This is a genomic window from Kitasatospora sp. NPDC058444 (assembly GCF_042721415.1).
Classification (GTDB): Bacteria; Actinomycetota; Actinomycetes; order Streptomycetales; family Streptomycetaceae; genus Kitasatospora.
In genome coordinates, this window is sequence record NZ_JBHXLL010000013.1 from 1 (window position 1) to 103026 (window position 103026).

Genomic DNA, 103026 nt, shown 5'->3' on the forward strand with positions numbered 1-103026 from the left:
CCGCTGCCGGGCGGCAACGACGTCGCGAAGCAGACCGTCGCCGCGGACGCGCTGACCACGGCCCCGGCCGGGTCGATGCGCCTGGCGTCCGCGCCCGGCGCGATGGTGCTGGCGGCCACGACCGGCAGCGCCGGCCCGAGCGGCGACTACAAGGCGACGCCGCTCACCCCGGCGTCCTCCTGGTCGACGTCCCTGAACAGCGGGTCGTTCACCTGGTCGTACGACATGCCGCTCACGGCCATGCCCGGCAACCTCACGCCGAAGATCGGTCTGTCGTACAACTCCGGCAGCATCGACGGCCGGACCGCGAACAGCAACAACCAGGCCTCCTGGGCCGGCGACGGCTTCGAGCTCTCCCCCGGCTTCGTCGAGCGCAGCTACAAGGCCTGCGCGGACGACGGCGCCCCCAAGACCGGCACCAACAGCCCCGGCGACCTGTGCTGGGGGACGGACAACGGCACCATCAGCTTCGGCGGCCACTCCGGCGAGCTGATCCCGGTCTCCGGTGACGAGTGGCGCATCAAGGGCGACGACAACACCAAGGTCACCCGCCTGCGCGACACCGGCCGGGGCAACGGCGACAACGACGGCGAGTACTTCCGCGCCACCACCGCCGACGGCACCAGCTACTACTTCGGCTACAACCGCCTGCCGAACTGGTCGGCGGGCAAGCCGGAGACCAAGTCCGTGTACACCGTGCCGGTCTACGGCAACAACGCGGGCGAGCCGTGCAACGGCGCCGACTTCGCGTCCTCGTGGTGCCAGCAGGGCTGGCGGTGGAACCTGGACCTGGTGGTCGACGCCCACGGCAACGACATCACCTACTGGTACACCCCCGAGACCAACAACTACGGCCGCAACCTCAAGGCCACCGACCGCACGTCGTACATCCGCGGCGGGCGCCTGGAGCACATCGAGTACGGCCAGCAGCAGGGCGACCTCTACTCGGCCACCGTCAAGCCGATGGGCCGGGTCGACTTCGGCACCGCCGAGCGCTGCCTGGAGACCAACACCGCGCTCTGCGACCCCGCGAAGATCGACACCAACCGGCAGTACTGGTACGACACCCCGTGGGACCAGAACTGCAAGGACGGCACCGACTGCACCGGGCAGAGCTCGCCGACCTACTTCACGCGGACCCGCCTGACCTCCGTCACCGCCAAGACGCTCCAGGCCGACGGTAGTTACGCCACCGTCGACACGTGGACCCTGAACCACAAGTGGGGCACCGCCGACTTCGACTACCAGCTGCTGCTGGACTCCATCCAGCACACCGGCTCCTCCGCCGCCCCGTCGATCGCCCTGCCCAAGACCGGCTTCGCCTACAAGCAGCTGGCGAACCGGCTCGACAAGGTCGGCGACGGCCGCATGCCGTTCATCAAGCAGCGCCTCGGCACCGTCACCGACGAGCTCGGCGGCCAGATCGACGTCAACTACTCGGCCGCGGCCTGCGACTGGAACAACCTGCCCACCCCGCAGACCAACACCACCCGCTGCTTCCCGCAGATGTACCAGCCGTCCAACGACGTGCCGGTGACCACCGAGTGGTTCAACAAGTACGTCGTCGACGCGGTCATCGCCACCGACCGCACCGGCGGCGCACCCGACATGGTCACCCACTACACCTACCTCGGCGACGCCGCCTGGCACTTCGACGACGAGGACGGCCTCACCCCGGCCAAGCTCAAGACCTGGTCCCAGTGGCGCGGCTACGCCCACGCCCGGATGGAGACCGGCGGCGTCACCGGCATGACGACGCAGGCCGACCACTACTTCCTGCGCGGCATGGACCAGGACCGCAACAACCCGGCCGACAAGAACGGCAAGCGCGCCGTCACCGTCGACGACGGCCAGGGCACCGTCCTGACCGACGACCAGGCCTGGGCCGGCTTCGAGTACCGCAGCGAGCAGTACGACAAGCCCGGCGGCGTGATCCTCTCCAAGACCGTCAGCACCCCGTGGAAGAAGGAGACCGCCAAGCGCTCCAACGACTGGGGCACCACCACCGCCAACCTCACCGGCACCCAGGCGAGCCGGTCCTTCACCTCCCTCGACAAGGGCGCGGGCGCCGCCTGGCGCGAGACCCGCACCTCGACCACGTTCGACGACTACGGCCGTACGACCCAGAGCGAGGACCTCGCCGACGCCGCGGTGGGCACCGATGACACCTGCACCCGCACGACGTACGCCGACAACACCGCGGCCTGGATCCTGACCGGCACCATCCAGATCGAGATGGTCGCCGCCAACTGCTCGGCGGCCGTGAACCGCGACACCCAGGCGGACGGGACCTCCGCGGTCCTGTCGGACATCCGCACCCGCTACGACGGCCAGGCCTACGGCGCCGCCCCCGTCAAGGGCGACGCCACCACCGTGCACACCCTGAAGTCCCGCTCCGGCAACCGGGCCACCTACCTGGACGGGACGACCCACTACGACGCCTACGGCCGTGCCGACAGCACCACCAAGCTGGCGTCCACCACGGTGTTCGACACCACGGGTGCCACGGCACCCGTGACCACCGCCAGCACGCTGGCGCAGACCACCACCACCGGCTACTCCCCGGCGAACGGCCGGCCGACCAAGGTCACCTCGACCGGACCGCCGGTGGTCGCGGGCAACCCCGCCACCGCCATGGTCACCGTCACCGACCTCGACCTGCTGCGCGGTCAGACCGTCGACACCGTCGACGCCAACAACCGCCGCACCGACAGCCTGTACGACGCGCTCGGCCGAACGCTCAAGGTCTGGTTGCCGAACCGCTCCAAGGCGACCGGCCAGACCCCGAACCACGAGTTCGGCTACACCGACAACGACGGCCAGATCCGCGTCGTCTCGACGAAGGCGCTCAACGCCGACGGCTCCCAGGCCACCGCGTACACCCTGTACGACGGCTTCGGCCGGGCCCGGCAGACCCAGTCCCCCGGCGACAACGGCGGCCGGGTCCTGACCGACACCTTCTACGACGAGCAGGGCCAGGCGGCGCTCGCCTACGCCGGCTACTACGCCACCGGCGCGGCCTCCGGCACCCTGTTCAAGGTCGACGACACCACCGGTGTCGAGACCCAGACCGCCAGCACCTTCGACGGCCTCGGCCGCGTCGTCAAGTCCACCACCCTGGCCGGCAACGGCGTCGGGACCCCGATCGCCACCACCCTCACCGAGTACGGCGGCGACCGGGTCACCGTCACCCCGCCCACCGGCGGCACGCCCGCGACGACCGTCACCGACGCCCGCGGCCGGACCACCGAGATCCGGCAGTACCGCGGGGGCTCCCCCACCGGCGCGTACGACAGCATCCGCTACGGCTACGACCCGGCCGGGCACACCACCCAGCTGACGGACCAGTACGGGACGCAGTGGAGCTGGGCGTACGACCAGCAGGGCCGCCAGGTCAAGACCGTCGACCCCGACTCCGGCACCTCCGTCAAGACCTACGACGACCGCGGCCGGCTGGCCAGCAGCCGGGACGGCAACAACCAGACCCTGGCGTACGTCTACGACAACCTCGACCGGCAGACCGAGCTGCACTCCGGCACCGTGTCGGGCCCGCTGCTCACCTCGCAGACCTGGGACCCGTCCGGCAACAAGGGCCTGATCTCCTCGGCGACGCGGTACGCGACCGTCGGCGGCACCACCTACCCGTACACCACGACCTGGTCGCTGTACGACGCACTGGGCCGCCCGACCCGCAGCACGCTCAGCGTGCCGTCCGTCCCCGGCCAGGAGGCCCTCGCCGGGAGCTACGTCAGCGGCACCATCTACCGGCTCGACGGCAAGCAGCAGAGCATCAGCTACCCGGCGGCCGGCAACCTCGCCGCCGAGTCGGTGGCGTTCGGCTACGACGCCCTCACCCGGATGACCACGGCCCAGGGCCTGAGCAGCTACCTCACCAACCAGACGTACAGCCTGACCAGCAAGCCGCTGCAGAGCACGCTGTCCGACGGGACGGCGAACAAGCAGCTCTACATCACCAACGCCTACGAGTGGGGCACCCAGCGGCTGGCCTCCAGCCGCACCGACCAGTACGGCCAGGCGAACCCGCTGCGCGCGGCCGCCTACACCTACGACCAGGTCGGCAACGTCACGTCGATCACCGACACCTCGCGCTCCGGCACCGACCGGCAGTGCTTCCGGTACGACTACCTGGCCCGGCTCACCGAGGCGTTCACCCCGAGCGGCACCAGCTGCCCGGCCACGCCCGACGCCAAGGCGCTCGGCGGCCCGGCCCCGTACTGGACCAGCTGGCAGTTCAATCCCGACAGCACCCGGGACACCCAGACCCGGCACGACATCACCGGAGACGCCACCAAGGACGTCACCACCAAGTACAACTACCCCGGCCCGACGGCCGCCCAGCCGCACACGCTGAAGAGCACCAGCGGCACCGGCGTCCTCGCCGAGACCGCCGGCTACGACCCGGCGGGCAACACCATCGCCCGCCACCGGGACCTCGCCGCGGGCGCCACCAGTGACCAGGCGCTGACCTGGGACGCCGAGGGCAAGCTCGGCAAGGTCGTCGACACCGTCAAGAACGGGCCCGTCACCAGCACCCGGACGACGGACTACCTCTACGACCCCAGTGGCAGCCGGCTCACCGCGCACGTCCTGGACAGCGCCAACCCGAGCGCCGAGAGCTGGACGCTCTACCTCGGCACCACCGAGCTGACCCTGACCAAGGGCGCGGCCAAGCCCGCCGCCACCCGGTACTACTCGCTGGGCCAGGCCTCGGCGGTGCGGACGGACGACAACAAGGTCGCCTTCCAGGTCGCCGACCACCACTCCACCGCCGAGCTGAACGTCGACGCGGCCACCGGCACCGTCGCCCAGAAGCGGACCACGCCGTACGGCGAGCAGCGCGGCGCGGCGCCGGCCACCTGGTCGGGCAGCCACGGCTTCCTGGGCGGCATCACCGAGCCCACCGGCCTGGTCCACCTCGGGGCGCGCGACTACGACGCCTCACTCGGCCGGTTCCTCAGCATCGACCCGGTGTTCGACCCGACCAGCCCCAAGGAGCTGAACGGGTACGCCTACTCCGGCGGCAACCCGACCAGCACCAGCGACCCCGACGGCCGCAAGATGTGCGCCGACGACTGCTCCGGCAGCGACATGGCGCTGCACGGCTGGGTCGGCATGAACGGCGTCTTCCACGAGCCGACCATGGGCGACCAGTGCGTCACCCACTGCACCGACGACGGTGACGACGACGAGGCCCCCAGCACCCGTGGCGGCGACGACTCGCCGTCCCCGGCCAAGACCACCGCGGGCTCCGCGGAGAACCGCAAGAAGTGGCACGAGGCCCGGGTGGCCTGGCTGATGCAGCCGGACAACCCGATCATCGGCGAGTACCTGGAGAAGATCCGCGAGATCAACAAGAAGTACTGCCACCGCTCGGCCCGCGACGGCTGCGCCTTCGCCAACCTGGCGCAGGACCTCCAGGAGAAGTGGTACGTCGAGGACATCGCCGGCCGGATCGACGAGTCCGAGACCCCCTTCGACGAGAAGAGGTTCAAGACGCTGACCAAGAAGGGGAGCAACCTCACCACCTGGTCGCTCAGCAACAGCGAGTACGCGATAGCCTTCCAGCTGGCCCAGGGCGGCTCCCACGTCAAGGCGACGCTGGACGACGGCGGAAAGTCCGGCAAGGGCTTCGACGCCTGGGTCGACGGCGTGCCGTCCGAGTTCAAGGAGACCAAGAACGGGCCGACCGCGGTCCACGACAACATGAGGAAGTCCAACGGGAAGGGCGCGGTGCGAACGTACATCCGCATGCCGGACGACTACTCCGCCAAGACGGCCATGGCAAGCCTGAACGAGTACCTGTCGAAGCGCAGTTCGGACTTCCAGGAGTACCACATCTGGGCGGCCGGCGACCCGACCGGCTGGAGCATCAGCGGCACGATCGGCGGCGACTACAAGTGCAAGGGCCACGGGTGCTGAGGCCGTGTCCACCGATGCCGCCATCCTGGTGAGACGACCGTCCGGCCCCGCTCTCACCGCCCGGGAGATCTCCGACGTCCTCACGCCGGCCACCGATCCACTCACGGATCCGTGGCACCACGTCGTGGGCGCGGACGGGTCGAAGTTCCGGCTCCGGCTGAGCACCGAGCCCGGAGACCTCTCCGGGCCGGCGCCCGACGGGTCATCGGACGGTGGGCCGTCCGGTGGTGGGGAGCGTGACTACGACTGCTTCCTCCACGTCTCCATCTACTGGACGACCGAGGACACCGACGACAGCATCGGCTCCCTGCGGGCGTTCTGCCGGTCGCTCGTCGCGCGGCTGCACGCCGTATGGCCGGAGGCGGAGTCGGCGTTCGAGGTCGATGACGCCTACAGCTACCGGATCCTTCCGGAGCTGTCGGAGGGCGTGGTCGACCTGCGGCTGGGCAGCGAGGCTCCGCCTGCGGAGCCGGGCTTCTCCCTGGTCGAGGCGGCCAACCGCGCCGCTTCGGGCACCGGACTCGTCTTCACCGAGGACGAGCCCGGCCGGCACGTCGTCCCGTCGCAGGACGCGGGCGACTCGGTCACCTCCACCGTGTCGTCCCGGGCGGAGGAACTCCCCTTCGCCGCCGGGGCGCGCTCCGGCGCCGCCCCGGTCGACGCCCGGCAGCTGGGCGGGTTCACCGAGCGCCTGCTCGCCGAACTCGCCCGGCACACCGCCGGCGCCGACCTGGCCTGCTGGGTGAACGGCCGGCTCTACCGCTACGAGGTGGAGCTGACACCGCCGCTCGACTGATCGGACAGGACGCGGAAAGGACGCAGGGCGGCAGCACCGGTTCGGCCGGTGCTGCCGCCCTGCGGCGCGTCCGGGTGGCCGGCCCCGAGAAATTCGCTGGCGCGACGCACGCCGAAGATCGACCCTGGTCAGCGTGCCAGAACCCAAGTTCGAGATCCGCGCCCTCCACACCGACACCACGGTGACCGTCTACCAGGCCTACGCCCCGGAGATCGGCCTGCCCGCCGCACGGGACGGCCGCTTCCCGGCGGCGTGGAAGCGGGAGCGGATGACGTGGATCAAGCCGTCGTTCCTCTGGATGATGTACCGCTGCGGATGGGGAACGAAGGAGGGCCAGGAGACCGTCCTCGCCGTAGAGATCACCCGCGAGGGCTTCGAATGGGCCCTGCGGAACAGCTGCCTGTCCCACTACGCACACGGACTGCACCCCGACCAGGCCACCTGGAAGCGCGAGTTGAAGCGCTCCCCGGCCCGCGTGCAGTGGGACCCGGAACGCAACCTGCACCTGCAACCGCTCCCCCACCGGTCGCTGCAACTCGGCCTCGCCGGCGAGGCCACCGCCCGCTACGCGGACGAGTGGATCGTCGCGATCTCCGACGTCACCGCACTCGCCCACACGATCCACACCCATGTGCGGAACGGAGAGCTGGACGCTGCGCGGCAGCTCCTCCCCGCCGAACGCCCCTATCCGTCGGGCGACACCCTCCTCACCCACCTGCGCGCCTGAGCCGCTGCCATCGCGTGCCGGAGGGTCAGATCGGCAGGTTCCAGCCCGGTCCGTCCTCGCTTCCGAGCCAGACCCGCTGCCCGGTCGGCGAGACGGTGAGGCCGAAGCCCTCCTGGTGCGGCGCACCGGCCCGCTGCCAGGCTTCGACGGCAGCCTCCACCTGATCCCAGAGCCGGAGCGGGCCGCGCTGCAGCACGGTCCACCCTCCGCCGGGGACGGGCATGGTCCGGGCCTGCGACCCGGTGGCCACGTCCCAGAGGATCTGATGCCCGCCGGCCCCCATCCGTTCGGCCGAGGGCGCCGCCAGCTGGGCGACCCAACTGCCGGTCCAGGTGCTGATGACCTCGGGGTCGATCCGGGACGGGCGTTCGTCCCCCGGGAGCAGGGAGAGGCTCTGGCGCGGCGGTCGGTCGTGCGGGCGAGCGATCATGAAACTGGTGTAGCCGGGCATGAAACGGCCCCTCCCCTCGCCGGGAGCCGTGACGACCAGGCGCACCAGTCCGAAGCCGAATCCCCATCCGGAGAGGGTAGCCAGGATGACGCCGCCCGGCTTCACCTGGTGCAGCCAGCCGGGCGGCAGGTGCCGGACGGCGCAGGTGGCGATCAACCGGTCGTACGCGTCCCCGTCGGGGTCGCCGAGCAGCCCGTCGCCGACGATCAGCCGGGGCGCGAACCCGGCCGCCCCGATCGCGGCCGCGGCACGCCCGGCCACCAGCGGGTCGTACTCGATGCTGGTCAGGTTGGCGTCCCCGAGCCGGTGGGCCCCGAGGGCGGTCGAGTAGCCGGTACCCGTGCCGATCTCCAGCACCCGGTGCCCGGCCTCGACGCCGAGCTGCTGCCACATGCCCAGCACCAGCGACGGCAGGGTGGAGGACGACGACGGCGTCCCGGTCACGGTGCCCCCGGTCACGTCCTCGGGGCGGATGTGACCGTCGAGTTGGGTGATCAGCGTCTCGTTCGTGTAGACCTGCTCCAGCCACCCGGAGTCGGTCCGGTACACCGGCCGGTATTCGGTCGGGCTACTGCCCGGGACAGGAACGAAGAACGACCCGACGAACAACTCCCGCGGCACCGCCAGCGCGGCGTCCCGCCACGCCGGGTCGTCCACTGCGTCGTCGCCCGTAAGGCCGTCCACGAGGGCGGCGCGCAGCTGAGCCGATGCGCTCACGAGTCAGGGCCCCTCTCCAGAAGGTCGGCAATCGCGCGGGCGATCGCCGCGGTGCTGTCGGCACCCTGCCAGGTCCGTGGCCCGTAGACGCGGCATTCAAGCAAGCACCACTCGTAAGGGGCGGTCACCACGAGATCGTCACCGCACTCGCGCACACGATCCACGCCCACGTGCGGAACAGGGAGGCGGTGGAGGCCCGGAAAGCTCATGCCCGCCGAACTCCCGCACCTGTCGGGCGCCACACTGCTGACCCACCTGGGCGCCTGAGCCCCGACCGCACCCGTAGGAACGGCCGGGCTCACGGTCTTCGCTTACGCTCAGCCCTGGCCCGGGAACTCGCCGCCCTGAACGGCCGCAACGAAGGCTTCCCAAGCAGCGGCCGGGAAAACGAGCGCCGGGCCCTGCGGGTCCTTCGAGTCACGCACGGGGACGACGCCGGGGAGGAATCCAGGGGCCACCTCGACGCAGTCGCCGCCATCCGGGCCGCTGAAGCTGCTCTTGCGCCAGGCCGACATCATGCAGGGAACTCGCCCTCCTGGATCGCGGCGATGAAGGAGCCCCAGGCAGCCACCGGGAAGACCAGCGCCGGCCCGTGAGGATCCTTCGAGTCACGCACGGGGACGACGCCGGGGAATCCGGGGGCCACCTCGACGCACTCGCCCGCGTTGTCGCCGCTGTAGCTGCTCTTGCGCCAGATCACCACTGCCAGCTCCTTGGGGACGTCTACGCCGGGAAGTCGCCCTCACGGACGGCCGCAACAAAGGCTTCCCACGCGGCGGCCGGGAAAACGAGCGCCGGGCCGAGGGGGTCCTTCGAGTCACGCACGGGGACGAGGCCGGGGAACCCGGGGGCCACCTCGACGCAGTTGCCGCCGTTCGTTCCGCTGTAGCTGCTCTTGCGCCAGCCGGCCGCGTCGAGCTCGTTCCGCATCATCTCTGAACCCTTCCAGCGCCTCGGCGATCAGCGCGAGCGATTCGCTCGCCGTGAGCGCATCGCCACGCAGCCGATCATAGCGCCGCCGGTGCCCGGAAACGACGGCCGGATCATCGCTGGAGCTACCCCTGTCAAGGCTCTCCGAGTACACCGAGTGCCGCCCGTCCGGCATCTCCAGAAGGACCATCGACGTGTTGATGATCGTCGCCCGGGCCGTGAACGGCACCACCTGAATGACGATGTTGTCGCGTCGGGCGATGTCCAGCAGGTGCTGCATCTGGCGCGCCATCACCTTCGGCCCGCCGACCACCGATCGGATGGCGCTCTCGTCCAGGAGGACCACCAACTGCGGCCCGCCCTCGGCGAGAAACCGCTCCTGCCTCGCGAGCCTCGCCGCGACTCGCTCCTCGATCACTTCAGGGCGCTCATCCGTCCCGCCCGCCTCGAACATCGCTCGCGCGTACTCCCTGCACTGAAGCAGCCCGAGCATGTAGTCGGTCTGGTAGACATGGGCCCCGACCGCTTCGGCCTCCGCGTCGGCATGAGTCTGGAACCAATCCGGGTGCTCGATCGAGGCACTCCAGTCCACGCGGTCCCAGAGCCGTTTCAGCGACCCACCCGTGTCGAGCAACGCGTCGGCCTTCACGACCATGTCCGGCGGCATGCGCCTCTGGCCGGACTCATACCTTGTGATGTTCGGCCTGGTGCAGTGCAGCAGCTTCGCCAACTGCTCCTGCGTGTAGCCGGCCATCTCCCGGTAGAACCGCAGCTCCTCGCCGAAGATCCGCGCCGAACTGGCCGTCACTTCGCTCTTCAGTCGCCGGTGTGCCATGCCAGACCCCCAGACGTACCGCACGGGCGTGGTACCCGATTTCGGCCATCACCGTACCTCCACCACCCGGATCATGGAGACCGGAACGCAATCATCTGCCTGCGTAGCGTGATGGTGCGCGCTCCGGTCGCACGCCCCCTCCGCCTCTCTCATCACCGGCTGAAAGCACAGCCCCCACCTCACCGCCCTCACCCACTGCCGCACCCAAGCCACCAAGCACCAGAAGTCGACCCCACCGACTTCTTGCGCACCCTGACCGATCCCCCATGATGGTGATCATGACTGGTGAGCCCTTGTCCGTGTCCCTCGCCGAGCTGCGCAGATCGTTCGACGTGTTGCTCCGCCATGTAGAAGCCTCTGCGGCGGGCGATGCCGTCCTCCTGGATCAGGACTACTTCTGGTCCATCCCCCCGAACGCGCTCTACGACGTCACCCGGGAGCCGGACGAGCTCACGATCGGACAACTCTCGGAATCCTGGCAGCACCTGAGGGACGTGCTCGCCGACCCGGACCGCACGCTGGGCTACCACCTGGTGTGGCTCGCCGACGTCCTGCGGGCGATCGGCCACGACCTTCCGGCGTAGCCGCCTCGCACCACCCCGCGCGGGAAGTCGGCCCCGCCGACTTCCCGCGCACCGGGATCACGCCCGCTCGTTCCGTGCGACGCTCCTGAACATGCGTGAGGCAGACCGCAACAAGCGGTACATCTTCTTGGACCCGTACAGCAGCGGGTCGGGTCAGGGTTGGATGTTCGTCATCGTGGCCGCGCCGACCGGCGTGATCTACCAGAACCAGGGCGGAGGGTACGGCTGCGTCCAGTACCAGCAGGAGGGCTACCTGATCCCCCTGCTCGGGCCGGACCTGGACGACGAGCTGAAGGAGATCTTCGTCGGAGAGCTGAAAGGGCACGGATCACGGCGCCTGGACTGGCCGGCCGACCTGCTCGACCGGCTGCGGGCCGCGGTCGGCTTCCACGTCCACGGTTCCGCGAACCGCGACGACCCGCTCCCCACGCCACTGGTGCTCGACGAGTCCCGTCTGTCCGAGGTCGATGAGGCGTGGGTTCCGGTGCTGACGCCCGACGGTCCCGGGGTCCTCGTCTGGGAGAACTCCGACTAGCACCAGTGAGAGTCCTCCCGTTGGGCCCCGCTCACCAGGTCACGGGCAGTGACCGCATCCCGTAGATGAACGACTCGGTACGGAACTCGCGCTCGCCGGCCAGCCGCAGCCCCGGCAGCCGGCGGAACAGCGTCTCCAGGGCGATCTGGAGTTCGGCGCGGGCCAGCGGCTGGCCGAGGCACTGGTGCACGCCGAAGCCGAACGCCAGGTGCCGCCGGGCGTCCCGGTACAGGTCCAGCTCGTCCGTCGCCCGATGGCCGGCGCCGCCGAACACCGCCTCGTCCCGGTTGGCGGTGGAGAGCATCGCCATCACGCCCTCCCCGGCCCGGACGGTGACGCCGCCCAGCTCCACGTCCTCCAGCGCCACCCGGGGCAGGCCGGTGTGCACGATGGTCAGCAGCCGCAACAGCTCATCCACCGCGCCCGGCAGGGTGGCCGGGTCGGCCAGGCCGGGGATCTGCTCGGGGTGCTCCAGCAGCAGCGCGGTCGACAGCGCGATCATGTTCGCGGTCGTCTCGTGCCCGGCGACCAGCAGCAGCACGCCCATGGCGGCCGCGTCGTCCGGGGTCAGGTCGTCCCGCGCCGCGAGTCGGCTGAGGACGTCGTCCTCCGGCTGTCCGCGCTTGCGGGCCGTCAGGCCGCGCAGGTAGTCCAGCACCTCCTCCTGGGCCTCCCGGAGCTGCTCCACGGTGCTGTCCCGGTTGAGCATCGTGCGGCTCAGGCTCTGGAAGCGGTCGTGGTCCTCGTACGGCACGCCGAGCAGCAGGCAGATCACCAGCGAGGGCACCGGCAGCGCGAAGTCGGTGACCAGGTCGGCCGTGGTCCGGCCCGCGGTCATCCGGTCCAGTGCCTCGTCCACGATCCGCTGGATCTCCGGGCGCAGCTCCTCCACCCGCTTGACCAGGAATTCCCCGGTGAGCATGCGGCGCTGGCGGGCGTGCTCGGGGTCGTCGAGCCGCAGGAAGTCCGGATTGTCGGTGATCAGCTCGCGAGCGCCGGCGACCAGCAGCGGGAAGGCCGGGTGGCGTATGTCGGCACTGAACCGGCGGTCGGACAGCACGGTGCGGACCTCGGCGAAGCCGGTGACCAGCCAGCAGAGGTCGCCGTCGGGCAGCTCGGCCCTGGTCACCGGCCCGGTGGCGGCGGCCTCGGAGTACGCGGGCGGCGGGCCGAACGGGCAGCCGCCGGAGTGCCGGGCCGGCAGCGGGAGGACGGGGGTGGTGGGGGTGGTGGGTGTGGTGGTCAAGGCGGGGGTCTCCTCACGTCGCGGGTGTTCTCGTGGGGTTCGGGGCCCGGGAAGGTTCCCGGCGGCCTGCGGGGCCGGCGGCGGGGGGCCGTCAGGCCCCGGTCCGCGCGGGCTCGTCCCCGGTGACGGTGATCGCCCGGCCCGGGCAGAGCTCGGAGGCGAGCCTGACGTCGTCGAACTGCTCGGGCAGCAGGACGGTCTGACGGAGCCTCACGAGACTGTCCCGGTCGTCCTGGTCGAAGACCGCGGGGGCGTTCGTCACGCACATGCCGGAGCTGCAGCAACGGTCCCGGTCGACGCTCACCTGCATGTCGGGCACCTTTCGCCAGGGCGGCGCCAACTGCCCTGCGGCCGCCTCTCGTTGTCACGGTCAACCTAGCCGTCGCCGGTCCGTTCACGGAGGGGTACGGTGGCCGGATCGAGAACGGCTGATTCGGCCCCCGTGTGTGAACCCCCCTTGCGGCGCAGTGCGTTTCAACCCGCGGTACTTCGCCGGACGGGTCGGCGGACCCGGCCGCGCGGACGGCCTCACAAGCCTTCGGCGGTAACCGACTCCCGTACGGAGGCCACCGCGTCGGCTTCGGCGGCGCTCTTGTCCGGCCGGTCGCGCGCCACCCGGGCGAACCGCGGGGCCAGCCCGGCGGGGTAGCGGGTGCCCGCCCTCGTCGTCATCGATCCGACGGGACCGCCTCCACCCGTTCAGGCACCGGGCCGGTCTCCGCATGCGCTCGGATCGGGGCAGGAACTCTCACCGGGCCTGGCGAGGCGTCGAGCGTTCGGCTCGGCGCTTCTGGAACTCGTCGAGCCAGTCGCGTACCTGCTCGTCGTCGTGGAGGAAGTCGCCCTCAGGGCCGGCCGGCAGGTCGATGCCGTGGAGGAGTTCGAGCGCCCATCGGGACAGGTCGTCCCATTCGAGATCGTCGTCGGTGATCCATCGCGCCGCCCAGCGGTCGACGGCGTCGCGGCTCGTCCGTGCCTCGAGGAGCGCGACGAAGCGCTCCTCGATCTCGTCCAGGCCAGGCTGCCTGTTGCTGGTCATGACGTCGACCGTAGCGCGCTCCGGCCAGCTGCCCTTGCCCGCCGGCTCAGACGAGGGCGGTGACCAGCAGGGTGAAGGCGGCGACGATGACGGCGACGCGGAGGTAGTGGAAGCGGTCCCAGCGGTTCATCTGCTCCTTCCAGTCGGCGGGCCGGTTCTCGGGGGTCCACGTCTTGCCCTGGTTGTTGATCGGGACGAGCAGCAGGACCGACATGATCACGCTGACGATCAGCAGCGCGCCGGCGGTGACGACGAGGCCGGCGCCGGGGTGGTGCCATCCGGCGACGGCCCAGACGGCGCTGAGGACGAGCGAGGTGATGTACCAGACCGGCATGACGGCGCCGAGCATCCGGCCCCCGTGGGCGCGGCCGAGCTGGCCGCTGTCCTCGGGGAGTGCGTCGAGGATCCGGTTGAGGACGACGGCGACGGCGAGCTCCACCCCCACCATCAGGCCGACGAACACGGTGGTGAAGACCTCGAGTGCGTTGAACATGGCGACTCCCCCTGGAATCTAGCGCCGCTAGCTGTTGAGGCAACGCTAGTACTGCCGCCGCTCGATTGTCTAGCAGTGCTAGGATCGGGTCATGTCGGTACAGGAACGCAAGCAGCGCGAACGGGCGGACCGCGAGCGCCTCATCGTGGCCACGGCCCGCGAACTCGCCGAGCAGCAAGGCTGGGACGCGGTCACCACCCGCCGGCTCGCCGAGCGCATCGAGTACAGCCAGCCCGTCCTCTACAGCCACTTCCGCGGCAAGCGCGAGATCATCGGCGCCGTCGCCCTCCAGGGTGCCGCCGAGATGGCCACGGCGGTGCGGGCCGCGACCTCCGCCGCGGACGGGCCGCGCGCCCGGGTCTCCGCGCTCGCCCTCGCCTACCTCGACTTCGCCGAACGCAACCCGGCGGTCTACGACGCCATGTTCCAGCTCGACGGCGGCCTGGCGTTCGCCCACGAGGACACCCCCGAGCCACTGAAGGACGCCTTCGCCGCCCTGCTGGAAAGCCTCGGCGAGGTCGCCGGGGACGGCGTCCACCCGGGGCTGTTCACCGAGACGTTCTGGGCGGCCCTGCACGGTCTGGCCACCCTGACCCGGGCGGGACGACTTCCGGCGGAGCACACCGCGTGGCGGGTGGAACTGCTGGTGGACCGGCTCGCCCTGGTCTGACGCACCGCCCCGACTCCGCCTCTGCGCAGGAAGTCGGACCCGCCGACTTCCTGCGCTCCGGCGGCTCAGGCCGACTCAGGCCGGCTTGCGGCCGAGGTCGCAGAACACCCGCTCAGGCACAGAGGTGTTCGTGGAAAGGGAGCGGGCCCCTGCCGTCGACCCTCCCGAAATCCACCTGGTCGGGCGCGGTGCTGCCGTCCGCGAGACGGACCCGGGCGTGCAGGAATCCCCGCGCGAGCCACGGCGTCCCGACAGCGTAGAGGGTCCGTCGGCCGTAGGAGGTAGGGAAGTCGGCGATGCGGTCGACGGCGAGCGGGCGGCCGTCGCAGGTGAGCTCCAGGAGCTCCTCCTGGTCGGCGTAGAGGAAGCTCACCCAACGACCGTCATCCATGCTGGACCGGCCGTAGAACGGGTTGACGGCGGGTGAACTGTGAGTGGGAAGAGGGTCGGTCGGGCAGCCGACCTCCCGGGCGAGGCCGTCCTCGACCCGCGCGGCACAGAACCGGCCGCCGGGGACGGGCCAGAAGTACCAGCTCCTGCCGCCCTCGTCCCGGTAGCGGACCCACTGACGGCCCTTGGGCGGGTTGTCCGCCACGGCCCGGATCCCCTCCAGGTCGGCCGCGAGCTCCGAGAGCGGCAGCAGCTTGACCGGGCGCGGCCGGACGGCGGCGGACGAGGCCGGGCCAGCGAGCGTGGGCGCGGTGCAGGAGACCAGCGCGGCCAGCGCCAGCCCGACGACCCCCGGAATGACGGCATGACGGCACAGCGAGACAAGCCTCATCGTTTTCCCCCCGTGTACGACCGCTTCGATCCTACGATCAACTCCCCTGCGTGGAAGCGGGAACGACACGCCAGGATCACCAACGCTCCTCCGGCGCCTGATCGGTGGAACCGGAAGGCTGCCAACGGCCTTGTCCGGGCCGGTTGATAGCGTGATCGTCGTGACAGAGCTGGAGAAGCCGGAGAAGCTGGAAGAGCTGGTCCTGACCCCCGACGAACGGGCCCGGGGAGTCCAGGTCGACCGGGTGGTGTTCACGATGGACTGGACCGGCGAGGACCACCCGGGACAGCTGGCGGCGTTCGTGGCCGGTCGGCTACGGGCCTTCGGCACGGAACCGGCGGGCATCGACACCGATGCCGTCCGCCGCGCGGCCGAGGACGACCCGACCCTGCGCCGGGGTGACCTCCCGGTCCGCCAGCTCGACCACCTCTCCGCTGCGCTGGCCGATCTCGGCGGCACGCTGCTGGTGTGGGAGAGCGGTACCGACGCCTACGAGCTGCTGGTCGCGCTGACCGGCGGCCGCGAGCCGGCCGGGTTGCTGCACGAGGGCCTCCCGGTGCGGCCCTGGGGCTCGGAACCCGAGCAGACCCTGGTCAGCCTCAACTGCCCGGACTGCTCCCAGATGCTGGTCTGGGAACTGCCCCCGACCGAGACCCTCGCCGACGAGCACTGCGACTGCGGCACCGCCCTGTTCGACGCCGAAGGCCACCCCCTGCCCAACGTCACCCTCCACCCCTGAGCCAGGCCGATACGCTGCGTGGGAAGTCGGCCCCGCCGACTTCCCACGCAGCAGCACCAACCGGCCACTCGTCGGGTCGGTTCCAGCACCTTGGACGAAGATCCTCGGCCGCTACGGGAAGAAGAGCGTGGTGGGGTGGTTCGTTCACGACTCAACCCAAGTAGGGGTACGTGCCTGCGAGGTAGTCGCCGATCTGCTGGCGCATGCTGGGGTGGATGTCGTACTGGTCGAGGTCGGCGGGCTGGATGTAGCGGACGCCGTCGGCCTCGTCGTTGATCGTGGGCTCGCCCCCGACGGGGCGGCCGATGTAGGTGTTCTCGTACTGCTGGCGGATCTCGCCGTCGGTGTAGGCGACGATGTGGTTCGGGTTGGTGTACACGCCGAGGAAACCGGTGACCTCGGCCTGGATCCCGGTCTCCTCCCGGCATTCACGGACGGCGCACTCGGCGGCGGTCTCCCCGATGTCCTGGGCGCCCGCGACACAGCACCGGAGGCGGCCGACCGGACCTGACATGGCGTCTCTCCTCCGGCAGCTCCGGAACGGGGCTTCGCCGAGTGGGTCAGGGTGTGGCGGATGCCGGGGCCGGCCGGTCAGGGCCGGGCCGGGGGCCGGAGAGGCCCCGGAAGGTGTTGCGGTAGGCCTGGGGTGACACCCCGATCGCGGCGTGCAGGTGCTGCCGCAGTGAGGCGCCGGTGGCGAAGCCGATCTCGGTGGCGATGCGGTCGACCGGGAGGTCGCTGGTCTCCAGCAGGTGGCGGGCGCGGTGCAGGCGCTGCTGGATCAGCCAGCGGCCCGGGCTGGTGCCCGTCTCCTCCTGGAAGCGGCGGGCGAAGGTGCGCGGGCTCATCCGGGCGTGTGCGGCCAGCTCCCGCAGGGCGAGCGGGCGGTCGAGGTGTTCCAGGGCCCAGGCCTGGGTCGCGGCGGTGCCGTTGGCGCCCTCCGGGGGCACCGGCTGTTCGATGTACTGGGCCTGGCCGCCCTCCCGCCAGGGCGGCACCACGCAGTGCCGGGCGACCTTGTTGGCGACGGCGCTGCCGTGGTCGGAGCGCACCACGTGCAGGCACACGTCGAGGCCGGACGCGGCGCCCGCCGAGGTGAGGATGTCGCCGTCGTCGATGAACAGCACGTCGGCGTCCAGGGCGACGTGGGGGTACATCCGGCGGAAGGCCGGCGCCAGCGCCCAGTGGGTGGTGGCGGGGCGCCCGTCGAGCAGGCCGGCGGCGGCCAGCGCGAACGCGCCGGTGCAGATGGAGACGATCCGGGCGCCGGGGCGGATCCGGGCGAGGGCCGCGCGCTCGGCCTCCGGGAGGTCGGCGGTGACGCGGTGCAGGGCGTAGGGCGGGATGACGACCGTGTCGGCGCTCTCCAGTGCCTCGGGCCCGTGCCCGACGGTGATGGTGAAGTCGGCGTCGGTGGCGACCGTCCGGTCGTCCGTCGCCGCGCACGTCACCACCTCGTACGCCCCGGGCACGCCGGGGAAGACCCGGTTGGGGATGCCCAGTTCGAACGGGTAGACGCCGTCGAGGGCGAGCACGACCACGCGGTGGGGCGGCCGGTCGGCGGGAGCGAGGGGCTCGGTCGCGGGCATGGCACGATCCTATCGATCTTTGGCAATCTTGCCATTTCGCAGGTCAGGGCCGCGCCCGCACGCTTGATCCATGACCACGAACACGCGCACGAGCACGATGCGAGCCATCACCCAGACCGCCTTCGGCGCCCCGGACGTCCTCCACGAGGCCGAGGTCGAACGGCCCGCGCCCGGCGTCGGCCAGATCCTCGTCGCCGTCCACGCCGCCGGGGTCAACCCCACCGACTGGAAGCACCGCGACCGCCGCGTCTTCCTCGGCGAGCCCCCGTTCACGCTCGGCTGGGACGTCTCCGGGACCGTCGAGGCGGTCGGCCTCGGCGTCTCGCTCTTCACCCCGGGCGACGAGGTCTTCGGCATGCTGCCCTACCCGCACGGTGCCGGCTCGCACGCCGAGTACGTCACCGGCCCCGCCCGGGCCTTCGTCCCCAAGCCCGCCGCACTGAGCCACGTCGAGGCGGGCGCGCTTCCGCTGGTGGCGCTCACCGCCTGGCAGGCCCTCGTCGACACCGCCGACGTCCGGCCGGGGCAGCGGGTCCTGGTGCACGCGGCGGCCGGCGGCGTGGGGCACGTCGCCGTGCAGATCGCCAAGGCGCGCGGCGCGTACGTGATCGGCACGGCCTCCGCCGCCAAGCACGACTTCGTCCGGGGCCTGGGCGCGGACGAGGTGATCGACTACCGCACGGCCGACTTCGTGCGGGAGGCCCGGGACGTCGACGTGGTGCTCGACCCGCTGGGCGGGGAGGACCGGCTGCGCTCCCTGGAGACGCTCCGGCCGGGCGGCGTCCTGGTGTCGATCCTGCCGGTGGACCTCGACGGACTGGCCGAACGTGCCGCCGAGCTGGGGGTGACGGCGAAGACCCTGCTGGTCGAGCACGACCGGGCGGGCATGGCCGCGATCGCCGCCCTCGCCGAGTCCGGCCGGCTGCGCGTGCACGTCTCCGGCACCTACCCGCTCGCGGAGGCCGCCGAGGCCCACGCCGAGGGCGAGACCGGCCGGGTCACCGGCAAGCTGGTGCTCACCGTCCGCCCGTGACAGCGCTCGGCGGTGCGGATCCGACCGGGGTCCGCACCGCGCCGTCGCCGGGCCGGTGAGCTCCGTCGCCGGGGTGTCCGAAGGCGGCGGGAAACCGATCAGACCGGGGCACAGTCGGACTGATTCGGGCGGGATGGGACGATACCTGCCATGTCAAGCACGTCTCCCCTGGTCCGGGTCACCGATGCCCCGCTGGGCCGGGTCACCGATGCCCCGCCCGACCCGCTCCGCCGTCTGCTGCTCGAACTGGGCGAAGCCCTGCTGGGCGGTGGCCTGCCCGTCCATGACGTCGAGGAGGAACTCCACTGGCTGGGGCGGGCCTTGGGGGCTCCGGAGGTACGGGTCGCCGCCCTGACCAACGGGCTGTTCGTCGCGCTGGGGCCGGACGACGCCACCCGGTTCCAGCCGGTCGGCGCCGCGCTGCGGTTCGAGCAGACGGCCGACGTCCTCCATCTCGTGCACCGGCTGCGGGCGGGCGAGCTCGACGGACCGCGGGCGCTCGCCGAACTGGACGCGATCCGGCGGGCGCCGGCCCGCCGGCCCGCGTGGGTGTCGGACCTCGGGGCGCTGCCGGTCGGGGTGGGGGTCTGCCTGTTCCTCCAGCCGGTGGCGGCGAACGTGCTGGCGGCCGGGCTCGGCTCGCTGATCGTGGTGGGGCTGACCGTGCTGGCCCGGCGGCTGCCGTACCTGCGGCCGCTGCTGCCCGTCACGGCCGGGTTCCTGGTGGCGCTGCTGGTCCTCTCGCTCGCCCGGGCCGGGTTGCTGGAGGGCCCGCTGCGGACCATCGTCGCCACCCTGGCGATCCTGCTGCCGGGTGGGCTGCTCGTCACCGGGCTGTCGGAGATCGCGGCGGGGGCGGCCAGTGCGGGTACGGCCCGGCTGGTGTCCGGTGCGGTGCAGCTGGCGCTGTTCCTCGCCGGGGTGGCCGCGGCGGCGACCGCGACCGGCATGCCGGCCACCGCGTTGGCCGACGTGCAGGTCGCCAGGCCGAGCTGGTGGGTGATCGCGCTGGGGCTGGCGCTCGCGGTGGCCGGCGTGGTGGTCAACGTGAACACCCCGCCCCCGGCCGTGCCGTGGATCGTCGTGGTGATCGCGCTGAGCGTCACGGCCCAGGTGGTGGTGGGGTCGGCGCACGGCGCGGCGGTCGGCGGCCTGGCCGGTGGGGTCACCGCCGCGGCCGCGGCCACCCTGGTGCACTGGCTGCCGGGCGGTCCGCTCTGGCAGGTGCTCTACCTCCCGGCGTTCTGGATCGTGGTGCCGGGCTCCTTCGGCCTGCTGCACACCGCGCAGATCGAGGTCGGCAACGGCGCGCAGTCGGTGCTGACGGCCGTGTCGGCGGTCTTCGGGGTGTCGATCGGCACCCTGATCGGCGCGGTGATCAGCCGGATACCCCGCCCCCGCCGCGCCGTCCTGCTGCCCCGGACCTGAGCCCCGGACCTGAGCCGGGGCCGAGCGGGCCCCCGGGGCTCCCAGGGCAGTGGCCCCGGGAGCCCCGGGGGCGCCCGCTCAGGGGTGGCGCAGGGCCTCGGTGAGCCGGTGGGCGGCCTCGACCACGGCCTGGGAGAGGTGGGCCCCGGGGTGCCGGGTGAGGCGTTCGATCGGGCCGGAGACCGTGACGGCCGCGACCACCCGGTTGGACTGGCCGCGGACGGGCGCGGAGACGGAGGCGACCCCGAGTTCGCGCTCGCCGACGGACTGGGCCCAGCCCCGGCGCCGTACGCCGCTCAGGGCGGTGGCGGTGAAGCGGGCGCCCTGGAGGCCGCGGTGGAGGCGCTCCGGCTCCTCCCAGGCGAGCAGGATCTGGGCGGCGGCGCCGACCTTCATGGGGAGGGTGACGCCCACCGGAACGGTGTCGCGCAGGCCGGTGAGGCGCTCGGCGGCGGCCACGCAGATCCGTACCTCGCCCTGCCGCCGGTAGAGCTGGGCGCTCTCGCCGGTGACGTCGCGCAGCTGGGTGAGGACCGAGCCGGCCGCGGCCAGCAGCCGGTCCTCGCCGGCGGCCGTGGCGAGTTCGCCGAGCCGGGGGCCGAGCATGAACCGGCCGTGCACGTCCCGGCTGACCAGGCGGTGGTGTTCGAGTGCGACGGCCAGCCGGTGGGCGGTGGGCCGCGCCATGCCGGTGGCCGCGACCAGGCCGCCCAGGGTGGCGGGCCCGGCCTCCAGGGTGCCGAGGATCGAGGTGACCTTGTCGAGCACGCCGACGCCGCTCGTGTTCTCCATGGGTGGGGTACTCCAGTCTCGAGGCCGGGAGCAGCGGGTGGGGGCTGCTCACGGCGGCTCCTGGCGGGGAGCCTGGGGTGTGGTCAGCGAGGACGGGCCGGGGAAGTCGGCCGATTGCCTGCGCCGGGCACGAGACGGGTACGCGAAAGAGCGAGACGGGTCCGCGAAGGAGCCGGGGCGGGAAGCGCCCGGGCGAAGGACAGCACAGAGAGCACCGTGTCTCCTCATCTTTCCCGCGCCACAGTGGCGACAGGCCGGAGTTGGCACTGATCCCGTTCGGCACGGCGCGTACTTCGGACGCCGGGTCGGACGGGGAGTTGCCGGGGCTTCGTAGGGCCGGTCCCTCCACCCCTCTGGATGATTCGCCAGGAACGATACAAGACTCCCCGGGCCGGTCGGCAAGCCCCCCCACACCCGACCGCGGCCCGCGGGGACGGCTCAGCGGTGGCGCGGCTCCGTCAGACCGGTGCACGCGGCCCGGTCCGGGCGGCCGGGGGCGGTCGCGTCCCAGGAGCTCAGCGCGGCCAGGGCGGCGGCGCGCTCGGCGGCCGACGGCCGGGTGCCCTCGGGGCCGAGCAGGTAGTCGGCGACGGGGGTGAGCAGCAGCGTCGCGTCGCCGGCCGGGAGCAGTAACGCCTCGTCCCACTGGTGCCGGATGACGGTGCGGCGCAGCAGGGTGCCGTGGCGCGGGCGGGGCGGGCGGGCGGCGCCCCGGCGGCGCTGGAGTTCGGGGGCGACCTCGGCCTCCAGGACGGTGCGCACGTCCCGCAGGGTGCCGAGCGGCAGGTGCTCGGCGGCGAGGTCGAGCAGGGCGGCGGCCTCCGGGGCGAGCCGGTAGGCGGCGACCACGGCGGCGGTCTCGACGGGGTCGAAGGGCTGCCCGGCGAGCTGGGCCACGTCGATCACGTCGCCCGCGAGGAAGGCGCGGCCGAGCCCCTCCTCGGCGAGGGCGATCAGGCATTCCACGTGGTCGTCGGCGGCCAGGTAGGGGCGGACCGGGACGGTGGCGAGGTCGCCGGTGAGCGCGGCGGTCGCCACCCGCACCTGGTACCACGGGTCGAGCAGCGGGTCCTCGGCGGGCCAGCGCAGGGTGACGGCGGTGTGCCGGGGGCGCTCGCCGAGCAGGACGACCTCCACCGACTCCACCGGGTGATCGGTGACCAGCCGGTTGACGGCCTGCCAGAGCGAGGCCTCGGTGGGGCTGACCAGGCTGAGCTCGGCCAGCGGCCGGGGCAGGTCGGGCGGGTAGTAGCCGGCCAGGGGAAGGTCGCGGATCGGCCGGACGCCGGTGGCGTCGGCGAGGTCGCGGGCGACGCCCGCGTAACACTCGGCCCGGTCGCGGGCGCGCCGCAGCTCGGCCCGGGCGTGCCGGCCCATCCGCACGCCCTCCCGGTCGAGCGCGGCGAGCACCAGGTACGGCAGGTGGCGCTCGCCCCGGGCGCGGTGGAGCAGTTCGACCGGTCCGGCGACCGGGTCGACGTCGAGCAGCCGGTGGAGCAGGTCGGTGTTCATGGGCGTCCGCCTCCGAGGTCCGTGGTGGCCGCCCGGACGGCGGCCGGGCGACCGGGGACGTGGCGGGTCCGGCGGTGGGGGCCGGGCCGACCGCGGGCGCCGCACCACCGATTGTGCGGACGGCCGATCAACGCCGGATCACCACCGGTTCGACGATCTCTCGACATCCCGCAGGGTGCCATGGGTTGATAGGGGCTCATCAAATCGGGGGGCGGCACGTGCGCGGACGGGGGCGAGCACATGAGGCGGGCAGGTGCAGGCATGGACGATTTCCGGTTCTCGGTGCTGGGACTGATGCGGGCGCAGCGCGGCGCGACCGCGCTGAAGGTGGGCAGCCCCCAGCAGCAGGCGATGCTGGCGGTACTGCTGCTGCGGCCCGGACACGGCGCGAGCGCCACCGACCTGATCGACGCCCTGTGGGGTGAGGAGCCGCCGGGCACCGCGATGACGACGGTGCGCACCTACGCCTGGCGGTGGCGCAAGGTCCTGCACGGCGAGGAGCCGGACGCGCCGACCGTGCTGACCTCGGTCGGGGACGGCTACCGGCTGGTGCTGCCCAAGCACGCGGTGGACGCGGCGCAGGCGGAGGAGCTGGCGGCGCAGGCCGAGCGCACGGCGGCCGCCGGGGAGCCCCAGCAGGCGCGGGACCTGCTGAACCAGGCGCTGGAGCTGTGGCAGGGCGAGCCGCTGGCCGGCATCCCCGGCCCGTTCGCGCAGCGCCAGCGCCAGCGGCTCCAGGAGCTGCGGCTGACCCTGCTGGAGGAGCGGATCGCCCTGGACCTGGCGCTGGGCCGGCACTCCCGGTGCATCCCGGAGCTGACCGCGCTGACCACCGAGCACCCGCTGCACGAACGGGCGTACGGGCTGCTGATGCGCGCGCTGTACCAGGCCGGGCGGCAGGCGGACGCGCTGGCGGTGTTCCGCGGCGTGCGTCAGCTGTTCCTCGCCGAGCTCGGCGTGGCGCCCGGGGCGGAGCTGGACCTGCTGCACCAGCGGATCCTGGAGGGCGACCCGACGCTCGCCGCCCCGGCCCCGGCCGGCCCGCTGGTCTCCGGCTCGCCGGCCCCCGCCGCACCCGTGCCCGGCCCGGCGGAGCCGGCCGCGCCCGGGGCCGAGTCTCCGGAGCCGGCCGCCGGCCCCGCGCTCCCGGACGCGCCCGCCGCCCCGGCCGGGAGCACCGCACCGGCCCCCAGACCGGCCCAGCTCCCGCCCGACGCCGCCGACTTCACCGGCCGTACGGCGCTGGTGGAACGGCTGGGCGGGGCCCTCGGCGCGCCCGGACGGCAGGCGCTGGTGATCGCGACCGTGGTCGGCATGGGCGGGGTCGGCAAGACCGCGCTGGCCCTGCACATCGCCCACCGGGTGCGCGAGGCCTACCCGGACGGGCAGCTCTACGTCGACCTGCGGGGCGCCGACGCCACCCCGGCCGACCCGGAGGCGGTGCTCTGCGGCTTCCTGGTGGCGCTCGGCGTGCCGGCCGACGCGGTGCCGGACGGACTGGACGCCCGCTCGGCCCTGTTCCGCTCGGTGGTGGACGGCCGACGGCTGCTGCTGGTGCTCGACAACGTCCACGACACCGCGCAGATCAGACCGCTGCTGCCGGGCGCGGTCGGCTGCGCCGTGCTCACCACCAGCCGCACCCGGCTGTCCGGCCTGCCCGCGACCGTCCAGGCCGACCTCGGCGTCTTCGAACCCGAGGAGGCGCTCGAACTGCTGGGCCGCACCATCGGCGCCGAACGGCTGGCCGCCGAGGAGGAGGCCGCCCGGGAGCTGCTGCTGGTCTGCGGCCACCTCCCGCTCGCGGTGCGGATCGTGGCGGCCAGGCTGGCCGCCCGGCCGAGCTGGACGGTGCAGACGCTGGGCCGCCGGCTGGCCGTCGAGCGTCGGCGGATCGACGAGCTGCGCATCGGCGACCTGGAGGTGGCGGCCGCCTTCGAACTGAGCTACCGCCAGTTGACGTCCGCCCAGGCCCGGGCGTTCCGGCTGGCCGCCTCGGTGGACGGCCCGGACCTCGGGCTCCAGGCCGCGGCCGCCCTGCTGGACCTCGACGAGTACGACGCGGAGGACCTGCTGGAGGCCCTGGTGGACGTGGCGATGATGGAGTCGCCCTTCCCCGGCCGCTACCGCTTCCACGACCTGCTGCGCGCGTTCGCCCGGCGCCGTCCGGACGATCCCGGCGCGGCCGTGGCGGCCCGCGACCGGATGCTCGACCACCTGCTGGCCACCGCGTGCACGGCCTTCCAGCACGCCGTCCCCGGGGATCCGGCGGCCGGCGCGCTCGGGCCCGCGCGCAGTGCGGGCGTCGCGCTGGACGGCCCGGACGGGGCGCGGGCCTGGGCCGAGGCGGAGGGTTCCGGGGCGATCGCGCTGGCCGCGCAGGTGGCGGCCTGGACCGTCGCGGAGGACGCCGCCTGCGGCCCGGCGCCCGGGTCGGGCTCCCCGGCTGACGGCCCGGCGCCCGGGGCGGGCTCCCCGGCTGACGGCCCGGCGCCCGGGGCGGGCTCCCCGGCTGACGGCCCGGCGCCCGGGTCGGGGCCCGCGCCGCTGCGGGCCGCGATCGACCTGCTGATCGCGCTCACGCCGTTCGTCCTCGCCCCGCCCAGCCGTCAGCTGGCCACCACCGCGGAGGCGCTGGCCGCCGCCGCGGTCCACCGCGCCGACCACCGGGCAGCTGGCCGGGCGCACTTCCTCCGCGGCAACGTCGCCCTGGCCGCCACCCGGCTGGAGGAGGCCGAGGCGGCCTCCCGGCTGGCGGTGGCCGCCTCCCGCTCGGCCGGCGACACGGTGATCCTGCGCCAGGCGCTGAACGACCTCGGCCTGGTCTGCCAGTTCCTCAGCCGCTACGACGAGGCCGTCCGGCACTACGACGAGGCGCTGCTGCTGGCCCGCGAACTCGGCCACCGCTCCGGGGCGCTGGTGACGACGGTCAACGCCGCACTGGCCCGGGTGCGCAGCGGGCGGGCCGCCGAGGCGGTGCCGATCTGCCACGAGGCGCTGGCCGAACTGCGCACCCGGCACGACGATCCGGGCCGGGCGTACACGCTGTACGTGCTGGGGCTGGCGCTGCACGGGCTGGGGCGGCACGAGGAGGCGGTCACCTGGTTCGGCGAGTGCCTGGCGGTGGCGTCGGCGGCCGGTCTGCGGGCCCGGGCCGCGCACGCCCGCTACCGGATGGCGGACAGTCTGCGCTCGCTGGGCCGGACGGACGAGGCGCTGGAGCACGCCGGGCAGGCGCTGGAGCTGTGCGAGGAGCTGGGCGCCGAGCGGGACCAGGGCCACGCGCTGGTGGTGCTGGGGCGGACGCTGGCCGACCTCGGGCGGGAGGCCGAGGCGTGCGGCCGGCTGCGCGAGGCGCACCGGATCTTCGTCCGGCTGGGGCTGCCGGAGGCGGAGGAGGTGGCGGGGCTGTTGCCCCGGCCGGAGGCTGCGGCCGGGTCGGTTCCGTCGGCCGCGTCGGTTCCGGAGGAGTGGCGGGCCTCCGACCGGCTGTCGTCGGGCTGCTGAGGAATCGATCCTGCGCCCGGTTCCGGCCCGTTCAGGGGCCAGCGTGTTCAGGAACCGGCCCGTTCAGGGGCCGGCGTGTTCAGGAGCCGGCCGGCTCAGGAGCCGGTGCTGTTCCAGTCGCCGGTGCTGCCGTGCCCGGTGCTGGTCGGGGTCGGGGTGGGGGTGGCCGTCGGCGTCGCGTCGCCGCTCACCACCATCGCCGTCCCGGTGCCGGCCGTCTCCGCCACCGCGACCGTGGCGGAGAGGCCGGCGCCCAAGGCGACGACCACCCCGAGGCCGACCGTGAACAGCCGAAGGCGGGTGCGGGCGGTGGCCGGACGCTGCGTCATCTCTGGTGCTCCCTTGGCTCGCTTCCCCGGAGGGAAGGGGTTCCGTCGTGGTGTGGCACCAGTCTGGCCAGGAGCGGTCAACGGCCGATCTACAGCCGAGCACCGGTGATCACCACTGATCACCGGTGCCCGGCGGCGGCACGTCTCAGTCCACCGAACGGATCTCCAGGGTGCAGCACTTCACGCTGCCGCCGCCCTTGAGTAGCTCGCTGAGGTCCATCCCGATCGGCCGGAAGCCGCGCTCGCGCAGCCGCGCGGCCAGGCCCACGGCCGCCTCCGGCAGCACCACGTGCAGACCGTCGCTCACCGCGTTGAGGCCGAACACCGCCGCGTCCTCGGCGTCCACCAGCAGCGCGTCCGGGAACAGCCGGCGCAGGACGGCACGGCTGCCGGCCGAGAAGGCCCGGGGGTTGTACATGATCTCGTCGCCGTCGAGCACGGCGAGCGCGGTGTCCAGGTGGTAGTAGCGCGGGTCGACCAGCTCCAGGCCGATCACCGGCCGGCCGAAGAACTCCTGGGCCTCCGCGTGCCCGTCGGCCACGCTGCGGAAGCCCCGCCCGGCCAGCACGTAGCCGGCGGTCAGCAGCAGGTCCCCCTCGCCCTCGTTGACGTGCTCCGGGTCGAGCGTCTCGAAGCCCCGGGCGCGGAACCACTCCAGGTAGGCCGGGCCCTCCGCGGCCCGCTCGGCATTGCGGAAGCGCGCGCCGAGCACCTTGCCATCCACCACGGTGGCGCCGTTGGCCGCGTAGACCATGTCGGGCAGGCCGGGCAGCGGGTCGATCAGGTCGACCCGGTGGCCGAGCTCGCCGTAGAGGGCGTACAGCCGCTCCCACTGGGTGACGGCGAGGTCGGTGTCCACCGGCTTGGCGGGGTCCATCCAGGGGTTGATCGCGTAGCTGACCTCGAAGTGCGTGGGACGGCACATCAGGTAGCGGCGCGGGCGGGCGGTACGGGAGATCGGGGTCATCGGCGTCATCGGGGCCATCGGGGTCCTCCGGCGGGTGAGGGCGGGTCGGGAAGTCGGGTGGGGTGGGGCGGTCGGGCGGCGGGGGTCAGGCGGCGGGGGCCGACGGCCGGGTCGGGAAGTCGCGCAGGCCGCGCAGCGGGCTGGCCAGCAGCACCAGGCCGGCCGAGAGCAGCACGCCCGCCATCAGCCAGATGGTGCTGCGGGCGCCGATCACCTCGCCGAGCCAGCCGCCGAGCAGGGCGCCCACCGGGATCGCGCTGTAGTTGAGGGTCGCGGAGCTGGCCCGGATCCGGCCGATCAGCTCGGGCGGGCAGTAGGCCTGGGAGAAGCTGCCGGCCAGGACGTTGCCCGCCACCACACCGCAGACCGCGACCGCCCAGGCGAGCGCGCTGACCACCAGCGGCAGCCGCTCGCCCGCCAGCGGCAGCAGCAGGATGAAGGGCGCGACCACCAGCTCGCAGACCAGCAGGGCGCGCGCGGTGCCCAGCCGGCGGGCGATCCGCCCGGCCAGCATCGCGCCGGCCAGCCCGCCGACGCTCACCAGCGCGAACACCCCGCCCACCGCGCCCGGTTCGATCCCCACGCTGCGCACCAGGAAGACCGTCTGCACCGCCTGGATGCCGTTCAGGCCCAGGTTGCCGACCGCCGCGAAGCAGGCCAGCGTGCGCAGGTAGGGATCGCGCAGCAGGAAGCGGACGCCCTCGCCGATCTCGCGCGGGATGCCGCGCCGCTCGGACACCGGCGGGGGGCGTTCCTCCGTCCTGATCCGCCGCAGGCAGATCGCCGACACCAGGTAGGTGAGCGAGTCGGCGAGCATCCCGCTGGCGGCGCCGAAGGCCTGGGCGAGCAGACCGGCCGCGCCGGGGCCGGCGATCTCCGCCGCCGAGGCCCCGGAGCGCAGCTTGACGTTGGCCTCCAGCAGGTCGGCCCTGGCCACCAGGGTGGGCAGCACCGCTCCGTAGGCGGTGGAGAAGAACACCTTCACCGCCCCGGTCAGCAGGGCCACCACCACCAGCTGGGCGAGGGAGAGCGCCCCCAGCCAGGCGGCCACCGGGACGCTGCCGAACAGGAGGAGCAGCAGCAGGTCGCAGACCAGCATCACCCGCAGCCGGGGCCAGCGGTCCACCCAGGCGCCGGCCGGCAGGCCGAGGAACAGCCAGGGCAGCCAGGCGGCGGCGTTGACCACGCCCACCGCGAAGGGTCCGGCGCCCAGGGTGACCACGGCCACCAGGGACAGCGCCACGCTGCCGACGGCCGTGCCGAGGGTGCTGGTGGTCTCACCGATCCAGAGCCGGCGGAAGTCCCCCTGGGCCCACAGGCCCCACCGGCCGCGCGGCCGCTGCGGCGGCGCCGGTGACTCGATCGGGACGGTGGTGGTCATGGCGGGTCACGCTCCCGGCTTCTCGGAGTGGAGCTTCTCGGTGGGCAGCTTCTCGGTGGGCAGCTTCTCGGCCAGCACGGCGGCGATCCGGGCCAGGGGTTCCGGCCGGGTCAGCTCGCCGTGGGCGCAGTCCAGGCGGTGGCTCTCGATCCGGCCGTCCAGGTACGGCCGCCAGGCCCGCTCGTACGGCCAGTCGGCGGGCTTGCCGGTGGTCGCCCCGAAGAAGACGGCGTCGCCCCGGTAGCGGGTGGGCACGTGCTCGGCCATCAGCTTGCGGTGCCGGTCGAAGACCTCCGGCAGCACCGCCACCGCCTCCCCGAGCACGGCCCGCAGCTCGGTGAGGCCCCGGCCGTCCGCCGGGTCGTAGCCGAGCGAGTGCAGCAGCTCGGCGAGGGAGTCGGCGGTTTCGACGGGCGGGGCGTCACCGGCGCGCGGCGCCGCCGGGGCGCCGTCGAGCAGGGCCAGCAGGCCGACCTCGGCGCCCTCGGCCCGCAGCCGTACGGCCATCTCCTGGGCGACCACCGCGCCGAAGGACCACCCCAGCAGGTGGTACGGGCCGTCGGGGCGCACCGCGCGGATCTGCCGCACGTAGTCCTCGGCGATCTCGGCGACGCTCGCCGGCGCGTCGCCGCGCAGGCCCCGGGCCTGGAGGCCGTACACCGGCTGTTCGGGGCCGAGGTGGCGCAGCAGCCCGGAGTAGACCCAGCTGATGCCGGCCGCCGGGTGCACGCAGAACAGCGGGGCCCGCCCGCCGCCGGCGCGCAGCGGCAGCAGGACGTCCAGGGCGTCGGCCACCGGGCCGTGGTCGAGCCGTCGGGCGAGCCCGGCCACGGTGGGGGCCTCGAACAGCGCCCGCATGCCGGGGTCCACGCCGAGGGCGGTGCGGACCCTGGCGAGCAGCCTCATGGCGAGCAGGGAGTGGCCGCCGAGGTCGAAGAAGTCGTCGTCGATGCCGACGCCCGCCAGGCCGAGGGTCTCGGCGAACAGCGCGCACAGGAGCTCCTCGCGCGGCGTGCGGGCGGCGCGGCCGCCGGTGAGCTGCCCGAAGTCCGGTGCGGGCAGCGCCGTCCGGTCGAGCTTGCCGCTGCCGGTGAGCGGCAGCGCGGGCAGCGGGACGACGGCGGCGGGCAGCATGTAGCCGGGCAGGTGGCCGGCCGCGAAGGCGCGCAGGTCGGCGGGGTCGAGCGGGCCGTCGGTGACGACGTAGGCGACCAGGCGCAGCCCGTCCGCGTCGGGCAGGACGGCGGCGGCGCCCACCTCCGGGTGGAGCGTCAGCACGTGCTCGATCTCGCCGAGTTCGATCCGGAAGCCGCGGATCTTCACCTGGTGGTCGGTGCGGCCGAGGTACTCCACGCCGCCGTCGCGGGTGCGGCGGGCCAGGTCCCCGGTGCGGTACATCCTCACACCGGGCTCGAAGGGGCTGGCGACGAAGCGCTCCGCGGTCAGCCCGGGCCGGCCGAGGTAGCCGCGGGCCAGGCCCGGTCCGGCCAGGTACAGCTCCCCCGGCACGCCCGGCGGGACGGGGTTGAGGTGCTCGTCGAGGACGTACGCCCGCGCGCCGGCGATCGGGCCGCCGAGTCCGGGGCGCTCCGCCGCGCCGAGCGGCCGGCCGAGGGCGTACACGGTGGCCTCGGTCGGGCCGTACAGGTTGTAGGTGGTGCCGGGTGCCGCGCGCAGGCCCGTCCAGAGCTGCTGGCCGACGGCCTCCCCGCCCAGCACCAGGACGGCCGGTGCGGCGCCCTCCAGCAGGCCCTCGGCGAGGAGTTGCTCGGCGTAGGAGGGAGTGACGTCCATGACGCCGACGCCCTCCGCGCGCACGTACCGGACCAGGGCGGCCGGGTCGCGGCGCAGGTCGTCGCCGATCAGGTGCAGTTCGTGTCCGGCGAACAGCCAGAGCAGGCTCTCCAGCGATCCGTCGAAGCAGAGCGAGGCGGTGAGCGCGACGCGCAGTCGGCCGTGCGCGGCCTCGGCGGCGGCGATCGGCCCGGCGCGGTGGACGGCCAGCAGGGCGGCGAGGCTGCCGTGCTGGACGACCACGCCCTTGGGGCGGCCGGTGGAGCCGGAGGTGTAGATCAGGTAGGCGGCGTGGTCGGCCGAGGCCCGCGGGGCCGGGTCGGTGTCCGGGCCGGTGGCCTCGGCGAGGGCCAGGGCGGGGGCGCCGGCCAGTGCCTCGGGCGCGGGCCAGCCGTCGTCGGTGAGGACCAGGGCGGGGGCCGCGTCGGCGAGGGTGCGGGCGGTGCGGTCGGCCGGGTGGTCGGCGTCCAGCGGCAGGTAGGCGCCGCCGGCCTTGTGCACGGCGAGCATGGCGACCACCGTCTCCGCCGAGCGTGGCAGGGCGAGGGCGACCACGGACTCGGGGCCGATGCCCCGCCCGATCAGGTGGTGGGCGAGCCGGTTGGCGCGGACGTTCAGCTCGGCGAAGGTCAGCCGGGTGTCGCCGCAGACCAGCGCGACGGCCTCCGGGGTGCGGGCGGCCTGCGCCGCGAAGGCGGCCGGGACCAGCGGGAGTTCGGCCGGCAGGGCGGCGCCCGCCACCGGGAGCGCGGCGCGCTCCTCGGCCGACAGCAGCTCGACGCGGCCGATCGGCAGCTCGGGCCGGGCGGCCACCGCCGCCAGCAGCCGGCCGAAGCGGACGGCGATCGCCTCGACCGTCTCCCGGTCGAAGAGGTCGGTGGCGTAGTCGATCGCGCACTCCAGGCCGGCGGGCGCGCCGTCCGCGTCGAAGGACTCGCCGAGGCCCACGCTCAGGTCGAACTTGGCGACCGTCCCGGCGGAGGACTCCACGGAGGCGTCGAGGCCGGCCGCGGCGAGCGGCGCGGACCCGCCCCGGCCCTCCAGCAGCAGCGCCACCTGGAACAGCGGGTGGCGGGCCAGCGAGCGGGCCGGGTTCAGCTCCTCCACCAGGCGCTCGAAGGGCACGTCCTGGTGGGCGTGGGCGTCGAGTTGGGTCTCCCGGACGCGGGCCAGCAGCTCGGTGAAGCTGGGGTCGCCGGACGTGTCGGTGCGCAGCACCAGGGTGTTGACGAAGAAGCCGACCAGCTCGTCCAGCGCCTCGTCGGAGCGCCCGGCCACCACCGAGCCGATCGGGACGTCGGTGCCCGCACCGAGCCGGGTGAGCAGCGCGGCGAGGGCCGCCTGCACGGTCATGAACAGGGTGACCCGGTGGGCCCGGGAGAGCGCGACCAGCTCGCGGTGGAGTTCGGCGCCGTAGGGCACGACGACCCGGTCGCCGCGGTGCGAGGCGGCCGCGCGGCGCGGCCGGTCGACGGGCAGCGACAGCTCCTCGGGCAGGCCGGCCAGCGCCTCGCGCCAGTGGGCGAGTTGGCGGGCGAGCAGGCTCTCGCCGTCCTCCTCGTCGCCCAGCAGTTCGCGCTGCCAGAGCGCGTAGTCGGCGTACTGGACGGGCAGCGGCGCCCACTGCGGGGCCGTGCCGCCGGTGCGGGCCGCGTAGGCCGTGGCGAGGTCGCGCAGCAGCGGGCCCATCGACCAGCCGTCGCCGGCGATGTGGTGCAGGACGAGGGCGAACAGGTGCTCGCCGGGGCCGGCCGGGATGACGTGGGCGCGGACGGGGAGGTCGGCGGCCAGGTCGAAGGGGCGGGAGGTGCAGCCCGCCGGCTCGGTGCCGGGCGGCAGCAGCTCGACCCGGACGCGGGCCTGCCCGGCGGGCAGGATCCGCTGGTACGGGGAGCCGTCCTCCTCGCCGATCAGCGTGCGCAGGCTCTCGTGCCGGGCCACCACGTCGCCGAGGGCCAGTTCCAGCGCGGCGGTGTCCAACTCCCCTGCCACGCGCAGGACGAGCGGCAGGTTGTAGAGGGCGCTGGGGCCCTCCATCCGGTCGATCAGCCACAGCCGCTGCTGGGCGAAGGACAGCGGGATCCGCTCCGGGCGGGCACCTCCCGCGCTCAGCGCCGTCCGCCGCGCTCCGGCGTCCAGGCGGACGGCCAGGCGGGCGTCCAGCCCGGCGACGCTCGGCGCCTCGAAGACGTCCCGGATGCCCAACTCCGCACCCAGGACGGACCGCACCCGGCTGAGCAGCTTGGTGGCGAGCAGCGAGTGGCCGCCCAGGTCGAAGAAGTCGTCGTCGATGCCGACCGCGTCGAGGCCGAGCACCTCCGCGAACAGCCCGCAGAGGATCTCCTCCCGCGGGGTGCGCGCCGCACGGCCGGCCGAGAGCGCGCCGAAGTCCGGTGCGGGCAGCGCCCGGTGGTCGACCTTGCCGCTGCCCGTCAGCGGCAAGGTGTCGAGCAGGACGACGGCGGCCGGCACCATGTAGCCGGGCAGCGTCTCGGCGGCGAACCGCCGCAGCTCGACGGCGAGTTCGGGCGAATCCTGGCCCACGGTGCAGTGGGCGACCAGCCGCCGGTCGCCGGTGTCGCTCTCCCGGACGGTGACCACGGCCTGGCGGACGGCGGGGTGGCGGGCCAACACCTGCTCGATCTCGCCGAGTTCGACGCGGAAGCCACGGATCTTCACCTGGTGGTCGGTGCGGCCGAGGTACTCAACGCCGCCGTCGCGGGTGCGGCGGGCCAGGTCCCCGGTGCGGTACATCCTCACACCGGGCTCGAAGGGGCAGGCGACGAAGCGCTCCGCCGTCAGGCCCGGCCGCGCCAGGTAGCCACGGGCCAGGCCCGCCCCGGCCAGGTACAGCTCCCCCGGCACCCCGGCCGGAACGGGGTTGAGGCACTCGTCCAGGAGGTACGCCCGCACGCCGGCGATCGGGCCGCCGAGCCCGGGGCGCTCCACCACGTCGAACGGCTGGGTCAGCGCGTAGACGGTGGCCTCGGTCGGGCCGTAGAAGTTGTGGCCCGCGGTGTCGGGGTGCTCCCGCAGCCGCTGCCACAGCGCCTGGCCGACGGCCTCGCCGCCGAGCAGCAGCAGGCGCGGCGCGGGCGCCTCCAGCAGGCCCTCCTCGATCAGCTGCTCGGTGTAGGACGGGGTGAGGTGCAGGGCGTCGATGCCGGCGGCGGCCGTGTGGCGGACCAGGGCGGCCGGGTCGCGGCGCAGCTCGTCGCCGATCAGGTGCAGCTCGTGCCCGGCGAACATCCAGAGCACGGGCTCCAGGGAGGCGTCGAAGCAGAGCGAGGCGGTGAGTGCGATCCGCTGCCGGCCGTGGGCCTGCTCGGTGCCCCGGATCAGGGCGGCGCGGTGGGCGGCCAGTAGGGCGGCGACGGCGCCGTGCGGCACCACGACGCCCTTGGGGCGGCCGGTGGAGCCGGAGGTGTAGATGACGTAGGCGGCGTCGCCCGGGTCGAGGGCGCGCCATCCGAGCGCGGGCGCGCCGTGCTCGGCGGCCTCGGCGCTCTCGCCGTCCTCGGCGCCGTCCCACGGCGCGGCGACGTCCGACGGACCGGCACCGTCCGGCGGCGCGGCGACGTCCAGGGTGCGCAGGCCGGCCAGCACCTCGGGCAGCGGCCAGCGCCCGTCGGTGAGGGCGAGCGCCGGGCGGGCGTCGGCGAGCATGTGGGCGGTGCGCTCGGCCGGGTACTCGCCGTCCAGCGGCAGGTAGGCGCCGCCGGCCTTGTGCACGGCGAGCATGGCGACCACCGTCTCCGCCGAGCGCGGCAGGGCGAGGGCCACCACCGACTCCCGCCCGACGCCGGCGGCCAGCAGGCGGCGGGCGAGCCGCTCGGCGCGGGCGTCCAGCTCGGCGAAGGTCAGCCGGGTGTCGCCGCAGACCAGCGCGACGGCCTCCGGGGTGCGGGCGGCCTGGGCCGCGAAGGCGGCGGGCAGCAGCGGGACTTCGGCCGGCAGGGCGGCGCCCGCCGCCGGGAGGGCCTCGCGCTCCTCGGCCGACAGCAGCTCGACGCGGCCGATCGGCAGCTCGGGCCGGGCGGCCACCGCCGCCAGAAGCCGCGCGAACCGGACGGCGACGGCCTCGACCGTCTCCCGGTCGAAGAGGTCGGTGGCGTAGTCGAGGGCGCAGTCGATCCCGGCGGGCTCGCCGTCGGGGCCGAAGGACTCCTCGGCGATCAGGCTGAGGTCGAACTTGGCGGAGCCGGTGCCCGCCGCGAGCGGCTCGACGCTCAGGCCCGCCGTGGCCGGATCGGCCTGCTCGTTGCTCTGGAGCACCAGCATCACCTGGAACAGCGGGTGGCGGGCCAGCGAGCGGGCCGGCCTGAGCTCCTCCACCAGGCGCTCGAAGGGCACGTCCTGATGGGCGTAGGCGGCGAGGGCGGTCTCCCGGGAGCGGCCGAGCAGGTCGGCGAAGCTCGGGTTGCCGGACGTGTCGGTGCGCAGCACCAGGGTGTTGACGAAGAAGCCGACGAGCTCGTCCAGCGCCTCGTCGGAGCGCCCGGCCACCACCGAGCCGATCGGGACGTCGGTGCCCGCGCCGAGGCGGGTGAGCAGCGCGGCGAGGGCCGCCTGCACGGTCATGAACAGGGTGACCCGGTGGGCTCGGGAGAGCGCGACCAGCTCGCGGTGGCACTCGGCGTCCAGGGTGAGCGCCACCCGGTCGCCGCGGTGGGAGGCGACGGGCGGGCGGGGGCGGTCCAGCGGCAGCGTCGCCTCGTCCGGGAGGTCCGCCAACATCTCGCGCCAGTGGGCGAGTTGGCGGGACGCCAGGCTCTCCGGGTCGGCCTCCTCGCCGAGCAGTTCGCGCTGCCAGAGCGCGTAGTCGGCGTACTGGACGGGCAGCGGCTCCCAGTCGGGGGCGGCGCCCTCGGCGCGGGCCGCGTAGGCGGAGCCGAGGTCGCGGACCAGCGGGCCGAGGGACCAGCCGTCGCTGGCGATGTGGTGCAGCGCCAGGACGAGTACGTGCTCCTCCGCCGACACCCTCAGCAGGGTGGCACGGACGGGGAGTTCGGTGCGCAGGTCGAAGGCGTGGCGGCAGAGTGCGGCGACGGTGGCGGCCACCTCGTCGGCGGGGCGGTCCAGGGTGGGGAGCGGGAGGACGGCCTCCTCGGCGGGCAGCACGCGCTGATACGGGGTGCCGTCCTCCTCGGCGATCAGCGTGCGCAGGCTCTCGTGCCGGGCCAGCACGTCGCCGAGCGCCGACTCCAGTGCGGCGGCGTCCAGTCGGCCCGTCAGGCGCAGCGCCAGCGGCGCGTTGTAGAGGGCGCTGGGGCCTTCCATCCGGTCGATCAGCCAGAGCCGCTGCTGGGCGAAGGAGAGCGGCACCCGGGCCGGGCGCGTCCCTGCCGCGCTCAGTGCCGGGCGCTGCGCACCGGCGTCCAGGCGGGCGGCCAGCCCGGCCACGTTCGGCGTCTCGAAGACGTCCCGGATGCCCAGTTCGGCGCCGAGCGCGGACCGCACCCGGCTGAGCAGCTTGGTGGCGAGCAGCGAGTGGCCGCCCAGGTCGAAGAAGTCGTCGTCGATGCCGACGGCGTCGAGGCCGAGCACCTCCGCGAACAGCCCGCGGAGGATCTCCTCCCGCGGGGTGCGCGCCGCACGGCCGGCGGAGAGCGCGCCGAAGTCGGGGGCCGGGAGGGCGGACCGGTCCAGCTTGCCGTTGGCGTTCAGCGGCAGCGCGTCCAGCGGCACGATCGCGGCCGGCAGCATGTAGCCGGGCAGCGTCCGGGCGGCGGTGGCGCGCGCCTCGGCCGGGTCGAGCGGGCCGTCGGTGACCACGTAGGCGACCAGGCGCAGCCCGTCCGCGTCGGGAAGGACGGCGGCCTGGAGCACCCGCGGGTGGGCGGTCAGGGCGCGCTCGATCTCGCCGAGTTCGACGCGGAAGCCGCGGATCTTCACCTGGTGGTCGGTGCGGCCGAGGTACTCCAGCTCCCCGTCGCGGGTGCGGCGGGCCAGGTCCCCGGTGCGGTACATCCTCCCGTTGGGCTCGAAGGGGCAGGCGACGAAGCGCTCCGCCGTCAGGCCCGGACGGCCGAGGTAGCCGCGGGCCAGTCCGGCCCCGGCCAGGTACAGCTCCCCCGGCACCCCGGCCGGGACGGGGTTGAGGTACTCGTCGAGGAGGTACGCCCGGGTGCCGGCGACGGTGCGTCCGAGGACGGGCCGCCCGGTGGCCTCCAGCGGGTGGGTCAGGGCGTCGACGGTGCACTCCGTCGGGCCGTACAGGTTGTGGGCGGCGGTGCCCGGCGCCTCGCGCAGCCGGGTCCAGAGCGCCTGGCCGACGGCCTCGCCGCCGAGCAGCACCAGGGCGGGCGCGGGCTCCTCCAGCAGGCCCTCCTCGATCAGCTGCTCGGCGTAGGAGGGCGTCACCTCCAGGACGCCGATGCCGTGCTCGTGCACGTGGTTGACCAGGGCGCGGGCGTCGCGCCGCACGTCGCCGCCGATCAGGTGCAGCTCGTGGCCGGCGACCAGCCAGAGCAGGCCGTCCCAGGAGGCGTCGAAGCAGAGCGAGGCGGTGAGCGCGACCCGCTGCCGGGGGACGTCGGCCATCACCCCGGTGCGGTGGGCGGCCAGCAGCGCGGCGATGCCGCCGTGCGGGACCACGACGCCCTTGGGGCGGCCGGTGGAGCCGGAGGTGAAGATGACGTAGGCGGCGTCGTCCGCCGTGGCACGCGGGGCCGGGTCGGTCCGCGGACCGTCCGTGCCGTCGGCGACGTCCAGGGTGCGCAGCCCGTCGAGCACCTCGGGCAGCGGCCAGCGCTCGTCGGTGAGCACCAGCGCCGGGCTCGCCTGCGCCAGCGTGTCGGTGGTGCGGTCGGCCGGGTACTCGGCGTCCAGCGGCAGGTAGGCGCCGCCGGCCTTGAGCACCGCGAGGATGGCGACCACCGTCTCCGCCGAGCGCGGCAGCGCGAGGGCCACCACCTGCTCGGGGCCGATGCCCGCGGCGATCAGCCGGTGCGCGAGTCCGTTCGCCCGGGCGTTCACCTGCGCGTACGTCAGGCTGAGTCCGCCGCAGACCAGGGCCACGGCCGCGGGCGTCCGAGCGGCCTGCGCCTCGAAGGCGGCCGGCACCAGCGGCACCGGCTCGGGCAGCGGGGTGGGGGCGATCGCGGCCCCGGCCCGCTCCTCGGCGGGCAGCACGGCCAGCTCGGCGACCGACCGTCCGGGGTCGACCGTGATCTGACGCAGGATCAGTTCGAGTGCGGTGGCCAGCTGTTCGGCGCTCTCGCGGTCGAACAGGTCGGTGGCGTACTCCAGGACGCCGGCCAGCCCCGCGGTGGCGCCGTCGGCGCCCTGCCGCTCGACCAGGCGCAGGGTGAGGTCGAAGGTGGCCGTGCCGAAGTCGACCGGCTCCTCCGTCACCGTCACGCCGGGCAGGTCCGGGCCGTCCTCGGCGGCGCCCGCGAAGGCCAGCATCACCTGGAACAGGGGGTGGCAGGCGGTCGAGCGGGTCGGGTTCAGCTCCTCCACCAGGCGCTCGAAGGGCACGTCCTGGTGGGCGTGGGCGGCCAGGTCGGTCTCCCGGATCCTGGCCAGCAGCTCGGTGAAGCTCGGGCGGCCGGAGAGGTCGGTGCGCAGCACCAGGGTGTTGGCGAAGAAGCCGACCAGCTCCTGCACGGCCTCGTCGAGGCGGCCGGCCAGCGGGGTGCCGATGGGCAGGTCGGTGCCCGCGCCGAAGCGGTGCAGCAGGGTGGCGTACGCGGCCCGCAGCACCATGAAGAGGGTCACGCCGTGCTCGGCGGCGAGCGCGGCGAGCCGGGTGTGCAGCTCGGCGTCGAACTCCAGCGGGACGACCGCGCCGCGGTGGGTGGCGACCGGCGGGCGGGGGCGGTCCAGCGGCAGCGGGAGTTCCTCCGGCGCGCCGGCCAGCGCCTCGCGCCAGTGGGCGAGTTGGCGGGCCGCCAGGCTCTCCGGGTCGGCCTCGTCGCCGAGCAGTTCGTGCTGCCAGAGCGCGTAGTCGGCGTACTGGACGGGCAGCGGCTCCCACCGCGGGGCCGCGCCGCCGAGGCGGGCCCGGTAGGCGTCGGTGAGGTCGCGGTAGAGCGGGCCCAGCGAGGCGCCGTCCCCGGCGATGTGGTGGACGACCAGGACCAGCACGTGCTCCTCGGGCCCCTCGGGCCGCAGGTAGGCGTGGACCGGGAGGTCGCCGGCGAGGTCGAAGGTGTGGCCGGCGAGTTCGTCGGTCGGGCGGTCGGTGACGGTGAGCAGGCCGGTGCCGGGGGCGTCGAGGACGCGCTGGTACGGGGTGCCGTCGTGCTCGCCGAAGACGGTGCGCAGCGCCTCGTGCCGGTGGACGACGTCGCCGAGGGCGGCCTCCAGGGCGGCGGGGTCCAGCGGGCCGCGCAGCCGCAGCGCGAGGGTGACGTTGTAGGTGGCCGAGGGGCCGTCGGCCTGGGCGAGGAACCAGAGGCGGCGCTGGGCGAAGGAGAGCGGCACCCGCTCGGGCCGCACGGCGGGGCGCAGGGCCGGACGGGCCCCGGCGACGCGGTCGGCGAGCCGGTCGGCGAGCCCGGCGACGGTGGGCGTCTGGAAGAGGTCGCCGATGGCGAGTTCGACGCCGAGTTCGGTGCGGGCCCTGCCGACCAGGCGGGTGGCGAGCAGGGAGTGGCCGCCGAGGGCGAAGAAGTCGTCGTCGATGGTGATGTCGTCGATGCCGAGGAGGTCGCCGAAGAGCTCGCAGAGCACCCGTTCGCGCTCGTCGCGCGGGGCGCGCCCGGTGTCGTCGGCGGCGAGGTCGGGGGCGGGCAGGGCGCGGCGGTCGACCTTGCCGTTGGCGTTCAGCGGCAGCGCGTCCAGCAGGACGACCACGGCGGGGACCATGTAGCCGGGCAGCACGGTGCCGGCGAAGGAGCGCAGTTCGGCGGGGGTGAGCGAGGCCTCGGCGGTGCAGTAGGCGACCAGCCGGGTGTCGCCGGGGCGGTCCTCGCGGGCGATCACGATGACCTGGCGCACGGCGGGGTGGCGGGACAGGGCCGCCTCGATCTCGCCGAGCTCGATCCGGAAGCCGCGCAGCTTGACCTGGCCGTCGATCCGGCCGAGGAACTCCACGGCGCCGTCGGCGCGCAGCCGCACGAGGTCCCCGGTGCGGTACATCCGCTCGCCGGGCGCGTACGGGCAGGCGACGAAGCGCTCGGCGGTCAGGCCGGGCCGGCCCAGGTAGCCGCGGGCCAGGCCCGCGCCGGCCAGGTACAGCTCACCGGGGACGCCGGGCGGGACGGGGCGCAGCCGGGCGTCGAGGACGTGGCTGCGCATGTTGTCCATCGGGCCGCCGATCGGCACCCGGGGGCCGGCGAGGTCGGCGGGGGCGAGCGGGTGGTGGGTGGCGAAGGTGGTGGTCTCGGTGGGCCCGTAGACGTGGGCGAGCAGCAGCTCGGGGCAGGCCTCCAGGACGCGGCGCATCAGCACCCCGGAGGCGGCCTCGCCGCCGGTGCAGACCACGCGCAGGGCGGCGAAGGTCTCCGGGGCCTGCTCGGCGACGAGGTCGAACAGGGCCTTGGTGAGGAAGACGGCGGTGACGTCGTGGCGGGTGGTGACGGCGTGCAGGGCGGTGGCGTCGAGGGCGCCGGGCGGGGCGACCACGACGGTGCCGCCGGCCAGCAGCGGCGTCCAGATCTCGTAGGTGGCGGCGTCGAAGGCGTGCGGGGAGTGCAGCAGGACGCGCTGGTGGCGGCCGTCCCGCCAGCGCCGGTCGGCGGCGAGGTCGAGCACGTCGCGGTGGCGCACGGCGACGCCCTTGGGGCGCCCGGTGGAGCCGGAGGTGTACATCGCGTAGGCGAGCTGGTCCGGGTGGACGGGCACGCCGGGGCGGTGGGCGGGGGCGGCGGCCTCGTCGCCGGGGCGGACCACGGCGGCGCCGTGCGGGAAGCCCGGGTCGGTGCGGTCGGTGAGCAGCACGGGGGCGCCGGTGTCGGCGAGCACGCCGGTCATCCGCTCGGGCGGCAGGCCGGGGTGCATCGGGACGTAGCAGCCGCCGGCCTTGACGACGGCCAGGGTGGCGACGACGACCTCGGCGGAGCGCTCCATCAGCATCGCGACGGGGGTCTCGGGGCCGACGCCGAGGGCGGTGAGGTGGTGGGCGAGCCGGTTGGCGCGGGTGTCGAGTTCGGCGTAGCTGAGGGTGCCGCCGTCGTGGACGAGGGCGGCGGCGTGCGGAGTGCGGTCGGCCTGGCGCTCGAAGGACTCGGCGAGGGTGCCGGTCCACCGCGGGGCGTCGGTGGCGTTCCACTCGACGAGCAGGCGGGTGCGCTCCTCGGGGGCGAGGACGTCGAGGGTGGCGATGGGGGCGTGCGGGTCGGCGGCGGCGCCGGCCAGCAGCCGGCCGAGCCGGTCGGCCAGGGCGGTGACGGTGGCGCGGTCGTAGAGGTCGGCGGCGTACTCGATCGAGCCGGTGAGTCCGGCGGGGGCGCCGTCCGGGCCGTGCTGTTCGGCGATGCCGATGTTGAGGTCGAACTTGGCGACCCGCAGGCCGATCGGTTCCGGGGCGGACTCCAGACCGGGCAGGTCGAGTTCGGCGTCCTGCCCGTGGTTCTGGAGCACCAGGAGGGTCTGGAAGAGCGGGTGGCGGCCGAGCGCGCGGGGCGGGTTGAGCTCCTCGACGAGGCGCTCGAAGGGGAGGTCCTGGTGGGCGAAGGCGTCGAGCTGGGCCTCCCGGACCCGGCCGAGCAGCTCGGCGAAGCTCGGGTCGCCGGACGTGTCGGCGCGCAGCACCAGGGAGTTGACGAAGAAGCCGACCAGGTCGTCCAGGGCCTCGTCGGCGCGTCCGGCGACGCCGGTGCCGAGCGGGATGTCGGTGCCGGCGCCGAGCCGGGTGAACAGGGCGGCCAGGCCGGCCTGGAGGACGGTGAACAGCGTGGTGCGGTGGGTGCGGGCGAGGGCGAGCAGGGCGGTGTGCAGGCCGGCGTCCCAGGCGAGGTCGACGGAGTCGGCGGCGCCGGTGGGGGCGGGCGGTCGGGGTCGGTCGGTCGGCAGCTCCAGTTCCTCCGGCAGCGCGGCCAGTGCGGTGCGCCAGTGGGCGAGTTGACGGGCGAGCAGGCTCTCGGGGTCCTGTTCGTCGCCGAGCAGGTCGCGCTGCCACAGCGCGTAGTCGGCGTACTGGATCGGCAGCGGTTCCCAGTCGGGGGCGCGGCCGGTGAGCCGGGCCCGGTAGGCCTCGGCGAGGTCGCGCAGCAGGGGGCCGAGCGACCAGCCGTCGCCGGCGATGTGGTGGAGCACGACGAGCAGCACGTGCTCGGTCGGGGAGAGGGTGAACACCGTGACCCGGATGGGCAGTTCGCGGCTGAGGTCGAAGGTCTCGGCGGCCGCGGCGTCCCGGCGGGCCGGGTAGTCGTCCGGTGCGCAGTCCACGGCCAGGAAGCGCGGGAGCGCCTCCTCGGCCGGCAGGATCCGCTGCACCGGGACTCCCCCGGCCACCGGGAACACCGTGCGCAGAGCCTCGTGCCGGGCGACCACGTCCGCCGTCGCGGCGCGCAGCGCGGCGGTGTCGAGCCCGCCGCGCAGGCGCAGGGCGAACGGCAGGTTGTACAGCGCGGTCGGCCCCTCGATCTGGTCGATCAGCCAGAGCCGTTGTTGGGCGTACGAAACCGGGATCACGGTGCTTCCTCTACTCGGGTCTGCTCAGCTCACGGCACGGGCTGTTCGGGGGGCGGGCGCGTCGGGCGGCGTCAGGCGACGGCCAGGGTGGGCCGGACGCTGGGCCGGCAGTCCAGGACGTCGACGGGCTGCCCCATGGAGACGGCGATCCTGCGCTCGCCGCGGTACGGGTCCCGGCCGTGGGCGCAGAGCACGTTGTCGACCAGCATCACGTCGCCGACCTGCCAGCGCTCGCGCACGGTCGCGGCGTGGTACGCCTCGTTGAGGGCGTCGACGTCGGCGCGCTCCAGCGGTTCGCCGTCACCGAACCCGGTGTTGAACGGGAGGCCGTCCGGGCCGAACTCGTCGGTCATCGCCTCGCGGATGTCCGGGTCGAGCGACCACTCGTTCCAGAAGGCGAGGTGGTTGAACCAGACCTCCTCGCCGGTCGCCGGGTGGCGGATGGTGCCGGGGCGCAGCTGGCCGGTGCGCAGGTTGCCGTCCGCCAGCCACTCCCAGGTGATGCCGTTCTCCCGGCAGTAGGCCTCGACCTCGGCGCGGTCCTCGGTGGCGAAGGCGGTGCGCCAGCCGAGGGAGACGTAGTCCGAGTAGGTGCGGGTGAGGGTCCAGCCGGAGGCCCGCATCCGCTCGACCAGGTGCGCGGGCAGCCGGTCGAGGACCTGGCGGCAGTCGGCGGTGGGGGTGGCCCCGCCCTCCTCGGGGGCGGTCAGGCAGGCGAAGAGCAGCCGGCCGGGGAAGGTCAGGGTGTAGCTGTTCTCGTTGTGCATCCGGATCGGCAGGGCCGACGGCAGGTCGGTGGAGGAGAAGACGCCGTTGCCGTAGTCGCTGCGCGGGGTGGCCTTCTCCCGGTACGGGGTGCGCTCCGGGATGAGGACGTCGCGCACGGCCGCGACGTCCTCGGTGCTCGCGACCGGCAGGCCGCGCAGGAAGATCGTGCCGTGCCGGTGCAGGGCTTCGGTGAGCGCGCTCTCGTTCTCGCGCAGCCACTCGCAGGCCTCGCCGATGCCGGCGGTGCGCGGCGCGTGGGCGAGGGCCGGGCGGCCGGGGTTCAGTTCCCAGGTCGGCATGGCGGCGGTCACCGGTCGGCGAGGGCGGCGACCAGGCTGGCGGGCCTGATGTCGGTCCAGTTGGCCTCGATGTGGTCGAGGCAGCCCTGGCGGGTGTCCTCGCCGTGGACGGTGGTCCAGCCGGCCGGCACGTCGATCCAGACCGGCCACAGCGAGTGCTGGTTCTCGTCGTTGACCAGCACCAGGTAGCCGGCGTTGTCGTCCTCGAACGGGTTGCTCATGGGGTCGCTCCTCGGGTTGCTTCGCTCGGGTTGCTTCGCTCGGGTTGCCGCGAAGGTCTCGGGTTGCTTCGAAGGTAGGGGCGGGCCGCGCGGCGCAAGGGCAGGAGTCGCGGCAGGAACGCGGCAGTTGGGGCCCTGCCGGAGCGCGGGGCGGGCCGGCTCAGCGCGGGGTGAGGCGGACCGGGAAGCGGTCCAGGCCGAAGTTGATGATCGAGCGGTTGTGGGTGACCGGCCCGGTCGGCTCGATGGTGTCGACGCGCTCCAGCATCGCCGTGAACAGGCCGCCGAGTTCGGCCTTGGCGAGCGGCGCGCCGACGCAGTAGTGGGCGCCGAGGCCGAGTGCGAGGTGCTTGTTGGGGGCGCGGTCGAGCAGGATCTCCTCGGGCCGTTCGAAGGCCTCCGGGTCCCGGTTGGCGGACCAGACCCAGACCGCGACCCGGTCGCCGCGCCGGATGGTGCGGCCGTCCAGCTCGGTGTCCCGGCTCGCGGTGCGCAGGGTGTGCAGCCCGACCGAGGTCCAGCGCAGCAGTTCGTCCAGGGCCGAGTCCATGCCGACCTCGCCCCGCTGCAACTGCCGCCACAGGTCGGGGCGTTGGACGAGGGTGTACAGGCCCATGGCGGCCGTGTGGCGGACGGTCTGGACACCGCCGACCACGATGTTGTCCAGGTTGAGGACGACGTCCTCGATCGGCAGCAGCTTCCCGCCGACCCGGTAGGTGGCCATCATGCTGATCAGGTCGTCACGCGGGTCGCCGCGCCGCAGCATCACCTGGTGCAGCAGGTACGGGATGAGCTGCTGGTGGCCGGCCCGGCGCTCCTCGGGGGTGCGGCCGAGGAAGGCGACGTCGCAGACCCGGACGACCATGTCGCGGTCCGCCTCGGGGACGTCCAGCAGGTCGCACATGACGGACAGCGGCAGCGCGGAGACGGCGTCGACGAGGTCCACCTCGCCCTGTTCGACGGCCTGCTCGACGATCGAGGCGGCGAGTTCGGCGATGCCCCGGGAGGCTCCGCGCACGGCGCCGGGCGAGAAGAACGGGTTGGCGGGGGCGCGGAGTTCGCGGTGCCGGGGCGGGTCGGTGAGGGCCATCATCCGGCCGGAGCCGACCGGGACGTTGCCCTCGCCCGCGCCGAGCAGCGAGCCCTGCTCGGAGCTGTAGACGGCGGCGTTGCGCAGCACCTCGGCGGAGTGCCGGTAGGAGAGCACCGACCAGACCGGTCCGTCGTCGACGGTGTCGGTGAGGTGGACGGCGGACTCCCGGCGCAGCTCGGCGACCAGTGCGGGGGTTTCCGGGCGGGCCCACAGGTCGGGATCGGTGAGGTCGACCGCGGTGGTGGTAGGCATCAGTGCTCCGTCGTGGGCTGGGGGGCGGCGCCGGGCCGCGCGATGAGGGAGGAGAGCAGGTCGACGGGGCCGGGCCCGTCGACGGTGGCGAGCAGGTGGCCGCCGGGGACGACGTGGTGGCCGGAGCCGCCGCGGGTGTGGGCGGCCCAGCCTTCGATGCCTCCGACGGCGAGGAGCGGGTCCTCGACGCCGACGACGGTGTGCAGGGCGGAGCCGATCGGCGGGTGGGGCCGGGGCCGGTAGGTGTCGACCACGGCCAGGTCGGTGCGGATGCCGCGCAGCGCGTGCTCCTTCAGGTCGGCGTCGCCCTCGACGAGTTCGCCCATCCCGGCCAGCCGCAGCAGGTCGTCGGCGGTGTACCGGGGTCGGTCGGCCCCGGCCCAGGCGGCGGGCGGCGAGGCGGAGGCGGCGACGACCAGTTCGGGCCGCCGCTCGGCGGGCAGCGCCCGGGCGACCTCGTAGCCGAGGAGGGCGCCGAAGCTCTGCCCGTAGAAGCCGAACCGCCCGGTCAGGTGCGGGCCGATGGCCTCCAGGACGGCGTCGACCAGCAGGTCGAAGCTCGCCGGCATCGGGTGGCCGAGCCGGCCGCCGCGGGCCGGCGGGCGCAGCGCCCAGACCTCGGCGGCCGGGGCGAGGGCGCGGGCGAGCGGGGTGTAGGCGGTGGCGTCTCCCCCGGCGTGCGGGAAGCAGAACAGCCGGTACGGGCGGTGCGGTTGGGGGGCGGGGACGAACAGCCAGTCCCCTTCGACGCGGGGCCGCACCCGCAGCGCGGTGGTCATGCGCCGGCCGCCCGGGCGCGGGCGGTCAGGGCGGGCCGGGGGGCGGCGGTGCCGGCCGCGACGGCCCGCTCGACGGTGGCGGTGAAGGCGGCCAGGTCGGCCGAGTCGAGCAGGTGGCGCAGCTGGAGTTCGATGCCGAGCCGGCGGCGCAGCAGGTGGACGACGCGCAGCGCGGCGATCGAGTGGCCGCCGAGCGAGAAGAAGTCGTCGGTGGGCCGGACGCCGGTGACGCCGAGCACGGTGCTCCAGACCTCGGCGACCTGTCCGGTCAGTCCGCCGTCGCCCGCCGGTGCTCCCTCCTCGGGGGCGGCGGGGGCGGGCAGCGCCGCCAGGTCGACCTTGCCGTTCGGGGTGAGCGGCAGGGCGTCCAGCACGGTGATCACCGAGGGCACCAGGTGGGCGGGGACGGTGGCGCGCAGCCGCTCGGTCAGCTCGGCGGCGGTGACGGCGCCGGTGACGTACCCGGCCAGGCGCCGGTCGCCGGGGGCGGGTTCGTGGACGGTGACGGCGGCGGCCTGGACGCCCGCCAGCCGGGCCAGGGCGTGCTCGACCTCGCCGAGTTCGATCCGGTAGCCGCGCAGCTTGACCTGGCGGTCCACCCGGCCGGCGTACTCCAGTCGGCCGCCCTCGCCGCGCCGGGCCTGGTCGCCGGTGCGGTACATCCGCTCCCCCGTGGCGGCCGGGTCGGCGACGAAGCGTTCGGCGGTCAGCGCGGCCCGGCCGAGGTAGCCGTGGGCGAGGCCGGGCCCGGCCAGGTACAGCTCGCCGACGACGCCGTCCGGGACGGGGGCGAGCTTCTCGTCCAGCAGGTGCAGGCGCACGCCGGGCAGCGGTTCGCCCAGGTGCGGCCCGGGGCCGCTGATCGGCGCGGTGACGGCGTCGACGGTGCACTCGGTGGGCCCGTACAGGTTGAGCGCGTCGATGCCGCCGTCGGCCAGCTCCCGCCAGGTGCGCTCGGGGACGGGCTCGCCGCCCATGAACAGCCGGGGCACCCGGGCACCGGCCAGCGGCTCGCGCAGCAGCTCCCAGTGCGAGGGGGTCAGGTCGAGGTCGGTGACGGCGTGCTCGGCCAGCAGGGCGGCGACCTCGGCCGGGTCGGCGCGGTGCTCGTCGCCGATGACCAGGACGGTGTCGCCGCGGCAGATCCGGGCCCACTGCTGGACGGAGGCGTCGAAGGAGACGCTGGCGTTCCAGCCGACCACGCCGGGCTCGGCGCGGTAGGCGCCGGTGGCCTCCAGGGCCTCGACCAGGGCGGCGACGGCGCCGCGCGGCACCTCGACGCCCTTGGGGCGGCCGGTGGAGCCGGAGGTGTAGATGACGTAGGCCGGGTCGAGCGGGTGGGCCCCGACCGGAAGCTCCGGCAGCTCGGTCCCCTCGGCGGCGGCGTCCGGGCGCAGCACCGGCACGCCCTCGGCGGCGGGGAGGCCGTCGGCGCTGATCAGGGCGGCCAGCCGGGCGTCGGCGGCCATGAAGGCGAGCCGCTCGGCGGGGTAGGCCGGGTCGAGCGGGACGTAGGCGGCGCCGGCCCGCCAGACGGCGAGCAGGGCGACCGGCAGGTCCGCGGTGCGGGCGAGGTGGACGCCGACCCGGTCACCGCGGCCGATGCCGCGCTCGCGCAGGGCGCGGGCCAGGGCGGCGGTGCGGCGGTCGAGTTCGGCGAAGTCCAGGCGGTCGGCGCCGGCCTTCCCGGCACCGGCCTTCCCGGCGGGGGCCAGGACGGCGGTGCGCTCGGGGTGGGCGGCGACGGTGGCGCGCAGGCGGTCCAGGAGATCGGTCATGACGGGTCCTCAGAGGTCTCGGGCGGCGGCGGCCATGGTGTGCAGGGCGGTGGCGTAGGTGTCGATGAACTGCTCGGCGGTGCTGTCGGCGACCAGCGAGCGCTGGTGGTCCACGGCGAGCAGCACCCGCTGCGTGACCGGGTCCTGGATCAGCGAGGCGCCGAAGGCGAAGCTGTTGGGTTCGTGGCGCAGGGTCGGCTCGGTGCCGATCCGGCCGTCCACGATCCGGGCCGAGCTGAGCCGGCCGAGGGCGTGGAAGCGCAGGTAGCCGAACTGGCTGTCCAGCGCGGTGTCGGTCATCAGCCGGGCGAGGCGGGCGAAGGGCACCCGGCGGTGCGGCATCATGTCCAGCTCCTCCCGGTGGACCTCGCGGGCCAGGGCGAGCAGGTCGCCGGTGGGCTCGCAGCTCAGCGGGACGGTGTTGAGGAACAGTCCGTACACCTCGGTGCCGCCGAGCCGTTCCAGCCGGCCGTTGACGGCCAGGCCGGTGGTGACGCGCGGCTTCCCGGTGGCGGCGGCGAGGGCGTGCAGGTGGGCGGCGAGGGCGACCGACTTGACCGGCACCCCGAGCGCTTCGGCGACCGTCCGCAGCTGTTCCGGCGCCTCGGGCAGGACCCGCTCGACGGTGCGCGGCGCCTCGTGCACGGACTCGCTGCCGGGGAACAGCTGGCCGCTGGCGCCGGTCAGCCGCTCGCGCCAGTAGGCGAGCGACCGCTCGTCCCCGGCGGCCTGCCGTTCGACGGCCACGAAGTCGCGGAAGGCGGTGCGCGGCGGCGGGACAGGCGCGCTCAGCGGGTCGGCGGCGAGGGCGCCGTGGCGCTCCAGGATCTCGGTGAGCAGCGAGGTGAAGCTCCAGCCGTCGAGGATCGCGTGGTGCTCGGAGACGGTGAGCTGGAAGGCGTCCTCGGCCAGGCGCTGCACGGTGATCCGGAACAGCGGCGGGGCGGTGAGGTCGAAGGGCGTCCACCGGTGGGTGTCGAACACCTCGCGGATCGCGGTGTCCTGGTCCGCCTCCGCCGTGCCGCGCAGGTCGGCGAACTCGACGGGGGCGGGCAGCCGGCCGTGGACGAGTTGCAGCGGTTCGCCGTACCCGGACAGGTCGAGGCCGGTGCGCAGCACGGCGTGGCGGTCCATGGCCTCGGCGACGGAGCGGCGGAAGGCCTGTTCGTCGAGGTCGCCGGCGATCCGGTAGGAGTTGACGTTGTGGTAGCTGTCGGTGCCGCCGGCGATCTCCATGTGGAAGACCATGGAGAGCTGCATGGAGACCATCGGGTAGGCGTCGACGAGGCCGGGCGGCAGGTCGGCGCGGTCCTCCGGGGTGATCAGGGCGAACGGCTCGTGCGCGTCCCGGCCCTCGGTGACGGGCTTCGCCAGCGGCAGCAGGGCGGCGACGGTGGGGGCGTCGAAGACGTCGCGCAGGCTCACCCCCCAGCCGCGCTCGTGCAGCGCGCCGGCCAGCTGGACGGCCCGGATGGAGTCGCCGCCGAGGTGGAAGAAGTCGTCGTGGACGCCGATGCCGTCCACCCCGAGGACCTCCGTCCAGACGGCGGCGAAGGCCTCCTCCTCCGGGGTGCGCGGCTCGACGTGCCGGCCGCCGGTGGCGGCGCTGCGCTGCCCGGGGGCGGGCAGGGCGGCCCGGTCCACCTTGCCGTTGACGGTGAGCGGCAGCGACTCCAGCACGGTGTAGCTGGCCGGGACCATGTAGGGGGGCAGCGAGCGGCCGAGGAAGGCGCGGACGTCGGCGGGCTCGCGCCCGGTCACGTAGGCGGCGAGGCGGTCCTCGTGGACGGTGACGACGCAGGCGTCCACGTCCGGGTGGGCGGCGAGCGCGTTCTCGATCTCGCCGAGCTCGATCCGGAAGCCGCGCAGCTTGACCTGGAAGTCGGCGCGCCCGATGTACTCCAGCCCGCCGTCGGGCAGCCGCCGGGCGACGTCGCCGGTGCGGTAGAGCCGGGCCCCGGGCGGGCCGTACGGGTCGGCGACGAAGCGGCCGGCGGTGAGGCCGGGGCGGCCCCAGTAGCCGTGGGCGAGGCTGCCGCCGCCGATGTACAGCTCGCCGGCCGCGCCGGGCGGCACCGGCCGCAGCCAGTCGTCCAGGACCTGGGCGCTCAGGTGCGGCATCGGCGTGCCGATCAGGCTGCGCCCGAAGCCCGCGCTGCCGGCCAGGTCGTGGGTGGTGACGTGGACGGTGGTCTCGGTGATGCCGTACAGGTTGCACAGCCGGGCCGGGGGCGGCGGGTCGAGTTCGAACCAGCGCTGGACGACGGCCGGGTCCAGCGCCTCCCCGCCGAGCATGATCCACTTCAACGCGGGCAGGGCGCGCGGGCTGCGGCGCAGCACCGGCTCCAGCTGGCGCAGCGCCGAGGGGGTGAGGCAGAGGCAGGAGACGCGCTCCTCCTCCAGCAGCTGGGCGAACTCCTCCGGCGAGCGGCTGGTCACGTACGGGACGACGACCAGCCGGGCGCCGTGCAGCAGGGCGCCCCACATCTCCCAGACCGTCCAGTCGAAGGCGTAGCTGTGGAAGAGCGTCCAGGTCTCCTCCGGGCCGAAGCCGAAGTGCCGCTCGCCGTCCGCCATCAGCCGGCTGACGTGCTCGTGGGCGACGGCGACGCCCTTGGGGCGGCCGGTGGAGCCGGAGGTGAAGATGACGTAGGCGACGTCGCCGGGGCGTCCGGCGGCCGGCGGGCGGGTGTCGGGGCGGGCGGCCAGGTCGGCGGCCTCGGCGGTCAGGTCGTAGGCCCGCCAGGGGCCCTCGGGCACCCGGTCCGGGCGGTCGGTGACGACCAGGGTGACGTCGGTGTCGCCGAAGACCAGGGCGGCGCGGTCGACGGGGGCGGCCAGGTCGACGGGCACGTAGGCGGCGCCGGTCTTGAGCACGCCGAGGACGGTGACCAGGACGTCGGCGGTGCGCTCCAGCAGCATGCCGACGCGGTCGCCGGGGCCGGCGCCGCGGGCGCGCAGGGCGTGCGCGAGGCGGTTGGCCCGGCGGTCCAGATCGGCGTAGCTCAGGGTGCGGTCGGGGTCGCTGACGGCGGGGCGGTCGGGGTGGGCGTCGGCGGCCCGCTCGAACAGGTGGTGCAGGCAGTGGCCGGGGGTGTCGGTGGCCGCGGCCCCGTCCTCCGGGCGGGTGGTCAGCCGCAGCACGGTGGCGTCGGGGTCGTCCAGGGCCGCGGTGAGCAGGGCGTCGTACTCGGCGGCCAGCCGGCGGACGCTCTCCGGGTCGAACAGCTCGCTGCGGTACTCGGCCTCGCCGCGCAGCTCACCGCCGGCGTCCCCGGCGTCGAAGACGGACCAGGTGAGGTCGAACTTGCTGGTGCCGTTGGAACGCACCCGGCTGTGGGCGGTGGCCGCCGGGCCGAGCGCCAGCGGGGTGCGGTCCTCGGTGTGGGCGCCGAACACCACCTGGACCAGCGGCGGGTGCTGGGCGCTGCGGGCGGCGCCCAGCTGGTCCACGATCTGGTCGAAGGGCAGGTCGAGGTAGCCGTAGGCGTCGAAGGCGACGTCCTGGACGTGCTCCAGCAGGTCCCGGAAGCTCAGCGCGGGGGCGAGCCGCAGGCGCAGCGGCAGCAGGTTGACGAAGTAGCCGAGCAGGTGCTCCAGTTCGGGCCGGTCGCGGGTGGTGACCGGGGTGCCGACCACCAGGTCGTCGGCGCCGGTCCAGCGGTTCAGCAGCAGGGCGAAGGCGGCCAGCTGGACGGTGAACGGGGTGACGCCCTCGGTCTCGGCCAGGGCGCGGACCCGCGCCGCCGTCCCGGGGGCGAGGCCGAACTCCTCGGTGCGGCCGGCCGCGCCGCGCTCGGCGGGGCGGGGCCGGTCGGTGGGCAGCTCCAGCAGCGCGGGGGCGCCGTCCAACTGCTGCTTCCAGTAGGTCAGGTGCTCCTCGAAGGAGGTGCCGAGCCACTCCTCCGCGCAGTCGGCGTACTGCACGGTCAGCTCCGGCAGGTCGGCCTCCCGGCCGCGCACCGCCGCGCCGTACAGCTCGGCCAGCTCACGCTCGAAGACCTCGGCGGACCAGCCGTCCCAGACGATGTGGTGGACGGTGAACAGCACCGTGGTGCGCTCGTCCCCGAGCCGGAAGGCCTCGGCGCGCAGCAGCGGGCCGGCCGCCAGGTCGAAGGGCTCGGCGCAGCGGGCGGTGAGCAGTTCCTCCAGGCGCTCGGCCTGCCCGGGGCCGCTCAGCGGGCGCAGGTCGGTCACCGCGAGCGGCACCGCGAGGTGGTGGTGCACCTGCTGGCGGGGGCCGTCGGGGTGCAGCGCGAAGGTGGTGCGCAGCGTCTCGTGGCGGTCCGTCACGGTGTCCAGCGCGCGCTGGAGCAGGGGGAGGTCGAGCGGGCCGGTGACGTCGAGGGTCCAGGGCGTGCAGTAGGTGACGGCGCTCGGGTCGAGGCGGTCGAGGAACCAGAGGCCGCGTTGCAGCCCCGAGACGGGCGCGGTGCGCGCCGGGCGGTCGGACGGGCTCACGGCCTCGTTCCCTTCGTGTGCGGCACGGCCCGTCATCGGGCGGCCAGCCGTTCGGCGATGGCGCTCACGGTCCGGGCCCGGAACACCAGTTGCGGGGGGACGCGGCTGCCGGTCTCCCGGGAGAGCCGCATCGCGACCCGGACGGCGGCCAGCGAGTTGCCGCCGATCCGGAAGAAGTTGTCCTCGCGGCCGACCTCGGCGAGGTCGAGCACCTCGCGCATCGCGTCGGCGACCAGGCGTTCGGCCTCGGTCAGCGGGTCGGCGGCCTCGGCGGCCTCGGTGGCGCCGGTGGTGCCGGTGGCGCCGGTGGCCTCGGCCGCGTCGGCGCTCCGGCGTCCGGCGGGGGCGGGCAGCGCCTTGCGGTCCACCTTGCCGTTGTGGTTCAGCGGCAGCGCGTCCAGGACGTCGAGGGTGGCGGGCACCATGTGCTCGGGCAGCAGGGCGGCCAGGTGGTCCAGCAGCGCGTCCGGGTCGGGGGCGCCGGCGGCGACGGTGACGTAGGCGGCGAGCCGGCGGTCGCCCGGGGCGGGCTCGTGGACGGCGACGGCGGCCTCCCGGACGGCCGGGTGGCGGGTGAGCGCGTCCTCGATCTCGCCGGGCTCGACCCGGAAGCCGCGGATCTTCACCTGGTCGTCGATCCGGCCGGTGACCTCCAGCAGGCCCTCGGCGTTGAGGTGGCCGAGGTCCCCGGTGCGGTAGAGGCGCTCGCCGGGGGCGCCGTACGGGGAGGCGACGAAGCGTTCGGCGGTGAGGCCGGGCCGGCCGAGGTACCCGTGGGCGAGGCCGCCGCCGGTGGCGTACAGCTCGCCGGTCGTGCCGGGCTCGACGGGGCGCAGCCGCTCGTCCAGGACGAGGACGCCCTTGCCGTTCAGCGCGACGCCGATCGGGACGGAGGCGCCGGCGGTGTCGGCGGGGCCGACCCGGTGGCAGGTGGTCAGGCCGAGGCTCTCCACCGGGCCGTAGCCGTTGGCGACGGCCAGGCCCGGGTAGGCCTCCAGGGCCTTGGCCACATGGGTGACGGAGGCCCGCTCGCCGGCGGTGAAGGCGAGCTTCAGGCCGTCGTACGTCTCCGGGAACTCCTCCAGCAGGAAGTTGAACAGGCTGGCGGAGAGCTGGAGTTGGGTGACTCCGTGCCGGCGGGTCAGCTCGGCGATGGTCTGCGGGTCCGGGCGCTGGCCGGGCTGGAGGACGCAGGTGCCGCCGAAGCAGAGCGCGCCGTACAGCTCCAGGGCGAAGGCGTCCCAGGAGACCGGCGAGCACTGGAGCCAGACCTCCTCGGGGCCGAAGCGGGCGTAGTCCTGGCCGAGGTAGGTGGTGGTGAGCGCGCGGTGCGGCACGGCGACGCCCTTGGGGCGGCCGGTGGAGCCGGAGGTGAACATCACGCAGGCGAGGTCGGCGCCGTCGACCGGCAGGCCGAGGTCGTGCGCCGCGTACCGGGCGATCTCGGCGGCCGAGGCGTCCAGGTCCACCTGGCGCCCGACCGGGAACGGCACGGTGGCGCCGCGGTGGGTGACCACCGTGGCGGCGCCGCTGTCGGCGACCGCTCCGGCCAGCCGCTCGGCCGGGAAGTCCGGGTCCAGCAGGGTGTAGGCGGCGCCGGTCTTGAGGGCCGCCAGCAGGGCGACGACCAGCTCCGGCCCGCGCTCGGTCAGCACGGCGACGGTGTCCCCGCGCCCGATGCCGAGGCCCGTCAGGTGGCGGGCGAGCCGGTTCGCGGCGGCGTTCAACTCGCCGTAGCCGACGCTCCGTTCGCCGGAGATCAGGGCGACGGCCCACGGGTCGCGGGCGGCCCGCGCCTCGAACAGCGCGTGCACCGGCACCTCGACGGCGGCGGCCAGGGTGCCCAGCCACTCCTCGCACAGGCCGGCCATGGTGTCCGGCGCGAAGAGGTCGCTGTCGTACTCGAAGCGGCCGGTGAAGCCGGTGCCCAGGTCGTCCACCGAGACGGACAGGTCGAAGCGGGAGACCGGGTTGGAGTGCAGGGCCCGGGTGACGTCGTGCCCGCCGAGCGTGAACGGCCGGGGGTCCAGCGGGTGCAGCTCCAGCAGCACCTGGCAGAGCGGGTTGCGGTCCTCGGGGCGCTCGTCGAGCACGGCGGCCGCGATGTCGTCGAAGGGCACCTCCTGGTGCCGGTAGCCGCCGATCGACACCTCGCGCACGTGCCGGACCAGTTCGCGGAAGGAGGCGCCCTCCTCCAGCTTCAGCCGCAGCGGCAGCAGGTTGACGAAGTAGCCGATCAGGCCGTCGAGTTCGGACCGGCCGCGGACGTTCACCGGCGAGCCGAGCACCAGGTCGCGCTGCCCGGAGCGGCGGTGCAGGGTGAGCGCCAGCCCGGCCAGCAGCACCATGAACGGGGTGGCGTCCTCGCTGCGGGCGAGCGCCCGGACGGCCTCGGCCACCGGGTCGGGCATGGCGAAGCGGTGGAAGGCGCCGCGGAAGGCCTGCTCCGCGGGCCGGGGCCGGTCCGGGGCCAGCGCCGACTCGGTCGGGGCGTCGAGCAACTGCGCGCGCCAGTAGTCCAGTTGACGCTCGGCGGTGTCGTCCTGGTACTGCCAGGCGGCGTAGTCGCCGTACTGGACGGCGAGTTCCGGCAGCTCGGCCGGACGGCCCTCGGCCGACGCGGCGTACAGCTCGCCGAGTTCGGCCTCCAGGACGGGCAGCGAGCCCTCGTCCCAGACGATGTGGTGCAGGAGCAGCAGCAGGGTGGTCACCCCGCCGGCCCGGAAGACCCGGGCCCGCACCAGCGGCCCCCGCTCCAGGTCGAAGGGCTCCAGCGCGGCCTCCGCGACCAGGGCGTCCACCTGCTCGGCGGTGGTCTCGGTGAGCGTGAACGGCAGCTCCACGGACGGGTGGACGACCTGGCGCGGGCCGTCCTCGGCGAGCTCGAAGGTCGTCCGCAGGCTCTCGTGCCGCGCGACCACCCCTTGCAGCGCTCCCCGCAGCAGCTCGGGGTCGACCGGACCGGAGAAGCGGAACACCCAGGGCACCACGTAGGTCGGCGCGTCCGGGTTCCACTGGTCGAGGAACCACAGGCCGCGCTGGAACTTGGACAGCGGGGCCTCGGTGGCGCCGGAGCGCACCGGGGCCGGGCGCGCGCCGCCGGACGCGGAGGTCACCGCGGCGGCGAACTCGGCCAGCGTCGGCGCGTCGAAGATGGTGTACGGCGAGACCATGCCGAAGACGTCGAAGACCCGGCCCACCACGCGCACGGCGGTCAGCGAATCGCCGCCCAGGTGGAAGAAGTTGTCGTCGGCGCCGACCTCCGGCACCCCGAGCACGTCCGCCCAGACCGCCGCGATCAGCTGCTCGGCGGGGGTGCGCGGCGGGCGGCCGGCCGGCCGGGCCTCCGGCGCGGTGCGCGGCTCGGGCAGCGCCGCACGGTCCACCTTGCCGCCGGCCGTCAGCGGGAAGGCGTCCAGCACGGTCAGCGTCGCCGGGACCATGTGCTCGGGCAGCCGCTCGGCCAGCCAGGCCCGGGCCTCGGCGTACTCCGGCGCGGCGCCGGTGACGTACGCGGCCAGCCGGCCCTCGTGCGCCACCACGACGCAGCCGGTGACGCCGGGGTGAGCGGCCAGCACCTGCTCGATCTCGCCGGGCTCGACCCGGAAGCCGCGGATCTTCACCTGGTGGTCGGTGCGGCCGAGGAACTCCAGCGGGCCGTCCTCGGCGGTGCGGCGCACCAGGTCCCCGGTGCGGTACATCCGGGCGCCGGCGGCCGCGCCGGCCCCGCCTGCGCCGCCAGCCCCGCCTGCACCGTCTGCCGCGTCCGCGCCGTCGGCCGCCGCGAACGGGTCGGCGACGAAGCGGCCGGCGGTGAGGCCGGGGCGGCCGAGGTAGCCGGAGGCCAACAGCGGCCCGCCGACGTACAGTTCACCGGCCTCGCCGGGCGGTACCGGCCGCAGCCGCTCGTCCAGGACGTGGAGCCGGCGCGGGCCGACCGCGCGGCCGATCGGCACCCGGCCGGCCGGCCGCTCCTCCCCGCCGGCGAGCCGGTGGGTGGTGGCGGTGACCACGGTCTCGGTCGGGCCGTAGGCGTTCAGCAGCGGCACCCCGGTCGCCGACCACCAGGCGGCGGCGGTGGCGGGCTCCAGCTTGTCGCTGCCGGAGACCATCAGCCGCAGGGTACGCGGCACCCGGCCGCCCAGGGCCGCCACCACGTCCTGGAAGTAGCCGGCCGCCAGGTTGGCGACGGTGACGCCCTCGGCGTCCAGCAGGTCCAGCAGCGCGGCCGGGGCCAGCAGCCCCTGCTCCGGCAGGACCAGGCAGGCCCCGGCGGACAGCGCGCCGAGCACCTGCTCCACGGCCACGTCCACGGTCGGGCGGGCGAACTGCAGCACCACGTCCCGCTCGGTCAGACCGAAGGTCTCGACGACGGCGGCCAGGTGGCCGGCCAGGGCGGCGAGCGGCACGTGCACGCCCTTGGGGCGGCCGGTGGTGCCCGAGGTGTAGATGACGTAGCCGGCTCCGGCGTTCCCGCCCGTCCCGTCACCGAACTCGGCGATCTCCTCGCCGTCGAGGGCGAGGCCGGCCCCGGCGTCCTCGGCGATCCAGCGGTTGCGCTCCTCGGGGGCCTCCCGGTCCAGCGGCAGGTAGGTGGCGCCGGCCCGCAGCACCGCCAGCAGCGCGACCACGTGGTCCAGCCGGTCGCGGCCGGTCACGGCGACCGTCCGGCCGGGGGCGAGCCGGGCGGCGAGGGCGGCGGTCAGGCCGTCCAGCTCCCGGTAGCTGACCGTCCGGCCGCCGGCCCGGACGGCCGGCCGCTCAGGGAAGCGGGCGACGGCGGAGGCGAACGGCGCGAAACCGGGCGCCGTGAATTCGGTGGGGAAACCGCGCGAGGACATCATCCAACCCCAGATCGTGAGAGAAATCGGCGACGAAAGCGACGATAGGGGGTATGCGAAAGCCCTATCGGCAGAATGAGCGGAAGGAAATCGGCAGTTTCGGCAGTTTCCTCATGCCGCTTCCCGAGCAGGCCAGGACTACCGGCCGGGGGTGATTCAGAAATTCCCGGGGGACCAGACGTCCGCCCGCTCCAGGGCCTCGGGGGAATATTTTCCGAGCGCGCTGATCAGCATCCGGAGTTCCAGCGCCAGGCATTCCGCGAAACGGTGCAGCCCGGATTCCCGGTCCTCCGCCACGGCGAGCAGAGCAGCCCGCCCGAGGCCCACCGCGCGGGCCCCCAGCGCCAGGCTCTTGACCGCCCGGGCACCCTCCCAGATCCGCCCGGAGACCAGCAGCGAGGGCGGCGGCGCGTCCGCCAGCCGGCGCAGGCACTCCGCGAGCGGCAGGCCGACGTGCGGCAGGAACACCCCCGGCGCCCAGCCGGTGCCGCCCTCGGCGCCGTCCACCACCACGGCGTCCGCTCCGGCCTCGTGCGCCACCCTGGCCGCCTCGGCCACGTCCCGGCCGGGGTAGAGCTTCACCCAGATCCGCACCCGCGGGTAGTTGTTGCGCATCAGCCGGATCTGCTGGCGCAGGATCTCCGCGGTGAAGGTGCCCGGGGTGGCGGCGCGCAGCACCCGGCCGTCGCCGAACAGCGGGTCCAGCCCGAAGCGGTCGCCGAGGGCGGCGGCGGCCTCCGCGTCCAGCACGGTCATCCCGCCCAGGCCCGGCTTGGCGCCCTGGCCGACCTTCAACTCGAAGGCCAGGCGCCCGGATTCGAGCAGCGGCAGGGCGGCCGGATCGCTGTGGACGAGGTTCCACACCTCGGCGTCGGCGTCCTCGGTGCTCTGCTGGACGGCCACGCCGCCGAGACCGTCCGGGAGGTCCTCGGCGTAGGCGCGCAGCCGGCCGAGCAGGGTGCGGTCGGCCGCCTCGCCGAGGCGGCCGTAGCCGTTGACCGGCACCACGTTCTCGCCGATCACCATCGGGATCCCCAGCGCCCCGGCCTGCCGGCTCAGGGCCAGCCCCAGGTCGCCGCCGGCCGCCCGGGTGGAGCCGGTCGCGGAGACGTAGACCGGCAGCGTGGAGCTGAACCCGCCGATGGCGGTGGCGAGTTCGACGTCCCGGTAGTCGGGCTCGCGGCCGAGGTCGATCAGCTTGGCGAGCCGCTGCGGCAGGAACAGCGGCGGGACGATCCGCAGGGCGTCGAGCGCGTCGTCCGCCGCCGCCTCCCCGGGCCGGCCGGCGCCGAACAGCACCCGCCCGTACTCCTCGGCGGGCGGGAACGCGGCCGCCGCCCCGGTCCGGGCCCGCCGCCGGACCTCCTCCTCCGGGAAACCGGGTGCGGTCACATCAGCGGTCACATCAGCGGTCACGCCACCCACCTCGCCGCGCTCGACGGTGAGCTCGTTCACGGTGACACCACCCCGGCGAGCTTGGGGAACGCGCTGGCCTGCCAGACGGCGTCCAGTCCGGCGACGTACCGGGTGAACCGCTCGACGCCGATGCCGAAGCCCGCGCTGGCCGGCACGCCCTCGCGCACCAGGTCCAGGTACCAGCGGTACTTCTGCGGGTTCTCTCCGGTCTCCCGCATCCGGGTGATGATCTCCGCGTAGTCGTTGGTGCGCTGGCTGCCGCTGCACAGCTCGCCGTAGCCCTCGGGCGCGAGCAGGTCGAAGTTCCGCAGCAGGCCCGGGTCCTGCGGGTGCTCGCGGTCGTAGAAGCCGCGCGAGCCCTTCGGGTAGTCGCTGACGAAGAACGGCCGGTCGCGCCGGGCCGACAGCAACGCCTCGCCCTCCCAGTCGAGTTCGGCCTCGGCACTCTGCGGGTGCCCGATGCCGCGCAGTTCGGCGACCGCCTCCGCGTGCCGGACGCGGCCGAAGGAGCCCTTCAGCAGCTCGGCGAAGGCCTGCGGGTCCCGGCCGAGTTCGGCGAACTCCTTGGGCAACTCGCGCACCGCGCTGTCGACCATGTGCACCACCAGCTCCTCGGCCAGCTGGACGGCGTCGTCCCGGCTCGCGCCGGCGATCTCCACGTCCAACTGGTGGAACTCGGCCAGGTGCCGGCTCGTCCCGGCGGTCTCCAGCGGCTCCAGCCGGACGTTCGGGGCGATGCAGAAGATCTTGTCGAAGGCGAGCAGCGAGGCCTGCTTGTACAGGATCGCGCTGGTCATCAGCTTGTAGCGGTGGCCGTAGAAGTCGATGTCCACCTGCTTGGAGCCGCGGGCGCCGGGGTCGGTGACCGGGCCGATGATCGGCGGCAGCAGCTCGGTGAAGCCCCGGCCGCACAGGAACTCGCGGGCGGCGGTGAGCAGTTGCTGCTGGATCCGCAGGGCGCTGCGGGTGGTCGGAGCGGTCAGGTGCCGGCCCGGATCGACCGGGGGCGGGAGCGTGGTGTCGGGCATGGTCGGGATCCTCTTCTCTGGGGTGGTCGGTGGAGCTCCGGGCGGGCGGGAGTGCCTCGGCCCGGCGGGCGGCTCAGCGGGCGGCCCGGCGGGCGGCTCAGCGCGCGACGGGCAGGCCCCGCGCGGCGGACGCGGAGGCGGCGGCGGCCGCGTACTCGGCCCGGCCGTCGTAGCCGCGCTGGACGTGGGAGAGGGCGGCCAGCAGCCCGGCCGAGCCGAGGATCGGCGCGCGGCCCCGCTCGGCGAGCCCCGCGATCGGCATCGAGCCGACGGCGGACCAGTGCAGCCTCCCGTCCGGGCCCAGCGAGGAGGCCGTCCGCCCGGCGTTGTCGGGGTGCAGGCAGTACGGCACGTCCAGGTAGCCGGCCGCGAACGCCCGTACCAGGGCCCGCCCGAGGTCGGCGTCCAGGTCGAGCACCGCGCCGATCAGCGCCCTGGCCTCGGCCTCGATCCCGGTGTCCGGCGCCGGCGCGACGGCGGTCCCCGGGTGCACCGTCGGACTCGTGTCCTCGGCGCCCCGCAGCCGGACGCGCTCCGCCGCGGCGGCCGCGGCGGCCGTCTCCAGCGCCCGGACGTTCTCGGCGACGGTCGGGATGCGGTGTGCCTCGGCCGTGGTCTTGACGATCAGCCGGGCCGCGCCGCCGCGCACCGCGAGCCGTGCCGCGTCCTCCAGCAGCAGCCGGGCGCCGCCGGGCGAGCGCGGGTAGACGCCCATGTACGCGTACACCACGAGGTGCCGGTCGACGTCCGGGAGCAGCTCCCCGGCGATCCGGCCGAGCGCGCCCAGCGCCTCCTCGTCCTGGCGGGCGTTGGCCTGCTGGGCGTAGCTGAGCGAGATGCTGCGCAGCCCGTGCTGGCGGAAGAACAGCGCCTCCAGCACGCTGATGGCGATCAGCAGTGAGGGCGGGCAGAGCTGCCCCATCATGCAGCCGCCGAAGGTCTCCAGGTGCGGTTCGGCGCCGAACTCCCGGACCGAGGCCAGGAGTTCGCAGCTGTGCCGCCAACGCGCCACCGCCTCGTGCAGCGGGGTGCGGCCGTACGGCAGGCAGTAGGAGACCGGTCCGCCCTCGGTGGCGTCCAGGCCGGCCGCCAGCAGTGCCCGGAAGATCCGCTCCGGCGCGGCCGAGCCGTGCCGGACCTGCACCGGGAAGCCCGCGTCCGCCACCCCGCGCAGCACCGCCCGGGTCACCTCGACCGGGTGGGTGGCGATCGGGTAGCCGTTGAGGCCCGCTCCGGCGGCCAGGGCGCGGCGCGCGGCCGCGAGGTCGCCGGTGCGGGTGTAGCTGTCCAGGGTGATGGTGCCGACGGTGACGGCGGCCGCGCCGCGGGTGGCGAGCAGACCCTCCCGCATCACGGCGGCCTCCGCCATGCCCATCCGGGGCTGGACCACCAGGGCGCCGGCCTCGGCGGCCTGGGCCACGAACGCGCCGAAGCCCGCCCGGGCGGCACCGGTCACAGCAGGACCTCGGAGCGCAGTCCGGCGACGAAGTCGCGGAACGCGGCCACCGCGGCGCCCTCCTCGAAGACCGCGTCGAAGCCGGCCGCCAGCAGCGTCCGCTCGCGGTCGGGGTCGTCGGCCCCGGCGATGCCGAGCTTGCCGCCGATGACGGTCGGGGTGCGCCGCAGTTCCGGGCAGGCGCGGAGGGCCTCGATCACCCGCAGGCCCTCCTGGTGGCCGTGCCCGTTGACGCTGCTGATCACGATCAGGTCCGGTTCGATCCGGCGGCATTCGGAGAGCAGCAGCGTGTCCGGGACGCACGCGCCCAGATTCGTCACCCGGTGGCCCATCTCCTCCAGCAGGAACTGGAGGAAGACCAGGTTCCAGGTGTGGGAATCCGAGGCCGTCGTCGTCACGACGACGTCCAGACCGTTCTGTTCGGCATTTCCGTGCTCCACAACTCAGCCCTCATCGGTAGAGATCCTCGATGGGCTTCCGGCGCGTTTTCGCGGCGGTCCGGCCCCACGGAGAACGCTAGGAACGATCGGGCCCGGCAAGCGGCAGCTCCTGCGGCATTAAGCGGCAGAATCGGCGGCGGTTCGACGGTCGTGGTCGGCGCGCGACGGCCGGCTCCCGAAGGCCGGCCTCGCTGCGACCGGCCTTCGGCGAGCAGCCTTCGGCGGTCAGCCCGCGACGGCCAGCAGCGGGCCGTCCCCGGCCGGCCCGAGCCGGAGCCCGGGCTCCTCCCGGACGAGGCGCCGGCACAGGTTGAGCACCGTGAAGCGCACGCCGTCCCGGGCGGGCACGCTGCGGATCAGCCCGCGCGACAGCAGTTCGTGCACCGTGGCCAGGCAGGTCTGCAACGTCCAGCCGCTGCGGACCACCGCGTCCTCCCCCGACCAGTCCCCCGGCTCGTCCACGAGCACCTCCAGCAGGGCCCGCTGACGCTCCGTCAGGCGCCGGATCGACGGTTCCACCTCGTCCCGCAGGTCACCGCGCGCACCGAACACCACGGGCGGCGCCGCCAGCGTGAACGGGACGGCCGCCAGCCCGGCCACCAGCTGGGCGGTGGACTGCACCAGCGCCCACCCCGCCGCCCGCTCCAGCGCCCCGGGCAGGCCGTCCAGGCGGCGGCAGAGCTCCGCGACGGCGGGCGCCTCGGAGCGCTCCAGGGTGTAGCCGGGGCGCAGCCGGCACAGGTGCGAGAGCAGCAGCCGGACGGCCCCGACCTGGGCCAGCGCCTCCGGTTCGGCGTCGAGCTCGGGGGCCGGGACGGGCAGCGGCGCGAGCGGGATGACCTGCCCCCCGGGCAGCGGCCGGGCCTCCCGGGCGGTGATCAGCACCCGCAGCCCGGGGCAGTGGTGGAACAGCCCGTCCAGCTGCCCGGCGTCCACCCCGCCGTCGGCGCCGTCCAGCACCAGCAGGGCGGGCCGGTCGCCGATGTCCCGGACGAGGTCGTCCAGCGGTGCGCGCCAGGGGTGCGGGCCGCCGCCGCAGTCCACCCAGCGCACCGACCACCGGACGGCCAGGTGCAGCCGGCGGGCGACCTCCAGGGCGAGCCGGGTCTTGCCCACCCCGCCGAGGCCCACCAGCGAGACCAGCCGGTCCCCGTGCACGGCGAAGGCGTCGGCCAGCACGTCGGCCTCCATCTCCCGGCCGACGATCGCGCCGCGCGCCACCGGCGGGGCGGCCGGCTCGGCCACCGGCTCGTCGGCGAGCGGGTGGCGGCGGGCGGCGTCCTCGAAGTCCGTCCGGCTGCGGCCCTCCAGCCGCAGCGCGTCCGCCAGCAGCCGGACGGTCTCGTTGCGGGGCCGGCGCACCCGGCCGCTCTCCATGTCCCGGATCGCCCGCACGCTCAGGGTCGCGTGATCGGCCAGGCACTGCTGGGTCAACCCGACCCGCTCGCGCCGTAGCCGCAGCAGCTCGCCGAAGCCCGCCGCCGTTCTCACCGCTTGCACCGACTGCCCGCCGTCCATGCCTCGTCTGCCCTTCGTGGTCCGGACTCCTCCTGGGGTCGGGACCGGTGGCGGCCGCAGCGCGGGGTCCCGTACGGCCCGTGGTCCGGCCGTACGGGACCCGGTGATCAGGCTGTGGCCTCCGACCGGCTCCCTCCGGTTCCCGATGGTCCTGGCTCGGCGTCTACGCCCGATCAACGGCCGATCACCGGCCCCACCCACGACCTTCACCCAGGCCTCACAGCCGGTCGGGGGCCGCGACGGCGCCGACCCGCGCGAGGAACACGCGGCGGCCCGGATCCCGGACGGGTGCCGGGGTCCGGGCCGCTCGCGCTGTCAGCGACGGGCGTCCGCGGAGGTCACTCGGCCGCCTGCTTGAGGCCGCTGTGGCACAGACCCCAGATGACCAGGGCGTCGATCGCGATCAGGACGACGGCCCACGCCGGGTAGTAGGGCAGCCACAGGAAGTTGGCGATCATCCCCAGCCCGGCGACGGCGACACCGAAGATCCGGGCCCAGAGCGCGCCGCTGAAGACCGCCACGCCCGCCACCACGATCAGGACGCCGAGGATGAGGTGGATCCATCCCCAGCCCGCGCTGTTCAGCGAGTACACGTAGTTGCGGGTGACGACGACCAGGTCGTCCTTGGCGATGGCGGAGATCCCCTCGAAGACCGCCATGAGACCGCCGGTGATCAGCATGACCCCTGCGAAGATGGTCCACCCGGACGCGTGCGGGTACCGCTGGGGCTGGGGGATCTGACTGCTGCCGACTCCACTGACGCTGCTCGTCATGACAGTGACTCCTTCGATGGCAACCGCCTCGCGGAACCGCGGTGGGCGGGGGGTGGAACAGAAGTCCTACGTTCACGGTAGAGCCGGATCCCCGTCCTGTCGTGGCGTCGTCCCGGCCGCGGCCGCGGCCGCGGCCCGTACGGCCCCGGTCAAGCCCGGTCAGCCCTCCTGCCGCGGGTCCTCGCCGCCGCCCGCGCCGGAAGCGCCGCCCGAACCGGGCGCGCCGCCCACGCCCGAAGCACCACCCATGCCGGTTGCACCGCCCGGACCGGAAGCACCGCCCGGACCGGAAGCACCACCCGGCCCGGTTGCGCCACCCGGCCCGGCCGCGCCGGCGCCGCCGGGCCCGCCGACCCGCCCGGACGCGGCGAGCAGCGCCAGGACGGCGAGGACCGCGAGGAGCACCAGGACGAGCAGCAGCACGGTCAGCACCGTCGGGTGGTTCCAGAGCGCGAACACCAGGGCCACGATCAGCAGCGCCGCGAGGACGAGCCAGCGGCGGTGGGCGTCGGTCCAGCTACCGGCCCGCCCGGTGTGCACGCCGTGCGCGTCGCCCCAGCGGGCGACCGAGTCCGCGGCGTGGTCGGCCCCGCCGCGCACGGCGCGCGGCAGCCGTCCCGCCCCGGAGAGGTAGGCGCCGAGCGCGATCACGATGCCCAGGACGATCGCGGTGCGCAGGCTGACCCGCAGGAACCTCAGCAGCGTGTCGAAGACCGCGGCCGCGGCGGACGGGGACTGCACGGCGGGCGGCAGGTGGTCGAGGTAGTAGTGCCGGGCGATCACCAGGGCGATCGCCACCACCAGGCTGGCCCCGGCCGCTCCCAGCGCCGTGGACACCAGGGCCCGGCGCCGGCGCCGGGCCAGCAGCACGCCGACCAGGCCGAGCAGCACGGTGATCACCGGCAGCCAGTTGCCCACCACGTCCAGCGCGTGCGCGGCGCCGCGGACCTTGGCGAGTTTGTCGGACTGGAACAGCACCAGCTGCTTGTTCACGTCCGGGATCTTCTCGGCCGGTGTCAGCCCCGCGGCCACCAGCTCCTGCTTCAGCTGGTCCACGGCCTTCCCGACGTCGAGGGTGACGGTGCCGTCGTTGACGCCGACCGCACCGCGGCCGTGTCCGGTCAGGGCCTGGACCACGGCCGTGTGGGCGGCGCGGTTCGCCTGCGTCCAGACGGTGTCGAAGGCGTCGCTCTGCACGACCTTGGTGGCCGCCTTGGTGACCACCTGGTCCACCGCGTCGTCGATCTTGGGACCCAGCGACTTGACGGCGGACGCGGCCCGGGGCGGCAGGCCCTGCGACTGGAGCCAGGCGGCCAGGTCGGAGGCGACCTCCGGGCCGTCCACCTTCACGTCCACCGCCTGGGTGATCCGCTTGACCGCCGCGTCCTGGACCGCCGGGTTCGTGGCCAGCGGCGCGACCGTGGAGACGTACCGGTCGGTGTCCAGCGCGATGTCGTGCACCCAGACGGTGAGCAGCGAGACCGGCACCAGGATGCAGGTCAGGGTGATCAGCACGGCCGAGACGGTGCTCCGGACGATCCGGCCCACCCGGGAGGAGTGCCGGGGCCCGGCGGGGGCGCCCCGGTTCGCCGTACCGCCCGGCGGGGGCTCGGACGGCTGGGGTTGGCTCGGCCCGTTCAACGGCCCTCCCGGCGTTCGCTGCGCGGCCGTGGCGCCGCTGGACTCCATTCACGCCGCACGGGCCCTCGTCCGGCACGCCGGGCTGGGCCGCCCGGTGGAACGCGCCCCGGCGCCCGGCCCGTACACCGGTCCCGTACGCCCGGTCCGTACGCCCGGTCCCGCGTGCGCCCGGCGGCGGGCCGTCGCCTCACCCCGGGCAGGTGATCCGCGGGCACGGCGGGGCCCCTACGGTCGAAGCTGCACCGGCCCGCCGGGCCGGGTGAGGGACTCCACCGGAAGGAGCACCGCCATGGCCGAGGACGACCTCGCCGAGACCGGACCCATCGACTACCTGGTGGTCGAGTTCCCCGGCAACCGGATGACCGGGGAAGGGCTTCCGCTGCTGATCGACCTGGTGGACCGGGGTCTGATCCGCATCCTGGACTTCGCGTTCGTGCGCAAGGACGCCGACGGCACCGTCGCGGGCATGGAGATCGCCGACTTCGACGGCGACGGCCTCCTGGACCTGGCCGTCTTCGAGGGCGCCGGGTCGGGCCTGCTGGACGCCGGCGACCTGAGCGAGGCCGCGGGGGTCATCGAGCCCGGCAACTCGGCCGGTGTGCTCATCTACGAGAACACCTGGGCCGCGCCGTTCGCCACGGCCCTGCGCCGGGGCGGTGCCCGGGTGGTCGCCAGCGGCCGGGTGCCGATGCCGGAGCTGCTGCGTTCCCTGGAAGAGCTGGACGAGGGCAACGGGGCGGACGGGGACGAGGCGTCGGGCGGCTCCGGCCCCACGCCGTCCGCGGCCGGCTGAAGCCACCGAGAGGAGTACGAGTCATGCCTGGACTGCTGCGCGGTGTCGCGCGCACCGCCGTCGTCGCCGGAACGGCGACCGCCGTGTCCAACCGGGTGTCCCGCCGCCAGGCGGGTCGTTGGGCGCAACAGGAGGTGGCGGCCGAACCCGCGCCGCCCCCGCCGCCCCCGGCGCCGGCCCCCGCCGCGCCCGCCCCCGCGGGGATGGACGCGAAGATCAACCAGCTGCAGCAGCTGGCGCAGCTGAGGGACCAGGGTGTCCTCACCGAGGAGGAGTTCGCCACGCAGAAGCAGCGGCTCCTGGCCGGCTGAGCACCAACCACACCGGCCGGGCACCGGCTGAGCACCGTCGGCACCGCGACGGCATCACCCGCCGCGGGTGGTGCCGTGCCCGAGCGCCGGTTCAGCGCCCGAGGGCCGGTTCAGTGCCCGACGGCGACCTTGGCCGCCACGATGACCAGGCCCAGGACCAGGTTGACGGCGCCCTCGGCGACGGTCTGACGCGGCGAGGCGCCCGCCCGGCGGGCGCCCAGCGTCGCCCAGGTCACCTGCTGCGCCACCGCGACACCGAGGGCGAGCCAGGCGTTCTCCCCCGCCCCCAGCCACGGGCTGACCAGCACCGCCAGGGCGGGCAGCGCCGAGGCCTCGACCAGCGGCCACTCCTCCCGGCCGGCCTCGCGCACCTGGCTCCGGGTGATCTGCCGGCCGGCCTCGCGCTCCCCGGCCACGTGCGCGTACACGTGGGCGACCCAGAACACGATCCCGGTGATCACCAGCAGCAGGATCAGCGACAGCCGGGGGTGCGGCCCGCTGAGACTGGAGGCCGCGATCACGGAGGCGGCGAGCATCGACCCGTACACCGCGCCGGCGTAGTCGGTGCGCCCGGCTCCGGCGGTTCCATCGGCTCCGCCGGTTCCGCCGGTCCCGCCGGTCCCGTCCGAGGCCGGTTCGCGCGGCACCGGGGTACCGCCGCCGGACGTTGTCATGACGCCTGCTCCCGTCTGACGCCTGCTCCCGTCATCGCCCCGGAGACGGCCGATGGGTCCGTCGCGGCCATCATCACCCGAGGTCCGGCTTCCGGCGCGTCCGCGCGGTCACCCACGCCGGGTGAGCCGGGCCGTGGCCCCCGTTCGTAGCGTGGGGGAAGGATTTCTCCCTTTTCGCTCCTCGGCCGCCGCGGGAACCGGGCGGGACGGGTGAGCGCCGAAGGAGGTCCGTGGAGGGGCCCTGGGAGAACCGTTCCACCACCCCGACAACCCCGTCGAACCCCGCAAGGAGGCGAGCCCGGTGCTCGGTATCCACCACCACGCGTCACGTCACAGCGGCGCGGCCTCACCCGACGAGCTCGGACGAGTCGGCTGGCTCGTCCTCGGGTCCACGATGATCGTCGTCGGCGCGATCGCGCACGCGCTGTCGGGCATCGTCGCGATCACCAGGGAGCTCCTGCGCCCCGCGCCGCAGCGCGCACCCGCCCCGGCCGGCCCGGTGCGCCCGGGCGACCTCAGCGTCGACGAGAAGGACGGCTGGATCCTCATCAGCGTCCTGTTCGTGCTGGCCGGCACGGTGGCCCACGCCCTCGCGCACGTCATCGGGACCATCCGGCAGGCCACGCGCGCGGCGCACGGGCAGGTGCGGGCATGACGGCGGCGGCGCCGTCCGAGTCGCCCGCCGACTCGGTCTCGACGGGCCGCCTGGCCCGTCGGGCCGTGCCGCGCTCGGCCCACGGGAAGTGGGCCCCCGCGCCGGACCGGGCCGACCCCGTCGACATCCTGGAGGCCCAGGCCGCCACCCGCGTCCCGGAACTGGTGCCGATCCGCTACGGCCGGATGGCGGCCTCCCGCTTCGCCTTCCTGCGCGGCGCACCCGCCGTGATGGCCGCGGACCTCGCCGCCTCCCCGCACACCGGCCTCACCGTGCAGCTCTGCGGGGACGCCCACCTGTGCAACTTCGGGCTCTTCGCCTCGCCGGAGCGCGCCCTGCTCTTCGACCTCAACGACTTCGACGAGACCCTGCCCGGCCCCTTCGAGTGGGACGTCAAACGGCTGGCCGCCAGTGTCGCCGTGGCCGCCCGCCAGAACGGGGAGCCCGACGCGACCGCCCGGGCCGTGGCGCTCTCCTCCGCCCGGGCGTACCGGCTCGCCATGCGCCGGCTCGCCGGCCTCGGGGAACTCGACGTCTGGTACGAACGGGTGGACACCGCCGAGCTGCTGCCGATGGTCCGGGAGCCGGAGTACCGCAAGCGCGTCCGGGCCGCCCTGGCGAAGGCACGCGGGCGCACCAGCCTGCACGCGCTGGCCAAGCTCACCGAGCCCGGCCCGGACGGCGAACCCCGGATCGTCAGCGACCCGCCGCTGCTGGAACCGATGGACCCGCAGGACCTGCCCCGCCTGCGGCAGATCCTGCTGGACTACCGGGACACCCTGGCCGAGGAGCGGGCGGAGCTGCTCGACCGCTTCGAGCTGGTCCACGCGGCCCGCAAGGTGGTCGGCGTGGGCAGTGTGGGCACCCGGTGCCACATCGGCCTGTTCCGCGGACGCGCCACCGGTGAGCCGCTCTTCCTCCAGGTGAAGGAGGCCGAACGGTCCGTCCTGGAACCGCACCTCGCGCCCAGCCTCCACCGGCACCAGGGCCGGCGGGTGGTGGTCGGACAACGGCGCCTCCAGGCCGTCAGCGACGTCTTCCTCGGCTGGGCCACCGGCCCCGCCGGACGCGACTTCTACTGGCGCCAGCTGCGCGACATGAAGGGCTCCGCCGTCATCGAGGGCATGCCCACCGAGCTGCTGGACCGGTACGCCGAGCTGTGCGGCCGCACCCTCGCGCGCGGGCACGCCCGGACCGGGGACCGCGTCGCCGTCGCGGCGTACCTCGGCTCCGGGGACGCCTTCGACCGGGCCATCGCCGACTTCGCCCTCGCGTACGCCGACCGGACCGACGCCGACCACGCCGCCCTCACCGCCGCGATCGACAGCGGCCGGATCACCGCCCGGCCCGGCGTCTGAAACCAGCGGCCCCGGCCCGGTTCCGACGGCCCCGGCGCCTACGCCCCGCCCGTCTCCCCGCCCTCGCGCGCCGGCCCGCTCCCGTCCGAGGCACGCCGGGCGGGCAGGTGGCCGGTGAAGGCGAAGCCGGTGAGGGTGATCCCGGCGGCGGCCAGCAGCGACACCTTGAGGCCGTCGAGCTGGGCCGCGCGGTAGGAGTCGACGACGGCCTCCGCCTCCTGCGGCGGGACGCTGGTCCCCGCGAGCGCGGTGGCGAGCTGGTCCGCGGGCACGAAGGCGACACCCGCCTCGATCTCGATGCCCGCCTGCTGCTTCACCGCGTCGGAGATCCGCGGGTCCTCGGCGACGGCGTTGCCGAACGCCACCGTCAGCGCGCCGATCAGGATGGCGCCGATCAGCGCGGTGCCCAGGGACGAGCCGAGGTTCTGCGCGGTGTACTGCAACCCGCCGACCTCGCTGCGGTCCGCCTCCCCGACGCTCGACTGCACCACGTTGCCCAGCTGCGAGGCGAGCAGTCCCATGCCGATCCCCAGCAGGCTCATCGCCAGCGCGAACGACAGGTCGTCGAGGGCCGGTCCGACCGTGCCGACCAGCCACAGCGAGGCGGCGAACAGCACCAGCAGCCCGATCCGCACCACCGTCCTCGGCGAGGCGAACCGGCCGAGGAGCGGGCCGGACATCGAGGCGACGAGCATCGTGATCGACACCGGCAGCAGCCGCAGACCGGTCTCGAAGGCGTTCTGGCCCTGCACGACCTGGAGGTACAGCGGGATGACGAAGAACAGCCCGAGGAGGATCAGGTTCTGGCTGAAGAGCATGGCCAGGCCGGACCGCAGCGGTGGGATCCCGAACAGCGCGAACCTCACCAACGGGTGCTCCCGGCGCAGCTCCCACGACCGGAACAGCACCAGGAGCACCCCGCCGAGCGCCACGGCGAACAGCGTCGGCGAGAACCCGAGGACGGTGAAGGGCGGGTTGCGGGGCTCGAGCCAGCCCCAGGAGCTGCTCTGCAGCACGGCCAGCACCACCAGCCCCAGCCCGGCGGCCGACAGCAGCACCCCGACCAGGTCCAGCCGCGGGTGGTGCTCCGGTACCGGCTGCGGCTCGATCCAGCGCATCAGGAACAGGATGACCACCACCAGGACGACCTCCCCGGCGAAGACCAGCCGCCAGGTCAGATAGGTGGTCAGCCACCCGCCGAGCATCGGCCCCACGGCGATGCCCGCCCCGGCCAGGCCGCCGATGACACCGTAGGCGGTCGCGCGGTCCCGCCCCCGGTAGGCGCCGGCCACCAGCGCGGCGAGGGCCGGCAGGACCAGCGCCGCGCCCAGCCCCTCGATCACCGACCAGCCGAGCGCCAGCAGCCCCAGGGTGGGGGCGACCGCAGTGATCCCCGACCCCACGGCGTAGACCACCAGCCCGACCGTGAACATCCGGCGGCGCCCGAACATGTCGCCCAGCTTGCCGCCGGTGATCATGAACGCCGCCATCACCAGCGTGTAGAGGGTGATCACCGCCTGGATCGCCGTGACCTCGGTGTCGAAGTCCTCGACCAGCTGGCTGATGGACACGTTCATCACCGACGCGTCGAGCACCATCAGGAACTGCGCCGTACCCAGGACGACCAGCGCTCTCCAGCGGTTCACCGCGACTCCTCGTGCTCACCGGCCCACGCGCTCGTACGCGCCTGCCTCGTACCCTCGTGCCCGCGCGGCCGATCCGCCCGTCGAGGACGCTCCCCGCGGCCGGGCGACCACCCGGGGCGCGCCGAGGCGCGGCCCGGCCACACCGGGACCGGCGCGGGCGGACGGGACGCACCGGGACCGGCGCGGGCGGACGGGGCACCCGGGCGCCGGTGTCCGCGCGTTGCGCCGAACGGCGGACCGTCCGAGGTGCCGCCCGCCGGACCGTCGCCCAGTCTTGGACGGAACCCTCGGTGCTCGGGCCGACGGCGGGCCGCGGCGGACCCGGGGTACAGGCATCGACCGGAGGGAGCGCGCAGTGGCGGCACAGCGTGGTGAGCCCGGCCGCGCCGACTGGATCCGCGCCAGGACCGCCTGGCTGAGGGGGCGCACGGCCACCCTGCGCGAGGTCCCGTTCCTGCGCCGGCTCGCGGCGCAGCTGCTCCACGTCCGGGTCCTGGACATGGCCACCCGCCTCGCGGCCCAGACCTTCCTGACCGCCATCCCGGTGCTGTTCGTGCTGGCCGCCTTCATGCCCCAGGAGGTGCGCGACAGCGTCTCCGAGTCCCTGCGCACCGTCCTCGGGCTCCAGGGCGCCTCGCTCGACGAGATCAAGGGAGCACTCCACCCCACCGGCGAGGACTCCACCAGCGACGCCTTCGGCGGCATCGGGATCGCGGTGACCCTGCTCTCGGCCACGAGCTGCAGCCGCATCCTGCAACGCCTGTGCGAGCAGAGCTGGCACCTGCCCCACCTGGCGGGGCGCCTGGCGGCCTGGCGGTGGCTCGCCTGGCTCCTGGTGTGGCTGACCGCCCTGATCATCCAGGGCCAGGTGCGGAACGGGTTCGGCGCGGGCGCGGGCCTCGGGGTCGTGCTCTACCTGGTCACGGCCACGCTGCTCTGGTGGTGGACCCAGCACCTGCTGCTGGGCGGCCGGATCCCCTGGCTCCCGCTGCTGCCGGGGGCGGTGCTGACCGCCGCCGCGCTGACCGCGCTCGCCTGGGTGTCGCGGTTGTACGTGCCCCACTCGCTGAGCCGCAGCGTGAACCAGTTCGGCCCGCTCGGCCTGGTCTTCACCCTGCTCAGCTGGCTCATCGTGGTGTTCACGGCCGTCACGCTCGGCATCGGCATCGGGTACGTGGTGGCGGGCCAGGGACGGCTGGCCAAGCTCCTGGGGACGCCGGAGCCGGCCCCGGACGACGAGGACTGAGCGCCGCCGGACCGCGACCGCGGGGCCGGAAAGCCCCCACCGGTGGGGGCTTCGGCCCCTTTGCCAGGCCGGGCGGTGTCGGCCAGGATGGTGATTGTCAGTGCTCCGCGCACACCCTGCGCCGTACCCCCTGAGGTGAGCACCATGCCCCTCAGCCCAGCCGTCGGCTCCCCCTCCCCTCCGGCGGACGCACCCCGACGCGGCACCGCCCGGCCGACCCGGATACCCGGCGGCGACCCGGTGCTCGCGGCCCGCTTCGCCGTCCCCCCGATCCCGGGGACCTTCGTGCACCGGCCGCGTCTGGTCGAGCGCCTCGGCGACGGCCTCCGGACCTCCCTCCTGCTGGTGAACGCGCCGGCGGGGGCCGGCAAGACCCTGCTCGTCGCCGACTGGCTGGCCACGGCGCGGCTGCGCGGCCCGGCGGTCTGGCTCACCGTCGAGCGGGAGGACAACGCGCCGGGCGTCTTCTGGGCCTACCTGCTGGAGGCCTTCCGGCACCACGGCGTCGCCCTGCCGGACGACATCGGCAGCCCCGCCCGGGCCGACGAGGTCGACCACTCGCTGCTGGCCCGGCTGGCCGCCCACCTGAGCCGCCGCGAGGACCCCGTGGTCCTCGTCCTCGACGAGTTCGAACACGTGTCGTCCCCCGAGGTGGCCTCCGGGCTCCACTTCCTGCTCGGCCACGCCGGCCCGGGTCTGCGGCTGGTCCTGATCAGCCGGACGGAACCGCGCCTGCCGCTCCACCGCTACCGCGCCTCCGGCAGTGCCACCGAGGTCCGGGCCGCCGACCTGGCCTTCCGCCCGCGGGAGACCGCCGCGCTGCTGCGCCGGCACGGCCTCGCCCTCTCCGCCGAGACCGCGCGGGCCCTGACCGAGCGGACCGGCGGCTGGGCCGCCGGTCTGCGGCTGTCCGCCCTCGCCGCCCAGGGCGCCGCCGACCCCGAGGCCTACCTGAAGGAGTTCGAGGCCTGCCGCAGCACGGTCGCCGACTTCCTGCTCGCCGAGGTGCTCGACACCCAGCCCGCCGAGACCCAGGACCTCCTGCTGCGCACGAGCGTCCTGGACCGGATCCACCCCGACCTGGCCGACGCCCTGACCGGCCGGACGGACGGAGCGCGGATCCTCGCGGACCTCGCGCGCGCCAACACCTTCGTCGAGCCCGTCGGCCACTCCTGGTACCACTGCCACCCGCTGTTCGCCGAGATCCTGCGCGTCCACCTGGCGGCGCGCAGCCCGGGCCTGGAGCGGGCGCTGCACCGCCGGGCGGCCCGCTGGCTGACCGCCGCCGGACACCTGACGGACGGACTGGTGCACGCCGCCGCGGCCGGCGACTGGGAGTTCGCCGCGACCCAGGTCGTCGACCGGCTGGCCATCGGACGGCTGTTCACCGGCCGCGACGCGGACCGGCTCGACCGCCTGTTCGCCGACATGACACCCGACGCCCGCGGACCGGCCCCGGAACTCATCCGGGCGGCCCGCGACCTCGCCCGCCACGACGTCGACCACGGCCTCGAACACCTCCGGCGCGCCGAGACCCTCCTCGCCGCGTCCGACCGCGGCCCCGGGGACGTTCCGACGGCCCTGCTCAACGCGGCCCACCTCCGGGTGCTGGCGGGCCGGCTGCTCGGCTCGGCCGAGATGGCCCGGGCCGCCGCCGTCCAGGCCGCCCGCCTGGAGGAGGACATCCCGCCGGGGCTGCTGCGGGAACACCCCGAACTCCCCGTGCTCCGGCTGACCGATCTCGGATCCGCGCTGCTCTGGAAGGGCAGTCTCGACGCCGCCGGGACGGCCCTGTCCGCGGCCGCGGCGGCGGCCGACGGCGCCACCACGGCCTGTCCGCGCCACGAATCGCTCACCCGACTCGCCCTGATCGACCTGCTCCGGGGCCGGCCGGCGCAGGCCGAGGCCCATCTGCGCAAGGCCGGGGCCGAGGCCGAACTCGCCGGTCTGGCACCGGATTCCCGCACGGGGGCCGGCCAGCTGGTGCTGGCCGCGCTCGCCGTCGACCGGGACGACCTGCCCACGGCGCGGGCGGCACTCGACCGGGCCGCCGGGTCGGCGGCGGCCGACCACGACCCGGCCGTCGCCGCGGGCATCGCGATCGTCCGGGCGAGGACGCTGCTGGCCGACGGCCACGCCCGCGCGGCCCTCGACCTCCTCGGCGGGCTGGACCTCCTCGGCGGGCCGCCGGGCGGCGCTCCCGCCGCCGGACCGCCGCCGCCCTGGGTGCGGGAGGGCGTGGCCGTGACCGTGGCCGCCGGGCACCTCGCCGAGGGGGACCCGGCCGCCGCGCTGGAGGCGCTGGAGCGCAGCGGCGCCGACGGGCCGGAGTGCGCCGTCGCCGCCGCCCGGGCGCACCTCGCCGCCGGGGAGAGCCGAGGTGCCCTGCGGATCCTGGAGGCGATCCCGGAGCGCGACGGCCACGGGCCCGCGATCACCGTACGGGTGCTGCTGACCCGGTCCCAGGCGGCCTTCGCCCTCGGCGACGAGGCCGCGGCCCAGCGGCTGCTCGCCCGCGCCCTCGCGGCCGCCCGGCCGGAGCGGCTGCGCCGGCCGTTCCGGGACGCCGGGCCGTGGCTGCGGCGCCTGCTGCACGCCCGGCCCGAGCTGACGGACTCCCACGGCTGGCTGCCCCCCGACCTGCTGCCCGGCCTGCCGGCCGAGGCGTCCGGGGCCGCCGCCACGGACGACCCGGTCGAACCGCTGAGCGACCGCGAGCTGGACGTCCTGAAGCTGGCGGCGCAGATGCTGTCCACGGACGAGATCGCCGCCGAGCTGTTCCTCTCGGTGAACACCGTCAAGACGCACCTCAAGAGCATCAACCGCAAGCTCTCCGTCACCGGGCGCAACCGGGCCGTACGGCGGGCCCGCGCGCTGCACCTGCTCTGACCGCGCGGCCGTCCGGGGCCCGGCTCAGCGACGCCGGCTCAGCGGCGCCGGTCGCGGCGGGCGCGGAGGAAGCGCCAGCCGACGGCCACGGCGCTCGCCCCGAGCAGCACGAGGAACATCGTGAGCCACGTGCTCTCGGCCACCCGGGCCCCGGTGAGCAGCACCAACAGCACTCCGCCGACGGTCGCCAGACACGCCAGCACCGTCCGCAGCGCCACCAGGAGCACGCCCGGGCGCAGGATCGACGAACTCCTCCTCACCTGCGCGGCCGCGGGTCCCGCCAGCCCGTACCGCAGGAGGGCCCGGTCGGCGAGCTCGCCGGTGGCGCGACGGTACATGTCGCCGCAGGCGGGCACCCACACGAACGGGATCACGGTGCCGACGACCACCAGCGCGCCCAGGCCGATCCAGCCGAGCCACTTGCGCAGTCCCCCGCGCGACGGGTCCTCGGGAGTCAACAGGCCGATCAGGTACGCCTGGCGGCGGACGACGGACAGCCAGGAGGCCTTCTCCCGGCCCTCGGTCCGGGTCCGCGCCGCCTTCCGCAGCGCCTCCCGCGCCTGCTCCACCGTCGGATGGACCCCCTGCACCACCAGGATCTCGGCCGCCGCGTCGTCCCCGCAGGGGTCGTGGCCGGCCAGGGCCGCGAGCTCCAGCACCATGCGCAGCTGGGCGAGCAGCGCGGCGATGAACGCGACCGGGAGCAGGAGCATGAACGGCCCCCCGAGGAAGGAGCCCTCGACCACGGTGCGGCGCACCCCCCGGTCGATGATCTTCTCGGTGGGGTCCGGACCGTCCGCCCCCGCCCGCTCCGTCCCGCGCAGCGCCGCGGCCGTCTCCGCCGCCTGGGGGCCCAGGTAGTCGACCACGAAGGCGGCCAGCCGCTCGGGCATGTGGGAGGGATCCGCCCGGACCGTCCTCAGCAGTCGTCGCACCACGCCGGGTCGTTGTCGCCGCTCACTCTCCGCTCCGCCCATCAGCCGCAGAATAACCCCGCCGGTCGGCGGCCGCCCCGGGGCCGGATCACCCGGTCCGGGTGATGCCGGGACGGGCCGGCGGCGCGTACCTGGAGGGTGGAGCACGTCACGGCTTCCCGCCCGGACCCTCCGACGCCCCGGGTGGCCGCTCGGGCGCCCCCGCTCGGCAGGCCGCGCACCCGCGGCGGCCCGTTCGGGGCACGCCGTCGATGTCAGGAGGCTCGCGGTGGACTACCCACTGCTCGACATCTTCTTCACCACCATGTGGATCTTCCTGTGGATCATGTGGTTCTTCCTGCTGTTCCGCGTCTTCGGGGACCTCTTCCGCGACGACACCGTGAGCGGCTGGGGCAAGGCCGGCTGGTCCGTGTTCCTGATCCTCCTGCCCTTCCTCGGCGTGTTCGTGTACCTCATCGCGCGGGGCAAGGGCATGGGACGGCGCGAAGTCCGGCGGACGGCGGAGGCGGAGCAGGAGTTCCGCGCCTACGTCCGGCAGACGGCCGCCGAGACCACGGCGCCCTCCTCCCACGTGGACGATCTGGCCCGCCTCGCGGAGCTCAAGAACAAGGGCGACATCACGGAGGAGGAGTACCAGCGCGCCAAGGCGAAGGTGCTCACCTGACGTGACCTGACTCCGCCCCGGCCTCCCCCTCCCGCCCGGCCCCGCCCGGCCGCTTGACCTTGACACGGTGACAAGGCCTTCACTGCTGCCGAGGAGGTGGTCCCGATGGCCGGACCGGAAGCGGACACGAACACCCTGCGGGCACTGCGGGGGCTGGAGCACGACGACCCGTCGGTGCGGCTGCGGGCGGCGATGGCCGTCGGCAGCCGCCCGCACCCGGGACTCGTCGGCGGGCTGGTCGAACGGTGCGCGGTCGAACCCGAGTTCACCGTGCGCGAGATGCTCACCTGGGCGCTCACCCGGCACGAGCCGGCGGAGACCGTCCCGCTGCTGCTCGACGAGGTGCGCGCGGAAGGAGCCCAGGCACGGAGCCAGGCCCTGCACACGCTGTCCAAGATCGGGGACCGGCGCGCCTGGCCGGCGATCACCCCGGCCCTGCTCGCCGACGCCGACGACGAGGTGGCCCGCAGCGCCTGGCGCGCCGCGGTCGTCCTCGTACCCGAGGGCGGGGAGCGCGAGTTGGCCGTAGTCTTGGCCGCTCAGCTCGGACGCGGCGGACGCGAGACGCGGTTGAGCCTCAGCCGGGCGCTGGTCGCGCTCGGGGAGGCGATGCTGCCGACGCTCGACGCCGCGACGGCGGACCCCGACCCCCGGGTGCGCGCCCACGCGCTCGCCACGGAGCAGCTGTGGCGCGACCCGGATTCCGGATTCGAGTCCGCGATCGAGGAGGCGAAGCGCACGGCGGTCTTCGGCGAGGGCCGCCAGGAGGGACGGTAGGCAGTGTTGATCGGCGACGTCTCGCGGCGGTCCGGGGTCAGCGCCCGGATGCTCCGGCACTACGAGTCGCTCGGACTGGTCCGGGCGACGGGCCGTACCGGCTCGGGCTACCGCCGGTACACCGACGAGGACATCCGGCGGATCTTCCACGTCGAGAGCCTGCGGTCGCTGGGCCTGTCGCTGCGCGACGTCGGGCGGGCGCTCGACGACCCCGGCTTCGCACCCGCCGGACTCGTCGAGGACCTCATCCTCCGGACGCGCGAACGCATCGCCGCGGAGACCGAGTTGCTCACCCGGCTGCGGCGGATCGACGCCGCGGAACCCGCCGGCTGGGAGGAGGTGCTCCAGGTCGTCGCGCTGCTCCAGGCCCTGGAGTCGAAGAGCCCGGGGGCCCGGCAGCGCGCCGCCCTGTCCGCGGGCGAGGACGTCGCGGTGCCGGTGGAGGCGCTGGTCGACGCCGTGCTGGGCGAGTCGGACCCGCTCGTCGCCGGAGCCCTGCGCTGGGCGCTCGCGCAGAGCGGCGGGGAAGGGGCGGCCCTGCTCGCCGAGGGCCTGCGCTCGCCCGCGGCCGAGGTGCGCGAACGCGCCGTACGGTCCCTCGCCGAACTGCCCGACGGCACGGCGACCGCACTGCTGCGTGACGCCCTCGACAACCCCGACGCCGCGGTCCGCAGGTACGCGGCCCTGGCGCTCGGGGCCCGCGGCGTGGCCGACGCCGTCCCGACGCTCATCGACATGATCGTCGAGGCGGTGAACGACGCCGACGCGGCCGACGCGCTCGGCACCCTGGCGGGCGACCCCGCGCTGGCGGAGCGGATCGCCACCGGGCTGGTCGAGCGCCTCGCCCGGGCGGCGCTCGGACCGGACGCCCGCCGACGGCTCACCCAGGCGCTCGCGGACGTCCCGGGGAGCACCGCCTCCCGCGCCCTGCGGGAACTGGCCCTGGACGAGGACCGTGCGGTCGCGCTCACCGCGACGTACATTCTCAAGCTGCGCGACACGCGATAGCCGCGACCGCGCACCGGGGTTCAGGGGTGGGGAGTTCAAGGGTGGGGGTTTCGCGGGTGCGGGTTTCCAGGGTGGGGGTTTCCAGGGTGGGGGTGGCGTGACAGGGGCCGGGCGGTTCCTTCGGCAGCGGCGGCTGTTCCTCTCGGTGGCGATCGACACGTTCGGCTCCGGCGTCTTCCTGCCGCTGTCGCTGCTGTACTTCGTCACCGTCCAGCACTTCCCGGCGGCCGCCGCGGGCACGGCCGTGACGGTCGGGTCGGTCGCGTCCTTCGCCGTCGTGCCGCTCTGCGGACGGCTCGTCCAGGCCGCGGGCCCCAAGTCCTGCCTGCTCGTCAGCAACGTCCTCACCGCACTCGGGTACGGCCTGTTCTTCGCGGCCGGGAACCTGCCCACGGTGGCGGCCGCGAGCTTCCTCGTGACCGCCTCCGACCGCCTCTACGGGGCCGCCTGGCCGACCCTGGTCGCGCGGTTCGCGAAACCGGCGGAACTCACCGAGTGGTTCTCCGCCGTCACCGTGCTCAAGACGACCTCCCTGGGAGTCGGCACCCTGGGGGCCACCGCCCTGATGGCCCTCGCCGGCGGACACGGGCTGCGGATCGCGCTCGCCCTGAACAGCGCCAGCTCCCTGCTCGCGGCCGTCCTCCTACTCGGGGTCACCGTGCCGGCCGCCGATCGGCCAGGGCACCGGGCGGCGAGGTCGAACACCCGGGCGGCGCTCGGCGACCGGCCCTTCGTGTCCCTGGTCGCCTCCCAGACGCTGCTGTCGGCGGCCTGGCTGATCCCGACGGTCGCCTTCCCCGTCTACCTCGTGGAGAACCTCCACCAGGCCGCCTACTGGCCGACCGTCGTGGTCGCCGTCCGCTACGCCACCGCCACCACCCTGCAGATGCGGATCAGCCGCCGGCTGTCCGGCTGGAGCCGCTCACGGGTGCTGCGCCTGTCGATCGGCGCGGTCGCCGCCGCCATCGCCCTCACCGCGACCCTCTCCACCGCCCCGCACGCCCTCCAGGGCCCGCTCGCCGTCCTCGTGGCGGCGGTCCTGGCCCTGGCCGAACTCGCCTCCAAGCCCACCGCGGCCGCGGCGGCGGTCGCCATGGCCCCCAAGGGCGACGAAGGCCCGTACATGTCCCTGTTCCAGCTGACCTGGACGGTGTCCTACGCGGTCGGCCCGGCCGTCATCGGCCTGGGCCTGCAGAACCCCCCACTGCTCTGGGCCGCCCTGGCCCTCTGCGTCGCCGCCAGCGCCCTCGCCCACCGCCTCCGCCGTCCCCCGGCCCGACTCCCCCACCCCGCCCGCCCCCGGCGCGAGGAAGCCGAGGTCCCGTAAGCGGGGGCCGATCGCCCCCGCGCGAACCGCCGGACACCCGGGCACGCCATCGGCCGCCGGCTGCCATGAACCGCGCCGCACCCTACGACCCCAGGGGCCCGACGGCCCCCACCTCCTTGCCACAGAGTCCGATCGACACACCCATGCGCCGACTCCCCTACCTCCCGGGCAGGCTGGGCTCAACGCCGCGCCGACCGCCGGCCGGTGAGCCGGTACGGAAGCGCGGCCGGGCAACCCCGCTGAAGGCCAACGCCCCCATGCCCCTGGCACGTCGGGCTCAGCACCGCAGCGGCGGCCGGCCGGTGGGGCCGCAGGCGCCCGGCTCGTACGGGAGCGCGGCCGGGCGGCGCCACGACCGGTCCGGCCCCCACGCCCCCGCACGCCGGCGTCAGCGCCGTACCGGCGGCCGGGCGGTGAGGCCGTAGGCGCGCAGCTGGTACGGGATCGTGGTCGGGCGGCGCCACTGGAGGTCGAGGCCGCAGGCGCCGAGGACGGTGCCGAAGGCGTGCCGCATCGCGTCCTGGACGGCGGTGCGGGCTCGGGCGGCCCGCTCGTCGGTGGCGGCGGACAGACGGCGGGAGGGGTTCCAGCGGAGGTCGGCGAGGCCGGCGGTGTCGTCGCCGTCGTCGACGGGTCGGCACGGCGTGAGGGTGATGCCCGGCGCGTGCAGGTGGTCGGCGACCGGCAGGCCGGCGAGCAAGGCGGTGCGGCGCACCGCGGCGACGACGTCCGCGCCGATGCCGAGGTCCTCCGGGCGGGCCCCGGCCGGGGCGGGGGTGGCGGCGTCCCGGCCGGGGGCCGGGGCCGGGGTGGCGGCACGGCCGACCCTGGTCTCCCCGCCGAGCGGGCCGGCCTCGACCTCGATGCCGAAGGCCGGCAGGAACTCCGCGAGCGCGTTCCGCATGGTGCTGTCGACGGTCCGTCGGGCGGCGGAAGCCGGCTGCCGGGGCTGTTCCATGGCCGCGGCGGCCGCCAGCCGGGGGCCGGGCTCCCAGTGCAGGGCGATCCGGCCGGCGCAGTCGTCGGAGTCGTCGTACGGCCGGGCGGGGAGCAGGTGGACGCCGGGCCCGTGCCCGCCGTACCCGACGGGCAGGCCGGCCAGGAGGAGCGCCTCGGTGACGCGGTCGGCGAGCAGCGGGTCGATCCGGGGCCCGTCCGGGGACGTGTGTTCCGCAGCCGTGTCCACGCCGTCCTCCTCCGGTTCCGGGCGGCGGCCGACCGCCGGCGCCCCGAGCGTACGGCGTACCCGGGCGGCCCGTCGGCGAATCCCGGAACCGGCCGCCGCCGTCGCACCCGACCGACCTCCCCGCCGGACCGACCTCCCCGACCGACCTCCCCGACCGACCGGCTACAGCCAGCCGCGCCGAGCCGTCTTCAGCCCGGCCTCGAAGCGGCTCGCCGCGTCGAGGCGCTCCATCAGGGCGGCCATCTGCCGCCGGACGGTCCGCACCGAGATGCCGAGCCGCTTGGCCGCCGCGTCGTCGGTGAGCCCGGTGGACAGCAGCCGCAGCAGCTCGCGCTCCCCGGTGGTCAGGGTCAGCGGTGCCACCCCGTCCCGGTCGTCGGCGATCGGGACGGCGGTCTCCCAGGTCTGTTCGAACAGGGCGACCAGGGAGGCGACGATGCCCGGCTCACTGGTGCACAGCGCGCCAGCCCGGGTGTTCTCCGGGTCGATCGGCACTACGGCCGTGCTCCGGTCGAAGACCAGCATCCGCGGCGGCAGCACCGGCGCGGTCCGCACCTCGCCGCCGAGGCCGGCCATCCAGCGGGCGTAGTCGAGGGTCTCCGGGGCGTCGGCGTCGTGGATGCCGTCCTGGTAGATGGTGCGCAGGCGGACTCCGCGCCGCAGGGCGTCCTCGTCGAGCGGCCGGGACGCGGCCAGGCTGGCCGCGGACTGGGCGCCGCCGGGCATCACCGCCAGGACCTCGCTGGTCAGCCGGGTGGTCAGCTCCTCCAGCTTGTCCTGGATCGCGTCCAGGCCGAGCAGCCGCTCGCGGCCGCCCACCGGGGTGTCGGCCCGCACCTTCGCGTACTCCCCGAGGGCGCGCGCGACGGCGGCCTTGGAGGCGGCCACCTCCTGCTGCCGGCGGGCGAGTTCCTCCTCCTGACGGCGCAGCAGGATCTCCAGTCCGCGCTCGGGGCTGACCGGCCGCAGGGAGCCGGGCCGTTCGCGGGAGCTGCGCAGCAGGGTGAGGTCGGCGAGTTGGTCGAGGGCCGCGCGCACGGCGGCCTCGGGGAGGCTCAGCCGTTCGCAGAGTTCCGCGACCCCACCTTCTGGGTCGGCGAGCATTTCCCGGTAGACGGCTTCCGCAGTGGCATCCAGCCCCAGCAGTTCCAGCACTTCTCGACCCCTGATCCCCGTGGACGATTCCGTATGCCCGGTCGGCCCGGAGGCGATCATTCCTCCGGCCGGAACGCGCTCGCAAGGGCATGATCCGGTCAACGCCCCGCCCCGGCCGCCGGCGCCCCCGGCAGAGCCCGCAGCAGGGCGGGAACCCGGCCGCCGCCCGGCGCGGTGTTGCAGCATGCTGCCTGTCCTGATCCTGCCCGCGGATTCGCTTCCCGTGGCGGGCCGCGGAACGGGAGGATTCGTGGTGCGCGCACTCCCCGATTTCCGGACACCCAGAACTGCGGTCTCCCTCAGCGCAGTTCCCGCACAGAACAGGACTCTCCCGTGTCCGTCCGTCCGCTCGCCGCCGTCCTCCTGACCCTCGCTCTCGCCGGCTCCGTCGCGCCGGCCTTCACCGCCGGTCCGACCGCCCCCGACGCCGCCCCGTCCGCCGCCCAGGGCCCGGGCGGGGGCATCGGCTGGGACGGCCCCGTCGCCCAGTCGATCGGCTGGGACGGCCCCGTGCCCGGGTCGATCGGCTGGGACGGCCCCTCCCCCGACTCGATCGGCTGGGACGCCCCGTCGGCCCACGACGCCGTCGGGCAGGTCTGACCTGCGGTGTTAGCGGTCCATCTGACCCTGCCGACCTCCGCGCCCGACTCCTCCCGGGAGCTGGCGGCCGCGGAGGTCCAGGCCGCCCTGTGGGGGTGCGCCGGCCCGGACGACGGCCTGGAACACGTGCGCGCCCTCGCCGTCCCCGACGGCATCGGCCTGGTGCTCTACGTCCGCGCCCCCGACGAGGCGGCGGCCCAGTCGAGGGCACGGGACCTGCTGGACCGGGCCCTGGCCGTCACCGGCCGGTTCCCGTCCGGCCCCGGGTAGTCGCGCCGACCGACGGCGTTCGCAGCGGCCGAACTTCCTCACGCCCGAACGGTTTCCGCCGTTCCGGACGGTTTTCGACCGGTCACGCCGGTGCGTGAAATTGGCCGATTCATTGCTACCGCTTTACCCCCGCATGGCCGACGTGCCGTCAGCGGCCCGGCCGTGCCCACGCCCGACCCCTTCGTTCCTCACCCTCCTTCCCGAACAGATCCTCACCCCCCTTCCCAAACAGAACAGTCGAGGAGTTCCATGTCACGCCCCATGGGCGGATCATCACGGCACCGGGCCGAAGCCGGCTCGCCGCCCCCCAGTGCGTCACGCCGTCGCAACGGTGTCCTGCGCAACACCGCCGTCGCCCTGGCCGTGGTGCTGGCCGCCGAGGCCGCCGCCGTCATCATGACGACCGGTCAGGCCGTGGCCGTCACCCCGGAGAAGTCCCCGAAGCCCGTCAAGGCGCAGGGTCCGGCGGAGGCCAAGGATCTGGCCACCGCCCACCTCAAGGCCCGGCTGGAGAACCGCCGGATCGAGGTGGTGGACGAGCGCACCGAGTCGACCACCACCTGGATCAACCCGGACGGCACCACCACCCTGGACCTCGCCTCCGGCCCGGTCCGCTACAAGGACAAGTCCGGCAGGCTCCAGCCGATCGACGTCGACCTCGCCCGCCAGTCGGACGGCAGCGTCAAGGCCAAGGGCCACCCGCTCAACCTCTCGCTGGCCGGCGCCACTGCGCCCGCCGCCGCGTCGAAGTTCAAGGCGGCCGGTGCCCCGGCCGGGGACGCGAAGGCCCCGACCACGCCGCTGGTCTCGCTGGACAACGGCCAGGGCACCGCCATGTCGCTGTCCTGGCGCGGCGCCCTGCCCGAGCCCACGGTGGACGGCGCCAAGGCCCGCTACGCGAACGCGCTCACCGCCACCGACCTGGTCATCGAGTCCACCCGGACCGGCTTCGAGCAGTTCCTGGAGCTCAAGGACCGCTCGGCGGTGGCCGCCAACGGCAGCGTGACGCTCACCCTGGACGCGGCCGGCCTCCAGGCCCGCCACAACGCGGACAACTCGGTCTCCTTCCTCGACCCGAAGACCGGCGAGGAGAAGGGCCAGCTGCCCGCCCCGGTGATGTGGGACGCGAAGGTCGACGAGCGCAGCGGCGACCACACCCGCACCGCGCCGGTCGCGCTGAAGGTCACCCAGGACGGGAACGCGATCGACCTGACGCTGACCCCGGACGCCGCCTTCCTGAACGACCCGAAGACCACGTACCCGGTCACGATCGACCCGGCGGTCAACATCGGCGTCGGCTTCGACACCTTCGTGCAGCAGGGCTACGCCACCGACGTGTCCTCGCAGACCGAGCTGAAGCTGGGCAACAACGGCTCCGGCCAGGTCGCGCGTTCGTTCCTGCAGTTCCCGATGGCGAAGATCAGCGGGAAGCAGATCACCGGCGGCAAGCTCAACCTGTGGAACTTCCACAGCTGGTCCTGCACCGCGAAGAGCTGGGAGGTCTGGGACACCGGCACCGCCACCACGGCCACCCGCTGGACCGCCCAGCCCGGCTGGAACAGGAAGTGGGCCACCTCCACCGCGACCAAGGGCTACTCCAGCTCCTGCAACGACGGCTGGGTGAACCAGGACATCACCGCGCTGGTCAAGGCCTGGGCCGCCAACGGCAACGCCAACAACACCCTGGGCATCCGGGCCACCGACGAGTCCGACCCGTACGGCTGGAAGAAGTTCAACTCCGGCAACGCGACGTCCAACACGCCGTACCTGTCGGTCACCTACAACACCCCGCCGGCCGTCTCCACCCTGGTCTCCCCGGCCGACGCCGCGCTCACCGGCGACTCCACCCCGACGCTGTCCGCCAAGGCGACCGACCCCGACGGCGGCAACATAGCCCTCGACTTCGAGGTCTGGGCGTCCAACGGCACCGCCGCGCTGCAGTCCGGCCGCACCGCCATGGCCGCCTCGGGCTCCACCTTCACCTGGACCCCGGGCACCGCGCTGCCGGCCGGCGCCTACAAGTGGCGCTCCCGCTCCTGGGACGGCACCGCCAACAGCGCCTGGTCGGCCTTCCGCACCCTCACGGTGGACACCACCGCGCCCGGTACGACCACCGTCTCCTCCGGCGACTTCCCGGCCGGCCAGTGGGCGGGCACGGCGGACGCCAACGGCGACTACAGCGGCACCTTCACCTTCACCCCGCCGACCGGCGACGTGAAGGACGTCCAGTACAGGCTGGACGGCGGCGCCTGGGTCACCGCGGCCACCACCGGCACGCCGGTCAGCGCCAAGCTGACCTTCAAGGCGGGCGCCCACACCGTCACCGCGCACAGCCGGGACGCCGCGGGCAACGTCTCCGCCGACAAGACCTACGCCTTCTACGCCGGCAAGGGCTCCGCCCTGGTCGCGCCCGGCGCGGGCGAGCGCCCGGCCCGCCGCACCTCGCTGCTGGCTCAGGGCAACAGCACCTACACCGGGGTGCGCTACCAGTACCGCCGCGGCGAGACGGACGCCTGGAAGGACGTCCCGCTCGCCAACGTCACCACCACCGACGGCAAGGCGGTGACGGCCTGGCCGTTCACCGCCCCCGGCGGCAAGCCGGCCGCGCTGACCTGGAACATCACCGACACCCTGGCCGAGAACGGCCCGGTCGACGTCCGCGCGGTGTTCACCGACGGCACCGCCACCGACGCCACCGAGCCGAACACCGTCACGGTGGACCGCAACGCGGGCACCGCGCCGGAGACCAAGGTCGGCCCGGGCGAGGTGAACACCCTCACCGGTGACCTCACCCTCTCCGAGAGCGACGCCGACGCCTTCGGCCTGCACGCGGAGCGCTCCTTCTCCTCCCGCCGGCCCGCCAACGGCTCGGCCCAGGAGGGCCAGGCGGCGATCTTCGGTCCGCAGTGGAGCTCCGGCACCATCGCCGAGATCACCGACGCCGACTACTCCTACGTCCGCCAGACCTCGGCGACCTCCCTGGCGGTGGTCTCCGCGGACGGCTCCGAGACCGGCTTCACCGCCACCGGCGCCGGTGGCTGGAAGCCCGAGCCCGGCGCCGAGAGCCTCACCCTGACCGGCGCGCTCACCGGTGCCTTCACCCTGAAGGACACCGCCGGCACGACGGTCACCTTCGCCAAGGTCGACCCGGCCGCCACCACCTGGCAGGCCTCCGGCTCCTCGCTGCCCAGCGACAACTCCACCACCTCCGTGGTCTCGGAGAAGGTCGTCACCGGCGGCAAGACCCTGGCCCGCCCGAAGTACGTCGTCGCGCCCAGCTCGGCGACCGCCTCCGCCAACTGCGCCGCCGTGCCCTCCACCGCCGGCTGCCGGGTGCTGGAGTACGTCTACGCCGACACCACCACCGCCACCGCGTCCGCCCTGGGCGACACGGCCGGCCAGGTGAAGCAGATCCGCCTGTGGTCCACCGACCCCGGCGCCGCCACCGCCACCCCCGTCGTCGTCTCCCAGTACGCGTACGACGACCAGGGCCGGCTGCGCGAGGTCTGGGACCCGCGGATCAGCCCCGCGCTGAAGACCGCCTACGGCTACGACGCCACCGGCCGGGTCACCACCGTGACCGAGCCCGGCGAGCTGCCGTGGACCCTGGAGTACGGCAAGGCCGGCAACGCCGCCACCGCCGGCGACGGCATGCTGCTCGCCGCCTCCCGCCCCACCCTCAAGCAGGGCAGCAAGGACGTCACCGACGGCACCGCCACCACCTCGGTGGTCTACGACGTCCCGCTGAGCGGCGCCAACGCGCCGTACCCGCTGGCGCCGTCCGACGTCGCCGCCTGGGGCCAGAGCGACGCCCCGACCGACGCCACCGCCGTGCTCCCGCCCGACGCCGTCCCGGCCACCCACGACGGCAAGGCCCTCGGCACCGCCGGCTACAACCGCGCCACGGTGACCTACACCAACGCCTCCGGCCGCGAGGTCAACACCGCCACCCCCGGCGGCGCCATCACCACCACCGAGTACAACGCCTACGGCAGCCCGGTACGCACCCTCACGGCGGAGAACCGCATCCTCGCCCTGGCCACCACCGGAGGCGACCTCAACAAGCTGCGCGCCCTCGGCATCGCCGGCCGCTCGACGGCCGACCGCGCCCAGGTGCTCTCCTCGACCTCGCTCTACTCGGCCGACGGCAAGCGCCTCACCGAGCAGTACGGGCCGCTGCAGCTGGTCACCCTGGAGCACGCCCTGGCGGCCTCCGGCACCTCCCCGGCGCTCGCCGCCGGCGACGAGGCCCCGGCCCGCGCCCACACCGTCACCGGCTACGACGAGGGCCGCCCCGCCGGCGCCGCGGTCAGCGACATGACCACCTCGGCGACCGTCGGCGCCCGCATCGACGGTTACGCCGCCGACGCCGACACCCGCACCACCGCCACCGGTTACGACTGGGCCCAGGGCCTGCCCACCACGTCCGTCCAGGACCCGGCCGGCCTGAAGATCACCACCACCACCGGCTACGACGCCAGCGGCCGGGTGACCTCGCAGAGCCGCCCGAACTCCACCGGCTCCGACGCGGCCACCACGGTCACGAGCTACTACACCGGCACCGGGACCGGCGCCTGCGCCGGCCACCCCGAGTGGGCCGACCTGGTCTGCTCGATCGCCCCGGCCGCCCAGATCGCCGGCGGCGGCGCCAACCCGCTCCAGCTGCCGACCAAGACCTTCCAGTACGACCGCTGGGGCAACGTCACGGTCCGGACCGAGACCGCCAACGGCGTCACCCGCACCACCACCCGCAGCTACGACGCGGCCGGCCGCCCGGTGAAGACCACCGTCAGCGGCGGCACCGGCACCGCGGTCGCCGACACCGTGCTCGGCTACGACCCCGCCACCGGTGAGCTGACCACCACCACCAACGGCAAGACCACCATCACCCAGGGCTACGACAAGCTCGGCCGCCCGGTCTCCTACGACGACGGCGCCGGCAACGTCACCACCACCGAGTACGACAAGCTCGACCGCCCGGTGAAGAAGTCCGACTCGGTGCCGTCCACCGTGACCTACGGCTACGACACCGCCAAGGACCCGCGCGGCCTGCCCACCACGCTGACCGACTCGGTGGCCGGCACCTTCACCGCCTCCTACGACGTCGAGGGCCGCCTCGTCACCCAGACCATGCCCGGCGGCAACACCCTCACCAGCACCTACGACAGCCAGGGCATCCAGACCGGCAAGACCTACACCAACCAGGCCGGCACCGTCCTGCTCGCCGACACCGCCGACTACACCGTCCACGGACAGCAGGCCGGCCGCACCCAGTCCGACGGCAACAGCACCACCAGCGGCTACACCTACGACGCCACCGGCCGCCTCACCAAGGCCGCCGACAGCACCGGCCTGGCCTGCGCCACCCGCACCTACGCCTTCGACAAGAGCAGCAACCGCACCAACCGCACCACCGTCACCGACGACTGCGACCCCGCGACCGCGGACGCCGTCACCCTGGCCGAGACCCACGGCTACGACACCGCCGACCGCCTCACCGACACCGGCTACGTCTACGACGCCTACGGCCGCACCACCGCCCTGCCCAAGGGCACCCAGCTCGGCTACTACACCAACGACCTGGTCCGCACCGAGACCCTCGGCGACACCCGCAAGACCTGGGACCTCGACGCCTCCGGCCGCCTGGCGGTCGCCACCACGGAGACCAAGGGCACCGACGGCACCTGGACCGTCACCGCCCAGGACACCAAGCACTTCGACGGCGGCAACGACAGCCCGACCTGGTCCAAGGACGCGGCCGGCAAGCTGACCCGCAGCGTCCAGGACCTCACCGGCCAGCTCACGGCCGCCACCGGCACCGACGGCGGCGCGGTCCTGCTGCTGACCAACCTCCACGGCGACGTCTCCGTCCAGATGTCCCCCGACGGCCAGGAAGACCTCGCCGTCTACCACTACGACGAGTACGGCAACACCGTCGACGCCACCGGCACGGCCGACTACGGCTGGCTCGGCGGGGCGCAGCGCGAGTCCGACAGCCTCTCCGGCCTCACCCTGATGGGCGTGCGCCTGTACGACTCGACCACCGGCCGCTTCCTGCAGACCGACCCTGTCCTGGAGGGCTCGCCGAACGCCTACGGCTACCCGGTCGACCCGATCACCATGGACGACCTGACCGGCATGAAGTGGAAGAAGAAGTGGGTCACCTACTTCAGCCGGACCGAGGGCAACGTCATCGGCGGTCTGCTGATCGTCTCCAGCAAGGTCTCCAAGGGCATCTCCAGCATCCTGAAGAAGGTCCCGCACATCGCCGCCCGGATCGCCGGCTGGGTCCTGTGGGGGCTGTCCTACCTCATGAAGAGCATCGGCAAGAAGTTCATCAAGGCCGCCAACAAGCGGGGCAGCCACGGGGTCCGGTTCACCTTCGGCATCTGGGAGTCCAGCCACTGGTACATCCCGGACTATCCGACCTACCGGGTGGACCCGCGCTACTGAGCCGGGCACGACACCTCACTGACGCTCCACTGACGCACAGCAGAATGCACGACAGGTAAGGCCGGGCCCGGGGGTGCTCCCCCGGGCCCGGCCGCTTGTGCGCGTCGATGATCATCCGGGCGTAGGCTCTCGGCTGATCACAGGGGCAGGAGAGGAAGACATGGGCCAGAAGATCATCCGGTTCTCGGACCTGACCGGCAGGCACGCGGAGGACGACCGGGACCTGGTGCGGGTGGTGGTGCTCCAGCACCCCGACCTGACGGACGGTCCGGTCGAGATCGACGCCCTCGCCGGGGAGTTGGGCGAGGTGCGGGAGCTGGCGCTCGACCTGGTCACGATCGAGCTGCACCACCCGGACCGGGCGGAACCGCAGACGGTGGTGATGGAGGCCGAGACCTTCGACCGGCTGGCCTCGGCCGCGCCGATGGCCGAGGTGCTGCGCGGCGCCAGGCCGGCCGCCCGGGCCGCCGAGTCCGCGACGGCCGCCGCCGGCAACCGGGAGCGGGTCAACTACGGCAGCCTGGAACACGCCGGGCGGCCGCACAAGGGCCGCACCACCGAGGCGGAGAAGCAGCTCGTCCAGCAGAACCTGGACAAGATCAACGAGCGGCTCGCCGCCGAGGGTGTCCGCACGATCGACCCGGAGAACGTCGAGCACGTGACCCGCTACGGCCTGGACACCCTGGCCCGGGAGACGGGCGTGATGTTCGGCTGAGCGGCCCGGCCGCCCCGCCCGCGCGGCAGGGGCGGCCGGCCGGCTCCACGCGGCCCGTCGCCCTCCGGCCGTACGACGCACCGGCCGTCAGGGGCCGTCAGGGGCCGTACCGGGCGTCGGCCGTCCGGGGGCGCGGTGCGGCCGGGCGGGCGACCGCCGCGCAGGTGAATCGCGGTGACCGTCCCTCGTGTCGCCGACCGGCCCGAAGGGGCCATCGGCTGGACTGCGCGCTATGCGTATTCCACACCGGACCGGGCGGATCGCCTCGGTCCTGGCGCTGGTGGCGGGCTCGCTGCTGAGCAGCAGCGTGCTGGCCCCACCGGCCCAGGCCGCGATCTCCTTCACCAAGAGCGTCGACAAGGCGACCGTCTCCCCGGGGGAGAACGTCACCTACACCCTGCGCTACACCTGCTCCATCACCGAGTGCACGGGCGGGCACATCCTCGACACCCTGCCCTCGAACATGCAGTTCCTCGGCTGGACGCCGGACCCGTCCTCGGTGGACGTGGCCGCCTCCACCGTGCCCGCCGCGGGCGCGATGGGCGGCACGATGGACATCCGGCTGAAGGACCTGAGTCCGGGCACCACCGCCACCGTCACGGTGACGATGAAGTACCCGAACTTCACCACCCCGAACGGCGCCACCTCGACCAACTCGGCCACCATGTCGGCCAACGGCGAGCCCACCCAGTCCGCGAGCGCCGACACCACCGCCCAGGTGCAACCGCAGTACACGGTGACCAAGGGCATCCAGACCTCCAGCAGCGACGGACGCACCGTCACCTACCAGTTCACCGCCTGCGCCACCGACAACGTGCCCAACGTCGACCTCGACACCAGCCGACTGCTGGACACCCTGCCGCCCGGCGCGGTGGTGGACACCGGCCGCTCGCCGGGCTGGTCCCAGGTCGCGCCCGGCCCCGACACCTGGGGCTACGACATCGGCCCCTTCGTCTCCGGCAACGGGCGCGGCGGCTGCCGCATCCCCGGCGTCCTGGTGGTCAACTACCCGGAGGCCTCCTTCCCGGACGGCACGACCGCCGAGAACCTCGTGGACCTGTACGGCGACCCGATCGGGCCGGACCCCGACCGCAGGCTCGACTCCGCGAACGCCACCACCAGCCCGTTCCGCCCGCCGGCCACCGGCGTGGTGGTGACCGCCAGCAAGGTCTGGCGCGACACCACCACCAACGGCGACCTCAACTCCTTCGGCCTGTCCGCCACCAACACCGCCGGCCCGGCCACCAGCCTGACCATCACCGACCCCGGCGCCGGCAGCACCGACGGCGTCTACAACTGGATCTTCCCGCAGTCCCTCCAGCTGGAGCCGTGGAACCCGACCAGCATCCTGCTGACCCTCCAGTACCGGCTCAACGGCGACCCCACCTGGCACACCTTCACCCCCGGCACCCCGTTCAACGGCTCCGGCGACCGCCGGATCACCTTCGAACAGGGAGCGGGCGACCCGGCCAACGACGTGCTCGGCATCCCGGCCGGGCGGTGGCTGGACGGCCTCAGGTTCACCTGGAACGGCCCGATCCCCACCGGCTGGAGCCCGGGCAACTCGGTGCAGCTGGTCACCCAGGTCGCCACCCCCGGCCACGACGGGCGCCCGGCCCCCGAGCCGCTGACCAACTGCGTGGACACCAGCGCCACCGACGGCACCCACAACGCCACCGCCAACGCCTGCGCGCAGACCACCATCACCCAGGCCACCAACCTCGGCGCGGCCAAGACCACCGTCTCCGGCGAGCTGTCCGCCCCCGGCGGCACGGCGACCTTCCAGGTCATCCCGTACAACCGCAGCGCCCGCGACCTCGACCGGCCGCTCGTCCTCTACGACGTGCTGCCGGCCGGCGTGGTCTACATCGACGGCTCCGCCCGCCCGGACCCGAACTACCCCGATGCCAAGGCCCCCTCGTCGATCACCGTCACCCCCGGCCCGGACGGCCGGCAGATCCTCCGGATGGAGTGGCCGGCCGGCGCACCGGACTCGACGTACCTGCACGACCACCTGGCCTACCGGATGCTCTTCGACGTCCAGGTCGCCAGCAGCATCCGCTCCGGTGACCTCGTCAACGACGTCTACGTCACCGTGGACCGGCCCACCGCCCCGGTCGCCTGCATGTTCTCCGGCTCCGACAGCGGCAGCACCCCGGACGTCCTCGACCTCAACGGCAACGGCGACACCACCGAGCTGCTCTGCCACGCCTCCTCGCAGATCCGGGTGGACGTGCCGTCGGTGCTGCGCTCGTACAAGGAGGTCAAGGGCGACCTCGACGCCGACTACGTGAGCATCGGCACCGCCACCCCCGGCGGCCGGATCTCCTACCGGATGACCGTGCGCAACGACTCCCCCGACCCGGTCACCGACTTCATCGCCTACGACAAGCTCCCCACCCCGGGCGACAACTACGTGCTCACCCAGGACGCCGCGCGCGGCAGCTCCTGGACCCCGTCGCTCAGCGAGCCGATCACCAGCAGCGACCCCACCGTGCTGATCGAGTACACCACCGACCCCAACCCCTGCGTGGAGCCCGTCCTCGTCGACCGCACCGGCTGCAACAGCGCGGCGGTCTGGAGCACCACCTTCCCCGGCCCCGGAACGGCCACCTGGTTCCGCCTCCACCGCCCCGGCACCATGGCCTCCGGCGAGTCCTTCACCCTGACCTGGCCGATGGTCGCCTCCTACGACGCACCGGAGGGCGAATACGCCTGGAACAGCTTCGCGTACACCGCCACCGACGCCGCCGGGCGCCAGCTGCTGCCGGCCGAGCCCGCCAAGGTCGGCGTCGCGGTCAAGCGCGTCACGCCGTCCGACAACGCGCTGGGCGACTTCGTCTGGCAGGACAAGGACGGCTCCGGCGTCCAGAAGCCCGGTGACACCGGGATCGCCGGGGTCACCGTGCACCTGCTGGACGGCAACGGCCAGCCGGTGCGGGACAAGGACGGCAAGCCGGTCACCACGGTGACCGACGCCACCGGCCACTACCTCTTCGACAACCTGCCGGACGGCAGCTACGCGGTGCGGTTCGACCTGACCACCCTGCCCAAGGGCGCCACCGTCACCAAGCAGCACGCCGGCACCGACCCGGCCAAGGACTCGGACGCCGACCCGGCCACCGGCATCACCCGGACCGTCACCCTCAGCGGCGGACAGCGCGACCTCGACCTCGACATGGGCGTCGTCCTCCAGACCAGCTCGCCCTCGCCGTCGCCGTCGCCCTCTCCCTCGCCGACCTCATCGCCGTCGCCGTCGCCGTCGCCGAGCCCGAGTTCGTCGCCGTCGCCGACCTCCTCGCCGACTTCCTCGCCGACCTTCTCGCCCAGCCCGACGGCCTCCGCGACCCACACCCACACCCACCCGCACACGCCTCGCCCGTCGGAGAGCGGCGAGCTGCCGCACACCGGCGGCTCCTCCCCGGACACCCTCGTCGCGGCACTCGGAGCCATCGCCCTGCTCGGCGGCGGCACCCTCTGCTTCGTCGCCTACCGCCGACCGGGCCGACACGGCTGACGCCCCCCGGACCCCGCCCACACACCAGTGGCGCCGCCCCGTCGAGGGCGGCGCCACTGGCGCGTTCGGGCGCGTTCGGGAGCGGACCCGGCCGAGCCGTCTCGGCGGCCGGCTCGGCGGTCCTAGTCGAGCTGGGACAGCGCGTCGGTGACCAGCTTGGTGGCGAAGTCCTGGCCGTTGCCGGAGATCCGGTTGATGTACTCGGCGAGCAGCACCGCCGTGGCCTCCAGGGGGTTCATCTCCTCCTTGGTCCACGGCCCGTACTGGGCGCGCCACAGGTTGGGGCTCAGCCCGGTGCCGGCGGCGATGAGCAGGCCGGCCATGGTGGGGATCACCTCCGGGCTGAAGGTCCTCGGCATCATGCGCATGGTGGCCACCAGGCTGGGGATCGCGTGCTCCAGCACGTCCTCCTCGTGCTTCTCGAAGGCCGAGCGCAGCCAGTTCATGTAGATGTAGACGAGCGTGCAGGCGCCCTCCACCAGCGCCTCGGCCTCCTCGGGGCCGAAGGACGCGGTGAGCTGCTCGACCATCCGCTGGTGCTCGGGGTCCGTCCCGGACTTGCCGTCGTAGACGGACCTGAGCCGGGAGTCGACCACCATGAGCGCTGCGCTCACATCGCCGACGGGAGCGTGCTGGGGGTCGCAGGACGACACGGGACTCCTCCTAGGACGGCCACGGCCGGGACGGCCGGTCGGTCGGTCGGTTCGAAGGGTAGGCGACCGATCGGACGGATCCGGTCGTGCCCAGCCCCGGGTGACGGCCCGCCAGTGCCGCCCCGGGCTGACCGGGGCGGCACGGCCGCGGTGGGACGGGCCCCGCCCCCGCTTCCCGTCACCCGGCGGCGGTGCCTCACACATCAGAGTGAGCCCCGGAAGCCGAGTTGACGACGGCGGATCGAGGGTGGGCCGGCGGCGGATCGAGGGCGGCAGGCCGTTGTCCGTGACGGCCTCCCGCCCTCTCCCCCTCCCTCCCGTCAGACGGCCGACGCGGCCGACCGGGCGTTGCGGCGGCGGACGTAGACGGTGGCGAGGACGCCGGCGAGCACCGCGCCACCGCCCATCCCCGCGACGGACGGGTTGATCATCGGCACGGCGGCCGCGGGCTCGGCCCCGCCGCACTCGGCGTGGCCGATGACCAGGTTGGCGCCGTTCAGCGACGGCAGCAGGGTGATGTGGACGGCGTTGACGGTCAGGACGCCGTTGGCGTCGGTGGTCTGCTCGTTGAGGACGATCGAGCCGACGAGCGGGATGTCGACCTTGGTGTTGGCCGGGGCGTTGGCCTGGAGGTTGACCGGGAGGAGGCCGACGGTGACCGACCCGCCCGCTATCAGGCCGCTGCCGGTGGCCCCGGTGGGAGTGGCGGTGCAGGTCGAGTTGACGCCGGTCAGGGAGACCGAGGCGACACCGAGGTCGAGTCCGAGCTTGTCGACCGTCGCCGAGGCCGAGGCGGTGCCGTCGGCCGGGTTCCCGGCGGTGGTCGCGGTGAGCGTGGAGTTGGTGGCGACCGGACCGACGTTGAGACCGATCAGGGTCCGGGTGCCGCCGGAGGGGTACGTCGACTCGGGCGAGGGCGCCACGGCGACCATCCCGCCCAACGCCTGCGTGGAGACGACGTAGGCGTCCGCCGTGGGGGCGGGCAGCGCGGCGTGGGCCGGGGAGGCCACGGACAGGACTCCGACGGCGAGCGCGGTGCCGGCGAGGACGCGGTTGCGGGTGCGAGTTCTCACGGGTTGGCCTTTCGGACGGGGGCACGGCGGAGCTGTGCGTCCGCGGTGCGGGGCAGGAAGGGGGGTGGTGCGTGGTGCGTCGTGGTGGTGAGGGTGCGTGGTGGTGCGTGGTGGTGCGTCGACTCCGCCGGCCGGCCGTGGTGTTCGCTTCGGCCACGGCCTCCGCGGCCGGGGAGAAGTCCCGGTGCTCAGGCGGTGGCGATCTCCTGGGCGGCGGGCGCCGGCAGCGGCTCGGCCGTACGGGCCGTCTTGTGCCAGGAGCCCTTGCGTCGCACGATCCGCCAGAAGGCGCGGATCGCGACGAGGTAGGTGGTCGCGGCGTAGACCGCGAGGGCGAGGCCGTAGCCGAGCGCGGCCCGGTGGCTGATCCCCGGTTCGCCGCGCAGCCGGTACAGCGGCCCCCAGAGGGCGAACTCGGCGACCCCCACGACCAGGTAGAGCGCGATCAGCACCGCGCCGCCCTGGCGGAGGAAGGCGAGCACGAACGCGGGGTAGCAGACCACGTTGTAGCCGAAGACGGCGATCGGCACGGTGTAGACCACCAGGCCGACGACCTGGAGCCAGGGCTGGACCATGAAGTAGAGGACCTCCAGGAAGCCCGGCGTGGTGAACTCCCGGGAGCGCCAGACCTGCCGCAGGTACGGCGCGCACTGCATCGAGCCCTGCGCCCAGCGGACCCGCTGGGTGATCAACTGCCGTACGTTCCAGAGGGCTTCCTGGTCCACCCAGGCGGTCGTGGTGTAGCCGTTGCGCCAGCCGGCCAGCATCATCCGCAGCCCGAGCTCGAAGTCCTCCAGCAGCGCCCGGCCCCACGGCCCGTCGCCGTCCCGGTCGATCGAACGCAGCGCGCTGAGCCGGTTGGCCTGGCCGTTGCCGCCCACGTTGACGGTCCGGGTGAGCCGGCGGGTGATCTGGATGGCGGAGATCGGCCCGCGGAACTCGATGTCCTGGAGCCGGGCCAGCAGTCGGGCGAACCGGTTGGCGAGGCGCCCCCGGTGGGGCAGCGGAACGGCCACGTCGCGGTTGGACATCCGGACCTCGACCTGGACGGCGCCGATGCCCGGGTCGCCGAAGAAGGACGCTCCGGCGAAGGTGTCCAGCATCCCCGGGGAGGGCCGTCCGTCGGCGTCCAGGACGATCAGCACGACCCGGTCGGCGTCGGCGCGCCCCGGCAGCCAGGCTTCGAGCGCCCGGTACCCGGCGTTCAGGGCGTCGCCCTTGCCGGTGCGCGCCTGCGGCAGCCGCCGTCCGACCAGGTGGACGGGCCGCCCCTCGGCGGCCCTGGCCCGCACCACCTCGGCGGTCCGGTCCTCGGAGTGGTCGTCGACGACCCAGACCCGGGCCGCGGGGAAGTGCCGGGCGAGGTAGTCCAGGGTGGTGCCGATCACGGCCTCCTCGTCCCGGCAGGGTATGAGGAAGTGCCAGTCGAACCGGGCCGGGTCGCCCGGGGCGTCCGGGCGGGCCCGCAGGAAGTTGCGCACGATCACCGCGACGTAGGCGAGGAAGCCGATCCCCAGCACGAAGGAGAGGGAGACGGACAGGTCGAGCAGGGTCACGGCGCATCGACCTCCGCGTCGTGGGCGGACGCCCGGGTGATCAGGAAGAGGAAGAGCAGCAGCGCGACCAGGCCGGCGGCCATCATCAGCACCGAGCCGAACAGGACGTGCGTCCAGCCGAACCCCTCGTCGCCGTAGCGGTGTTGCATGGCGACGATGAGCGTCAGCCGGCCCAGGTTGGCCGCGACGACCAGGGCCGCCGCCAGGACGAAGCCCAGCAGGACCCTCGCCGGCCCGCGGGTGCCGAACAGCAGCAGGACTCCGGCCAGCAGGGCCAGCGGGGCGATCAGCAGGGCACTGCTGCACCCGGTGGTCAGGGCGATCCCGCGCCCGAACCCGCTCGCGTCGCCGGCGTAGAGCACCGGCGCGTCGGGCGCCGCGAGCAGCAGGGTCCGCAGGCCGAGCGCGTGGGAGACGAACCACCGTGCCCCGGCCATCTCGTGGAACCGGTAGGCGCGTTCGCCGGCGACCAGCACTCCGCACAGGCCCAGCAGCAGCGGGCCGGTCACCCCGGCGAGCACCCGGCCGGGCAGCGGGGTCCGGCCGTGCCGCGCCTGCGGCGGGCGGGCCGGGCCCGGTGGCCGGGCGGGTTGCGGGTACACGTCTGCGGTCACGAGGAAACCCCTTGGGAGGAAGGCGGGTTGGCGAAGGGCGACGGGGCGGGGCGCGGTGGCTACCGGCCGTCGCGGTTCCGGCCGTCGCGGTTCGCGTCGTCGCGCTTCCGGCCGTCGCGGTTCGGGTCGGCCGGTTCCTCCCGGTCGGCGGCCAGCCGGCTGCGCCGCAGCAGCGCGACGCCCACCAGCAGCAGGGCCGTCCCGGCCGCCGCCACCAGACCGAGGCCGGGCGAGCCGGTCGAGGCCAGCACGCCGCCGCCGGCCGCCGTCGGGGGAAGGCCGCCGCCTATGGGTCCGTACATGGGTGGTTCCTCTCGTTGCGACCGGGTTGTCCCGATCTTTGCGATCTGGAGCCGTATGTTGCTGGGCTGATCGGATGATCCGAAAGATCCGCCGCGCCCCTTCGGGTGGAAATCACCCGTTTGCCGCAACCGGCCGCGCGGGGGCGCCGACGGGCCGGTATCCGTGAGCGCCGACCGCCCGCCAAGTGGGCGCGGGGCGAGCGGTGTTGATGCACCGGTACACGAACCGACGCGGGGTGCACCGCAGGCCGCGAGCACCCTTGTCGGCCAAGTGGGTGACATTGCTCCGACCGGGGGATCTTTCTTGCGAATCCCCCCATATCGTCTGCTGATACTTCCCCGCCCCACCCCCTCGTCCCTTCGGAGCGCCATGTCCTCGACCGATGTCGCCCTGGTCCTCGGAACCCGGCCGGAGATCGTCAAACTCGCCGGAGTGGCCCGCCTCCTCGGCCCGCAGGCCCGCATCGTCTGGAGCGGCCAGCACTGGGACCCGGCCCTCACCAGCACCTTCTTCACCCAGTACGGCCTCCCCCGCCCGCACCACCTGCTGACGGGCGTCGGCGGCGAGCCGCGCGGCCGCCAGATCGGCCGGATGGTCAGCACCTTGAGCGACCACCTCGCGGCCCGGCCCCCGGCCGCCGTGGTCGTCCAGGGCGACACCAACACCGCCGCCGCGGGCGCCCTCGCCGCGCACTGCGCGGGCATACCCGTCGTCCACGTCGAGGCCGGCCTGCGCTCCTTCGACCCCGGCATGCCCGAGGAGGCCAACCGCCGCCTGATCGCGCCGCTCGCCGACCTGCACTGCGCCCCCACCGCGACCGCGGCGGCGCACCTGCTGCGCGAGGGGATCGACCCGGAACAGGTGGTGATCACCGGCAACACCGTCGTCGAGGCGACCCTGGAGACCCTGCCCGCCGACGCCGAGGCCCGCCGCATCGTGGCCGGACACGCCGTCACCCCCGGCGGCTACGTGCTCGCCACCATCCACCGCCCCGAGAACACCGACGACGCCGCGCGGCTCGCCCAGATCCTCGACCAGCTCGCCGCCCTGGACCTCCCGGTGCTGCTGCCGCTGCACCCCCGCACCAGGGCCGCCGTCGAGGCGTTCGGCCTGCGCCGCCCGGTCGCGCGGCTGCACCGGATCGAGCCGCTGGACCACGCGGGCTTCCTCGCCCTGGCCCGGCACTGCCGCCTGCTGGTGTCCGACTCCGGCGGGATCCAGGAGGAGTGCACCGTGCTCAAGCGCCCGCTCGTGGTGGTGCGCAACTCCACCGAGCGCCCCGAGGCCGTCCGGGCCGGCTTCGCCCGGCTCGCCCGCCCCGGCCACGAACTCGCCCGCGCCCTGCGGGACCTGCTGGCCGACGAGGCCGCCGCCGAACGGCTGGCGGACCTCCCCTCGCCGTACGGCAGCGGGCAGGCGAGCGCCGAGATCGTCGCCGCGGTCCGCAGCCGCTACCTCGCCCCCGAACGGCTCCCCAGCCGGACCGGCCGCTCCGCTGCCCCGGGCCAGGGGCTCCTCGGGGTCGGGATCGGGGACGGCCCCGAGGTGCGGCCGGCGCGGGCGCCGCTGGCTCCGCACGGCGGGTGACCGGCCGCGTCCCGGGGCTTTCCGGGGCTCGGCAGGTCGGCGACGCGCCCGCCGTCACACCGCCGTCACGTTCCCCCTGGATACTCGGAAGGCCCACCGCCCGCGCCCCGTATGACGGAGGACCGCAGATGACCGCCGGCACCGACCGCCCCGCCTTCCTGCTGGTCCACGGAGCCTGGCACGGCGCCTGGTGTTGGGACGCCCTGCGCACCGCCCTCGACGCCGCCGGGTGGCACTCCCACGCCGTGGACCTGCCCAGCGCCGCCGCCCACGCCGACGGTGCCCGGCCGGCGGGCCTGCCGGAGGACGCCGCCGCGATCCGCGACCACCTGCGGCGGATCGACGGCCCGGTGGTGACGGTCGCCCACTCCTACGGCGGCGCCCCCACCACCGAGGCCATCGCGGGCGCCGCCAACGTGGTGCGGGCGGTGTACCTCGCCGCCTTCCAACTGGACGCGGGGGAAAGCGTGTTCTCCTTCCTGGGGACTCCCGCGCCGAAGGACGACTCGGGCCGCACCCCGCCGAACCCCGACGCCCGCCGCCTGTACTACGCCGACGTCCCCGCCGCCGAGGCCGACCGCGCCGAGGCCCGGATGACCCCGCAGAGCGTCCGGTCCTTCACCCAGCCGGTGACCACCGCGGGCTGGCGCACCGTCCCCTCCAGCTACATCGTGTGCGAGCACGACCAGGCCCTCGAACCGGCACGGCAGCACGAGCTCGCCGCGCGTGCCGACACCGTCCACCGACTGCCCAGCGGCCACGCCCCGTTCCTCTCCATGCCCGGGGAACTCGCCGTCCTGCTGGGGCGGATCGCCGCCGCCGTCCCGCCGCGGGGGGCCCGCGCCCGGAGTCAGCGGGGGCGCTGACGGCGTCCGGGAAGGCCCGCCGCGTCCGGCCGACCGCCCCTCAGCCGCCCGGCCGAGAAGGGCAGGAAGGCGAGGCCGGTGGCGGCGGCGCCCAGGCCCAGCACCTGCTGGAGGTAGAGGGAGACGAAGTAGAAGGCGGTGAACTGCCCCGCGGCGGCCAGGAACACCAGCACGTTGGCACCGGCCACCCAGCGGCTGCGCAGCAGGCCGAGGCGGAGCAGCGGCGCGGAGGTCCTGGTCTCGGTGACGGCGAAGGCGGCCAGCAGCGCGACCGCGGCGGTGAGCGTCCCCAGGGTGGCCGGGGAGCCCCACCCCCGGGCGTCCGTGCGGACGACGCCGAACACCAGCAGCCCGACCCCGGCGGTCGCGAGGACGGCGCCGAGCACGTCCGGCCGCTCCCGCCGCACGGGCGGCGCCGGGGCCGGGGCCGCTGCGGGCGCCTCGGCGGGGCCGTCGGCCGGCAGCAGCGCGAGTGCCACCGCCACGATCGGCGGGTTGACCAGCATGACCCAGCGCCAGCTCGCGTACTCGGTCAGCAGTCCGCCCGCCAGCACGCCCAGTGCCCCGCCCGCGGCGTTGGCCTCGCTCCACACGCCGAGCGCGCGCACCCGCCGGGGGCCTTCGGTGAAGGTGGTGGTGAGCAGCGCGAGCGCGGCCGGGGCCGCCGCCGCGGCGGCCGCCATCCACGAGGCGCTCGCCGCCTGCCCGTGGATCGTCGAGGTGCTGACCGGGGACAGCCTGATGTCCGCCCACTCGCTGTGGTTCGTCGAGCAGATCGTCGACGGCCTGGTCGCCTGCGGCCTCTCGCCGGAGCGGGCCGTCCAGGGCTACCGTGCGATCTGGTACTACACCGCCGGCGAGATCATGGTCCGCGCCACGGCGGCCCGACGCCGGCCCGACGACGACCGCCCGACCCACCGGCAGCAGGTCTTCGCCGACCTCGACCCGGGCCGGCTCCCCCGCCTGGCCCGATTCGCCGACCGCTGGGCCCCGCTCACCGCCCAGGACACCTACCGGGACGGCCTCCGCGCCCTGGTGGACGGCCTCCTCGCGGCCGGCTGAGCGGAGCCCGCCCCGACCGGGGCCCCTGCCGCCCGACGTGGGATCCGGCCTACTTCCCGACCAGGATCCGGCCGACCAAACCGCTGAGCGCGCGGGGCGCCAGGCGCCGGGCCGTCCACATGGCCCGGGTGCCGCGCCCGGGGAAGGCCCACGCCCGTCCGCGCGCCAGCGCGCGGTCCATCGAGTCCAGCACCTTCTCCGGGCTCAACCCCCGCCGCGGACCGAGCAGTTCGGGAGTCACCAGCCGGATGCGGGCCAGCATCGGGGTCTCCACGGCGGGCGGGCAGACGCACAGCACCCGGATGCCGTCACCGCGGTGCTCGGCCGCGACGATCTCGGCGAGGAAGTGGACCGCGGCCTTGGCCGCGCCGTACGCGCCGCCCAGCGGGACGGGCACCCAGCCGCCGATGGAGCCGAAGAGCACCAGCTGGCCCCCGCCCCGCGCTGCCATCACGGGCACCACGGCCCGGACCATGTGGAGCGTGCCCCCGTACAGGACGTCCATCAGCCGCAGGGTGTCCGCCGGCTCCGCGTCGAGCAGCCGTCCCATGGTGGCCACGGCGGCGCAGTGCACCAGCCGGCGGGGCGGCCCCAGCTCGCGGCCGACGTCACCGACCACGGCGACGACCGCCGCGTGGTCCGTGACGTCGCAGACGAACGGGCGTACCCCGGGGGCGAGTTCGGCCAGCGCGTCGAGCCCGGCCGCGTCGACGTCGACCGCCGCGACCGCCCAGCCCGCCCGCGCCAGCCGCAGCGCCGCCGCCCGGCCGATCCCACTGGCGGCACCGGTGACGATCGCCACCTCCCCCGGCACTCCCGGCTTTCCCTGCTCTCTCGGCTCTCTCGGCACGGACGCCATCTGCCACGCTCCCAAGGCTGCGAGGACCACCGGACCGATCCCTACCCGGCCGACGTCCCCCCAACTCCCTTCCCCCGAGGGCCGGTCAGCCTCGCCCGCCGCCTCACCCGCCGCCCCGTCAGCTGGCGAAGAAGCCGAGCGCCCCCACCGCACAGACCCCGCCGACCCCCATGAACACCGGGGTCAGCACCTTGAGCTCCACCCAGCTGCCGGCCCGGAACCGCATGCCCTTCGGCGGCCCGATCGGGTACCAGCGCCGACGCCCGATCGGGATCGGCCACAGCACCGGGCAGCCCGAGACGGTCAGCGCGTCCCCCAGGCAGTGCACCAGCGCGCCGAGCGCGATCGGCAGCCCGATCCACAGGTACTGCTGCCCGGGCTCCTCGAACAGCCACTGCGAGCCGTTGCCGGGCTTGTCGAGGACCTCCGCGAGCATCCACGCGCTGGTCGCCCCCAGCAGCCACACCAGGACGTCACTGGAGACCCGGGCGTGCCGCCACAGCAGGCCCTCGATCGCCAGCACCATGTGCACGAACAGCACCACCAGCACACCCCAGCGGCCGCCGTACACGGCCACCGCCGCGGCGCCCGCCCCGCACAGCACCGCCCAGAGCCAGGTGTGCGTCAGCGTCCGGTGCCCGCCCGAACGCCTCGGGTCGCCCTTGCCCCGGGTGGCCTTGTACACCGCGTACGACAGGTTGTCGATCACCTCGCACAGCGCCCGGGACACCGGCCCGAACGCCCGGGATATCGTCGCCGCCTTGTGGTCCAGGTCCGGCGCCAGCGCCGCCCCCGCGCAGATCAGCGCCCCCGCGAGCAGGACCGGCCAGGGCATCGGCTCCCCCATCCCGGCCGCCACCGCGCCCACCCCCAGCCATGCGGCCGCACCCGACAGCGAATGCGCCGGTCCCATCATGTCCGTACACCACCGATCCTGATCAGCTCGGCCCTCACCGCGAGGACCTGACGTCACGGCAGCCTATCCGTCCAAGATCACCGACCGGTTCCCCTCCCCCCCCCCCCCCCCCCCCCCGGGGGGGGGGGGGGGGGGGGGCCCCCCGCCCCGCCCCCCCGCCCGGCCCCCGCCGGGCCCCCCCGCCGCGGGGAGCCGGCCG

The 103026-nt window shown here is 74.6% G+C and carries 72 protein-coding genes, 2 pseudogenes and 1 riboswitch; of the genes and pseudogenes, 28 read left to right on the forward strand and 46 right to left on the reverse strand.

The features are described 5' to 3' along the window. The 3 genes from ACFWP2_RS16065 to ACFWP2_RS16075 form a co-directional block, all read left to right on the forward strand. Positions 1-5940: RHS repeat domain-containing protein (locus ACFWP2_RS16065; protein WP_380451454.1), on the forward strand; the 5940-nt coding region annotated here is incomplete at its 5' end. 4 nt (positions 5941-5944) lie between these two features. Then, positions 5945-6736, forward strand: coding sequence for a hypothetical protein (locus ACFWP2_RS16070; RefSeq protein WP_380451456.1), 792 nt, complete (start codon positions 5945-5947; stop codon positions 6734-6736). Positions 6737-6869: 133 nt separating this feature from the next. Continuing rightward, positions 6870-7463 carry a DUF4291 domain-containing protein gene (locus tag ACFWP2_RS16075; protein WP_380451458.1) on the forward strand — a complete coding sequence of 198 codons (594 nt, stop codon included), beginning with the start codon at positions 6870-6872 and terminating at the stop codon, positions 7461-7463. Positions 7464-7488: 25 nt separating this feature from the next. Here ACFWP2_RS16075 and tgmC read toward each other — a convergent pair whose 3' ends face one another. The 5 genes from tgmC to ACFWP2_RS16100 all read right to left on the reverse strand — a co-directional run bounded on the left by tgmC (position 7489) and on the right by ACFWP2_RS16100 (position 10396). Next, entirely contained in the window at positions 7489-8631 is a 1143-nt protein-coding gene (gene tgmC, locus ACFWP2_RS16080) for an ATP-grasp peptide maturase system methyltransferase (RefSeq protein WP_380451460.1), read from the reverse strand. Positions 8632-8948: 317 nt separating this feature from the next. Further along, entirely contained in the window at positions 8949-9149 is a 201-nt protein-coding gene (locus ACFWP2_RS16085; protein WP_380451463.1) for a DUF397 domain-containing protein, read from the reverse strand. After that, the gene (locus tag ACFWP2_RS16090; RefSeq protein WP_380451465.1) at positions 9146-9334 is read right to left on the reverse strand and encodes a DUF397 domain-containing protein; all 189 of its coding nucleotides are present in this window, start codon (positions 9332-9334) and stop codon (positions 9146-9148) included. Before ACFWP2_RS16090 ends, ACFWP2_RS16085 begins: the two co-directional genes overlap by 4 nt. A gap of 20 nt (positions 9335-9354) precedes the next feature. Further along, positions 9355-9486, reverse strand: coding sequence for a DUF397 domain-containing protein (locus tag ACFWP2_RS16095; RefSeq protein WP_380451467.1), 132 nt, complete (start codon positions 9484-9486; stop codon positions 9355-9357). Further along, complete coding sequence (locus tag ACFWP2_RS16100) at positions 9449-10396, reverse strand: helix-turn-helix domain-containing protein (RefSeq protein ID WP_380451469.1); 948 nt, start codon at positions 10394-10396, stop codon at positions 9449-9451. Before ACFWP2_RS16100 ends, ACFWP2_RS16095 begins: the two co-directional genes overlap by 38 nt. A 278-nt stretch (positions 10397-10674) precedes the next feature. On the opposite strand from ACFWP2_RS16100, the gene ACFWP2_RS16105 reads away from it, so the two are divergent. Together ACFWP2_RS16105 and ACFWP2_RS16110 are read left to right on the forward strand one after the other, a co-directional pair. After that, positions 10675-10980 (forward strand): hypothetical protein, encoded by a 306-nt coding sequence (locus ACFWP2_RS16105; protein WP_380451471.1) that lies wholly within the window; start codon positions 10675-10677, stop codon positions 10978-10980. Positions 10981-11071: 91 nt separating this feature from the next. After that, a complete protein-coding gene (locus ACFWP2_RS16110) occupies positions 11072-11515 on the forward strand; it encodes a DUF6210 family protein (RefSeq protein ID WP_380451473.1) in 444 nt (147 codons plus the stop codon). Positions 11516-11546: 31 nt separating this feature from the next. On the opposite strand, the gene ACFWP2_RS16115 is transcribed toward ACFWP2_RS16110, so the two are convergent. The 5 genes from ACFWP2_RS16115 to ACFWP2_RS16135 form a co-directional block, all read right to left on the reverse strand. Further along, positions 11547-12761, reverse strand: a complete 1215-nt coding sequence (locus ACFWP2_RS16115) for a cytochrome P450 (protein WP_380451475.1) — start codon at positions 12759-12761, stop codon at positions 11547-11549. Positions 12762-12852: 91 nt separating this feature from the next. Beyond that, positions 12853-13071, reverse strand: coding sequence for a ferredoxin (locus tag ACFWP2_RS16120; RefSeq protein WP_380451477.1), 219 nt, complete (start codon positions 13069-13071; stop codon positions 12853-12855). A 218-nt stretch (positions 13072-13289) separates the two neighbouring features. After that, a complete protein-coding gene (locus tag ACFWP2_RS16125) occupies positions 13290-13433 on the reverse strand; it encodes a hypothetical protein (protein ID WP_380451479.1) in 144 nt (47 codons plus the stop codon). 76 nt (positions 13434-13509) lie between these two features. Further along, positions 13510-13800: a hypothetical protein gene (locus tag ACFWP2_RS16130; RefSeq protein ID WP_380451481.1), complete on the reverse strand. Its 291-nt coding sequence runs from the start codon at positions 13798-13800 to the stop codon at positions 13510-13512. A 46-nt stretch (positions 13801-13846) separates the two neighbouring features. Next, on the reverse strand, positions 13847-14293 hold the full coding sequence (locus ACFWP2_RS16135; protein ID WP_380451483.1) for an anthrone oxygenase family protein: 447 nt from the start codon (positions 14291-14293) through the stop codon (positions 13847-13849). 91 nt (positions 14294-14384) lie between these two features. Here ACFWP2_RS16135 and ACFWP2_RS16140 point away from each other — a divergent pair, with 91 nt between their 5' ends. Next, positions 14385-14963 (forward strand): TetR/AcrR family transcriptional regulator, encoded by a 579-nt coding sequence (locus ACFWP2_RS16140; RefSeq protein WP_380451485.1) that lies wholly within the window; start codon positions 14385-14387, stop codon positions 14961-14963. Positions 14964-15075: 112 nt separating this feature from the next. Here the strand turns inward: ACFWP2_RS16140 and ACFWP2_RS16145 are convergent, their stop codons facing one another. After that, entirely contained in the window at positions 15076-15744 is a 669-nt protein-coding gene (locus ACFWP2_RS16145) for a hypothetical protein (RefSeq protein WP_380451487.1), read from the reverse strand. A 160-nt stretch (positions 15745-15904) separates the two neighbouring features. Here ACFWP2_RS16145 and ACFWP2_RS16150 point away from each other — a divergent pair, with 160 nt between their 5' ends. Beyond that, entirely contained in the window at positions 15905-16483 is a 579-nt protein-coding gene (locus tag ACFWP2_RS16150) for a hypothetical protein (RefSeq protein WP_380451489.1), read from the forward strand. A 151-nt stretch (positions 16484-16634) separates the two neighbouring features. On the opposite strand, the pseudogene ACFWP2_RS16155 reads toward ACFWP2_RS16150, so the two are convergent. Both ACFWP2_RS16155 and ACFWP2_RS16160 read right to left on the reverse strand, forming a co-directional pair. Continuing rightward, a pseudogene (locus ACFWP2_RS16155) lies at positions 16635-16958 on the reverse strand (NUDIX hydrolase); the annotation flags it as partial. Between the two features lie 85 nt (positions 16959-17043). After that, positions 17044-18072, reverse strand: a complete 1029-nt coding sequence (locus ACFWP2_RS16160) for a GlxA family transcriptional regulator (protein WP_380451491.1) — start codon at positions 18070-18072, stop codon at positions 17044-17046. Positions 18073-18142: 70 nt separating this feature from the next. On the opposite strand from ACFWP2_RS16160, the gene ACFWP2_RS16165 reads away from it, so the two are divergent. Both ACFWP2_RS16165 and ACFWP2_RS16170 read left to right on the forward strand, forming a co-directional pair. Beyond that, positions 18143-19105, forward strand: a complete 963-nt coding sequence (locus tag ACFWP2_RS16165; RefSeq protein ID WP_380451493.1) for an NADP-dependent oxidoreductase — start codon at positions 18143-18145, stop codon at positions 19103-19105. Between the two features lie 150 nt (positions 19106-19255). Then, positions 19256-20533, forward strand: coding sequence for a threonine/serine exporter family protein (locus tag ACFWP2_RS16170; protein WP_380451495.1), 1278 nt, complete (start codon positions 19256-19258; stop codon positions 20531-20533). Between the two features lie 78 nt (positions 20534-20611). Here the strand turns inward: ACFWP2_RS16170 and ACFWP2_RS16175 are convergent, their stop codons facing one another. Together ACFWP2_RS16175 and ACFWP2_RS16180 are read right to left on the reverse strand one after the other, a co-directional pair. After that, a complete protein-coding gene (locus ACFWP2_RS16175) occupies positions 20612-21325 on the reverse strand; it encodes an IclR family transcriptional regulator (RefSeq protein WP_380451497.1) in 714 nt (237 codons plus the stop codon). A 221-nt stretch (positions 21326-21546) separates the two neighbouring features. Continuing rightward, positions 21547-21689, reverse strand: a riboswitch (SAM riboswitch). A 74-nt stretch (positions 21690-21763) separates the two neighbouring features. After that, a complete protein-coding gene (locus ACFWP2_RS16180; RefSeq protein ID WP_380451499.1) occupies positions 21764-22837 on the reverse strand; it encodes a hypothetical protein in 1074 nt (357 codons plus the stop codon). 261 nt (positions 22838-23098) lie between these two features. On the opposite strand from ACFWP2_RS16180, the gene ACFWP2_RS16185 reads away from it, so the two are divergent. Next, on the forward strand, positions 23099-26341 hold the full coding sequence (locus ACFWP2_RS16185) for a BTAD domain-containing putative transcriptional regulator (RefSeq protein ID WP_380451501.1): 3243 nt from the start codon (positions 23099-23101) through the stop codon (positions 26339-26341). A gap of 95 nt (positions 26342-26436) precedes the next feature. Here ACFWP2_RS16185 and ACFWP2_RS16190 read toward each other — a convergent pair whose 3' ends face one another. The 18 genes from ACFWP2_RS16190 to ACFWP2_RS16275 all read right to left on the reverse strand — a co-directional run bounded on the left by ACFWP2_RS16190 (position 26437) and on the right by ACFWP2_RS16275 (position 65033). Then, positions 26437-26670: a hypothetical protein gene (locus tag ACFWP2_RS16190; RefSeq protein WP_380451503.1), complete on the reverse strand. Its 234-nt coding sequence runs from the start codon at positions 26668-26670 to the stop codon at positions 26437-26439. Positions 26671-26815: 145 nt separating this feature from the next. Next, positions 26816-27655 carry a dimethylargininase gene (gene ddaH, locus ACFWP2_RS16195; RefSeq protein WP_380451505.1) on the reverse strand — a complete coding sequence of 280 codons (840 nt, stop codon included), beginning with the start codon at positions 27653-27655 and terminating at the stop codon, positions 26816-26818. 67 nt (positions 27656-27722) lie between these two features. Continuing rightward, positions 27723-29018, reverse strand: a complete 1296-nt coding sequence (locus ACFWP2_RS16200) for an MFS transporter (RefSeq protein ID WP_380451507.1) — start codon at positions 29016-29018, stop codon at positions 27723-27725. Positions 29019-29024: 6 nt separating this feature from the next. Beyond that, the gene (locus ACFWP2_RS16205; protein WP_380451509.1) at positions 29025-42395 is read right to left on the reverse strand and encodes an amino acid adenylation domain-containing protein; all 13371 of its coding nucleotides are present in this window, start codon (positions 42393-42395) and stop codon (positions 29025-29027) included. 71 nt (positions 42396-42466) lie between these two features. Continuing rightward, positions 42467-43462, reverse strand: coding sequence for a TauD/TfdA family dioxygenase (locus tag ACFWP2_RS16210; RefSeq protein ID WP_380451511.1), 996 nt, complete (start codon positions 43460-43462; stop codon positions 42467-42469). Positions 43463-43470: 8 nt separating this feature from the next. After that, positions 43471-43683, reverse strand: coding sequence for an MbtH family protein (locus ACFWP2_RS16215; RefSeq protein WP_380451513.1), 213 nt, complete (start codon positions 43681-43683; stop codon positions 43471-43473). A gap of 160 nt (positions 43684-43843) precedes the next feature. Further along, positions 43844-45028: a cytochrome P450 gene (locus ACFWP2_RS16220; protein ID WP_380451516.1), complete on the reverse strand. Its 1185-nt coding sequence runs from the start codon at positions 45026-45028 to the stop codon at positions 43844-43846. Then, positions 45028-45807: a thioesterase II family protein gene (locus ACFWP2_RS16225; RefSeq protein WP_380451518.1), complete on the reverse strand. Its 780-nt coding sequence runs from the start codon at positions 45805-45807 to the stop codon at positions 45028-45030. The genes ACFWP2_RS16220 and ACFWP2_RS16225 overlap by 1 nt, the downstream gene beginning before the upstream one ends. Beyond that, on the reverse strand, positions 45804-47585 hold the full coding sequence (locus ACFWP2_RS16230; protein ID WP_380451520.1) for a non-ribosomal peptide synthetase: 1782 nt from the start codon (positions 47583-47585) through the stop codon (positions 45804-45806). The genes ACFWP2_RS16225 and ACFWP2_RS16230 overlap by 4 nt, the downstream gene beginning before the upstream one ends. A 9-nt stretch (positions 47586-47594) precedes the next feature. Beyond that, positions 47595-52046, reverse strand: coding sequence for an amino acid adenylation domain-containing protein (locus ACFWP2_RS16235; RefSeq protein WP_380451522.1), 4452 nt, complete (start codon positions 52044-52046; stop codon positions 47595-47597). Positions 52047-52078: 32 nt separating this feature from the next. Beyond that, positions 52079-56890 carry an amino acid adenylation domain-containing protein gene (locus ACFWP2_RS16240; protein WP_380451524.1) on the reverse strand — a complete coding sequence of 1604 codons (4812 nt, stop codon included), beginning with the start codon at positions 56888-56890 and terminating at the stop codon, positions 52079-52081. A gap of 153 nt (positions 56891-57043) precedes the next feature. Continuing rightward, a complete protein-coding gene (locus tag ACFWP2_RS16245; protein WP_380451715.1) occupies positions 57044-58291 on the reverse strand; it encodes a glutamate synthase-related protein in 1248 nt (415 codons plus the stop codon). A 47-nt stretch (positions 58292-58338) separates the two neighbouring features. Next, positions 58339-59331 carry an asparagine synthetase A gene (locus ACFWP2_RS16250; protein ID WP_380451526.1) on the reverse strand — a complete coding sequence of 331 codons (993 nt, stop codon included), beginning with the start codon at positions 59329-59331 and terminating at the stop codon, positions 58339-58341. Between the two features lie 97 nt (positions 59332-59428). Next, the gene (locus tag ACFWP2_RS16255) at positions 59429-60787 is read right to left on the reverse strand and encodes a methylaspartate mutase (protein WP_380451528.1); all 1359 of its coding nucleotides are present in this window, start codon (positions 60785-60787) and stop codon (positions 59429-59431) included. Further along, positions 60784-61227 carry a cobalamin B12-binding domain-containing protein gene (locus ACFWP2_RS16260; RefSeq protein WP_380451530.1) on the reverse strand — a complete coding sequence of 148 codons (444 nt, stop codon included), beginning with the start codon at positions 61225-61227 and terminating at the stop codon, positions 60784-60786. The genes ACFWP2_RS16255 and ACFWP2_RS16260 overlap by 4 nt, the downstream gene beginning before the upstream one ends. A gap of 225 nt (positions 61228-61452) precedes the next feature. Further along, positions 61453-62727, reverse strand: coding sequence for a helix-turn-helix domain-containing protein (locus ACFWP2_RS16265; protein ID WP_380451532.1), 1275 nt, complete (start codon positions 62725-62727; stop codon positions 61453-61455). Positions 62728-63083: 356 nt separating this feature from the next. Then, on the reverse strand, positions 63084-63518 hold the full coding sequence (locus ACFWP2_RS16270; protein ID WP_380451534.1) for a hypothetical protein: 435 nt from the start codon (positions 63516-63518) through the stop codon (positions 63084-63086). 159 nt (positions 63519-63677) lie between these two features. Continuing rightward, positions 63678-65033 carry a hypothetical protein gene (locus tag ACFWP2_RS16275; protein WP_380451536.1) on the reverse strand — a complete coding sequence of 452 codons (1356 nt, stop codon included), beginning with the start codon at positions 65031-65033 and terminating at the stop codon, positions 63678-63680. A 415-nt stretch (positions 65034-65448) separates the two neighbouring features. Here ACFWP2_RS16275 and ACFWP2_RS16280 point away from each other — a divergent pair, with 415 nt between their 5' ends. Together ACFWP2_RS16280 and ACFWP2_RS16285 are read left to right on the forward strand one after the other, a co-directional pair. Further along, positions 65449-65952 carry a DUF6325 family protein gene (locus ACFWP2_RS16280; protein WP_380451538.1) on the forward strand — a complete coding sequence of 168 codons (504 nt, stop codon included), beginning with the start codon at positions 65449-65451 and terminating at the stop codon, positions 65950-65952. A gap of 23 nt (positions 65953-65975) precedes the next feature. Continuing rightward, complete coding sequence (locus ACFWP2_RS16285) at positions 65976-66263, forward strand: SHOCT domain-containing protein (protein ID WP_380451541.1); 288 nt, start codon at positions 65976-65978, stop codon at positions 66261-66263. A gap of 110 nt (positions 66264-66373) precedes the next feature. Here the strand turns inward: ACFWP2_RS16285 and ACFWP2_RS16290 are convergent, their stop codons facing one another. Continuing rightward, positions 66374-66937 carry a hypothetical protein gene (locus tag ACFWP2_RS16290; RefSeq protein ID WP_380451543.1) on the reverse strand — a complete coding sequence of 188 codons (564 nt, stop codon included), beginning with the start codon at positions 66935-66937 and terminating at the stop codon, positions 66374-66376. Positions 66938-67238: 301 nt separating this feature from the next. Between ACFWP2_RS16290 and ACFWP2_RS16295 the strand changes: the two genes are divergently transcribed. Then, positions 67239-67592: a hypothetical protein gene (locus ACFWP2_RS16295; protein ID WP_380451545.1), complete on the forward strand. Its 354-nt coding sequence runs from the start codon at positions 67239-67241 to the stop codon at positions 67590-67592. Further along, positions 67589-68950 carry a DUF2252 domain-containing protein gene (locus ACFWP2_RS16300; protein ID WP_380451547.1) on the forward strand — a complete coding sequence of 454 codons (1362 nt, stop codon included), beginning with the start codon at positions 67589-67591 and terminating at the stop codon, positions 68948-68950. Before ACFWP2_RS16295 ends, ACFWP2_RS16300 begins: the two co-directional genes overlap by 4 nt. A 38-nt stretch (positions 68951-68988) precedes the next feature. Here the strand turns inward: ACFWP2_RS16300 and ACFWP2_RS16305 are convergent, their stop codons facing one another. Then, positions 68989-70596, reverse strand: coding sequence for an MFS transporter (locus ACFWP2_RS16305; RefSeq protein WP_380451549.1), 1608 nt, complete (start codon positions 70594-70596; stop codon positions 68989-68991). 355 nt (positions 70597-70951) lie between these two features. Between ACFWP2_RS16305 and ACFWP2_RS16310 the strand changes: the two genes are divergently transcribed. Both ACFWP2_RS16310 and ACFWP2_RS16315 read left to right on the forward strand, forming a co-directional pair. Then, on the forward strand, positions 70952-71842 hold the full coding sequence (locus ACFWP2_RS16310; protein WP_380451551.1) for a YhjD/YihY/BrkB family envelope integrity protein: 891 nt from the start codon (positions 70952-70954) through the stop codon (positions 71840-71842). 144 nt (positions 71843-71986) lie between these two features. Continuing rightward, positions 71987-74731 carry a LuxR C-terminal-related transcriptional regulator gene (locus tag ACFWP2_RS16315; protein ID WP_380451553.1) on the forward strand — a complete coding sequence of 915 codons (2745 nt, stop codon included), beginning with the start codon at positions 71987-71989 and terminating at the stop codon, positions 74729-74731. A 38-nt stretch (positions 74732-74769) separates the two neighbouring features. On the opposite strand, the gene ACFWP2_RS16320 is transcribed toward ACFWP2_RS16315, so the two are convergent. Continuing rightward, positions 74770-75624 (reverse strand): hypothetical protein, encoded by an 855-nt coding sequence (locus tag ACFWP2_RS16320; RefSeq protein WP_380451555.1) that lies wholly within the window; start codon positions 75622-75624, stop codon positions 74770-74772. A gap of 310 nt (positions 75625-75934) precedes the next feature. On the opposite strand from ACFWP2_RS16320, the gene ACFWP2_RS16325 reads away from it, so the two are divergent. From ACFWP2_RS16325 to ACFWP2_RS16340, 4 genes are all read left to right on the forward strand, one after another. Further along, positions 75935-76330 carry an SHOCT domain-containing protein gene (locus ACFWP2_RS16325; protein WP_380451557.1) on the forward strand — a complete coding sequence of 132 codons (396 nt, stop codon included), beginning with the start codon at positions 75935-75937 and terminating at the stop codon, positions 76328-76330. Positions 76331-76435: 105 nt separating this feature from the next. After that, positions 76436-77107 (forward strand): HEAT repeat domain-containing protein, encoded by a 672-nt coding sequence (locus tag ACFWP2_RS16330; RefSeq protein WP_380451559.1) that lies wholly within the window; start codon positions 76436-76438, stop codon positions 77105-77107. Between the two features lie 3 nt (positions 77108-77110). Continuing rightward, positions 77111-78115: a HEAT repeat domain-containing protein gene (locus ACFWP2_RS16335; RefSeq protein ID WP_380451561.1), complete on the forward strand. Its 1005-nt coding sequence runs from the start codon at positions 77111-77113 to the stop codon at positions 78113-78115. Positions 78116-78212: 97 nt separating this feature from the next. After that, positions 78213-79442, forward strand: coding sequence for an MFS transporter (locus tag ACFWP2_RS16340; RefSeq protein WP_380451563.1), 1230 nt, complete (start codon positions 78213-78215; stop codon positions 79440-79442). A 388-nt stretch (positions 79443-79830) separates the two neighbouring features. Here the strand turns inward: ACFWP2_RS16340 and ACFWP2_RS16345 are convergent, their stop codons facing one another. Together ACFWP2_RS16345 and ACFWP2_RS16350 are read right to left on the reverse strand one after the other, a co-directional pair. Continuing rightward, positions 79831-80628, reverse strand: coding sequence for a hypothetical protein (locus ACFWP2_RS16345; protein ID WP_380451565.1), 798 nt, complete (start codon positions 80626-80628; stop codon positions 79831-79833). 162 nt (positions 80629-80790) lie between these two features. Continuing rightward, positions 80791-81783 carry a LuxR C-terminal-related transcriptional regulator gene (locus tag ACFWP2_RS16350; RefSeq protein ID WP_380451567.1) on the reverse strand — a complete coding sequence of 331 codons (993 nt, stop codon included), beginning with the start codon at positions 81781-81783 and terminating at the stop codon, positions 80791-80793. 333 nt (positions 81784-82116) lie between these two features. On the opposite strand from ACFWP2_RS16350, the gene ACFWP2_RS16355 reads away from it, so the two are divergent. The 5 genes from ACFWP2_RS16355 to ACFWP2_RS16375 all read left to right on the forward strand — a co-directional run bounded on the left by ACFWP2_RS16355 (position 82117) and on the right by ACFWP2_RS16375 (position 93338). Continuing rightward, positions 82117-82383: a hypothetical protein gene (locus ACFWP2_RS16355; RefSeq protein WP_380451569.1), complete on the forward strand. Its 267-nt coding sequence runs from the start codon at positions 82117-82119 to the stop codon at positions 82381-82383. Between the two features lie 6 nt (positions 82384-82389). Then, on the forward strand, positions 82390-82653 hold the full coding sequence (locus tag ACFWP2_RS16360; RefSeq protein WP_380451571.1) for a hypothetical protein: 264 nt from the start codon (positions 82390-82392) through the stop codon (positions 82651-82653). A 249-nt stretch (positions 82654-82902) separates the two neighbouring features. Then, the gene (locus ACFWP2_RS16365) at positions 82903-89106 is read left to right on the forward strand and encodes a DNRLRE domain-containing protein (protein ID WP_380451573.1); all 6204 of its coding nucleotides are present in this window, start codon (positions 82903-82905) and stop codon (positions 89104-89106) included. Between the two features lie 160 nt (positions 89107-89266). Continuing rightward, complete coding sequence (locus ACFWP2_RS16370; protein WP_380451575.1) at positions 89267-89821, forward strand: hypothetical protein; 555 nt, start codon at positions 89267-89269, stop codon at positions 89819-89821. A gap of 232 nt (positions 89822-90053) precedes the next feature. After that, complete coding sequence (locus ACFWP2_RS16375) at positions 90054-93338, forward strand: SdrD B-like domain-containing protein (RefSeq protein ID WP_380451577.1); 3285 nt, start codon at positions 90054-90056, stop codon at positions 93336-93338. A gap of 122 nt (positions 93339-93460) precedes the next feature. On the opposite strand, the gene ACFWP2_RS16380 is transcribed toward ACFWP2_RS16375, so the two are convergent. The 5 genes from ACFWP2_RS16380 to ACFWP2_RS16400 form a co-directional block, all read right to left on the reverse strand. Beyond that, a complete protein-coding gene (locus ACFWP2_RS16380) occupies positions 93461-93937 on the reverse strand; it encodes a hypothetical protein (RefSeq protein WP_380451717.1) in 477 nt (158 codons plus the stop codon). 374 nt (positions 93938-94311) lie between these two features. Further along, positions 94312-95064, reverse strand: coding sequence for a choice-of-anchor P family protein (locus ACFWP2_RS16385; RefSeq protein ID WP_380451579.1), 753 nt, complete (start codon positions 95062-95064; stop codon positions 94312-94314). Between the two features lie 188 nt (positions 95065-95252). Continuing rightward, positions 95253-96620 carry a glycosyltransferase family 2 protein gene (locus tag ACFWP2_RS16390; protein ID WP_380451581.1) on the reverse strand — a complete coding sequence of 456 codons (1368 nt, stop codon included), beginning with the start codon at positions 96618-96620 and terminating at the stop codon, positions 95253-95255. Beyond that, a complete protein-coding gene (locus tag ACFWP2_RS16395; protein ID WP_380451583.1) occupies positions 96617-97234 on the reverse strand; it encodes an archaeosortase/exosortase family protein in 618 nt (205 codons plus the stop codon). Before ACFWP2_RS16395 ends, ACFWP2_RS16390 begins: the two co-directional genes overlap by 4 nt. 59 nt (positions 97235-97293) lie before the next feature. After that, positions 97294-97536 carry a hypothetical protein gene (locus ACFWP2_RS16400; protein ID WP_380451585.1) on the reverse strand — a complete coding sequence of 81 codons (243 nt, stop codon included), beginning with the start codon at positions 97534-97536 and terminating at the stop codon, positions 97294-97296. 370 nt (positions 97537-97906) lie between these two features. Between ACFWP2_RS16400 and wecB the strand changes: the two genes are divergently transcribed. Continuing rightward, positions 97907-99124 carry a non-hydrolyzing UDP-N-acetylglucosamine 2-epimerase gene (gene wecB / locus ACFWP2_RS16405; protein WP_380451587.1) on the forward strand — a complete coding sequence of 406 codons (1218 nt, stop codon included), beginning with the start codon at positions 97907-97909 and terminating at the stop codon, positions 99122-99124. A gap of 128 nt (positions 99125-99252) precedes the next feature. After that, a complete protein-coding gene (locus ACFWP2_RS16410; RefSeq protein ID WP_380451589.1) occupies positions 99253-99990 on the forward strand; it encodes an alpha/beta fold hydrolase in 738 nt (245 codons plus the stop codon). On the opposite strand, the pseudogene ACFWP2_RS16415 reads toward ACFWP2_RS16410, so the two are convergent. Further along, positions 99975-100610: pseudogene (locus tag ACFWP2_RS16415) on the reverse strand (MFS transporter); the annotation flags it as partial. The gene ACFWP2_RS16410 and the pseudogene ACFWP2_RS16415 overlap by 16 nt on opposite strands. Between ACFWP2_RS16415 and ACFWP2_RS16420 the strand changes: the two are divergent. Continuing rightward, entirely contained in the window at positions 100495-101052 is a 558-nt protein-coding gene (locus tag ACFWP2_RS16420) for a TetR/AcrR family transcriptional regulator C-terminal domain-containing protein (RefSeq protein WP_380451591.1), read from the forward strand. The pseudogene ACFWP2_RS16415 and the gene ACFWP2_RS16420 sit on opposite strands and share 116 nt — an antisense overlap. A 49-nt stretch (positions 101053-101101) precedes the next feature. Here ACFWP2_RS16420 and ACFWP2_RS16425 read toward each other — a convergent pair whose 3' ends face one another. Together ACFWP2_RS16425 and ACFWP2_RS16430 are read right to left on the reverse strand one after the other, a co-directional pair. Next, a complete protein-coding gene (locus tag ACFWP2_RS16425) occupies positions 101102-101854 on the reverse strand; it encodes an SDR family NAD(P)-dependent oxidoreductase (protein WP_380451593.1) in 753 nt (250 codons plus the stop codon). Positions 101855-102029: 175 nt separating this feature from the next. Continuing rightward, entirely contained in the window at positions 102030-102827 is a 798-nt protein-coding gene (locus tag ACFWP2_RS16430; protein ID WP_380451595.1) for a metal-dependent hydrolase, read from the reverse strand. Positions 102828-103026 lie beyond the last annotated feature (199 nt).

Excerpts from the sequence above, each read along its gene's own strand:
- ACFWP2_RS16085 (WP_380451463.1), bottom strand. The coding sequence starts at position 9,149 with ATGATGTCGGCCTGGCGCAAGAGCAGCTTCAGCGGCCCGGATGGCGGC.
- ACFWP2_RS16100 (WP_380451469.1), bottom strand. The coding sequence starts at position 10,396 with ATGGCACACCGGCGACTGAAGAGCGAAGTGACGGCCAGTTCGGCGCGG.
- ACFWP2_RS16105 (WP_380451471.1), top strand. The coding sequence starts at position 10,675 with ATGACTGGTGAGCCCTTGTCCGTGTCCCTCGCCGAGCTGCGCAGATCG.
- ACFWP2_RS16110 (WP_380451473.1), top strand. The coding sequence starts at position 11,072 with ATGCGTGAGGCAGACCGCAACAAGCGGTACATCTTCTTGGACCCGTAC.
- ACFWP2_RS16120 (WP_380451477.1), bottom strand. The coding sequence starts at position 13,071 with ATGCAGGTGAGCGTCGACCGGGACCGTTGCTGCAGCTCCGGCATGTGC.
- ACFWP2_RS16125 (WP_380451479.1), bottom strand. The coding sequence starts at position 13,433 with ATGACGACGAGGGCGGGCACCCGCTACCCCGCCGGGCTGGCCCCGCGG.
- ACFWP2_RS16130 (WP_380451481.1), bottom strand. The coding sequence starts at position 13,800 with ATGACCAGCAACAGGCAGCCTGGCCTGGACGAGATCGAGGAGCGCTTC.
- ACFWP2_RS16135 (WP_380451483.1), bottom strand. The coding sequence starts at position 14,293 with ATGTTCAACGCACTCGAGGTCTTCACCACCGTGTTCGTCGGCCTGATG.
- ACFWP2_RS16140 (WP_380451485.1), top strand. The coding sequence starts at position 14,385 with ATGTCGGTACAGGAACGCAAGCAGCGCGAACGGGCGGACCGCGAGCGC.
- ACFWP2_RS16145 (WP_380451487.1), bottom strand. The coding sequence starts at position 15,744 with ATGAGGCTTGTCTCGCTGTGCCGTCATGCCGTCATTCCGGGGGTCGTC.
- ACFWP2_RS16160 (WP_380451491.1), bottom strand. The coding sequence starts at position 18,072 with ATGCCCGCGACCGAGCCCCTCGCTCCCGCCGACCGGCCGCCCCACCGC.
- ACFWP2_RS16165 (WP_380451493.1), top strand. The coding sequence starts at position 18,143 with ATGACCACGAACACGCGCACGAGCACGATGCGAGCCATCACCCAGACC.
- ACFWP2_RS16170 (WP_380451495.1), top strand. The coding sequence starts at position 19,256 with ATGTCAAGCACGTCTCCCCTGGTCCGGGTCACCGATGCCCCGCTGGGC.
- ACFWP2_RS16175 (WP_380451497.1), bottom strand. The coding sequence starts at position 21,325 with ATGGAGAACACGAGCGGCGTCGGCGTGCTCGACAAGGTCACCTCGATC.
- ACFWP2_RS16180 (WP_380451499.1), bottom strand. The coding sequence starts at position 22,837 with ATGAACACCGACCTGCTCCACCGGCTGCTCGACGTCGACCCGGTCGCC.
- ACFWP2_RS16185 (WP_380451501.1), top strand. The coding sequence starts at position 23,099 with ATGGACGATTTCCGGTTCTCGGTGCTGGGACTGATGCGGGCGCAGCGC.
- ACFWP2_RS16190 (WP_380451503.1), bottom strand. The coding sequence starts at position 26,670 with ATGACGCAGCGTCCGGCCACCGCCCGCACCCGCCTTCGGCTGTTCACG.
- ddaH (WP_380451505.1), bottom strand. The coding sequence starts at position 27,655 with ATGGCCCCGATGACGCCGATGACCCCGATCTCCCGTACCGCCCGCCCG.
- ACFWP2_RS16200 (WP_380451507.1), bottom strand. The coding sequence starts at position 29,018 with ATGACCACCACCGTCCCGATCGAGTCACCGGCGCCGCCGCAGCGGCCG.
- ACFWP2_RS16210 (WP_380451511.1), bottom strand. The coding sequence starts at position 43,462 with ATGCCGACCTGGGAACTGAACCCCGGCCGCCCGGCCCTCGCCCACGCG.
- ACFWP2_RS16215 (WP_380451513.1), bottom strand. The coding sequence starts at position 43,683 with ATGAGCAACCCGTTCGAGGACGACAACGCCGGCTACCTGGTGCTGGTC.
- ACFWP2_RS16220 (WP_380451516.1), bottom strand. The coding sequence starts at position 45,028 with ATGCCTACCACCACCGCGGTCGACCTCACCGATCCCGACCTGTGGGCC.
- ACFWP2_RS16225 (WP_380451518.1), bottom strand. The coding sequence starts at position 45,807 with ATGACCACCGCGCTGCGGGTGCGGCCCCGCGTCGAAGGGGACTGGCTG.
- ACFWP2_RS16230 (WP_380451520.1), bottom strand. The coding sequence starts at position 47,585 with ATGACCGATCTCCTGGACCGCCTGCGCGCCACCGTCGCCGCCCACCCC.
- ACFWP2_RS16240 (WP_380451524.1), bottom strand. The coding sequence starts at position 56,890 with ATGATGTCCTCGCGCGGTTTCCCCACCGAATTCACGGCGCCCGGTTTC.
- ACFWP2_RS16250 (WP_380451526.1), bottom strand. The coding sequence starts at position 59,331 with ATGCCCGACACCACGCTCCCGCCCCCGGTCGATCCGGGCCGGCACCTG.
- ACFWP2_RS16270 (WP_380451534.1), bottom strand. The coding sequence starts at position 63,518 with ATGACGAGCAGCGTCAGTGGAGTCGGCAGCAGTCAGATCCCCCAGCCC.
- ACFWP2_RS16280 (WP_380451538.1), top strand. The coding sequence starts at position 65,449 with ATGGCCGAGGACGACCTCGCCGAGACCGGACCCATCGACTACCTGGTG.
- ACFWP2_RS16285 (WP_380451541.1), top strand. The coding sequence starts at position 65,976 with ATGCCTGGACTGCTGCGCGGTGTCGCGCGCACCGCCGTCGTCGCCGGA.
- ACFWP2_RS16290 (WP_380451543.1), bottom strand. The coding sequence starts at position 66,937 with ATGACAACGTCCGGCGGCGGTACCCCGGTGCCGCGCGAACCGGCCTCG.
- ACFWP2_RS16300 (WP_380451547.1), top strand. The coding sequence starts at position 67,589 with ATGACGGCGGCGGCGCCGTCCGAGTCGCCCGCCGACTCGGTCTCGACG.
- ACFWP2_RS16315 (WP_380451553.1), top strand. The coding sequence starts at position 71,987 with ATGCCCCTCAGCCCAGCCGTCGGCTCCCCCTCCCCTCCGGCGGACGCA.
- ACFWP2_RS16320 (WP_380451555.1), bottom strand. The coding sequence starts at position 75,624 with ATGCCCGAGCGGCTGGCCGCCTTCGTGGTCGACTACCTGGGCCCCCAG.
- ACFWP2_RS16330 (WP_380451559.1), top strand. The coding sequence starts at position 76,436 with ATGGCCGGACCGGAAGCGGACACGAACACCCTGCGGGCACTGCGGGGG.
- ACFWP2_RS16365 (WP_380451573.1), top strand. The coding sequence starts at position 82,903 with ATGTCACGCCCCATGGGCGGATCATCACGGCACCGGGCCGAAGCCGGC.
- ACFWP2_RS16370 (WP_380451575.1), top strand. The coding sequence starts at position 89,267 with ATGGGCCAGAAGATCATCCGGTTCTCGGACCTGACCGGCAGGCACGCG.
- ACFWP2_RS16375 (WP_380451577.1), top strand. The coding sequence starts at position 90,054 with ATGCGTATTCCACACCGGACCGGGCGGATCGCCTCGGTCCTGGCGCTG.
- ACFWP2_RS16380 (WP_380451717.1), bottom strand. The coding sequence starts at position 93,937 with ATGGTGGTCGACTCCCGGCTCAGGTCCGTCTACGACGGCAAGTCCGGG.
- ACFWP2_RS16400 (WP_380451585.1), bottom strand. The coding sequence starts at position 97,536 with ATGTACGGACCCATAGGCGGCGGCCTTCCCCCGACGGCGGCCGGCGGC.
- wecB (WP_380451587.1), top strand. The coding sequence starts at position 97,907 with ATGTCCTCGACCGATGTCGCCCTGGTCCTCGGAACCCGGCCGGAGATC.
- ACFWP2_RS16410 (WP_380451589.1), top strand. The coding sequence starts at position 99,253 with ATGACCGCCGGCACCGACCGCCCCGCCTTCCTGCTGGTCCACGGAGCC.
- ACFWP2_RS16420 (WP_380451591.1), top strand. The coding sequence starts at position 100,495 with ATGACCCAGCGCCAGCTCGCGTACTCGGTCAGCAGTCCGCCCGCCAGC.
- ACFWP2_RS16430 (WP_380451595.1), bottom strand. The coding sequence starts at position 102,827 with ATGATGGGACCGGCGCATTCGCTGTCGGGTGCGGCCGCATGGCTGGGG.